This window comes from Thioclava sp. ISO4 (assembly GCF_058105145.1).
The window spans coordinates 3133847-3246170 of sequence record NZ_CM176571.1 but is presented as its reverse complement, the minus strand read 5'-3'; the positions used below and the strand labels follow the sequence as shown (position 1 = coordinate 3246170).

At 64.0% G+C, this 112324-nt stretch carries 103 protein-coding genes, 1 pseudogene and 1 riboswitch (2 of these 105 cut by a window edge); of the genes and pseudogenes, 59 read left to right on the top strand and 45 right to left on the bottom strand.

Annotation, left to right across the window (positions count from 1 at the left end; all coding sequences use genetic code 11):
* Nucleotides 1-214, top strand: partial view of a right-handed parallel beta-helix repeat-containing protein gene (locus AC2TZ7_RS15875; RefSeq protein ID WP_489864964.1) — the 3' portion only. It extends 1928 nt beyond the left edge of the window; only the last 214 of its 2142 coding nucleotides appear in the window; its start codon lies off the left edge, out of view; it ends in the stop codon at nucleotides 212-214.
* Nucleotides 214-1617, top strand: coding sequence for an O-antigen ligase family protein (locus AC2TZ7_RS15870; protein ID WP_489864963.1), 1404 nt, complete (start codon nucleotides 214-216; stop codon nucleotides 1615-1617). Before AC2TZ7_RS15875 ends, AC2TZ7_RS15870 begins: the two co-directional genes overlap by 1 nt.
* On the opposite strand, the gene AC2TZ7_RS15865 is transcribed toward AC2TZ7_RS15870, so the two are convergent.
* From AC2TZ7_RS15865 to AC2TZ7_RS15855, 3 genes are all read right to left on the bottom strand, one after another.
* Nucleotides 1614-2597, bottom strand: a complete 984-nt coding sequence (locus tag AC2TZ7_RS15865) for a glycosyltransferase family 2 protein (RefSeq protein ID WP_489864962.1) — start codon at nucleotides 2595-2597, stop codon at nucleotides 1614-1616. The genes AC2TZ7_RS15870 and AC2TZ7_RS15865 overlap by 4 nt on opposite strands.
* Before the next feature lie 11 nt (nucleotides 2598-2608).
* Nucleotides 2609-3169 (bottom strand): acetolactate synthase small subunit, encoded by a 561-nt coding sequence (gene ilvN / locus AC2TZ7_RS15860; protein ID WP_075775634.1) that lies wholly within the window; start codon nucleotides 3167-3169, stop codon nucleotides 2609-2611.
* A gap of 86 nt (nucleotides 3170-3255) precedes the next feature.
* Nucleotides 3256-5001: an acetolactate synthase 3 large subunit gene (locus tag AC2TZ7_RS15855; RefSeq protein WP_489864961.1), complete on the bottom strand. Its 1746-nt coding sequence runs from the start codon at nucleotides 4999-5001 to the stop codon at nucleotides 3256-3258.
* Between the two features lie 99 nt (nucleotides 5002-5100).
* Between AC2TZ7_RS15855 and AC2TZ7_RS15850 the strand changes: the two genes are divergently transcribed.
* The 5 genes from AC2TZ7_RS15850 to AC2TZ7_RS15830 all read left to right on the top strand — a co-directional run bounded on the left by AC2TZ7_RS15850 (nucleotide 5101) and on the right by AC2TZ7_RS15830 (nucleotide 8387).
* Nucleotides 5101-5319, top strand: coding sequence for a hypothetical protein (locus AC2TZ7_RS15850; RefSeq protein WP_134330847.1), 219 nt, complete (start codon nucleotides 5101-5103; stop codon nucleotides 5317-5319).
* Nucleotides 5320-5549: 230 nt separating this feature from the next.
* Complete coding sequence (locus tag AC2TZ7_RS15845) at nucleotides 5550-6122, top strand: TRAP transporter small permease subunit (protein WP_098411500.1); 573 nt, start codon at nucleotides 5550-5552, stop codon at nucleotides 6120-6122.
* A complete protein-coding gene (locus AC2TZ7_RS15840) occupies nucleotides 6122-7873 on the top strand; it encodes a TRAP transporter large permease (RefSeq protein WP_489864960.1) in 1752 nt (583 codons plus the stop codon). Before AC2TZ7_RS15845 ends, AC2TZ7_RS15840 begins: the two co-directional genes overlap by 1 nt.
* 76 nt (nucleotides 7874-7949) lie before the next feature.
* Nucleotides 7950-8120: a hypothetical protein gene (locus AC2TZ7_RS15835; RefSeq protein WP_098411498.1), complete on the top strand. Its 171-nt coding sequence runs from the start codon at nucleotides 7950-7952 to the stop codon at nucleotides 8118-8120.
* 99 nt (nucleotides 8121-8219) lie between these two features.
* Entirely contained in the window at nucleotides 8220-8387 is a 168-nt protein-coding gene (locus AC2TZ7_RS15830) for a hypothetical protein (protein WP_158522199.1), read from the top strand.
* A 75-nt stretch (nucleotides 8388-8462) separates the two neighbouring features.
* Here the strand turns inward: AC2TZ7_RS15830 and AC2TZ7_RS15825 are convergent, their stop codons facing one another.
* From AC2TZ7_RS15825 to AC2TZ7_RS15805, 5 genes are all read right to left on the bottom strand, one after another.
* Nucleotides 8463-9575, bottom strand: a complete 1113-nt coding sequence (locus AC2TZ7_RS15825; protein WP_098411497.1) for a TRAP transporter substrate-binding protein — start codon at nucleotides 9573-9575, stop codon at nucleotides 8463-8465.
* Between the two features lie 292 nt (nucleotides 9576-9867).
* Nucleotides 9868-10965 (bottom strand): TRAP transporter substrate-binding protein, encoded by a 1098-nt coding sequence (locus AC2TZ7_RS15820; protein WP_098411496.1) that lies wholly within the window; start codon nucleotides 10963-10965, stop codon nucleotides 9868-9870.
* A gap of 234 nt (nucleotides 10966-11199) precedes the next feature.
* Nucleotides 11200-12030, bottom strand: a complete 831-nt coding sequence (locus AC2TZ7_RS15815; protein WP_098411495.1) for an arginyltransferase — start codon at nucleotides 12028-12030, stop codon at nucleotides 11200-11202.
* A gap of 139 nt (nucleotides 12031-12169) precedes the next feature.
* On the bottom strand, nucleotides 12170-12625 hold the full coding sequence (locus AC2TZ7_RS15810; RefSeq protein ID WP_489864959.1) for a DUF2852 domain-containing protein: 456 nt from the start codon (nucleotides 12623-12625) through the stop codon (nucleotides 12170-12172).
* A 127-nt stretch (nucleotides 12626-12752) separates the two neighbouring features.
* Nucleotides 12753-13220 carry a YbaK/EbsC family protein gene (locus tag AC2TZ7_RS15805; protein ID WP_489864958.1) on the bottom strand — a complete coding sequence of 156 codons (468 nt, stop codon included), beginning with the start codon at nucleotides 13218-13220 and terminating at the stop codon, nucleotides 12753-12755.
* 121 nt (nucleotides 13221-13341) lie between these two features.
* On the opposite strand from AC2TZ7_RS15805, the gene glnE reads away from it, so the two are divergent.
* Together glnE and AC2TZ7_RS15795 are read left to right on the top strand one after the other, a co-directional pair.
* Entirely contained in the window at nucleotides 13342-16116 is a 2775-nt protein-coding gene (gene glnE / locus AC2TZ7_RS15800; protein ID WP_489864957.1) for a bifunctional [glutamate--ammonia ligase]-adenylyl-L-tyrosine phosphorylase/[glutamate--ammonia-ligase] adenylyltransferase, read from the top strand.
* Nucleotides 16117-16131: 15 nt separating this feature from the next.
* Nucleotides 16132-16398: a hypothetical protein gene (locus AC2TZ7_RS15795; RefSeq protein WP_489866827.1), complete on the top strand. Its 267-nt coding sequence runs from the start codon at nucleotides 16132-16134 to the stop codon at nucleotides 16396-16398.
* A gap of 8 nt (nucleotides 16399-16406) precedes the next feature.
* Here AC2TZ7_RS15795 and eda read toward each other — a convergent pair whose 3' ends face one another.
* Nucleotides 16407-17048, bottom strand: coding sequence for a bifunctional 4-hydroxy-2-oxoglutarate aldolase/2-dehydro-3-deoxy-phosphogluconate aldolase (gene eda / locus AC2TZ7_RS15790; protein WP_075775624.1), 642 nt, complete (start codon nucleotides 17046-17048; stop codon nucleotides 16407-16409).
* A gap of 133 nt (nucleotides 17049-17181) precedes the next feature.
* Complete coding sequence (gene edd, locus AC2TZ7_RS15785; protein ID WP_489864956.1) at nucleotides 17182-18987, bottom strand: phosphogluconate dehydratase; 1806 nt, start codon at nucleotides 18985-18987, stop codon at nucleotides 17182-17184.
* Nucleotides 18988-19227: 240 nt separating this feature from the next.
* On the opposite strand from edd, the gene AC2TZ7_RS15780 reads away from it, so the two are divergent.
* The 7 genes from AC2TZ7_RS15780 (at nucleotide 19228) to AC2TZ7_RS15750 (ending at nucleotide 25834) form a co-directional block, all read left to right on the top strand.
* On the top strand, nucleotides 19228-20436 hold the full coding sequence (locus AC2TZ7_RS15780) for an RSP_2647 family RNA methyltransferase (protein WP_489864955.1): 1209 nt from the start codon (nucleotides 19228-19230) through the stop codon (nucleotides 20434-20436).
* Nucleotides 20436-20978: an RSP_2648 family PIN domain-containing protein gene (locus AC2TZ7_RS15775; RefSeq protein ID WP_347429479.1), complete on the top strand. Its 543-nt coding sequence runs from the start codon at nucleotides 20436-20438 to the stop codon at nucleotides 20976-20978. Before AC2TZ7_RS15780 ends, AC2TZ7_RS15775 begins: the two co-directional genes overlap by 1 nt.
* A gap of 64 nt (nucleotides 20979-21042) precedes the next feature.
* Nucleotides 21043-21543: a DUF2478 domain-containing protein gene (locus AC2TZ7_RS15770; protein WP_078520092.1), complete on the top strand. Its 501-nt coding sequence runs from the start codon at nucleotides 21043-21045 to the stop codon at nucleotides 21541-21543.
* Between the two features lie 106 nt (nucleotides 21544-21649).
* On the top strand, nucleotides 21650-23104 hold the full coding sequence (gene zwf / locus AC2TZ7_RS15765; RefSeq protein ID WP_489864954.1) for a glucose-6-phosphate dehydrogenase: 1455 nt from the start codon (nucleotides 21650-21652) through the stop codon (nucleotides 23102-23104).
* Nucleotides 23101-23772 carry a 6-phosphogluconolactonase gene (pgl, locus tag AC2TZ7_RS15760; RefSeq protein WP_489864953.1) on the top strand — a complete coding sequence of 224 codons (672 nt, stop codon included), beginning with the start codon at nucleotides 23101-23103 and terminating at the stop codon, nucleotides 23770-23772. Before zwf ends, pgl begins: the two co-directional genes overlap by 4 nt.
* Nucleotides 23773-23788: 16 nt before the next feature.
* The gene (gene pgi, locus AC2TZ7_RS15755; RefSeq protein WP_489864952.1) at nucleotides 23789-25396 is read left to right on the top strand and encodes a glucose-6-phosphate isomerase; all 1608 of its coding nucleotides are present in this window, start codon (nucleotides 23789-23791) and stop codon (nucleotides 25394-25396) included.
* A gap of 117 nt (nucleotides 25397-25513) precedes the next feature.
* Complete coding sequence (locus AC2TZ7_RS15750; protein ID WP_098411486.1) at nucleotides 25514-25834, top strand: hypothetical protein; 321 nt, start codon at nucleotides 25514-25516, stop codon at nucleotides 25832-25834.
* Here the strand turns inward: AC2TZ7_RS15750 and AC2TZ7_RS15745 are convergent.
* A complete protein-coding gene (locus tag AC2TZ7_RS15745; protein ID WP_489864951.1) occupies nucleotides 25831-26256 on the bottom strand; it encodes a DUF1489 family protein in 426 nt (141 codons plus the stop codon). The two genes, AC2TZ7_RS15750 and AC2TZ7_RS15745, sit on opposite strands and share 4 nt — an antisense overlap.
* A 159-nt stretch (nucleotides 26257-26415) precedes the next feature.
* Here AC2TZ7_RS15745 and AC2TZ7_RS15740 point away from each other — a divergent pair, with 159 nt between their 5' ends.
* Together AC2TZ7_RS15740 and AC2TZ7_RS15735 are read left to right on the top strand one after the other, a co-directional pair.
* Complete coding sequence (locus AC2TZ7_RS15740) at nucleotides 26416-28680, top strand: adenosylcobalamin-dependent ribonucleoside-diphosphate reductase (RefSeq protein WP_489864950.1); 2265 nt, start codon at nucleotides 26416-26418, stop codon at nucleotides 28678-28680.
* A 318-nt stretch (nucleotides 28681-28998) separates the two neighbouring features.
* A complete protein-coding gene (locus AC2TZ7_RS15735) occupies nucleotides 28999-30090 on the top strand; it encodes an AAA family ATPase (protein ID WP_489864949.1) in 1092 nt (363 codons plus the stop codon).
* A 259-nt stretch (nucleotides 30091-30349) separates the two neighbouring features.
* Here the strand turns inward: AC2TZ7_RS15735 and AC2TZ7_RS15730 are convergent, their stop codons facing one another.
* Together AC2TZ7_RS15730 and AC2TZ7_RS15725 are read right to left on the bottom strand one after the other, a co-directional pair.
* Entirely contained in the window at nucleotides 30350-30847 is a 498-nt protein-coding gene (locus tag AC2TZ7_RS15730) for a hypothetical protein (RefSeq protein ID WP_489864948.1), read from the bottom strand.
* Complete coding sequence (locus AC2TZ7_RS15725; RefSeq protein ID WP_489866826.1) at nucleotides 30847-31944, bottom strand: helix-turn-helix domain-containing protein; 1098 nt, start codon at nucleotides 31942-31944, stop codon at nucleotides 30847-30849. The genes AC2TZ7_RS15730 and AC2TZ7_RS15725 overlap by 1 nt, the downstream gene beginning before the upstream one ends.
* Before the next feature lie 510 nt (nucleotides 31945-32454).
* Between AC2TZ7_RS15725 and AC2TZ7_RS15720 the strand changes: the two genes are divergently transcribed.
* The 6 genes and pseudogenes from AC2TZ7_RS15720 to AC2TZ7_RS15695 all read left to right on the top strand — a co-directional run bounded on the left by AC2TZ7_RS15720 (nucleotide 32455) and on the right by AC2TZ7_RS15695 (nucleotide 38520).
* Complete coding sequence (locus AC2TZ7_RS15720) at nucleotides 32455-33585, top strand: DUF3800 domain-containing protein (RefSeq protein WP_489864947.1); 1131 nt, start codon at nucleotides 32455-32457, stop codon at nucleotides 33583-33585.
* A 745-nt stretch (nucleotides 33586-34330) separates the two neighbouring features.
* Nucleotides 34331-34483: pseudogene (locus AC2TZ7_RS15715) on the top strand (YnfA family protein); the annotation flags it as partial.
* Nucleotides 34484-34875: 392 nt separating this feature from the next.
* Entirely contained in the window at nucleotides 34876-35961 is a 1086-nt protein-coding gene (locus AC2TZ7_RS15710; RefSeq protein WP_489864946.1) for a hypothetical protein, read from the top strand.
* 584 nt (nucleotides 35962-36545) lie between these two features.
* A protein-coding gene (locus AC2TZ7_RS15705) for an IS5 family transposase (protein WP_134330913.1) occupies nucleotides 36546-37303 on the top strand; the annotation gives its coding sequence in 2 pieces (ribosomal slippage) (nucleotides 36546-36867 and nucleotides 36867-37303; 759 coding nt in all).
* 97 nt (nucleotides 37304-37400) lie between these two features.
* Nucleotides 37401-37733 carry a hypothetical protein gene (locus tag AC2TZ7_RS15700; RefSeq protein ID WP_143594888.1) on the top strand — a complete coding sequence of 111 codons (333 nt, stop codon included), beginning with the start codon at nucleotides 37401-37403 and terminating at the stop codon, nucleotides 37731-37733.
* Between the two features lie 157 nt (nucleotides 37734-37890).
* Nucleotides 37891-38520, top strand: a complete 630-nt coding sequence (locus tag AC2TZ7_RS15695; protein WP_489864945.1) for a hypothetical protein — start codon at nucleotides 37891-37893, stop codon at nucleotides 38518-38520.
* Nucleotides 38521-38522: 2 nt separating this feature from the next.
* On the opposite strand, the gene AC2TZ7_RS15690 is transcribed toward AC2TZ7_RS15695, so the two are convergent.
* Together AC2TZ7_RS15690 and AC2TZ7_RS15685 are read right to left on the bottom strand one after the other, a co-directional pair.
* Nucleotides 38523-40154 (bottom strand): hypothetical protein, encoded by a 1632-nt coding sequence (locus AC2TZ7_RS15690; protein WP_489864944.1) that lies wholly within the window; start codon nucleotides 40152-40154, stop codon nucleotides 38523-38525.
* A gap of 117 nt (nucleotides 40155-40271) precedes the next feature.
* Nucleotides 40272-41510, bottom strand: a complete 1239-nt coding sequence (locus AC2TZ7_RS15685) for a tyrosine-type recombinase/integrase (RefSeq protein ID WP_489864943.1) — start codon at nucleotides 41508-41510, stop codon at nucleotides 40272-40274.
* 48 nt (nucleotides 41511-41558) lie between these two features.
* On the opposite strand from AC2TZ7_RS15685, the gene AC2TZ7_RS15680 reads away from it, so the two are divergent.
* The 5 genes from AC2TZ7_RS15680 to AC2TZ7_RS15660 all read left to right on the top strand — a co-directional run bounded on the left by AC2TZ7_RS15680 (nucleotide 41559) and on the right by AC2TZ7_RS15660 (nucleotide 48324).
* A protein-coding gene (locus AC2TZ7_RS15680; protein ID WP_489864349.1) for an IS3 family transposase occupies nucleotides 41559-42712 on the top strand; the annotation gives its coding sequence in 2 pieces (ribosomal slippage) (nucleotides 41559-41811 and nucleotides 41811-42712; 1155 coding nt in all).
* 94 nt (nucleotides 42713-42806) lie between these two features.
* Nucleotides 42807-43361: a hypothetical protein gene (locus AC2TZ7_RS15675; RefSeq protein ID WP_489864942.1), complete on the top strand. Its 555-nt coding sequence runs from the start codon at nucleotides 42807-42809 to the stop codon at nucleotides 43359-43361.
* On the top strand, nucleotides 43358-45496 hold the full coding sequence (locus AC2TZ7_RS15670; protein WP_489864941.1) for a transposase: 2139 nt from the start codon (nucleotides 43358-43360) through the stop codon (nucleotides 45494-45496). Before AC2TZ7_RS15675 ends, AC2TZ7_RS15670 begins: the two co-directional genes overlap by 4 nt.
* Before the next feature lie 12 nt (nucleotides 45497-45508).
* The gene (locus AC2TZ7_RS15665) at nucleotides 45509-46465 is read left to right on the top strand and encodes a TniB family NTP-binding protein (protein ID WP_489864940.1); all 957 of its coding nucleotides are present in this window, start codon (nucleotides 45509-45511) and stop codon (nucleotides 46463-46465) included.
* A 5-nt stretch (nucleotides 46466-46470) separates the two neighbouring features.
* A complete protein-coding gene (locus AC2TZ7_RS15660) occupies nucleotides 46471-48324 on the top strand; it encodes a TniQ family protein (protein WP_489866825.1) in 1854 nt (617 codons plus the stop codon).
* A gap of 341 nt (nucleotides 48325-48665) precedes the next feature.
* On the opposite strand, the gene AC2TZ7_RS15655 is transcribed toward AC2TZ7_RS15660, so the two are convergent.
* The gene (locus AC2TZ7_RS15655; protein ID WP_489864939.1) at nucleotides 48666-52613 is read right to left on the bottom strand and encodes an autotransporter domain-containing protein; all 3948 of its coding nucleotides are present in this window, start codon (nucleotides 52611-52613) and stop codon (nucleotides 48666-48668) included.
* Nucleotides 52614-53414: 801 nt separating this feature from the next.
* Here AC2TZ7_RS15655 and AC2TZ7_RS15650 point away from each other — a divergent pair.
* The 3 genes from AC2TZ7_RS15650 to AC2TZ7_RS15640 are packed head-to-tail and all read left to right on the top strand — an operon-like array spanning nucleotide 53415 to nucleotide 55075.
* The gene (locus AC2TZ7_RS15650; RefSeq protein ID WP_489864938.1) at nucleotides 53415-53927 is read left to right on the top strand and encodes a phage tail protein; all 513 of its coding nucleotides are present in this window, start codon (nucleotides 53415-53417) and stop codon (nucleotides 53925-53927) included.
* 36 nt (nucleotides 53928-53963) lie between these two features.
* Nucleotides 53964-54503, top strand: coding sequence for a phage tail protein (locus AC2TZ7_RS15645; RefSeq protein WP_489864937.1), 540 nt, complete (start codon nucleotides 53964-53966; stop codon nucleotides 54501-54503).
* A gap of 29 nt (nucleotides 54504-54532) precedes the next feature.
* Complete coding sequence (locus AC2TZ7_RS15640) at nucleotides 54533-55075, top strand: phage tail protein (RefSeq protein WP_489864936.1); 543 nt, start codon at nucleotides 54533-54535, stop codon at nucleotides 55073-55075.
* Nucleotides 55076-55216: 141 nt separating this feature from the next.
* On the opposite strand, the gene AC2TZ7_RS15635 is transcribed toward AC2TZ7_RS15640, so the two are convergent.
* The 16 genes from AC2TZ7_RS15635 to AC2TZ7_RS15560 form a co-directional block, all read right to left on the bottom strand.
* A complete protein-coding gene (locus AC2TZ7_RS15635; protein ID WP_078523016.1) occupies nucleotides 55217-56350 on the bottom strand; it encodes an ABC transporter permease in 1134 nt (377 codons plus the stop codon).
* Nucleotides 56347-57327 carry an ABC transporter ATP-binding protein gene (locus AC2TZ7_RS15630; protein WP_489864935.1) on the bottom strand — a complete coding sequence of 327 codons (981 nt, stop codon included), beginning with the start codon at nucleotides 57325-57327 and terminating at the stop codon, nucleotides 56347-56349. Before AC2TZ7_RS15630 ends, AC2TZ7_RS15635 begins: the two co-directional genes overlap by 4 nt.
* Complete coding sequence (locus tag AC2TZ7_RS15625) at nucleotides 57324-58277, bottom strand: HlyD family secretion protein (protein ID WP_489864934.1); 954 nt, start codon at nucleotides 58275-58277, stop codon at nucleotides 57324-57326. Before AC2TZ7_RS15625 ends, AC2TZ7_RS15630 begins: the two co-directional genes overlap by 4 nt.
* A complete protein-coding gene (locus AC2TZ7_RS15620) occupies nucleotides 58270-58926 on the bottom strand; it encodes a TetR/AcrR family transcriptional regulator (protein ID WP_489864933.1) in 657 nt (218 codons plus the stop codon). The genes AC2TZ7_RS15625 and AC2TZ7_RS15620 overlap by 8 nt, the downstream gene beginning before the upstream one ends.
* A 145-nt stretch (nucleotides 58927-59071) precedes the next feature.
* Nucleotides 59072-59743 carry a thiaminase II gene (tenA, locus tag AC2TZ7_RS15615; RefSeq protein ID WP_489864932.1) on the bottom strand — a complete coding sequence of 224 codons (672 nt, stop codon included), beginning with the start codon at nucleotides 59741-59743 and terminating at the stop codon, nucleotides 59072-59074.
* A complete protein-coding gene (gene thiD / locus AC2TZ7_RS15610; protein ID WP_489864931.1) occupies nucleotides 59740-60543 on the bottom strand; it encodes a bifunctional hydroxymethylpyrimidine kinase/phosphomethylpyrimidine kinase in 804 nt (267 codons plus the stop codon). Before thiD ends, tenA begins: the two co-directional genes overlap by 4 nt.
* Nucleotides 60540-61151, bottom strand: coding sequence for a thiamine phosphate synthase (gene thiE / locus AC2TZ7_RS15605; RefSeq protein WP_489864930.1), 612 nt, complete (start codon nucleotides 61149-61151; stop codon nucleotides 60540-60542). Before thiE ends, thiD begins: the two co-directional genes overlap by 4 nt.
* Nucleotides 61148-61936, bottom strand: a complete 789-nt coding sequence (thiM, locus tag AC2TZ7_RS15600) for a hydroxyethylthiazole kinase (RefSeq protein WP_489864929.1) — start codon at nucleotides 61934-61936, stop codon at nucleotides 61148-61150. Before thiM ends, thiE begins: the two co-directional genes overlap by 4 nt.
* A gap of 62 nt (nucleotides 61937-61998) precedes the next feature.
* A riboswitch (TPP riboswitch) is annotated at nucleotides 61999-62093 on the bottom strand.
* Nucleotides 62094-62170: 77 nt separating this feature from the next.
* On the bottom strand, nucleotides 62171-63523 hold the full coding sequence (locus AC2TZ7_RS15595; RefSeq protein WP_489864928.1) for an MFS transporter: 1353 nt from the start codon (nucleotides 63521-63523) through the stop codon (nucleotides 62171-62173).
* Nucleotide 63524: 1 nt separating this feature from the next.
* Nucleotides 63525-64205, bottom strand: a complete 681-nt coding sequence (locus AC2TZ7_RS15590; protein ID WP_489864927.1) for a dihydrofolate reductase family protein — start codon at nucleotides 64203-64205, stop codon at nucleotides 63525-63527.
* Nucleotides 64206-64279: 74 nt separating this feature from the next.
* The gene (locus AC2TZ7_RS15585; protein WP_078601764.1) at nucleotides 64280-64675 is read right to left on the bottom strand and encodes a (R)-mandelonitrile lyase; all 396 of its coding nucleotides are present in this window, start codon (nucleotides 64673-64675) and stop codon (nucleotides 64280-64282) included.
* A gap of 35 nt (nucleotides 64676-64710) precedes the next feature.
* Nucleotides 64711-65349 carry an NADPH-dependent F420 reductase gene (locus AC2TZ7_RS15580; protein WP_489864926.1) on the bottom strand — a complete coding sequence of 213 codons (639 nt, stop codon included), beginning with the start codon at nucleotides 65347-65349 and terminating at the stop codon, nucleotides 64711-64713.
* A gap of 11 nt (nucleotides 65350-65360) precedes the next feature.
* Nucleotides 65361-66122 (bottom strand): carboxymuconolactone decarboxylase family protein, encoded by a 762-nt coding sequence (locus tag AC2TZ7_RS15575; protein ID WP_489864925.1) that lies wholly within the window; start codon nucleotides 66120-66122, stop codon nucleotides 65361-65363.
* A 153-nt stretch (nucleotides 66123-66275) separates the two neighbouring features.
* Nucleotides 66276-67139: an aldo/keto reductase gene (locus tag AC2TZ7_RS15570; RefSeq protein WP_489864924.1), complete on the bottom strand. Its 864-nt coding sequence runs from the start codon at nucleotides 67137-67139 to the stop codon at nucleotides 66276-66278.
* 182 nt (nucleotides 67140-67321) lie between these two features.
* The gene (locus AC2TZ7_RS15565; protein WP_489864923.1) at nucleotides 67322-68251 is read right to left on the bottom strand and encodes a LysR family transcriptional regulator; all 930 of its coding nucleotides are present in this window, start codon (nucleotides 68249-68251) and stop codon (nucleotides 67322-67324) included.
* Nucleotides 68252-68326: 75 nt separating this feature from the next.
* Nucleotides 68327-68782 (bottom strand): (R)-mandelonitrile lyase, encoded by a 456-nt coding sequence (locus tag AC2TZ7_RS15560; RefSeq protein ID WP_098411435.1) that lies wholly within the window; start codon nucleotides 68780-68782, stop codon nucleotides 68327-68329.
* 243 nt (nucleotides 68783-69025) lie between these two features.
* Between AC2TZ7_RS15560 and AC2TZ7_RS15555 the strand changes: the two genes are divergently transcribed.
* The 16 genes from AC2TZ7_RS15555 (at nucleotide 69026) to recN (ending at nucleotide 87508) form a co-directional block, all read left to right on the top strand.
* Complete coding sequence (locus AC2TZ7_RS15555) at nucleotides 69026-70225, top strand: NAD(P)-dependent alcohol dehydrogenase (protein WP_489864922.1); 1200 nt, start codon at nucleotides 69026-69028, stop codon at nucleotides 70223-70225.
* Nucleotides 70226-70331: 106 nt separating this feature from the next.
* A complete protein-coding gene (locus AC2TZ7_RS15550) occupies nucleotides 70332-70766 on the top strand; it encodes a cyclophilin-like fold protein (RefSeq protein WP_489864921.1) in 435 nt (144 codons plus the stop codon).
* A 75-nt stretch (nucleotides 70767-70841) separates the two neighbouring features.
* Nucleotides 70842-72071, top strand: coding sequence for an FAD-binding domain-containing protein (locus AC2TZ7_RS15545; protein WP_489864920.1), 1230 nt, complete (start codon nucleotides 70842-70844; stop codon nucleotides 72069-72071).
* A gap of 150 nt (nucleotides 72072-72221) precedes the next feature.
* Nucleotides 72222-73388, top strand: coding sequence for a peptidoglycan glycosyltransferase FtsW (locus tag AC2TZ7_RS15540; protein ID WP_098411433.1), 1167 nt, complete (start codon nucleotides 72222-72224; stop codon nucleotides 73386-73388).
* Nucleotides 73389-73406: 18 nt separating this feature from the next.
* On the top strand, nucleotides 73407-74510 hold the full coding sequence (locus AC2TZ7_RS15535; protein WP_098411432.1) for a UDP-N-acetylglucosamine--N-acetylmuramyl-(pentapeptide) pyrophosphoryl-undecaprenol N-acetylglucosamine transferase: 1104 nt from the start codon (nucleotides 73407-73409) through the stop codon (nucleotides 74508-74510).
* Nucleotides 74507-75916, top strand: coding sequence for a UDP-N-acetylmuramate--L-alanine ligase (gene murC / locus AC2TZ7_RS15530; protein WP_078523001.1), 1410 nt, complete (start codon nucleotides 74507-74509; stop codon nucleotides 75914-75916). Before AC2TZ7_RS15535 ends, murC begins: the two co-directional genes overlap by 4 nt.
* A gap of 84 nt (nucleotides 75917-76000) precedes the next feature.
* Nucleotides 76001-77191, top strand: coding sequence for an APC family permease (locus AC2TZ7_RS15525; protein WP_489864919.1), 1191 nt, complete (start codon nucleotides 76001-76003; stop codon nucleotides 77189-77191).
* Nucleotides 77188-77439, top strand: a complete 252-nt coding sequence (locus AC2TZ7_RS15520; protein WP_489864918.1) for a DUF2484 family protein — start codon at nucleotides 77188-77190, stop codon at nucleotides 77437-77439. Before AC2TZ7_RS15525 ends, AC2TZ7_RS15520 begins: the two co-directional genes overlap by 4 nt.
* Before the next feature lie 48 nt (nucleotides 77440-77487).
* Nucleotides 77488-78420 (top strand): UDP-N-acetylmuramate dehydrogenase, encoded by a 933-nt coding sequence (murB, locus tag AC2TZ7_RS15515; protein ID WP_489864917.1) that lies wholly within the window; start codon nucleotides 77488-77490, stop codon nucleotides 78418-78420.
* A gap of 66 nt (nucleotides 78421-78486) precedes the next feature.
* Complete coding sequence (locus AC2TZ7_RS15510; RefSeq protein ID WP_489864916.1) at nucleotides 78487-79401, top strand: D-alanine--D-alanine ligase; 915 nt, start codon at nucleotides 78487-78489, stop codon at nucleotides 79399-79401.
* Nucleotides 79389-80354 (top strand): cell division protein FtsQ/DivIB, encoded by a 966-nt coding sequence (locus AC2TZ7_RS15505; protein WP_489864915.1) that lies wholly within the window; start codon nucleotides 79389-79391, stop codon nucleotides 80352-80354. Before AC2TZ7_RS15510 ends, AC2TZ7_RS15505 begins: the two co-directional genes overlap by 13 nt.
* On the top strand, nucleotides 80351-81676 hold the full coding sequence (gene ftsA, locus AC2TZ7_RS15500) for a cell division protein FtsA (RefSeq protein ID WP_078522995.1): 1326 nt from the start codon (nucleotides 80351-80353) through the stop codon (nucleotides 81674-81676). The genes AC2TZ7_RS15505 and ftsA overlap by 4 nt, the downstream gene beginning before the upstream one ends.
* Nucleotides 81677-81945: 269 nt before the next feature.
* Nucleotides 81946-83655: a cell division protein FtsZ gene (ftsZ, locus tag AC2TZ7_RS15495; protein ID WP_489864914.1), complete on the top strand. Its 1710-nt coding sequence runs from the start codon at nucleotides 81946-81948 to the stop codon at nucleotides 83653-83655.
* A gap of 233 nt (nucleotides 83656-83888) precedes the next feature.
* Nucleotides 83889-84809, top strand: coding sequence for a UDP-3-O-acyl-N-acetylglucosamine deacetylase (gene lpxC, locus AC2TZ7_RS15490; protein WP_489864913.1), 921 nt, complete (start codon nucleotides 83889-83891; stop codon nucleotides 84807-84809).
* Nucleotides 84810-84988: 179 nt separating this feature from the next.
* On the top strand, nucleotides 84989-85837 hold the full coding sequence (locus tag AC2TZ7_RS15485) for an outer membrane protein assembly factor BamD (protein WP_176536038.1): 849 nt from the start codon (nucleotides 84989-84991) through the stop codon (nucleotides 85835-85837).
* Nucleotides 85838-85858: 21 nt separating this feature from the next.
* Nucleotides 85859-87508: a DNA repair protein RecN gene (gene recN / locus AC2TZ7_RS15480; protein WP_489864912.1), complete on the top strand. Its 1650-nt coding sequence runs from the start codon at nucleotides 85859-85861 to the stop codon at nucleotides 87506-87508.
* Nucleotides 87509-87536: 28 nt separating this feature from the next.
* Here recN and AC2TZ7_RS15475 read toward each other — a convergent pair whose 3' ends face one another.
* Entirely contained in the window at nucleotides 87537-87929 is a 393-nt protein-coding gene (locus AC2TZ7_RS15475; RefSeq protein WP_078542649.1) for an SgcJ/EcaC family oxidoreductase, read from the bottom strand.
* A complete protein-coding gene (locus AC2TZ7_RS15470; RefSeq protein ID WP_489864911.1) occupies nucleotides 87926-89302 on the bottom strand; it encodes an FAD-binding oxidoreductase in 1377 nt (458 codons plus the stop codon). The genes AC2TZ7_RS15475 and AC2TZ7_RS15470 overlap by 4 nt, the downstream gene beginning before the upstream one ends.
* Before the next feature lie 177 nt (nucleotides 89303-89479).
* On the opposite strand from AC2TZ7_RS15470, the gene AC2TZ7_RS15465 reads away from it, so the two are divergent.
* A complete protein-coding gene (locus tag AC2TZ7_RS15465; RefSeq protein WP_078571677.1) occupies nucleotides 89480-90868 on the top strand; it encodes a bifunctional enoyl-CoA hydratase/phosphate acetyltransferase in 1389 nt (462 codons plus the stop codon).
* Nucleotides 90865-92037, top strand: a complete 1173-nt coding sequence (locus AC2TZ7_RS15460) for an acetate/propionate family kinase (protein ID WP_489864910.1) — start codon at nucleotides 90865-90867, stop codon at nucleotides 92035-92037. Before AC2TZ7_RS15465 ends, AC2TZ7_RS15460 begins: the two co-directional genes overlap by 4 nt.
* 134 nt (nucleotides 92038-92171) lie before the next feature.
* On the opposite strand, the gene AC2TZ7_RS15455 is transcribed toward AC2TZ7_RS15460, so the two are convergent.
* Entirely contained in the window at nucleotides 92172-93971 is a 1800-nt protein-coding gene (locus tag AC2TZ7_RS15455) for an aminopeptidase P family protein (RefSeq protein ID WP_489864909.1), read from the bottom strand.
* Complete coding sequence (gene cobT, locus AC2TZ7_RS15450; RefSeq protein ID WP_489864908.1) at nucleotides 93971-95848, bottom strand: cobaltochelatase subunit CobT; 1878 nt, start codon at nucleotides 95846-95848, stop codon at nucleotides 93971-93973. The genes AC2TZ7_RS15455 and cobT overlap by 1 nt, the downstream gene beginning before the upstream one ends.
* Before the next feature lie 280 nt (nucleotides 95849-96128).
* Here cobT and AC2TZ7_RS15445 point away from each other — a divergent pair, with 280 nt between their 5' ends.
* Complete coding sequence (locus AC2TZ7_RS15445; protein WP_489864907.1) at nucleotides 96129-96728, top strand: NADPH-dependent FMN reductase; 600 nt, start codon at nucleotides 96129-96131, stop codon at nucleotides 96726-96728.
* A gap of 105 nt (nucleotides 96729-96833) precedes the next feature.
* Here the strand turns inward: AC2TZ7_RS15445 and AC2TZ7_RS15440 are convergent, their stop codons facing one another.
* Genes AC2TZ7_RS15440 through cobS form a run of 3 tightly spaced genes read right to left on the bottom strand, consistent with a single transcriptional unit; the run spans nucleotide 96834 to nucleotide 99335 of the window.
* Nucleotides 96834-97469, bottom strand: a complete 636-nt coding sequence (locus AC2TZ7_RS15440; protein WP_489864906.1) for a hypothetical protein — start codon at nucleotides 97467-97469, stop codon at nucleotides 96834-96836.
* A gap of 54 nt (nucleotides 97470-97523) precedes the next feature.
* Entirely contained in the window at nucleotides 97524-98348 is an 825-nt protein-coding gene (locus AC2TZ7_RS15435) for a hypothetical protein (protein WP_489864905.1), read from the bottom strand.
* 15 nt (nucleotides 98349-98363) lie between these two features.
* A complete protein-coding gene (gene cobS / locus AC2TZ7_RS15430) occupies nucleotides 98364-99335 on the bottom strand; it encodes a cobaltochelatase subunit CobS (RefSeq protein ID WP_078542657.1) in 972 nt (323 codons plus the stop codon).
* 196 nt (nucleotides 99336-99531) lie between these two features.
* Between cobS and AC2TZ7_RS15425 the strand changes: the two genes are divergently transcribed.
* From AC2TZ7_RS15425 to AC2TZ7_RS15415, 3 genes are all read left to right on the top strand, one after another.
* Nucleotides 99532-99930, top strand: coding sequence for a DUF4177 domain-containing protein (locus AC2TZ7_RS15425; RefSeq protein ID WP_489864904.1), 399 nt, complete (start codon nucleotides 99532-99534; stop codon nucleotides 99928-99930).
* A gap of 277 nt (nucleotides 99931-100207) precedes the next feature.
* Entirely contained in the window at nucleotides 100208-100828 is a 621-nt protein-coding gene (locus tag AC2TZ7_RS15420; RefSeq protein ID WP_489864903.1) for a DnaJ domain-containing protein, read from the top strand.
* Between the two features lie 239 nt (nucleotides 100829-101067).
* A complete protein-coding gene (locus AC2TZ7_RS15415) occupies nucleotides 101068-102192 on the top strand; it encodes a PQQ-dependent sugar dehydrogenase (RefSeq protein WP_489864902.1) in 1125 nt (374 codons plus the stop codon).
* Nucleotides 102193-102298: 106 nt separating this feature from the next.
* Here AC2TZ7_RS15415 and AC2TZ7_RS15410 read toward each other — a convergent pair whose 3' ends face one another.
* From AC2TZ7_RS15410 to AC2TZ7_RS15395, 4 genes are all read right to left on the bottom strand, one after another.
* Nucleotides 102299-103165 (bottom strand): ABC transporter permease subunit, encoded by an 867-nt coding sequence (locus AC2TZ7_RS15410; RefSeq protein WP_489864901.1) that lies wholly within the window; start codon nucleotides 103163-103165, stop codon nucleotides 102299-102301.
* Nucleotides 103162-103947 carry a taurine ABC transporter ATP-binding protein gene (locus AC2TZ7_RS15405; RefSeq protein ID WP_098411410.1) on the bottom strand — a complete coding sequence of 262 codons (786 nt, stop codon included), beginning with the start codon at nucleotides 103945-103947 and terminating at the stop codon, nucleotides 103162-103164. The genes AC2TZ7_RS15410 and AC2TZ7_RS15405 overlap by 4 nt, the downstream gene beginning before the upstream one ends.
* Before the next feature lie 78 nt (nucleotides 103948-104025).
* A complete protein-coding gene (gene tauA, locus AC2TZ7_RS15400; protein WP_489864900.1) occupies nucleotides 104026-105024 on the bottom strand; it encodes a taurine ABC transporter substrate-binding protein in 999 nt (332 codons plus the stop codon).
* A gap of 93 nt (nucleotides 105025-105117) precedes the next feature.
* A complete protein-coding gene (locus AC2TZ7_RS15395) occupies nucleotides 105118-106491 on the bottom strand; it encodes an aminotransferase family protein (RefSeq protein ID WP_489864899.1) in 1374 nt (457 codons plus the stop codon).
* Between the two features lie 254 nt (nucleotides 106492-106745).
* Here AC2TZ7_RS15395 and AC2TZ7_RS15390 point away from each other — a divergent pair, with 254 nt between their 5' ends.
* Both AC2TZ7_RS15390 and AC2TZ7_RS15385 read left to right on the top strand, forming a co-directional pair.
* Nucleotides 106746-108251 (top strand): aminotransferase-like domain-containing protein, encoded by a 1506-nt coding sequence (locus AC2TZ7_RS15390; protein ID WP_489864898.1) that lies wholly within the window; start codon nucleotides 106746-106748, stop codon nucleotides 108249-108251.
* 30 nt (nucleotides 108252-108281) lie between these two features.
* The gene (locus AC2TZ7_RS15385) at nucleotides 108282-109022 is read left to right on the top strand and encodes a sulfite exporter TauE/SafE family protein (protein ID WP_489864897.1); all 741 of its coding nucleotides are present in this window, start codon (nucleotides 108282-108284) and stop codon (nucleotides 109020-109022) included.
* A gap of 16 nt (nucleotides 109023-109038) precedes the next feature.
* Here the strand turns inward: AC2TZ7_RS15385 and AC2TZ7_RS15380 are convergent, their stop codons facing one another.
* Together AC2TZ7_RS15380 and AC2TZ7_RS15375 are read right to left on the bottom strand one after the other, a co-directional pair.
* Nucleotides 109039-109791: an SDR family oxidoreductase gene (locus tag AC2TZ7_RS15380; protein WP_078606190.1), complete on the bottom strand. Its 753-nt coding sequence runs from the start codon at nucleotides 109789-109791 to the stop codon at nucleotides 109039-109041.
* A 227-nt stretch (nucleotides 109792-110018) separates the two neighbouring features.
* Nucleotides 110019-110951 (bottom strand): hydrogen peroxide-inducible genes activator, encoded by a 933-nt coding sequence (locus AC2TZ7_RS15375; RefSeq protein ID WP_489864896.1) that lies wholly within the window; start codon nucleotides 110949-110951, stop codon nucleotides 110019-110021.
* A 189-nt stretch (nucleotides 110952-111140) separates the two neighbouring features.
* On the opposite strand from AC2TZ7_RS15375, the gene AC2TZ7_RS15370 reads away from it, so the two are divergent.
* From AC2TZ7_RS15370 to AC2TZ7_RS15360, 3 genes are all read left to right on the top strand, one after another.
* Complete coding sequence (locus AC2TZ7_RS15370; RefSeq protein WP_489864895.1) at nucleotides 111141-111365, top strand: DUF465 domain-containing protein; 225 nt, start codon at nucleotides 111141-111143, stop codon at nucleotides 111363-111365.
* 62 nt (nucleotides 111366-111427) lie between these two features.
* On the top strand, nucleotides 111428-111631 hold the full coding sequence (locus AC2TZ7_RS15365; RefSeq protein WP_489864894.1) for a hypothetical protein: 204 nt from the start codon (nucleotides 111428-111430) through the stop codon (nucleotides 111629-111631).
* Between the two features lie 78 nt (nucleotides 111632-111709).
* A protein-coding gene (locus AC2TZ7_RS15360) for a DUF6544 family protein (protein ID WP_489864893.1) crosses the window boundary here: on the top strand, nucleotides 111710-112324 show its 5' portion. The gene runs 213 nt beyond the window's last position; the window shows 615 of its 828 coding nt (coding positions 1-615); its start codon is at nucleotides 111710-111712; the stop codon falls past the right edge of the window.

Genomic DNA, 112324 nt, shown 5'->3' with positions numbered 1-112324 from the left:
CATCACCTTCCGCTACGCCGCGGAAGACAGCCTTTTCGAGGTGCTTTCGGGCGAGGAGGTGATCGGCAAGGGCACCGTGTCTGGGCGGCTCAAGCCGATGGAATATTGGGGCCTCGCGCTGGGCAATCCCTTCGGCAAGGGCAGCTTCCACGGCGAGCTTGAGGCGTTTGATCTGACCGCGAGCCGCCCGGCGGTGAGCGGGGCGATGCGCTGATGCGCGCCGGGGCGATTGGCAGTGCCACGCCGCAACGTGCGCGCCCGACAAGCCGCGCGGGCGGGCGAAATCGTATCGCAGAGACCGCCGCGCTCGCGACGGCGAAACTGCCGTGGCCGGTCTTGCTGTTCGTGCTGTCGATCCTGCTGCCCTTCAAGTTCAACCTCGGCCCGCTTGCGATCACCGGAAGCCGCCTCGTGCTGATGGCCTTCATCCTGCCCGCCTTCGCGCGGGTCTTTAGCGGGCGGGCGGGGCGGATACTGCCGGTCGATTGGCTGTTCCTGTTCCATGCGCTGTGGCTGTCGGTCGCGCTGGCGGTGAACAACCCCGACCGGGTGATCCAGCAGGCGGGGTCGGTCGGGCTGGAGGTTCTGGGCGGCTACCTGATCGGGCGCGCCTATATCCGCTCGCGCGAGGATTTCGCGGCGCTCGGGAAGGTGCTGATCTGGTCGGTGCTGCTCCTGACGCCCTTCTCGCTTTATGAGACGAAGACCGGCACGACCCTGATCCCGACGCTGATCGACAAGCTGCCGGGGATGGGCACGATCACCTACAACTTTCAGGAGCCGCGCCTGGGGCTGGAGCGCGTGCAGGGCCCCTTCGCGCATCCGATCCATTTCGGGCTCTATTGCTCGGTCGTCTTCGCCTTTGCCTTCGTGGCCTTCGACGGGATCAAGTCGCTCGGCTGGCGGGTGGTGGCGAGCGGGCTGATCCTGCTCAACGGCTTTCTCGCGCTGTCCTCGGGGGCGCTTCTGTCGCTGTTGCTGCAGCTGGGGCTGATCGGCTGGTACATCACTTTCGTGCGGATCGAATGGCGCTGGTGGCTGCTGACGGGACTTTTCGCCTTCGCCTATGTCACGGTCGATCTGCTGTCGAACCGCTCGCCGATCATGGTGTTTCTCAGCTACGCGACCTTCTCGGCCCATACCGCCTATTGGCGCACGATCATCTTCGACTGGGGGCTGAAGAATGTCTGGGCCAACCCGATCTTCGGCATCGGCCTGAATGACTGGGTGCGGCCGTGGTACATGTATTCCGGCTCGATGGATAATTTCTGGCTGGTGATGGCGGTGCGCTATGGCATCCCCGGCTTCCTGCTGGTCACGAGCGGCTATGTCTGGGGGCTGTTCAAGGTGATGTTCCGCGATTTCAGCGGCGATACGCGGATGCAGAATTTCCGTCGCTCCTGGGTGTTCACCTTCGCGGGGATGACCTTCACGCTCTGCACGGTCTATGTCTGGGAGTCGATCTACGCCTTCACCTTCTTCCTGTTCGGCGCGGGCATGTGGATGCTGACCGAGGCGGTGAAGGCGCGGGTCGATGAATCCGAGGATGCGGCACGGCCTGAGGCGCGCGGCACCAGCTACACGCGGTTTGCGCAGACGCATCGCCGGCGCGATTAACGCCCGATTTTCGCGCGGGCGTCCGGGCTGAGCGCGGCCAGCACCGCTCCGGGCGGGGCCATCCCGAAGAAACCCCGCAAGAGCGCTGCCGCTTCCGCCCCATGTCCTTGCGCGCGCAGTTGCGCGGCTTTCGCCAGCGACCATGCCGCACCGCCGATCAGCCCGGCGGGGAAATGGCGGCGCAGGAACATCGCCCGTGCGCGATGCTTGAAATATTGCGAAAATGGCGAGGCGACCGAGCCCATACGCTGCGAGCCGATCGCCGTGCCCGCGACATGATGAACGACCGCGCCTTCGCAATAGGAGATCGGCAGATCGCCCCGGCGCAGCGCCCAGTCGACCTCTTCGTAATAGAGGAAATAGTCCTCGGTCATCGGTCCCGCGCGCTCGAGATGGGCGCGGGTGGCGACAAGGCTCGCGCCGGTGACGAAGTCGATGCGCGACGGGTCCGGGGCAGGGCTGTCGGCGGGGGCGAACTGGTTGAGGTTATGGGTGATCCCGGTGCGCCGGTCGATCACCCCGCCATCGATCTGGATCGTGTCGGGCGCGTCACCATAGACCACCCGATGCGCGATCATCGCGGCACCTCGCGGTCCGGGATCGTGGGTGGCGAGAAGCGCCGGCGTCTCGGGTGGCACCACGCAATCGGGGTTGAGCAGCCAGAACCGGTCGAGCGCGGGATTGGCCGCGAGCCGCGCCAGCCCCAGATTGACGCCTGCAGCAAACCCGCCATTGGCCCCGGCCTCGATGAGCGCGATGCCTTCCTGACCCGCCTCCGCAGCCCCCATCAGATCGGGGACAGCCGCGCGGGTCACCTCGACCGTGTCGTCGGGCGAGGCATTGTCGACCACCACCATATGCAGCGCCACGCCGGTCGCTGCCCGCAGCGAGGCGAGGCAGGCCGCGATCACGTCCGAGGACCGATAGGTGACGATGACGACACCCAGAGCAGGGCCGGTGGCGGGATGCGGCACGGCCATGTCGCTCGGGCTCAGGCCCCGCGCGAGAGGGCGGCGACCCCGGTGCGGGCCACTTCGGCCAGACCCAGCGGGCGCATCAGATCGGCGAACGCGTCGATCTTCTCCGGCGTGCCGGTGATCTCGAAGACAAAGCTCTCCAGCGTCGAGTCGACCACATTGGCGCGGAAAATCTCGGCCAGACGCAGCGCCTCGATACGCTTGTCACCGGTGCCTGCGACCTTGATCAGCGCCAGTTCGCGCTCGACCGGGTAGCCCTCGACGGTGAGGTCCTTCACCTCGTGAACCGGCACGATCCGACCCAGCTGCGCCTTGATCTGGTCGATCACGTTCTCGGTGCCGCGGGTGACGACGGTGATCCGGCTGCGGTGACCCTTATGATCCACCTCGGCGACGGTCAGGCTGTCGATATTGTAGCCCCGCCCCGAGAACAGCCCGATCACACGGGCCAGAACGCCCGCCTCGTTGTCGACGATCACGGCGAGCGTATGGCTGCGCTCAATCTGGTCGTGGCTGTCGCGCAGGTCGTAAGCGGAATGGCTCGAGGAGCCTTTCTTGATCTTCAGAGCGGCCATTGCCTCTCTCCTTTTCCTAGTTCGGACCTGATCTTCGGCTTGGTCCAAATATCCCGGGGGTCCGGGGGCAGCGCCCCCGGCGTCGCTCACACCAGCGCGGCGCCTTCCTTGAAGACATCGGCATCGGCCGCCAGCAGCATCTCGTTATGCGGCTTGCCGGACGGGATCATCGGGAAGCAGTTCTCGTGCTTCTCCACGAGGCAGTCGAACAGCACCGGGCCGTCATGCTTGATCATCTCCATGATCGCATCGTCGAGATCGGCGGGGTCGGAGACCTGCATCCCCTTCCAGCCGAAGCTCTCGGCGAGCTTCACGAAATCGGGCAGGCTTTCGGACCAGCTATGCGAGTAGCGCTCGCCATGCAGCAGTTCCTGCCACTGGCGGACCATTCCCAGACGCTCGTTGTTGAGGATGAACTGCTTCACCGGCACGCGGAACTGGGTCGCGGTGCCCATCTCCTGCATGTTCATCAGCCAGCTCGCTTCGCCCGCCACGTTGATCACGAGGCTTTCGGGATGGGCGATCTGCACGCCGATCGAGGCCGGGAAGCCGTAGCCCATCGTGCCCAAGCCCCCGGAGGTCATCCAGCGGTTCGGATCCTCGAAGCCGAGGAACTGCGCGGCCCACATCTGGTGCTGACCCACCTCGGTGGTGATGTAGCGATCCATGCCCTTGGTCAGCTCTTCGAGACGCTGCAGCGCATATTGCGGTTTGATGGTCTTTTCCGAGTTGGTGTAGGCGAGGCAGTTCACCTTCTTCCACTCGTCGATCTTCTTCCACCATTTCTCGATCGCGGGTTTGTTTACCTTGCGCCCGCGGGCCTTCCAGACCTTGAGCACGTCTTCGAGCACATGGCCGATATCGCCGAGGATCGGCAGGTCGACGGCGATGATCTTGTTGATCGAGGAGGCGTCGATATCGACATGCACCTTGGTCGATTTCGGCGAGAAGTCCGCCACGCGGCCGGTGATCCGGTCGTCGAAGCGCGCGCCGAGGTTGATCATCAGGTCGCAGCCATGCATCGCGAGGTTGGCTTCATAAAGCCCGTGCATCCCGAGCATCCCGAGCCAGTTCTTGCCCGAGGCGGGGTAGGCGCCCAGACCCATCAGGGTCGAGGTGATCGGGAAGCCGGTGGCGTCGACCAGTTCGCGCATCAGCTGGCTCGCGGCGGGGCCCGAGTTGATCACGCCGCCGCCGGTGTAGAAGACCGGCTTCTCGGCGGTTTCGATCAGTTCGACCAGCTTGGTGATCGCGTCGAGATCGCCTTTCACCTGCGGCTGGTAATGGTCGACCCGCGCGGCTTTCGGCTCGGTATAGGTGGCGACCGCGAATTGCACATCCTTGGGCGTGTCGATCAGCACCGGGCCGGGGCGGCCCGAGGTCGCCACGTGGAAGGCCTGATGGATCGTCTCGGAGAGTTTCGCGGGGTCCTTCACCAGCCAGTTATGCTTGGTGCAGGGCCGCGTGATGCCCACCGTGTCGGCCTCCTGGAAACCGTCGGTGCCCACGAGGAAGGTCGGCACCTGACCCGACAGCACGATCAGCGGGATCGAGTCCATCAGCGCATCGGTCAGCCCGGTCACCGCATTGGTCGCGCCCGGGCCGGAGGTCACCAGCGCCACGCCCGGCTTGCCGGTCGAGCGCGCATAGCCTTCGGCCATGTGGATCGCGGCCTGCTCGTGGCGGACGAGGATGTGACGGATGTCGTTTTGCTGGAAAATCTCGTCATAGATCGGAAGGACCGCGCCGCCCGGATAGCCGAAAATTACCTCGACCCCGTGATCCTTCAGCGCCTGAACCACCATCTTCGCGCCGGTCATCTGCCGTGCCATATGCTCACTCCATCCTTGCGCGAGGGCCACGCCGCCCGCCGCTACCTGTCAAGCATCCACCTGTCCAAGAAAAAGCCCCCGGCTTTGAGGCGGGGGCGCATGGGAACCTTCATGGTTGTACCGTTACCGGCCCATGCGCTTGGCTCCTACGACGACAAGAAGAATCGCATCCATTGCGGATCCCTTTCGGACTGCTTTGCGCGGACATTAGGATCGGGCGTTGGGGGCGTCAATGCCCAAACGCTGAATAAAATGTCGCGGGCGGCGGAATTTCCTTCCCGATTGTTGCGCGCCGCGACCTGTGAGTCGCAACTTTGAGAAACCGAAAGAGGCGATCGAGGCGATTGCCGCAGGGGAAGTCGCGGGAAGTTGATCATATTGACGCTTGGTCAGTCTCCAGAACGGCCCCGAAGACCGCGTTTTCTGCCCGATCTGGTCAAGTGAACAGACCAAATGAAGCCTTAATTGCTTGACCTTTGTTGCCCGCTCGGCCAATCACGGGCAAAGCCTCGCGCAGGCTTTCGGGACAAAATTAGGGAGGAAGTGAGATGGGCGCTTTGCTGGCCCTTTCACGCGCGATCGACCGGATAAACGAGACCATCGGCAAGGCGGTGTCGTGGCTTATTCTGGTGTCGGTCCTCGTGAGTGCGACCAACGCCATTGTACGCAAAGCCTTCGACATGTCGTCGAACGCTTGGCTGGAACTGCAATGGTATCTTTTCGGCGCGGCGTTTCTGGGCGCTGCCGCTTACACGCTCAAGCAAAACGAGCATATCCGCATCGACATCATCTATGGTGCGTTCTCGCGGAAAGTGCAGCACTGGATCGATCTGCTCGGGCATATCTTCTTCCTGATGCCGTTCGTCGTGCTGATGCTGTTCAAGCTGACGCCCTTTGTGATGATCTCGATCCGCTCGGGCGAGATGTCGACGAACTCGGGCGGTCTGATCCTGTGGCCGGCCAAGATCCTGCTGCTGATCGGTTTCTGGCAGCTGTTCTTCCAAGGCGTGTCCGAGATCATCAAGAAGATCGGCGTGATGCGTGGGTTGATCGACGATCCCCATGCCGACAGCGCGGGCCATCACGGCCATGATCCCATCGCCGAAGAGGAGGGTCTGTAATGCTCGAGCTTATCGCTCAGAACATGGCCCCGATCATGTTCATCTCGCTGATCGTCTTCCTGCTGATCGGCTATCCTGCGGCCTTCGCGCTTGCGGCCAACGGTCTTTTGTTCTTCGTCATCGGCGTTGAACTGTCGGGTTACTCCGGCGGGACGATCAATCTTGACTGGCCGTTGTTGAATGCGATGCCGCAACGGTTCTACGGGGTCTTGTCGAACGAGACCTTACTTGCGATTCCATTCTTCACATTCATGGGCATCGTGCTCGAGAAATCGGGCATGGCCGAGGATCTCCTCGACACGATCGGCCAGCTGTTCGGCCCGGTGCGCGGCGGTCTCGCCTATGCGGTGATCATCGTGGGCGCGCTTCTGGCGGCGACCACGGGCGTCGTTGCGGCCTCGGTGATCGCGATGGGCCTGATCTCGCTGCCGATCATGTTGCGCTACGGCTATGATCGGAAGGTGGCCACAGGTGTCATTGCGGCGTCAGGGACACTGGCGCAGATCATCCCGCCGTCGCTCGTGCTGATCGTTCTGGCTGACCAGCTGGGCGTTTCGGTGGGCGACATGTACAAGGGCGCGCTGATCCCTGGTATGGTGCTGACCGGCATCTATCTCAGCTATGTGCTCGTGATGTCGATCATCAAGCCGAAGTCGATGCCGGCTCTGCCGAAAGAGGCGCGTACGCTGGGGGCCGGCGTGATGTCGCTCCTGGTGGCGCTGGCCGGTGCGGTCGCGATCTTCATCTTCGCCGAGAAGTATTTCGAGGCGAGCGGGTCGAGCGTCAACAACTCCGAGATCCTCGCAGCCGGTGTGGCCGTGATCGCGATCTATATCGTGGCGTTGCTGGACAAGGCGCTGAAAACCAACCTGATGAGCCGTCTGGCCCAGCAGGTGGTGATCGTGCTGATCCCGCCGCTGGCGCTGATCTTCCTCGTGCTGGGCACGATCTTCCTCGGCGTCGCGACGCCCACCGAAGGCGGCGCAATGGGCGCGGTCGGCGCGCTGGTGCTGTCGGCGGTGAAGAAGCGTCTGACCTTCCCCGTCGTGCGCGATGCGCTGGCGGCGACGACGCGCCTGTCGGCCTTCGTGCTGTTCATCCTTCTGGGCGCGCGGGTCTTCTCGCTCACCTTCTACGGGGTGAACGGGCAGGTCTGGGTCGAGCATCTGCTGACCTCGCTTCCGGGTGGCCAGTTGGGCTTCCTGATCGTGGTGTCGTTCCTGGTGTTCTTCCTCGCCTTCTTCCTCGATTTCTTCGAGCTGGCCTTCATCATCGTGCCGCTTCTGGCGCCTGCAGCGCAGGCGCTGGGGATCGATCTGATCTGGTTCGGGGTGATCCTGGGCGTGAACATGCAGACCTCGTTCATGCACCCGCCATTCGGCTTCGCGCTGTTCTACCTGCGCTCGGTCGCGGCCAAGGTGCCGTATATCGACAAGGTCACCGGCAAGAAGATGGAGCCGGTGAAGACCTCGCAGATCTACTGGGGCGCTATTCCCTTCGTGTTCATCCAGGTTGCGATGATTGCCATCGTGATCGCCTTCCCGGCCATGGTGATGCACTACAAGGGGCCGCAGGTGGATCTGAAGGATGTCGAGATCAAGCTGCCGCAAATGCCGGGCATGGGCGATGGGGGCGGCCTCGGTGGCCTGCCGTCGCTGGCGCCTCTGGGTGGCTCGACCTCTGGCGGGTCGGGCTCGGGAAGTGCGGCTCCGGGCGGGCTGCCCCCGCTTCCCACACCGGGCAGCAACTGATCGACCGGAAAATGAAAGATCGGGGCGGCCTTCAGGGGCCGCCCCTTTTTTATAGAGAGAGAGTGGAGGGCGAGGGATGCGGTATCCTCTTTTCGTTATCGTCGGGGTTTCGTTGCTTGCGCTGGCGGGCTGCGGCGAGACCAAGGAACAGCGCGCGGCGACGGGCGGCGTGGCCGGTCTCGTGGTGGCGGGACCTGTCGGAGCGGTCGTCGGAGCCGGGCTGGGCGTCGTGACGCGCAAGAATTGACGGCCAGCTATTCGCGGTACTTGGGAACCGCATCGGGCGTTTCGGCGTCTTGTCCTTGGGGAAGCCGCGCGTTGCGGCTGCTATCGAAAGGACGAGAAGATGCGAATTGCGACGATCTTGATGGCGGGCGGCCTGCTGGTTTCGCTCGCGGCATGTGGTGACAACGCGACCGAACGTGCAGCCACCGGCGGTGTCGGCGGCCTCGTGGTTGCAGGGCCGGTTGGTGCCGTGGCCGGTGCCACGGTTGGCGCCGCCACGACGAAGTAAGATTTGTGACCAGACCAATAGAAAAGGCCCCGGGGCGCGAACCCCGGGGCCTTCTCAATTCATACGAGACGCGGCTCAGAGCTTCAGGTTGCCCGCAGCCTGCTGACGCATCATGAAGTAGTCGAAGTTGAACTCCGACAGCTGCCACCAGCCATAGGCGTCGTTGCGGAATGCGAACTGGCTGTCGTAGATCTTCTTGAACGCTGCGTTCGAGCTGTTGATCTCGGCATAGACTTCGTTCGCCGCGTTGAAGCAGGCTTCCAGGATTTCCTGGCTGAACGGACGCAGCTGCGCGCCTTGGCCCAGCAGCTTCTTCAGCGCGCTCGGGTTCTTGTAGTCATAGGACGCCATCATGTCCGAGTTCGCCGCCTGCGTCGCCGCCGTCAGCGCAACCTTGTAGGCCTCGGGCAGTTGCTCATAGGCGTTCTTGTTGAACATGGCGTGCAGACAGGCGCCGCCTTCCCACCAGCCGGGGTAGTAGTAGTACGGCGCGACTTTGTAGAAGCCGAGCTTCTCGTCATCGTACGGGCCGACCCATTCGGTGGCGTCGATCGTGCCTTTCTCGAGCGACGGGTAGATGTCGCCACCCGCGATCTGCTGCGGCACCACACCGAGCTTCTCGACGACCTTGCCGCCGAAGCCACCGATGCGCATTTTCACGCCCTTCATGTCTTCGACGGTGTTGATTTCCTTGCGGAACCAGCCACCCATCTGGGCGCCGGTGTTGCCGCAGGGGAAAGCCGTGATGTTGTAGTTCGAATAGAACTCGTTCATCAGGTCGTTGCCGCCGCCATAGTAGAACCAGGCGTTCTGCATACGCATGTTCAGGCCGAACGGCACTGCGGTCGCGAAGGCGAAGGTCGGATCTTTACCCCAGTAGTAGTAGGAGGCGGTGTGGCAGGCCTCGACGGTGCCGTTTGACACCGAGTCCATCGCCTGCAGGCCGGGGACGATTTCGCCTGCCGCGAAGACCTGAATGTTGAATTTCCCGTCGGTCATGCCCTTGACGTAGTTCGCCATCGTCTCGGCGGCGCCGTAGATCGTGTCGAGCGATTTCGGGAAGGACGAGGTCAAGCGCCACGTCACGGTAGGGGTTTCTTGCGCGATAGCCGGTGCGGCGAGTGCGCTACCAGCAGCTGCGGCTGCCCCGCCAAGCGCACCTTTGCGCAGGAAAGAACGACGATCCATATGGTATCCTCCCAAGTCGTGGATGTCTGTCAATTTTTCTGACCACACCGCTCCATTTATTGCGTTCCCTCCGGTGTGGGCATTGCGGTCACAATACTTGACCGGTTCCACGTGTAAACCGGCCTGCAAGTAATTTTATGTCGCATATGGTCACAGTTTCGAAAGCTTGCTGCAGCACAGCAATGCGAGCGCAGAATTTCTTCGATACATCTCCCGCCATTGAGGCAAAGAAAAAGCCCCGACGCGCAGGGCGCCGGGGCTTCGGTTCTCTGGCTTGACCAGTTTGGGCGGCTTACAGCTCGCCTTTGTTGGCTTCGCTCATCATGAAGTAGTCGTAGTTGAACTCGGCCAGCTGTTCCCAGGTGAACCAGTCCTTGCGGAAGTCCTTGATCGAACCCCAGATCTTCGCGAATTCCGGGTTGTTCGCTTCCATTTCCGAATAGACCTCGTTGGCTGCCTTGAAGCAGGCCTGCATGATCTCGGGGGAGAAAGCGCGCAGCTGGGTGCCGTTGGCGACCAGCGTCTTGAGCGCCTTCGGGTTCTTCATGTCGTATTTCTGCAGCATGTCCGCATCGGCCGCCTGCGAGGCGGTGTGCAGGAGCTGCTGGTACTGTTTCGGCAGGCTTTCCATCTTCTCTTTCGAGAACATGAAGTGGACCGTCGGGCCACCTTCCCACCAGCCGGGGTAGTAGTAGTAGGGCGCGACTTTGTAGAAGCCGAGCTTCTCGTCGTCATAGGGGCCGACCCATTCGGTCGCGTCGATCGTGCCTTTTTCGAGCGCGGGGTAGATGTCGCCGCCGGCGATCTGCTGCGGCACGAGGCCGAGCTTTTCCATCACCTTGCCCGCGAAGCCGCCGACACGCATCTTGAGACCCTTGAGGTCTTCGACCGTCGAGATCTCCTTGCGGAACCAGCCGCCCATCTGTGCGCCGGTGTTGCCGCCCGGCAGACCGTAGAGGCCCTGCTTGCCGAGGAACTCGTTATAGAGCTCGATGCCGCCGCCGTGGTAGTGCCATGCGTTCATGCCGCGCGCGTTGAGCGAGAAGGGCACCGCTGCGCCGAGCGCCCAGGTCGGGTCTTTGCCCCAGAAGTAGTAGCCGACGGTGTGGCAGGCTTCGACCGTGCCGTTCATCACCGCGTCGGCGACCTGAAGGCCGGGGACGATCTCGCCAGCGGCGAAGACTTGAATCTTGAAGTTGCCGTCCGAGGCTTCCTCGACCATCTTCGACATCACTTCCGCGCCGCCATAGATCGTGTCGAGCGACTTGGGGAAGGACGAGGCGAGGCGCCAGGTGATCTGCGGGTTGCTTTGTGCGATCGCGGGCGCTGCCAGCGTGCTCGCGGCCGCGCTACCCAGCGCGGCTTTCGTCAGAAACGAACGACGGTCCATTTAGGAACCTCCCATAGTTACTCCGGTTCGCGAGGCGAGGCCTCGCTGCCCACCTCGTATCCTCCGTGGTGGGGCTGCGGGGACCGTTTCACTGCGGGCCGGGAGTGTCCAGAGATCACGGGCCCGTAATCGCCGGAAGTCACGGAATAGTTTTGAAAAAATGAGTTGACAGAGGGCGCCTGCCGAGCGGTTGAGCAACTGCCTGCAAGAGCGGCGCCCGCAGCTAGGCGTGGCTCAACTATTGCGTGTGTCGGGGAGTTGAATCCGGGCGACCTGTTCGGCGATCGGCGGCACCGAAAGCGGGTGAGTCTCGGTCTCGTGCCTGGCCGGGTCGCCGATATCGGTCCATTGACCGCCCTTGTAGATCTCGAGCGCGGAGAAGTTCGCCTTGTAGTTCATCTTCGGCGAGCCGGGCACCCAATATCCCAGATAGACATAGGGCAGGCCCACACGTTTCGCGATCTCGACATGGTCGAGGATCAGGTAGGTCCCGAGGGAGTCGCGGATCCGCTCGGGCTCGTAGAAGGAATAGACCATCGACAGCCCGTCATCGAGCACATCGGTCAGGCAGGTCGCGATCAGGGCGCGCATGCTGTCGGGCGTGGCGGCGGTCTCGCGATATTCGATCACGCGCGACTTCACGGGCGTCTCCTCGATCATCGCGGCGAATTCGAAGATGTCCATGTCAGCCATGCCGCCATCGGCGTGGCGCGCATCGAGATAGCGGCGGAACAGAGCGAATTGCTCCTCGGTCGCCCAGGGAGAGGTCGCGGTGCGCCGCAGGTCGCCGTTCTTCTTCATCACTCGGCGCTGCGATTTCGACGATTTGAAATCGGCGACCCGGATGCGGGCCGACAGGCAGGCGGTGCAATCTGCGCAGGAAGGCCGATACAGCACATTCTGCGAGCGCCGGAAGCCTTGCCGTGACAGGGCGTTGTTGAGCTTCTCGGCGGTGTCCCCCTGCAATGCGGTGAACAATTTCCGTTCCGACCTGCCGTCGAGATAGGGGCAGGGCTGCGGCGCGGTTACATAGAACTGCGGGGCAAGCGGAAGCGAATGGCGCATGAATAGCCTCGTCGGGGAGGGGTCGAGGCAGGCTAGCAAAGGAGTGCGCACCCGCCAAGTGTTTCATGTTGATGACATAGAAAGCGCCCCGGTTAGGTCAACCGGAGCGCTCAAATCATGTCTCAAACTGTCTATATGGTTAGGCTTTCGCCTCTTCGGAGCTGTCCTCCGACTGAGCCGCTTCCTTGGCGCGCTCTTCCATGTACTGGTCGAACTCTGCCTTGTCGCGGGCTTCGCGCAGACGGCCGAGGAACTCTTCGAATTCCTGCTGTTCGCGCTGCAGCCGCTCGAGCGTGTCGGACTTGTAGGCGTCGAACGCGGCGTTGCCGGTCGAGCGCGAGACATGGACATTGGTGTTGCCGCAGCAGCCGAAGCTCCGCTTGTGCACCGCCTGTCCCGTGCGCCAGCGACGCCCGAAGCGGCCGGTGAACAGGATGAAAGCGAGAATGACGAGGCCGAGGGGGCCTGCGAAAATGAAACCGGCCACCATCAGCGCGATCCAGGCGCCGGGGCCGTTCCCATCCATCCAGTTAACGGCGCGGGTAAACCAGTTACCAACCGCGACGGGCATGGAGTTGGTGGAATAGGCGGACATTTGAACCTCCGGGTTGAGCATGTGAATTCCTTTCACATACCCAAGATCGGAAGTCTGGTCGGTTCTTGCAAGAGGGTATGTAAATGTTTTTTACATTTTTCGCGCAAGCCACCGGATTCGCTTTGTTTTATTCGGTGAAATCGGCCTGTTTCGCGCCGCTGATCCGTTCCAGATCGGCCGGGGAGATGGCGAAAACATGCCGTGGCGTGCCCGCTGCGGCCCAAACGGTGTCGAAATCGAACAGCCGGGGGTCGAGAAACGCCGTCACCGGGCCGACATGGCCAAGGGGCGCGACGCCGCCGATCGCAAAGCCCGTCTCCGCCCGGATCAGCGCCGCATCGGCCTTGCCCAAGGGCTGGCCCGCGACGGCGTTTGCCTTCTCGGCGCTCACCCGTTTGCCGCCTGCGGTGATGAACAGCACGACATGGCCGCTGTCTTCGCCGCGAAAGATGATGGATTTGGCGATCTGGTCGACCTCGCAGCCCACCGCCTGCGCGGCCATCTCGGCGGTGCGGGCCTCGCCCGGCTCGGTGATCTCGAAGGGCACGCCTGCGGCTTCGAGGGCGGCACGGACGCGTTTGAGGGATTTGCTCATGGCGAGGCTCCGGAGGTCTGAGGTCGGGCGCGGGCGCGCCGGTGCGGGTGTAGTTATGGCCAGATGTCGCGTGACAGCAATCCCCATTGACCGGCCCGCTTGGCGGCGTAAGCATGGCGCCATGCCGTTTGCCTCGCGTCTCACCCGTTCGCCCCTGCCTTTCGAGCGCGACCGCGCCGCCGAAGCCGAAGATCTGTTCTCCGACCTTGCGCCGGAGTTGCGCGAATTGCTCGGGGGTACGGCAGGTTGCAGCCCTTATCTCAAAGGCCTGATGGAGAAAGAGGCCGAGTGGCTGCGCCCCGCGATTTCGGGCAATCCCGAAGCGGCGCTGGCTGAGGAATTCGCGCGGATCACGCCCGTCAGCCTCGCCGATCTGCCGAGCGAATTGCGTCGGGCGAAGCGTCGCGTTGCGCTGCTGGCCGGGTTGGCCGATCTCGGTGGCGTCTGGTGTCTCGAAGAGGTGACCGGCGCCTTGACGCGGCTTGCCGATATTGCGGTCGATCTCGCGATGAAGCGGCTGGTGGCCGAGGAAATCCGCCGCGGCAAGATCCCCGGGGCGACCAATGAGGATACAGAGAGCGCCGCCGGGATGGTCGCGCTCGCGATGGGCAAGATGGGCGCGCGGGAGCTGAACTACTCCTCCGATATCGACCTGATCTGCCTGTTCGACGAAAGCCGCTACGATCCCGACGATGCGATGGAGGCGCGCAGCGCGCTGATCCGGGCCACGCGAAAGATGGCGGCGATGCTCAACGATCGCACCGCCGAGGGCTATGTCTTTCGCACCGATCTGCGGCTGCGCCCCGATGCCGCCGTCACGCCGGTCTGTATCTCGATGGGCGCGGCGGAGCTTTATTACGAGGCCGAGGGCCGGACATGGGAGCGCGCGGCCTATATCAAGGCGCGGCCCTGCGCGGGCGATATCGCGGCGGGCGAGCAGTTCCTCGAACGGCTGCGGCCCTTCGTCTGGCGCAAGCATCTCGATTTCGCGGCCATTCAGGACGCCCATGACATGCGCCTGCGCATCCGCGAGCATAAGGGGCTGCACGGCCCGATCGAGGTGGCGGGCCACAATATCAAGCTCGGCCAAGGCGGTATCCGCGAGATCGAGTTCTTCACCCAGACCCGGCAATTGATCGCAGGCGGGCGCGACGAGAGCCTGCGCGACCGGACCACCGTGGGCGGGCTGCGCGCGCTCGCGGCGAAGACTTGGGTGCCAGAGGACGTGGCAGAAGAGTTGATCGATCATTACCGCGAGCATCGCGAAATCGAACACCGTCTGCAGATGGTGGGCGACGCCCAGACCCAGATCCTGCCCGGTAATGAAGAGGGGCTCGCGCGGATCGCCGCGATGATGGGCGAGGGGGATGTGGCACGCTGGCGCGACCGGCTGCGCGACCGGCTGGAGCGGGTCGAAGGGCTGACGAATGATTTCTTCGCCCCCGATGCCGCCGCCGAGCGTCCCGACCTGAGCGAAGCCGCGCGCGAGATCGTCGAGGGCTGGACGGGCTATCCGGCGCTGCGATCCGAACGGGCGCGCGCGATCTTCAAGCGGCTGGAGCCGGAACTGCTCGACCGGATGCGCCGCGCCGCGAATATGGAGGAGGCGCTGACCCAGTTCGACGGCTTCCTCAAGGGGCTGCCCGCCGGGGTGCAGTTGTTCTCTCTCTTCGAGGCCAATCCTCAGCTCGTCGATCTGATCGTCGACATCTGCGCCACGGCGCCGGGGCTGGCGAGTTACCTGTCGCGCAATGCCGGGGTGCTGGACGCGGTTCTGGGCGGCTCGTTCTTCGCGCCTTGGCCGGGCAAACCGGCGCTGGAGGCCGATCTTGCGCGGCTGCTGGAGCGGGCGGGCGACTACGAGGCCGCGTTGATCGCGGCGCGGCGCTGGGCGAAGGAATGGAAGTTCCGCGTAGGCGTTCACCACCTGCGCGGTCTCGTCGATGCGTCCGAGGCCGCAGGCCAATATGCCGATGTGGCGGGCGCGGTTCTGGGCGCGCTCTGGCCAGCCGTGCAGGGCGAATTCGCGCGCCGCTACGGGCCGTGCCCCGGCAAGGGCGCGGTGGTTCTGGGGATGGGCAGCCTCGGTGCGGAACGCCTGAACGCGCAGTCCGATCTCGATCTGATCGTGATCTACGATGCGGACGGGCAGGAGTTTTCCGAAGGCAAGAAGCCCATCGCCTCAAGGGCTTACTACGCGAAGCTCACGCAGGCCCTGATCACCGCGCTCAGCGCGCCGATGCCGGAGGGGATGCTCTACGAGGTCGATATGCGGCTGCGGCCTTCGGGGCGGCAAGGGCCTGTGGCGACCTCGGTGCAAAGCTTCGAAAGCTACCAGATGGAGGAGGCCTGGACCTGGGAGCATCTGGCGCTGACCCGGGCGCGGCCCGTCGCGGGATGCGCCGATCTGGCCGACCGGGTCGAGGCGATCCGCCTGAAGGTTCTGGAGGCGAAAGGCGGCGGAGACGCGGTACTCCACGAACTGGCGCAGATGCGCGCCCGGATCTTCGCGGCCAAGGCCCCCGATGGCGATTGGGAGGCGAAGGTCGGTCCCGGACGGCTGCAGGATATCGAGCTTCTGGCGCAAAGCTTCGCGCTCCGTGCGGGCGTCCCGGCGCGCAAGGTCGAGGCGCAACTGCGCGCAGGACCGCGCGGCGGGTTCGTGACGCGTGAGGAGGGCGAGCAGCTCGCCACCGCCTATCGCTTCTTGTGGCGGTTGCAGGCAGGCGGGCGCTTGCTGAGCGAAAAACGTCTGGATATGGCGGCGATCGGGGAGGGCGGCCGCGCTTTCCTGTTGCGCGAGACGGGGCTGGATGATCTCGATGCTCTGGCGGCGCGTCTGAACCAGGTCACGACCGAGACGGCCGCCATCGTGGATAGGGCTCTGGAGGGCTGAATGGCGCGTAAACTGATGGAATTGAGCGAGGCGGACCCGAAAGGGCTGATCCGCGAGAGCTTCAAGATCGACGGGATCAGCACGGAAGAATGCCGCTCGATCTTCATGGATTGGGCGCTGAGCCTCGGGCCGGGGATGGATGCGAGCGAAGCGATGCGCACCGTGCTCGTGGCCTATCAAGCGCCGCCCGAGCACCCGATGACCCGGGTGCTCGAAGAGGGTCTGACCCGCGAGAGCGCCCCGCCGATGCGGCGCGGCGGCTGGCGGGCGCGCCGTCCCTAGCAGGGTGGTTAGCGCGGCAGCGCCGCCGCCTCGCGCGCAAGCGCTTCGATCCCGGCCCAGTCGCCCGATTGCACCATCGCATCGGGCGCGACCCAGGAGCCGCCTGCGCAAAGAACGTTGGGCAGGCTCAGGTAATCATTGGCGTTTTTCATGCTGACGCCGCCCGTCGGGCAGAAGCTGACCTGCGGGATCGGGGCGCCGATTGCCTTCAGCGCAGGCGCGCCGCCCGAGGCTTCCGCCGGGAAGAACTTCAGCACGTCATAGCCCATCTCCAGAAGCTTCATCACTTCCGACGCGGTGGCGGCACCGGGCAGAAGCGGCAGGCCTTCATCTTCGCAGGCTTTCACCAGCGTTTCGGTCGCGCCGGGCGAGACGCCGAATTTCGCGCCCGCGGCTTTCGCGGCTTTCACATCGGCCGGGGTCAGCAGCGTGCCCGCGCCGACCACGCCGCCTTCGACATCGGCCATCGCACGGATAGCGTCGAGCGCGCAGGGCGTGCGCAGGGTCACTTCCAGCGCGGGCAGGCCGCCCGCGACGAGCGCCTTGGCCAGAGGGGCGGCATGGGCCACATCCTTCACCACGATCACCGGCACGATCGGGGCCAGTTCGCAGATTTTGCGGGCGGATGCGGATTGTTCGCTAGGGGTCATCGGATCACTCCAGTCTGGGCCGCCCGCGCGGGCGGAGAGGGCAGGACGCTCCGCGGGGGATATTTATCGCCAAGCCGAAAGCAGAACCCTGTCTTCGCCTTGGTACAAATATCCCCGCCGGAGGCAAGAAAACTCACAGCACCACGGAGGCGCCTTTGGTGGACGGGCCGACATGGGTGCGGAAGGCGCCGAACAGCTCGCGGCCGAGGCCGTACTGGTTGCCGCTGAGGTCGGGTACGACCGGCGTGCGGCTCTCGAAACCTTCGGTCAGGCAGGTCAGCTCGCCGGTGGTCGCGTCGAGCCGTACAATATCGCCGTCCTGCAGCTTCGCAAGCGGTCCGCCATCCGCGGCCTCGGGCGAGACATGGATCGCCGCCGGAACCTTGCCCGAGGCGCCCGACATCCGGCCATCGGTGACCAGCGCCACTTTCAGCCCGCGATCTTGCAGCACTGCGAGGGTCGGGGTCAGCGAGTGCAGCTCCGGCATCCCGTTCGCTTTCGGCCCCTGGAAGCGCACGACAACGATCGTGTCGGAGGTGAACTCGCCCGCCTTGAAGGCGTCCTTCACCTCGTGCTGTTCCTTGAAGACGCGCACCGGGGCTTCGATGATGTGACGCTCGGGCTTGACGGCGGAGACCTTGATCACGCCGCGCCCGAGATTGCCTTCGAGCTGCTTCAGGCCCCCCGTTTTCTGGAACGGATCGGCGGGCTTGCGCAGGATTTTCTCGTTCTGGCTTTCGGGATCGGCCTCTTCCCAGATCAGCCCGTTCTCGGTGATCTTCGGCTCCTGCGTGTAGCGGGTCAGCCCGTCGCCTGCGACGGTCTTCGCATCCTCGTGCAGCAGGCCCGCGCCGAGCAGGTGGCGGATCATGAATTGCAGACCGCCCGCCGCGTGGAAGTGGTTCACGTCGGCGAGCCCGTTCGGATAGACCTTCGCCATCAGCGGCACGACCGACGAAATCTCGTCGAAATCTTCGAGATCGAGCACGATCCCGGCAGCGCGCGCCATCGCGGGCAGGTGCAGAATGTGGTTGGTCGAGCCGCCCGTGGCCATCAGCCCCACGAGGCCGTTCACGAAGGCTTTCTCGTCGAGCACTTCCGAGGCCGGGCGGTAGTCGTTGCCAAGCGCAGTGATCTCGGCGGCGCGTTTCGCGCCTGCGACCGTCAGCGCCTCGCGCAGCGGCGTGTCCGGGTTCACGAAGGACGCGCCCGGAAGGTGCAGCCCCATGAACTCCATCAGCATCTGGTTGGTGTTCGCAGTGCCGTAGAATGTGCAGGTGCCGGGGCCGTGATAGGAGGCCATCTCGGCCTCCATCAGCGCGTCGCGGCCAACTTCGCCCGCGGCGAATTGCTGGCGGACCTTGGCTTTCTCGTCATTGGGCAGGCCCGAGGTCATCGGCCCGGCGGGAATGAAGATCGCCGGGATATGGCCGAAGGTCGCCGCCGCCATGATCAGGCCGGGCACGATCTTGTCGCAAACGCCCATGTAGAGCGCCGCGTCGAAGGTGTTGTGGCTCAGCGAGACCGCTGCCGCCATCGCGATCACGTCGCGCGAAAAGAGCGACAGGTCCATCCCCGGCTGGCCCTGTGTGACGCCGTCGCACATCGCGGGCACGCCGCCTGCGACCTGCGCAGTGGCGCCGACTTCGCGCAGCGCGGCCTTGATCGTCTGCGGGAAGGTCTCGAAAGGCTGATGCGCCGAGAGCATGTCGTTATAGGCCGTCACGATGCCCACATTCGGCGCGCGCTCCGCCGCGAGCGCGTCTTTGTCCTCGCCCATGGCCGCATAGGCGTGGGCCTGATTGCCGCAGCTGAGATGCGCGCGGGCGGGGCCTGCATCGGCAGCCGCCTGCATCCGGGCAAGATAGTCGCCGCGCGGGCCTTCGGAGCGGGCGCGGATTCGGTCGGTCACACGGGCGATTGTGGCATCGAGGGTCATCGGCGGGGCCTTTCCTTGCTATGCATCTGATGCGGAACATGCAGCCCTTGCGGGCCGCTCGCGCAGCGGGCGCGGATCGCGGTCGCCTCTTCGCTATCATGTTAGCGCTAACGCTGCAACCCGTTCCCTTTGTCGATTATCTGGGGCAGAGCGGGGATGCGGCAAGCGCGAGGGCTTTCGCGCCCGGTCGCTTGGCGCTAGGAAGGCGGCGCTTGAGACAGCGCGCGCAAGGAGCATCCGATGAGCCAGTCCGAAGACACCGCCACCCGCCCGACCGTTCGGCTGCGCCCGAAGGCCGAGGCCCGCGCGATCCGCCACGGCTTTCCTTGGGTCTATGCCGATGAGCTGGTGACCGACCGGCGCACCAAGGCGCTGACGCCCGGCACGATCGCGACGCTGGAGGATGGCGAGCGCCGTCCGCTCGCGACGGTGACGGTCAACCCGAACTCGAAGATCATCGGCCGGGTGATGAGCCGCGACGCCGAGGCGGTGATCGACCGCGACTGGATCGCGGCGAAGCTGACCCGCGCGCTGGAGATGCGTGCGCGGTTGTTCGATGCGCCCTTCTACCGGCTTGTGCATGCCGAGGCGGACGGGCTGCCCGGCGTCATCATCGACCGCTTCGGCGATGCGGCGGTGATCCAGCCGAATGCGGCATGGTCGGAAGTGATGATCGCCGATCTCGAGGCCGCGCTGGCCGAGGTGGCGGGCGTCACGACGATCATCAAGAACGCGGCAGGGCGCGCGCGCACGCTCGAAGGGCTGGACGAGGACATGCTCACCTTGCGTGGCGGGATCGAGGCGCCGGTCGAGGTGCCGATGAACGGGGCGATCTATCTTGCCGACCTGATGGGCGGGCAGAAGACGGGTCTTTTCTATGACCAGCGCCCGAACCACGCTTTTGCCGCACGGCTTGCGGAGGGCGCGCGGGTCCTCGACGTGTTCTCCCATGTGGGCGGCTTCGCGCTGGCCGCGCTGGCAGGTGGTGCGACCTCGGCGCTGTCGGTCGATGCCTCGGCCCCGGCGCTCGACCTTGCGACCAAGGGCGTGGCCGCGATGGACATGGCGGACCGGTTTGCCACGCGTCAGGGCGATGCGTTCGACACGCTCGACGCTTTGGGTCAGGAAGGGGAGCGCTTCGATCTGGTGATCTGCGATCCGCCCGCCTTCGCGCCCGCCAAGCCCGCACTGCAGGCGGGGTTGCGCGCGTATGAGCGGATCGCGCGCATGGCCGCGCCGCTGGTCGAACCGGGCGGCTACCTGGTGCTGTGTTCCTGCTCGCATGCCGCCGATCTGTCGCAATTCCGCGCAGCCTGCACGCGCGGCATCGGCAAGGCGGGGCGCTCCGCGCAGCTGATCCATACCGGTTACGCCGGGCCCGATCACCCGATGCTGCCGCAACTGGCGGAATCGGGCTATCTGAAATCCCTGTTCTTCCGGCTCGACTGATGCGGGTCGTGCTCGATGCCTGCGTGCTCTATCCGACGGTGCTGCGCGAGATCTTGATCGGGGCGGCCAAGGCGGGGCTCTACCGTCCGCTCTGGTCGGCGCGCATCCTCGAGGAATGGGCGCGCGCGGCGGCCCGTCGCGCGCCTGCCGACGAGGCCATCGCGCGCGGCGAGATCGCGCTTTTGCGCGCGGGGTTCCCGAAGGCCGAGATTTCCGCCCAGCCGGGGATCGAGGCGCGGCTGGTGCTGCCCGACGAGAATGACCTCCATGTGCTGGCCGTGGCGATTGCGGGCAGTGCCGATGCGATCCTGACCTTTAACGCGCAGGATTTCCCGCGCGGGACCTTGGCGGGCGAGGGGCTGGAGCGGCGCGATCCGGACGGCTTCCTCTGGCAGCTTCTGTCCGAGCATCCCGAACAGATGCGTGCCATCACCGAAGCCGTGCGCGCCGAGGCCGAGCGCCTCTCCGGCGAGCCGCAGCCGATCCGTGCGCTGATGAAGCGCGCGCGTCTGCCGCGCTTCGGCAAGGCGCTGGCGGCGTGATCTCGCGCTGCGTGTCGGGGTGTCGCCCCTTGACCGTCCGCGAAAGCCTCGCCAAACAGGCGCAATGATCGGGTTCATCACATGCCAAGAGCGCGGCGCGGCCGACAAGCTCCTTGCCCAGCTCGCCGACAGGCTGCTGTCGCAGGGGCGCGACGTGATCGGCATGGTGCGCGCCGAGGTGCCGCAGCGCTTCGAGTGCGAGATGCATCTGCGCCTCTTGCCCGAGGGCGAAACCCGCACGATCTCGCAGGATCTGGGGCAGGGCGCGGGGGCCTGTTCGCTCGATGCAGGAGCGCTCGAAGAGGTCGTCGCACAGGTCGGCCATGCGCTTGAGATGGCGCAGCCGGGTGCCATCGTGATCCTCAACAAATTCGGCAAACAGGAGGCCGCAGGGCGCGGGTGCCGCGACCTGATCGCGCAGGCGATGGCCTCCGATTTTCCGGTCCTTCTGTCCGTTCCGCCCGAAACGCGCGCCGATTTCATGACTTTCGCAGATGGTATGGCCGAAGAAATCGTGCCGGAAATTCAGGCGCTTGAGGCGTTTCTCTCGCGTGAGAGCGCTTAATCCGCGCCCGCGCGTTGTCTCATGTCGCTCCCATGCTAGACTTGTTCAGGTAAGGTGAGTAAAAGGGGGTCGTTAGCGCTAACGGACCCCAAACACGGAGCAGCCCATGGTTTCGCGCGTCATTCCCGTCGATCGTTTCGACCTGGTGATTTTCGGCGCCACTGGCGACCTCGCCAATCGCAAAATTCTCCCCGGCCTGTTTCGCCGCTATTGCGCCGGTCAAATTCCCGAAGGATCCACCATCATCGGCGCTGCGCGCTCGGAGATGACCGCAGAGGAATTCCGCGATCAGACCCGCGCCGCAATCGCCGAATTCGGCGGCAGTAAATGCGACGACGAAGGCGCGCTGGACGGCTTCCTGCCGATGCTCGACTATGTCGCGATCGACGCGAAAGGAGATGGCGGCTGGGACGATCTGAAGTCGAAAGTGCGTGGCGACACCGTCAATGCGTTCTACTTCTCGGTCGCGCCGGCGCTGTTCGGCGATCTGGCCGAGCGCCTGCACACGCGCGGTATCGCGGGGCCGGAGGCGCGGATCGTGGTCGAGAAACCTTTCGGGCGCGACCTTGCCTCGGCCAAGGCGCTCAACGCGGCGCTGGCGGAGTATTTCGACGAGACGCAGATCTACCGGATCGACCATTATCTCGGCAAAGAGACGGTGCAGAACCTGATGGCGGTGCGCTTCGCCAACATCCTGTTCGAGCCGCTCTGGAACAGCCAGTTTGTTGATCATGTGCAAATTACGGTGGCTGAAACGGTCGGCGTCGGCGGTCGCGGGTCGTATTATGACAAGTCGGGCGCGATGCGCGACATGGTCCAGAACCACATGATGCAGCTTCTGTGCCTGATCGCGATGGAGCCGCCCTACCACTTCGACCCCGATGCGGTGCGCGACGAGAAGCTCAAGGTGATCCGCGCGCTCCAGCCCGTTCAGCCCGCCGATATCGTGCGCGGCCAATACGCGGCCAGCAAGGATGCGCCCGGCTATCTCGAAGATGCCGAGGACCCGGAGTCGACGACCGAGAGCTATATCGCGATGAAATGCCATGTCGCGAACTGGCGCTGGGTGAACACGCCCTTCTATCTGCGCACCGGCAAGCGGCTGCGCGCGCGCACTTCCGAGATCGCGATCACCTTCAAGGAACCGCCGCACCAAATCTTCGACGACGCCGAGGGCGAGTGGCGCGAGAACGTGTTGGTGATCCGGTTGCAGCCCAATGAGGGCATGAACCTGAAGATGATGATCAAGGAGCCGGGGCCGGGCGGGATGCGCCTCGTGCAGGTGCCGCTCGACATGTCCTTCGCGGAAGCTCTGGGCGACGAGGCCGACATCACCGACGCCTATGAACGCCTGATCATGGACGTGATCCGGGGCAACCAGACGCTGTTCATGCGCGGCGACGAGGTCGAGGCGGCCTGGGCCTGGACCGACCCGATCATCGAGGGCTGGGAGTCGCGCGGAGACAAACCGCAAACCTATGACAGCGGCGCGTCGGGGCCCGATGACGCGCTGATGCTGATGCATCGTGACGGACGCCGCTGGCGGGAGATTCGCGAATGAATTTTGAGAGTTATCCCGATCGCGAGATGCTGATGATGGGGCTTGCGGACCGCATCGCGAGCCAGTTGCGCGCGTCGATCAACAACGAGGGCCGCGCGACCTTGTCGGTGCCCGGCGGCTCCACGCCGGGACCGATCTTCGACATCCTTTCCGACATTGATCTGGACTGGTCCAAGGTCGCGGTGCTCCTCAATGACGAGCGTTGGGTGCCCGAGACCTCGGAGCGGTCTAACACGCGCCTGATCCGTGCGCGGCTCCTGAAGGGCCGGGCAGCGGCGGCGACGCTGGTGCCGCTCTATGCCAAGGCGGAGCGGCCCGAGGACAAGATGGAGGAGCTGGCCGAGGGCATCGCGCCGCATCTGCCGATCTCCGTCCTGCTTCTGGGCATGGGCGCGGATATGCATACGGCGAGCCTGTTTCCGGGCGCCGACCGGCTGAAAGAGGCGCTGTCGAACGATGCGCCGATCTTGCTGCCGATGCGGGCCGAAGCTGCGGGCGAGCCGCGTATCACCCTGTCCGCACCCGTGCTGCGCGACGCGATGTATACGCATATCCTGATCACCGGCGCGGAGAAGCGCGCGGCGATCGAAGCGGCCGAGAGGCTCCCCGTCGAACAGGCGCCGGTGCGCGCCGTTCTCAAGGACGCGACCGTTCACTGGGCTGAATAACTGGGCAGAGCAAGCGATGACCATCTGGCAAGACCTCCTCGACAAGGCGCAATCCGTACAATCCCGCGAAATCGGAGAATTGTTCGAAAAGGGTAATCGCGCAGCGGGGTTCAGCCGCGAAACCGGGCCGTTTCTGTTCGATTTCTCCAAGACCAATATCGATGCGGAGACGCTCGATCTGCTGGTGAAGCTGGCCGAGGAGAAGGAGGTCGCGGCCCGTGCCGAGGCGATGTTCACCGGTGAGAAGATCAACGATACCGAGGGCCGCGCGGTGCTGCATACCGCGCTGCGCAATCTCGACACGGATGTGTTCGTCGATGGCGAGAACGTCATGCCCGAGGTCCGCGCGACCTATGCCCGTATGGAAGCGTTCGCGCGCGATGTCCGCGAGGGCAAGTTCACGGGGCAGGGCGGTGCGATTACCGATGTGGTGAATATCGGCATCGGCGGCTCGGATCTGGGCCCGGCGATGGCGACTCTGGCGCTCGCGCCCTATCACGACGGGCCGCGCTGCCATTTCGTCTCCAACGTTGACGGGGCGCATATCCATGACACGCTGGCCGGTCTGAACCCGGAAACGACGCTGGTGATCGTCGCTTCCAAGACCTTCACCACGATCGAGACGATGACCAATGCCGAGACCGCGAAACGGTGGATGGCCGAGAAGGTCGCGGACCCGGCGCAGCAATTCGCGGCGCTCTCGACCTCGGCTGAGAAGACTGCTGCCTTCGGGATCGATCAGGCCCGCGTCTTCGGCTTCGCCGATTGGGTCGGCGGGCGCTATTCGATGTGGGGGCCGATCGGGCTGTCGCTGATGATCGCGATCGGGCCGAAGGGGTTCGCCGACTTCCTCAAGGGCGCGGCCGTGATGGATGCGCATTTCCGCAAGGCCGAATTCAAGGACAACCTGCCGGTGCTGCTGGCTCTGGTCGGTATCTGGCACAACCAGTTCTGCGACTATGCCACGCGCGCGGTTCTGCCCTATGATCAACGGCTTGCGCGACTGCCCGCCTATCTTCAGCAGCTGGAGATGGAGAGCAACGGCAAGCGCGTCAGCATGGATGGCAAGGACCTGCCTTACAATTCCGGGCCGGTCGTCTGGGGCGAGCCGGGTACCAACGGTCAGCACGCGTTCTACCAGCTGATCCACCAAGGTACGCGGGTCATTCCCTGCGAATTCATGGTCGCCGCCGAGGGGCACGAGCCCGATCTGGCGCATCAGCATCTACTGCTCGTGGCGAACTGTCTGGCGCAATCCGAGGCGCTGATGCGGGGCCGCTCGCTGGCCGAGGCGACCGAGATCATGCGCAAAAAAGGCTTCGAGGGCGACGAGCTGGACCGTCAGGCGCGGCACCGTGTCTTCCCAGGCTCGCGGCCGTCGACGACGCTGCTTTATCCGAAGCTCACGCCGGAAGTCTTCGGCGGGATCGTCGCGCTTTACGAGCACCGCGTCTTCGTCGAGGGCGTGATCCTCGGCATCAACAGCTTCGATCAATGGGGCGTGGAGCTGGGCAAGGAACTGGCGCTCGCGCTGGCCCCGGTGCTGAAGGGCGAGGATGCGGGCGAGGGCAAGGACGGCTCCACCCGGCAGCTTGTCGCGCGGGTGCAATCGCTGCGCGGCTAGATCAAGCTTCGTTGACGGTGCCGCCTCCGGGCGGAACCGGGGCGAACACCCTTCCGTTCAGCTTGGAGGTGAGGCGCAACGCCTCGCCGACTGGTGTTCGAACAAAGGAATTCCACGATGATCGACTCGATGGAAGATAGCCCCGAAGGCGTGGTCGGTCTGATCGCCTCCGGCACTGTTCTTAAACATGATGTGACCGAGGCGATGCGCCTCGTCGGGTCCGCGGATCGGATGATGGTCGTCGTCGCGCCGCGCTTCGATGGCTACATGGCGGAATTGATCGGCGGGCTGCGCCAAAGCTGCGAAGACGGTCAGGCCGGGCGCTGCGCGCTGGTCGTGCCGGAGGATATGCGCTCCGAGGCGAGCATGCAGGGCGAGGGCGGCGCATTTCGCATCTTCACCGCGCAAGGAGAGGCGGAAAGCTGGCTCGCCGCTTAACGCAGGCCGATCTCGGACAGCGCCACGGCAAGGTCGCGGGGCAGGGCCTCTTCGCGGGTGCGGCCTTTGGGCAGATCGCGGGGCGCATCCTCGGGGCTGAGGTAGCGCCAGCCCTGGAAGGGGCGGCGCATCAGCGCCTCGGTGCGGACAACCTCGCGGTCGAGCACGATCGCGCAGCGCGCGATGCCGTCGGCGCCCATCACTTCGGACAGTTCCAGCACGCGCTGGCGCGCCAGCACCGCGCCCTTAAAGACCCAGTATAGCGACCCGCCGTTCAGGATCTCGTCTGCGCGTTTCGGCCACATGCGCGTGACATGCATGGCCGGACCCTTGCCGTATCGGCTGGCCTGCCACGCGATCAGGTCCTCGACCTTCTCGGCGCCGACGCACAGTTTGATCAGATTCACCACTTTGTCACCCATGCTCCCTAATTAGGTTTTCGGTCTCGCGACGGCAATGTCCGATTTGCGTCTGGTCATGCGAAGAGGCCTTAGGTATAGTGTCAGCCCGCCCCCGACGCACGATATGCGGAGGGGGCTTTCGATTTTTACCTCACTCGAACTGCTGCCAACGAGGACCTCATGAGCCGTTTTGCCGCCCCGATTGCCGAACAGATCTGGGACATGAAATACCGTCTGAAGGAACAGGACGGGACCCCGATCGACGCGACCGTTGAGGATAGCTGGCGCCGGATCGCGCGCGCCTTGGCCGAGGTCGAAGATAAGCCCGCGAAATGGGAAGAGAAATTCTACGGCGCGCTGGAAGATTTCAAATATCTCCCCGCAGGCCGGATCGCCGCGGGTGCCGGCACCGGCCGCGCGGTGACGCTGTTCAACTGCTTCGTCATGGGAACGATCCCTGACAACATGGGCGGCATCTTCGATATGCTGAAGGAAGCCGCGCTAACGATGCAGCAGGGCGGGGGAATCGGCTACGACTTCTCTACCATCCGCCCGCGCGGCGCTGAGGTGAAGGGCGTTGCCGCCGACGCCTCCGGCCCGCTGAGCTTCATGGATGTCTGGGATGCGATGTGCCGCACGATCATGTCGGCGGGCTCGCGGCGCGGCGCCATGATGGCGACGATGCGCTGCGATCACCCCGATATCGAGAGCTTCATCACCGCGAAGCAGGATTCGGCCCGTCTGAGGATGTTCAACCTGTCCGTGCTGGTGACCGACGCGTTCATGGAGGCCGTGAAGGCCGATGGTCCGTGGGATCTGAAATACGGCGACAAGGTCTATCACACGCTGAACGCCCGCGATCTTTGGAATAAGATCATGCGCGCGACTTATGACTATGCCGAACCGGGCGTGATCTTCATCGACCGCATCAACAAGATGAACAACCTCAACTATGTCGAGCAGATCGCCGCGACCAACCCCTGCGGCGAGCAGCCCCTGCCGCCCTATGGCGCGTGCCTGCTGGGCTCGATCAACCTCGCGCGGCTCGTGACGAACCCGTTCGAGGCGGATGCGGGTCTGGACCCCGAGCAGCTCGACGAGATGGTGCGCCTTGCGATCCGCATGATGGATAACGTGGTCGACGCCTCGCGCTTCCCGCTGGAGCAGCAGCGCGAAGAGGCGCAGAACAAGCGTCGCATCGGTCTGGGCGTGACCGGTCTGGCCGACGCGCTCCTGATGCTGGGCCTGCGCTACGGCTCGGAAGAGGCGGCCGCGCAGACCGAAGTCTGGATGAAGCAGATCGCACGCGCGAGCTATCTCGCCTCGGTTGATCTCGCGAAGGAGAAGGGGCCGTTCCCGCTGTTCGATGCCGAGAAATACCTCGCCTCGGGCAACATGATGCAGATGGACGATGACGTCCGCGAGGCGATCCGCGAACACGGTATCCGCAACGCGCTGCTGACCTCGATCGCGCCCACGGGCACCATTTCGCTTTACGCGGGCAACGTCTCGAGTGGCATCGAGCCGGTCTTCGCCTATGCCTACAAGCGCAAGGTGCTGCAGCCCGACGGCTCGCGCACCGAGGAAGAGGTCGTCGATTACGCTGTGCAGATGTGGCGCGACAAGTTCGGGGACAAACCGCTGCCCGACTATTTCGTCAACGCCCAGACCCTCGCGCCGATGGATCACGTGCGCATGCAGGCCGCGGCGCAGAAATGGATCGACAGCTCGATCTCCAAGACCATCAACTGCCCCGAGGATATCCCCTTCGAGGCGTTCAAGTCGGTCTATATGGAAGCCTGGGACACCGGCTGCAAAGGCTGCACCACCTACCGTCCGAACGACGTGACGGGCTCGGTCCTGAGCGTGTCGGAGACCTCCGAGGCCGCGCCGGAAGTCGATGAGGGCGCCGATGTGGTCTACCTGACCGAGCCGCTGGACCGTCCCGCGGCGCTGGAAGGCTCGACCTACAAGATCAAATGGCCGGGCTCGGAGCACGCGATCTACATCACGATCAACGACATCGTCCAAGGCGGCCATCGTCGTCCCTTCGAGGTCTTCATCAACTCGAAGAACATGGAGCATTTCGCCTGGACCGTGGCGCTGACCCGGATGATCTCGGCGGTGTTCCGGCGCGGGGGCGATGTCTCCTTCGTGGTCGAGGAACTCAAAGCCGTGTTCGATCCGCGCGGCGGGGCCTGGATGCAGGGCAAATACATCCCCTCGATCCTCGCGGCGATCGGCGGCGTGATCGAGCGTCACATGATCTCGATCGGTTTCCTCGAAGGCGAAGGGCTGGGCCTGAAATCCGACCCCGAGGCCGACCGCATGGCCATCGGCGAAGCCCCCCGCGGCAAAGCCTGCCCGTCCTGCGGCTCCTACGCCCTGCGGATGGTCGAAGGCTGCATGACCTGCGCCGATTGCGGCCACTCCAAATGCGGCTGAGCCGGGTGAGTTGAAGCCAGAAATATTGAGCGCCGCATAAAATGTCCATTCCGGTAGGTTTTTGTCCATTCCGGAAAGCATAAAGTGACCATCGAAGGTTCTGCCTTCGGTGGTTTTTCTTTTGTTTCAATGCTTTGGTCTGTCTCCGGCAAAGGAGGTTTCTGACCGGTTTGCCGACGCTCCGGACCGGTTGACGTCGCCTCGGGAAATCGACTTAACCTCCACCCAAACCCGGGTTCCTCATCATTAACGCCTCGCGAACAGCCGTCTCGCGCGGGGCGTCAGCGGCGGGTGCCGCCTGACCAGAAGGAGCCTGCCATGTCCGACCATTTCCCGATCTGCGATCTACGCTTCGATCTCGAGACCTCGCCTGCGAAGATCGAGGCGCATCTCACCAGATTTCTGCGCAAGCTGCGCTGGGTGGCGCAGGGCCACGATCCGGCTGACTTTGAGGCTGCGCACGATGATGACCGCTGGGACGACGCGATGCGCGCCTGTCGCCCCGGCTTGCATGATGCCGACAGGATCCGGCGTCGGGCCTCTGCGCTCGCCGATCGGCGGCTCAGCGCGTCGGGAATGGCACATCTGGGTCGAGAGGCACGTGAGACGCTAGCGGGGCTCAAACACGGCGTGCGCATGGAACAGCTCGCGAATGAACACCGCGCCGACGAGATCGCTGCAACTCTGCACGAGGAGATGCCCTGGATGGCCCGCGCGAGCGAGATCGCCTGGAATGCGATGCGTGAGAGTGTGCGCGAGGGTGCTCCGGCCTTGCGCCTGCCGCCGCTCCTCCTTGATGGACCTCCGGGCATCGGCAAGAGCCATTGGGCACGGCGATTGGCGGAGCTGATCGGCACGCCCTCGGAACTGATCGACGCAGCGAACGAACCGGCGGGCTTCGCGGTTGCGGGCAGCCAGAAAGGCTGGTCGACGGCCCATCCAGGCCGGCCTGTGGAGCTCATCCTGCATCAGCGCGTGGGCAACCCGGTCATCGTGATCGACGAGGTGGACAAGGTGGGCGATGTGCGTTCGAGCAAGGGCTTCAGCTTTGCGCTGAGCAACGCGCTCTTGCCGCTGCTGGAACCCCTCAGCGCCCGGACCTGGAACTGCCCCTATTACCGGGTGCGCTTCGATATGCGCTGGATCAGCTGGATCCTGACCTCGAACGATCGCCGGGCCGTGCCAGCGCCGCTGCTGAGCCGCTGTCGCGTGCTCGATATCCCGCTGCTCTCTAGCGCGCATCTGGCGTATTTCGCGCGCCGGGAGGGGACGGCGCGCGGCCTGCCGGCGGATACGCTCGACGCGCTGGCGGACATGCTGCGAGGCGCCGAGCGCGGCTGGGATCTGCGCGCGGTGATCAAGCTGATCGATGCTCTAGTGGCGCACGAGACCCGCCCGACATTGCAATGAAAGGGGAGAGTAAAATGGCGGAGTAGGGCGGCAAGCGGACCTTCGCTGCGCCGGCCATAAACGGCAGCAATGCGCGAAAAAGAAGATTGCGCAGCGCTACTCCAAGTCGCATCAACGCGTGGACGGATGGATTGGCAAGCTATACGCCCTCTGGGAAAGCAGCGCTGAATTTCTTCACGGTGCCGTCGAAATCCACACGCAACATTTGTTGCTGGGCTGCTCTTGTTGGTTCCTAGCCTCCATAAATCGTAACCTCTATCTAAAGCAGCCCTTGGCTGAGGTTGTACAAAACTTCTTCCAACCATCGGGCCGAATAATGCTGCTTGATGCTCTTAGTTACGCCAATACAATGAAGTAGTGCTTCAAGTGAAATTAGCCTTTCCCGGTGGCCAAGTATGAAGCCCGCTTTCATACTCGCTTTGTCCGGCCCGCAGAGGCACCAAGCGTCGGGTCTTTTCCACGCATGCACCCACAAGTCTCGCTCGCCAGGGTCAAGTTCCGGAACGCCCTCTGGCTTTCCAAGCTCAAAGGTCGCGCGGTCGACTTCACTCACGGTATAGATCTTGTGAAACGCTGCTCGCAGCTCATGGTCCGAAACCGGCGGATAGATGCGTTGTGCTTTCCCTGTCTGGGCCTCGACGACACATTCATCGACAGTTTCTACAAGAAAGTTCTTTGTGAGCGCATTCCAGCAGCCCGTGCGATGAGCCTCAATGATCGCACAAGTATCGACGAGAAGAACATCACCACGCTTCATTACAGAACCAGCGGGCTCTCAATGTCATGTTTCTGAAAGATGCTTTCGAGTTCATCGAGAGATACATCAAGTAAGGTTGAGACCCGGCGCTCAGAAATCAGAGCCTTGTGAAGAGCCCGCGCAAGTATAGATAGAAATTTTGAGCTAAACAGCTCGGGCGGCTCCTCGTCCTTCAATCGGCCGCCATTGAACGAAAGCCAGTCTGTTCCCATTATTTCCTTGGCAAAACTTTTCGGAACTTCTTGATGGTTGACCAGACGCCAAAGAAATGCTGCGGACGACACTTTTATTTCACTTGCCGCCTCATTAAGCCAATCAATGAACTGATCGTCATCATAGCGAATCTTTCCGTAGTAGCGCTGCATCACATACGATGGCATCAGAATTCCAGACGCGAAGTTATCTGCAAGCTGCTCTACGCGCTTATTCTTTGGGTTGGAGCCATCAATATGCTCAGGTGGCATCGCTTCCCATGTAAGTAAATGGAAGATCTCATGGGCCAAATCGTAATTCCGCCGAGATGGCGGCTCATTCCGATTGATAATTATTGCGTTCAATTCAGGAAGGCGGCAGGCAGCGCCTGAAATTCCTGGCTCTGTGTCCGCCATGAGTACGATAGCACCGAGTTCTTCTTCGGCAGCAGCCCTCAGTCGGTCTGCGGGAACGTCACCAAGATCGAGTTCTTTCGCGACCGCCTCACCTGCGGAAATTGCCTCTTCAAACGAGGACGAACGCGTCAATCTAACCTCTTTTTGCAGGGCGTGTGCGTTCTGGCCAAGTTGATCACACCATAAGCGATAAGCACCAATCCACCGTCCCGCCTTTACTTCAAAAGCGTCCAGGCGCGCGGAGTCCACACCGGTCTGCCTCCATGAAAAAAGTCCCTTGCCGGCAATTAGATAAGGGTCAGTGAAATAGTCCAAGCCCACCTCAAAGATTGAAGTAAAGCGAACCAACTCCTCTGCGCTGACCTTTCTATGGCCAGTTTCTATACTTGAGACGATTTGCCTGCTTTCGAAGCCCAGCAACTCAGCGAGCTGCTCTTGCGACATCGATCGACTCTCTCTGAGGTGCTTGAGCCGCTCCGTTATGACCATTTGCTTCACCCTACATCCGACTTAGCCAGTTAGCTTGCAGGCGCGAAAATTGCAAGATTTTCTTGCGAAGTTGTTAAGGAGTGCGCCTGATGCCTCCGTCCGATTGTGGCAAACCCATGACTCTGGAGGCCCGCTCGGCGTGAGCCAGACCGTCCTCGCTCAGACAATCCCCTACGCTATGCTTCGGAGCTTACACTCAATTGAAGAAGGCGTTTCTTGAGGATATCATTATCGTATAGCCATGACGGCGGCCAGGTGACGATCGTAGCGACATCGGCATTACATGGCGCGTCCACCCGATACTGACGAGTCAGGTGGTTCGGGCGGAAAGCCGGCCTTCGCCGCAGTGGCGACAAATCCAAACTGCGAGGTTGGAAGCCGACATTCAAATCACTTCGAGCGCGGACCTTGCACCGCACCGCAGCAACCAAGAAGCTATTACTCTTATGTGTTCACGCGCCGCATTTTTGCGTAGAAGCAGGTTCAAGATCAGCACGCACGGGAGTGATCATGGCCGGCATAGAACAGGTAGGAACGCTAATTTCATTCGATGAGTCGGGCTTCACTGGCCCAGATCTTCTAAATGAAGGTCAACCCTATTTCGTTTACGCCTCACATGACCTGTCGCCAGAAGAAGCGGCGGGCTTCCTCGATAAACTTAAGACCGAATTTGGCCTTCAGGGTCGTGAATTGAAAGCAACCCGGCTCAAGAAACGTGGCGACTGGGCACGCCTATCAAACCGAATTTGCGAAATTTCGAACCAAAGGTCGAGGGTCGTTACATTCGATAAGCGCGCTGCGTTGGCCGGCAAGTTTTTTGAGTATTTCTTTGAGCCGGTTCTCGCTCAAAATAGCCTGGCGTTCTACCGTATAGACTTTCACCGCTACATGATGAATGCGTTAACCTCACTGATGTGGAAAAGCGGGGCCGACTACTCGGGTCTTAGCGCCCAGATGCAGGCATTCATGCGCTCTTTTGATCCGGCTGATGCGCCAGATTTATTCGGCACTGGTGATCAATATCCGATCGAGATGCAGCGTATCCAGAACTTCTGTTTGGGATACGCAGATCAAATCGAGGCAGCGACTGAACACCTTCGACCAGAGAATGATGAAACAGGAAAATGGGCATTGGATTTGACTTCGTCATCTTTGTTCAGCTTGCTTTTTCAATGGTGGGGACATAGGCACCCGAAGCTCCGGGTCTTGTGCGACGACTCGAAACCACTTGCCCCAATGGCCGATTTTTTCGACGCGTGGGTGGGTCAGGAGCAGTCCGTGCCAGTAACGAATGGCCGAACCACTGCTCATTTGCGAGGAAATCTCGTTGCCCCACTTGAGTTCGGATCTTCAGAACAACACCCGACAATTCAGTTGGCGGACCTGCTCGCAGGCATGGCCGCTGATTTCTGCATCCGTAGGCAAGATGCACCTGCCAATATTGAGAAATGGATCCGGAAAAATCGTATGTGGTCTAATTCTATTGAGTTTGATCCGGAGTTGGTCCGGAAGGGAAACCCAACAGTAAGAGTCGGAAGAGAGGTGCTAAAGGAATTGGCTGCGAGAGCGCAGAAAGGGGGCGATCCTTTGGCTGAAATTGGACCATTTATTGAGAGAAAGCAAAAAGAATTTGGAGCCTGAAGCTACCAAGGGCGACACAACCGAAAACAAATGTCGGCCAGAATATCTTGGTATTCAGGGGCGAAGATCGCAGCTCGGAAAAATGCGCATAAACTGAGGTGGCGTCAGGTTCGATTTCCCCTTGCATAAACAGTGGTGTTTTCTGAGGTGGGGGCCAATTCGTATTATATTAATGGCGGTGATTTCTCGCACTGTGTGAATGGGCCATTTCGAATTCTCGCGCTCGCAGCGAATGGCGGCTCTAACGGGCTGCACCGCATAAACGTTGGGTAAGCTCAACGGCAGCAAAGGGCCGGAGCGCGTCGATGCGTCCGGGCGGGTCTCAAGAAAGGCTTGCCGCGACACCGCATGGCCGGGCCGAGACCACAGTGGACTTCTGCAGCGCTTCATGCGGCGAGTCCAAGGTCGGTTGAAAGAGGCGTGTCTGCATCAAATTGCATGCAGAAAATCGGACCCGCAGTGCAGGCCCGAACCGTGTTGGCATCAGGGTGCCTTTGCAGACGCGACGCCCTGAAATGCGGCGTGATTTTCTGTTGTAAGTGTCTTCTTTAGGTTCGGCAGCTACGTCACGCGGTGAGCGAACTCCTCGCAAGCGCCGTGCGCTTTCCAGATTTCCGTCCCCCCTCGTAGTAAGAGCCGGGAAATTCCAGCTTCCGGTGATCCAACCTTGGGGAGCGGAGCAGCAAACTGCAGACTCTCGTTATGAACGAGGGACCCAAGGGGGGGGCAGGTCACCGGTCGTGCATATGCGGCCTACGGCGGCATATCCATCACAGCATCTATCGCATGGCTTTGGGCCGTAGAGGGGCAGGTCCCGACCCGATGGGATATCATCGGCGCAATCTTTTGCCTCACCGGCATGGCGATCATCTTGGTCGCCCCTATGCTTCAGAAGTAACCTGCGGTCTCAATCGGGCGGTTACGTCCAATCCCCGAACGCGCCCCCGCCGGTCGGGCTGGCGCTGCCTCCACGGGCGCAGCCCTCAGGGTCGGGGAGCGCGTCGCCCGCGACCGTCCGCATGGGGCTGAGTGCTGCGCGGAGCGGCGTTTAGTTTGTCTCGCGGCTTCGGGCTGGGTGGAGCGATATTCTGCGTCCGGCACGGAAGGCTGCTCAGGGCTGGGGGCGGACTTTCATCATGTTTGGAGACAGGGTCGGCTCAGGGCCGGTCTAGAACGGAAAACAATTCGAAATACGGTTCGGTGATGCAAGCGATGCTGATGGTTTCTTACACGCAAGAATGCAAGTAAGCGTTTGGATCTGCTGTAGACGTCTATTTCGTAGAGAACCGAATGTTCATTTTTCCATGTTACCTACGCCTCTTTCTCAAGTTTGGCACCTGCAACGGGACCACCAACGAGTTGGGCGACATCGGGCCCGCAGAGTTCCTTGGGAGTCGGGATGACGCGGATAAGGAAAGCGTCAGGCTTTACCGAGCCCTTGCACGAACGCTTAGCGCGGATGGCTTGAAGGGAATTCAGACAGAAACACGTCTTAGCCGAGAAATCCAACGGTATCACGGAAGCAAGTCTTCAGATCCTCAAGCCTACAGGGAAATAAAGGCGCTTCAAATGTCGTCATTGTCGGATTTGCCGATTACCAACGATGTCTCGATTTTGCTTTCGCCGCCTGTGAAGCAATCTAGTCCGAGGAAGCGCGACTCCATCTTGGAGATGATTGAGCGGGCGGAGAAGCTCGCAGTGGGTTCACGAAGCGGAAAAGCTACGCGTAAGGATTTCCTGTATTATCCGTGGTTGGGAGCTGGTAAACCTCTCATTCCCGTGCCCAACGAGACGGAAATTGAGCGTGTTGAGCGTTTGGTCACCAGTGATGCCGTGTTCTTTCTGTGGGTGGTGGCTCTCATTTCAAGCGACGGTATTTGGTCAAGAATCGACATTGAAAACCTTGTCCCCGCACGCGCTGACCAGCTCGGAGGCGCATGGGTTTCTTGGCTACAAGTCTTCACTCCGCAACCGAAAACGGCACCTAAGAGAGGGCCAAAGCCCGTGTATCAAAACGTTGCGACGTTTCTGGTTAGCGGAGACCCAGATGGTGGGCCGATGCAAACGGTTGCGGACGAATTAAGTGCCTTGGATCGCGGTAAGAAAAGGCTCACCGCGCGCGTATTGGATCGGCATCGCACTCTCTTGGAAGCCGCATTTGCCGCGAATTTTGATGCGGAGGAAGAGCATCCCAATCGCGCGGAAGAGTTGGCGGCGGTCGCATGGTGCGTTGGATTAGTTCTGGGATTCCTGCAGTTTTCCAAGGAGGTAGGCCTGTCTGAGCTGCGTGATAAGTATCCTTCGGCGGATTTGGATAGGGCCTTTGATGATGGGTTGGCGTTTTGGTCTCATTTGGTGCGTCAAGCGCGCGCATAAAACGCCCCCCACAGGTTCGCGTGAGGGGCGCAGTGTTCGTCTATTTCCCCTTGCTTTCCCCGTTAGAACGCCCGCCGCCACTCGGGTTGCCTGTTGTGGACGGCCAACCGCCGCCGTTTCCTTGTCCTTTGCCCATTTCAATGTCCTTTCCATACCTGATTGGTCTAGGTGCCTCCAAGCTACTGCAAACCCGCCGACAACATTCAGATGGGTTGGGACAAACGGCAGATGAGTAAAGAGATGATGAGGCGGCCGCTCAGAGAAACAGTAGCCATTCGCTTCGCAGCCACGAATAACCGAGATGCGCAACGAGCGGAGGTCAACAGGGCGCTACTCGTCGACCGTAAACGAGAGGCATCGCAATCCAGACCGGTCTCTGATCGCGGGCAGCTCAGAGGAGCCTCCGTCGTCCCCAAACCGTGCGTTGCGCGTATTCGTGGACTAGTTCATCACTATGGTCTCCTGAGGTGGTCGCAGCATAAACGGCAACGATGCCGCGGCCCTTGAGGATAGGTGCCCTAGGGTCAGGACCCATTGATTTCAGCAGAAGGGCATGATTCACCGCACGAAAACAGAGCGGTGACATGTCTGATCTATTCTGGCTGAGCGATGCGCAGATGGCGCGTCTGGAGCCCTACTTTCCGAAGTCCCATGGTAAGCCGCGCGTCGATGATCGGCGCGTCCTGAGCGGTATTATCTTCATCAATCGTAATGGGTTGCGATGGCGAGATGCGCCGAAGGAGTATGGCCCCCACAAGACGCTCTATAACCGTTGGAAGCGTTGGAGCGACAAAGGCATCTTCGCGAAGATGATGGCCGGACTGGCTGCCGGGCATGGCGAGAAGAAGACCGTGATGATTGACGCCACTTACCTGAAGGCCCACCGCACGGCGTCCAGTCTGGGCGTCAAAAAGGGGGGCGCGGCCGCCTGATCGGACGGACCAAGGGCGGCATGAACACGAAACTGCATGCCATCTGCGACAGCCAGGGACGCCCTCTCAACCTGTTCGTAACGGCAGGACAGGTCAGCGATTACATCGGTGCCCGGGCGCTTTGCGACAGTCTTCCGGATGTCGACTGGCTGCTCGGGGATCGCGGTTACGACGCCGACTGGTTCCGCGAAGCGTTGAAAGACAAGGGGATACGCGCCTGCATCCCGGGCCGTAAGCAGCGGAAGACACCGGTGAAGTATGACAAGCGCCGCTATAAACGCCGCAACCGGATCGAGATTATGTTCGGCAGACTCAAGGACTGGCGGCGGGTAGCCACGCGATACGATAGGTGCCCGAAGGTCTTCCTCTCGGCCATCGCTCTCGCCGCCACGGTCATCTACTGGCTATGAGTCCTGAGCCTAAGGTGGCCATTCACCTGACTTCGCGCTAGATTGCCGACAGGTAGCGATGCAGGGCGTAAACGTTCAAGGTAAGGAGCGTGTCGAAGTGAAAAAAGTCGACTTGGAAGTCACCGGTTCTCGATTAGTGATTGATTTTGCGCGCACCGATTTAAACACCGAAACATTGTTGGAAAGAGCAGAAGAAGTTCTGCCACTCCTGATCGCTCTTATTTCGGCAGACGACACACTGTGCAGGTTGACAGATGAAGAGCTCGCAGAGCGAGATCGCGCTTGGCAAGCTATGGATCTGATGTGCCAAGCGGCAACTCAAAGCGCTACGCGCCGCGCCGAACTCCTGGAAGCAATCGCTAGTGGAAGAGAGAGCATTGCGGCGCATGGTTTCCCTGAGTTTAGTGGCGAGAAATCCGTGGATGTTTAACCTACACGCTGGAATACCGGGCGTTGCTTCTGACCTACTGCATTCTGTTGATAAGTCGAGAATTCTCGAAGACCAAAGTTCGTCGGCAATCATTTCGCGCCCCATCTGGAAAAAGCGATTCAGAGAGCTAATAAATACGAGGTGGCGTGAGGCCGCGTTGGATACTGAATCCTGGAGCGCCGTTGAAGAAATTCTTTCTGATTTTTCGAAGTTTAATACCGTTGCGATAAGTCAGGATGCATTGCTTGGCGTTGCAGAAGATTCTTTCCTGAAAGACAAAGTTCTTCCGCAAACCGAGGCTCGAGTTTCTCGGGTCGCGGAGATTTTTTCTGGTCACTCTGTGATGCTTCATTTTGCGATCACGAGTCAGCTTGACTACTTTTATGAGTTCGTTCGCTCCAAAAATAATATTGATGCTCTCTCAGAGGCGCGGACCGTGCCCTCGTGGTCGAGTCTTATCGAGCGAATAAAAGAAATTGTGCCGGAATTTCAGATTATGGTTTGGGACTTTGAGCGCCCCAGGGAAATCGCGTTGTCCTTTATCGGAGAGTTGCTGCGGGTAGACGATTTCGATCTTATTCTGGATTTAAAGGAGTTGATTGCCTCCGCTTTTCCAGAGCGTCAAAGTCCTCTGGATAGCGAATCTTTGCCGGGTCTTTCATTTGAAACCATTGAGAGGCTCGACGTTCAATATGAACTCGATTTGCAGCGGCTTTCTAAAATGGAGGGAGTTACTCTCGTTCGTCCGCCAAGCCAGATGTCGCAAGTTCCTAGTTATTACCCTTAGCTTCACTCAAAGAACGACCAGGTGTCCTCAAAGCCATTAACGGATATGTCTTTCTCTTTCCGCGTTTTGTCCATTCTAGTAAATACGTTTCCTGAGTTCTTAACTCGAAGCAAAAACTCCATCATTACTAAGCCAGCGACATCATCGCTTCTAGCGAGGTCCAACAGGAGAGCGTTGGTATTTAGTAGAAGGTCTGTGCCACCTACGCTATACCGATCGAGGCCGCGAAATTCGTTTGGTGTTTGCGGTGATGCTTCTGAGTATGTCGCGTTTTGCTCAGCGCCCTCGATCGCGCGCTCGCCTTCATAGATCTTCATCATGTTTGCATAAAAGTAGCCGCTTGCGCCAATCTGTCTCTGAGCTTCATTTAATCCATGATCTAAAAAGGTTTGGAGAGTGGATATCAGCCAGCGCGTTGACAATTCATTAACTAACTGAATTCCATGCTCGCGCCAAATTCGGTGAAAAATCAATGAAGCTTTTTGCGTGTATTGCGTATCGCGGCGCAAATAGCTGATAGCAAGAGCATTGATTTTGGCGAGTCTGGATTTTCCTCTGAGGTGATAGTCAAGAATTCGTGACTGATCTGCCATGTTCGCACGAGATTCCGAGGGAAGCTCGACTTCAGTTGGAAGGATATCAAATAGGTATTGAGATAGGTCGACATCCTGCGCGGGGAGAAGATCGATAACATCTTGTGGTGCAAACCTAGAAGCAGATCTCATCGAAAGTGCCGGAAACGCTACCGCAGCTAGCTCATTTGACTTGGCAGCAGGCGGTGACGATGTTTCATTTAATGGGCGCGGCTTCCAATTAGCCAAAATGAGTTTCTTCGAGAACCAAGCCGTCGCCTTAAAGCTCGAGAGTTTATTGACACGCTCCAACAGCTGAGATGCTTCTATGGACGGTGCCGAATTTACTCTTTGAGGGGGGGTTGGCAGATGTATATTCGATGCTCCTGCAAGTTTGAGAATTTTGCTGATTCCGTCGCCCACATCTTTGTAGTAATCTTCTACTATGAATCGCTCGCCAAAAACGCTCCGCGGTTTCTCGAGTTTTTGCGCCCAGGAAAAGTCAGTCGAAAACCTCGTATGGAAATCTCGAAAGTCGTGGAAGTCCGTGCGATATTTTAATGATTGGTGATAGCAACTTTTCAACCAATCTTCTTCGTTGCGCTCGAAGAAAATGAAACGTACATCGTGAGGCCGTAGGGCACGCATAATTATGCGTAAGTTTTTTGTGATTTTTGAGTATACCTCTCGTCTCTTAGACCGGCCAGGGATGTCCCCACAAAAATCTTCTTGGCTTAATATAATCGTATTGCAGGTTGAATTCTTTATTGTTTCAGAAATTTCCTCAAGCTTTCTTTCGGCGTCTTCGAATTTTTCCTTCGCAAGCGAGATGGCCGCATCGTGGGTGTCTTCGTCGTGCAGAAAAAGAAAGCCTTCTTGGAATAAACTATCCTTATTGCCAAGTAGGAACTTCTGAACAGATGTTGTTCCCGTCTTGTGCGGGCCGATATGTATTATTACTCTTTTTTTCACTTTAATACGCTCAACGTTCAGAAGTTCGACTTTCGCCCAAAGGCTTCCATCCTCACGGAACCCTGGCAGCTTCAACGTAGTGAAACTCAACCCACCAGTCTATCGCGTCTTGCCGATTTTATCGTGTTCGTAGGATTTATCCGGGACCGAGTCCCTTGCTTTCACGTGCAGACTTTCGCTCGCCCCTCGTTATGCGCTACTGAATACCTATGTGTCTGCGCATTGTTGGGTGGATATAGCAGAAATATACTTACGAGCACGTCTGCTCATGAACTGAAGCTCGTCGCCTCGGCACCGCGCGAAGTTGCTTCGCGGCCACGAAGAGGCGGGGACCGGGGGAGGCGCAGCTTGAAGCGATTTCCGTAAAGACCGCATCCGCTCATCATGCTCACGAGGCTGATCTTCCAGTGTCGCAAATCGTAGAGCGAGCTCACGCTCGATACTTTCGAAGGAAAGGTGGCCATAAGTCCGGCTCACCGTGTCAGTGTTCGCGTGGCCGAGTTGACGCGCGACGATGGCAAGCGGCGCACCGGCTTGCACAAGCTGACTGGCATAGGTGTGCCGCAACCCGTGGAACACGAATTCATGCGGCAGCCCGGACTTCTCGACAGCTGCTTTGAAGAGATGCTTGTGACGGGTTTTCCAGATTTGGCCTGCGCCAGTGCGAAAGACGATGTCATCGTCTGCTTTCCCGGCGCATTTGGCCAAGAAAAATCGCATCCCTTCCTCGGGGAGATACACATAGCGTGGTCGCCAGCCTTTGGGGGAGGAAACGTAAATGCCAAAGATGTCTTTGCCGACATCGCACACGCGAAGCGCTGAAAGCTCGGACACGCGACAGCCCGTGTAAAGCGCTGCCCGCACCAAGTCCGCGAGATCTGGGCGGCATGCGGCTATAAGCTCACGACACTGTGCGCGTGTGAGGAAGATCTGAAGAGGAACTTCCAAATTCGGGACGCGGTGGATGCAGCGCCAAGACCGCTCTGAGGCGGTGTGGCCGTTCTCCCATGCCATCTGCATAGCAATTCGCAATATCCCCAGCAGCGTGTTCAGTGTTCCTTTCCGGCGGCGCAATGCATCCGGGTCGAGGCTTTCAATCTTTACCCTTGCCTTGAGGGCCTGGTTCCCCCGCTTGGGTGGCGTCTCAAGGATGACACGACAGAACTTGGTGATTGTGTTGCCGGTCAGCTCGTCGAGCTGAACCGCTCCAAGGTGCGGCAGGATATGAAAGTTGATCAGCGCAACAAGCGTCTCAAATGTCGTCTTCGTTCCAGCGATGCGCTTCCATTCCACGTAGTCGATCAGGGCGTCGCCAACTGTGAAGCCAGTTTCGCTCTTCGAGTATCGCAGATGTTGTGTGGTTCCCACCGGGTAGCTCGCCGAGGCGTTGCCCTGCAATTCCTGCTCGGCAAACTGAGCTACCCCCTGAAATTCGGACACTGACATAAGCTACGATTTGCAGTCTGCTGATCTTCGACGAGAAGGAGATCAGAGATGTCGAAACGCAAGCAGCACGCGCCCGAGTTCAAGGCAAAGGTCGCGCTGGAAGCCCTGAAGGGTGAAGAGACAGCGGCCGAACTGGCGAGCCGGTTCGGGGTGCATCCGACGATGATCCATCAATGGAAGCGGGCCCTGCTCGAAGGCGCGTCCGGCGTGTTCGAGCGCGGGGGCCGCAAGAAGCCCGAGATCGACGAGGAGCAGGTGAAGGAGCTCCACGCCAAGATCGGGGAGCTGGCGGTGGCCAACTCTTTTTTGGAACGAAAGCTGAAGCCCTGGGGCGGGAAGTGAGGCGCGGCATGATCGAGCCTCACCACCCGGACCTGTCGATCGGCCAGCAGTGCAAGCTGCTGTCGATCGCGCGCTCGTCTTTCTACTACACCCCCAAGGGCGAGACCGAACAGAACCTCGGCCTGATGCGACGGATCGACGAGCAGTTCCTGGAGACCCCGTTCTTCGGCGTCCGGCAAATGACCTGGCATCTGCGTAACGACGGACACTTGGTGAACGAGAAGCGGATACGGCGACTGATGCGCCTGATGGGGCTGATGCCGATTTACCAGAAGCCCAACACCAGCAGGCCCGCAAAGGGCCACAAGACCTATCCCTACCTGCTGCGAGGTCTGCGAGTGGATCGCCCGAACCAAGTCTGGTGCTCGGATATCACCTACCTGCCCATGAGGCGCGGATTTCTATACCTCGTTGCGATCATGGACTGGCACACGCGAAAGGTCTTGGCCTGGCGGATCTCGAACACGCTGGAGGCCGACTTCTGCGTCGAAGCGCTGAACGAAGCCGTCCACAAGTTCGGCCCGCCCGAGATCATGAATACCGATCAAGGGTCTCAGTTCACGTCCTTCGCCTGGACGGACACGCTGCGTCGATCCGGCGTGCGCATATCGATGGATGGGAAAGGCCGCTTCCTGGACAACATCTTCATCGAGAGGCTGTGGCGCACCCTGAAATACGAGTGCGTCTACCTGCACGCTTGGGAGACAGGATCGGAGACGAAGGCGGCCATCCGGAAATGGATGACCTTCTACAACCACCAGCGCCCTCACTCAGCCCTCGGCGGCAAGCCACCGGCGCTGGTGTATTGGCAGAGAAATGATATCAACCAACCCGGTCAGCAGGTGCAACGAGTAGCTTAATTTACGTCAGATCCTGTCCAAGAGATGGGGAGTAGCTCGCTCCCGTGAACACTGCACGGGCCAGATCCCGGTGGGGCCTGGTGGAGGGCGGATTGTGCATCTCGAAAGCCACCTCGAGCTGTGCTGGTGCCTGACACTGATGGGGCGTGAGAGTACGGCGGACCTGCGCGAGCAGGTGGGGTTCGGCTGGGAAGACGAGCAGGGCGAGATGCGTCGGCATTGGTTCGACTTCTTTGTCACCGAAGTCGACGGCTCGCAGATCGCGTATTCGGTCAAGCCGCAGGCCCGCGTGTCCGAACGTTTTCTGCGCGAGATGTCGCAGATCGCGGAGCAAGCGCGGGAAAGCGGTTTCGTGGACGATGTCCGGCTGCTGACCGACGAGAACCTGGATCGGATCGATCTATTCAACGCAAAGCTCTTCTTCGCCTATCGGCGACCGGAGCCAGCTGCGGACCGACTGGCCCACGAAACCCATGATGCGATGTCGGGCCTGTGCAAGCTCGGCGAACTGGTCGCGTATTTCAATGAGCCTGGCGATGGGTTCCGCGCCTTCGTCCGCCTCATCCAATCCGGCCATCTGAAACTCGTTCGCCACGAGCAGATCTCCCTCAATTCCAGTGTCTTCAAAGCAAGAAAGGTGACCCAATGACCCTTCAATTCGGCCAAGCCATCTCCTCGCAGCGCCTCGCGTTCGATCCCGCCGATCGTGTCTCGATCGACAACATCTCGATGCGGCCCATCCACTGTAATGAGGATGGCTGGGTTCTGCAGGACGACGATGGCTCCGGGTGTGCGCGCCAATTCACCCATCAAGAGCTGAACCAATATGCAGCGCAGGGAAGGCTCACCCATCAACGCGGCTACTTCCTGCCCGCTCAGGCGCGTGCGCGTCTGAAGCAGGCGGAGTTCCTGATTTCGGCACTGCCGAAGCGTCAGCGTGTCGCGTTTGCCAAGCGCGACGCTTGGGTGCTGGCGTATTTCGAGCTGCAGAAAGACGGCATGAAGATTACGGATGCCTCCATCGAAGCACATAAAGCTAAGCTTCTGGAAACGATGGTAAAATTCGCCGAGCAGTCGTGCAACCACGATTTGCCCAATAAGACGAAAACGAACAATTTCTTCAAGACACCTTCGGCTCGCACCCTTCGCCGCTGGGTTAAGCAATATCGTGAGGCGGGCGCCGCCGGGCTTGCCGACCGGATCGCCGCTCGAGGAAACCGTGGTCATCGGATGACGCCGGCAGAGATCTCGCTCATGATGCAAGAGGTCCGTGGATACATGTCCGAGACGCGCCCTACGGAAGCGAAGATCGTCGAAGACGTCATGCGTGCTTTTGACGAGCGAAACGCGGAGCTCCGCGCCGAGGGACAGCCCGAGCTCCGCGCTCCCAGCCGGTCGACGGTTCGAAATGCGATCAAGTCTCTGGACCTCTATCAGGTCACGGTTGCACGCGATGGGCTCGATTATGCGCGCAAGAAATTTGCACCGGTCGGAAACGGGCTGATGCTCACGCGGCCTCTGGAGCGCGTCGAGATCGACGAATACCGCGTCGATGCGATCACCCTGATGGCGTCCTCCGGTTTGGACGGATTTTTGAGCGAAGATGAGCGCAAAGCGCTTGGCCTCGACGGATCGAAAGCGCGTTGGATCATCACGGTCGCGATCTGTGCCACGACGCGCTGTATCGTCGGTATGTCGATCAGCCGGGAAGCCGGTGGGGCGGCCGCGAAACAGGTCCTTCAGATGATCGTTTCGGACAAGGGCAAGTGGGCGGATGCGGTGGGGGCGCAGGGCTCCTGGGACATGCATGGCCGCCCGGAGCTGATTGCTACGGATAATGGCTCGGCGTTCATTTCCGAGACCTTCCGGGCTGGCTGCGCGGATCTGGGCGTCGCTCATGAGTTCACGCCGCCTGCGACCCCTGAGATGCGCGCGCGCATCGAGCGTTTGTTCCGCACGATTGCCGTGAAGCTTCTGCGGCGCCTGGCAGGCCACACCTTCTCCAGCATTCTCGAAAAAGGGGATACGGATCCGAAAGCCCGCGCAGCACTCACTTTCGACGACTTTGCTTTCGCCATGGTGCGCTGGATCGTGGACATCTACCACAATCAGCCGCATCGCGGTCTCGGGGGGGAAACCCCGCTGAACTGCTGGCGTCGTCTGGAGAAGACGCCTGGCGTTGCACCGTCGCCTTCGAACCGGGAATTCCGGCTGATCTTCGGTGTCCGCCATACCCGTAAGCTCGACAAGGGCGGGATCACGGTGCAGGGGCTGCGCTACCACTCGGATGAATTGGCAAGATGGATGCTCCCCGATGGTGAGGTCGAGCTCGAGGTGGCGTGGCACCCGCGCGACATCGGCGCGATCCTCGTCTATCTCGGTGGCGAGTGGGTCGAAGTGCCTGCGCTCGACAAGCGTTACAGTGGTGTGGCCGCGCAAACCTGGCTAACGGCGGCCCGCCAGCTCAAGAGCGCAAACCCGCGGCGCAAGGAGTTCGATCACGACACGATCTTCGCGGCGATCAAGGCCATTGAAGACCGCAACGCCCAGGCAATGGCTTTGGCGGGGCTTCTCGTCGAGGAGTGGACCGAGGAGAAACTCGCACGGGCAGAAAAGCGCCTCTTCATGGGGTTCAGGGAGTCGACCCGCACGCCGAGCGATGTGGCGCCTGCCGCCGATGGCAAGCCCGGCATGTCCATTCCGTCCCGGGAGAAGGAAGAGGCGGCCGCGAAACCCAAGCGCAAACGCAAGGGGAAATCGTCCGACTGGAACGTGGAGGACTGAGCCATGAGAGATATGGGCAAGGTGATGCGGATCCTCGAAGACCTGCGTGGGCTGCACGTGACCAACCCTCGGGACGCGGAATTCGCGTCCCAACTCCACCGACTTCTGGCGCATGACGCGGACGGCAATCCTTTGCCGTCCGCTTTGCGGTTCACCTCCACGGGCGAAACGCGGGGCATCATGGTCGTCGACGAGCCGGGTGGCGGCAAATCCACGCTCGTGCAGCGGGGCCTGGATCGCTGCGCGGCCCTTCAGGCTGAGCCGGGAGCGTCGAAGCGCTATCTGGACGCGGCGGTGCCCAGTCCGGCGACCCTCAAGAGCATGACGCGCGAGCTGCTCAAGGACAGCGGCTATCCCGATGTCTCGAAGAGCCGGGAAGTCTGGTCGATGATGGAGCTTCTGCGCGAGAGGATCTCCATGCTCGGGGTCGTGGCGATCTGGATCGACGAGGCCCACGACCTGTTCTGTGCCGACAGAAACCTGATCCTACGCGCCCTGAAATCGCTGATGCAGGGGGATGCCGCTGTCATCGTTATCCTGTCGGGCACGTCCGCGCTCGCGGAGGTCGTGCGCTCCGACCCGCAAGTCCAACGCAGGTTCACGAGCCTCATTCTGCCGCCGGTCGATCCGAAAGCCGACGGCGACCAGATCGCCGGTCTAATCGAAACCTACTGCCAAAGGGCAGGCCTCGCGCCTCCGGCCGAGACGGATCTCGTCGAGCGCGTGACCCATGCGGCGCGGTATCGCTTCGGACGGACAGTGGAGGTCGTCGTGAATGCGATCGAACGCGCGCTGATGGACGGCGCGGATCAGCTGGATATCGATCACTTCGCGGAAGCCTACGCGCTGCATGAGGGCGCCGGGTCCGAGCGCAATGTGTTCCTCATCGAGGATTGGTGGAACCTCCGACCGGATGGAGAGGCGGTGGAAGCGCCTTCGCCGCGTCGGCGTCGGAAGGGCAGGGGGTGATCGTGATGCAGCTTCGACCCGATCTTCCGTTCCAAGCCGAAGAAACCGTCCTGTCTTGGACTGCACGTCTTGCCGCCTTCCATACTGGAGGGCGGTTAGTGCCCTTCCTCAATGACTTGGGGATTGCGCAAAATCGCCTTTCCGCGGGATGTGAGGAGGCGCTTCTGCGACTGTCTGCCAAGGCCGGCCAGGATGTGTCCCGCCTTCGTCGCAACGCCATCACGCGGATCGGGCTCCGCCAGTATCGCCTGCGCCACGAGACCTTCAGCGCAGAGTTCACCACCGGGGCGGTGACGCGCTTTTGTCCCGCGTGTCTGGCGGCGGACGATGCCGGCGGCGGGCGCAGTGCCACGGTTCGCATGCACCGGCTCGAGTGGCTGCTGCAGCCGGTGCGTATCTGCCCCCATCATTCGCTCCCGCTCATCGAGCGCAGGAGAGGCGATTGGGATAATTTCCTCCATGAGTTGCCGGTCCTCGTGCCGGAGACGCGTGGGCAACTTCTCCGCATGGCGGATGCCGCCTCTTCTGCAACGCAATCGCGGCTTCAGGGCTACGTCACAACGCGGCTTCAGGGCGGCAACGGGCCGGAATGGTTGGATCGGCAATCAATCGAGCAGGCCGTGCGTGCAACTGAAATGCTTGGTGCGGTCCTCGCCTTTGGTTCCGAGGCGAAGCCGGGCGATCTGAATATGCTTGACTGGGTCCGGGCGGCAGATTCCGGGTGGCCCTATGTGAGCGAAGGAGAGCCCGGTATCCGCAAGGCGCTGGAGCACCTGCAGGAGGATGCCAAGGGCAGGGGACGGGCGTGGCTGAGCCGAACGGCTGTGTTCGGGATGCTCTATCGCTGGCTTTCCTCAAAGAAGCTTCGCAAGGACCCAGGGGAGATCCGTGAAATCCTGCGCCGTCATATCGTCGATACGATGGATGTTGCCCCCGGCGAGAGCGTCCTCGGGAAGGTGATCCAAAACCCCACACTTTGCAGTGTGACGACCTTGGCGAAGTCGGATGGTGTGCATGCCCTGACGCTGCGCGATGTACTGATCTCACGCGGGGCCCTCGAGCGCGGGGCCGCGTCGCGAAGCTGTGGGGAGCTCCTCGTTGATGCCAGGGTGGGTCGCAAGGCGAGTGACGGGATCCGTTGGGCGGTGCCGTTCACGCGTGCGGGTGACATCCTGAACGCATCGCGGCCGATGGTGTCGACGCTCATTGAGATCGGGGCGCTATCGCAGGTCCGCCTCGACGGTGAGGCCAGAGGGAAACTCAGCCGGTCCATCGACGAACGGGAGATGCGCGAACTGCTGCGGCGGCTCGACAGCCTTGTGCCAAAAGTGGTCGCGTGCGTTCCTCCCGGTATGGCGACGATCTCCCAATGCCTTGAACGCTCTCGCCTGACGAATGAGCAAGTCTTGCGCCGCTTGCTTTCCGGGCAGGTTCGTCGGGTATTCCGGTTGGTGGATGTTGCAGGGTTCAGAGGGGTGGTCATCGATCCTAAGGAGTTTTCCACGCCTGAAGCTCTTCCGTTGCCTGGGATGTCCACGGAGATGGCGATGCTGGTGTTGGGTCTGAACCGCGCGGCGATTAATTCTATGATCCGAGAGCGAGAGGGTGGCTCTCTCCTCGAGGTGGTCGATGTTCAGGGCGAATACGGCAAATGGGTTTTTCCTGAAGCGCTCGATCGGTTTCGGGAACGCTTCGTGTTCGGCCACCGGCTTGAGCTGGAATACCGGATCAAGAGGTCTGCCGCGAAATCTTTGTTGGACGCGTATGGCGTTAAGCCATTGTTCAATCCCCGGGAATTTGGAGCGATGATCTATCATCGTGCTGATCTACCTGCGGAAATCACCGAGCGTAGAACCTAAGCCGCTCAGTCCGAGACCCAAATGCCGCCTTCGGGCGGCATTTTTTTATGATCTTTCGATGGACACTAATTGCTAACAAAATGGACAATTTGGCCGCCGATCAGCTTTGAGACGCGTTCGGAGGTATTTAAAATCAATGGCTTACGGCGTCCGTTTTCGAGAGAGTGGACGTTTTATGGGAGGTTCCACAAGAAAAAGCAAATGAGTGCGCAGGCGAAAGCATAAGCCTGCGCATGGGTTGCCCAAGCTGGTCTATGAATGATCCCGGGACGTCAGGCTGAAACAGGAACGGGGCGAGGATGCATATCCTCGCCCCGTTTGGTTTTCGGCTGTCTCCCGCGTCAGAACTGCTTGGACAGTCTCAGTGAGATGCTGTTGCTGTGGCTGTTCGACCCCGAGGTGTTGCGCAGGTCGATGCTGAGCTGCGTGCCCCCCTCGAAGGCGATATTCGTGCCCAGCCCGATCGTCAGGAGGTCCTGATCGGATTGCGGCAGGTTCAGCACATATTGCGAGCCGTTCACCAGATCCGCATAGCTCATCCCCGCGGCGATATCGCGGTTCATCACCCGGTTATATTCCAGCCGGAAGTTCGGCGAGACCGTCCCGAAGCTCGTTTTTCGGGTGAAGCCGCCGCGCAGGCCGAAGTCGAGCTGGGTCGAGCCGAAGCTTTGGCGGTCGAAGCTCAGCGCATCGGCCGGGTCCGCAGTGCGCTCGGTAAAGGCATTCAGATGCCCCGAGATCACCTGCATCCCCGCATAGGGCGAGAGCATCCAGTCATCCTGACGGAACTCCATCCCGGCGCGGACCTGTGCGAAGACCTGAGAGCCATCGCGCGAACCGTAGGCCATATCCGGCCCGCCCGAGATCGCGCGGCGGCTGTCGAAGCCCAGCGTGCCATAGCCCGCCAGCACATCGACAAAGCCGCGTTCGCCGGTGCGGAAGGTTCCGTAGGCCACCGCGTTCACGCTATGCCCGCTGGTCTTCGAGCCATCGCTGCCGATATCCGAGCGCCCGTTGCCATAGCCGAGCCCGAGCCCGAGGATCGCATCCGCGCTGGGTTGGTAGTCGAGGCCCGCGCTGAGCCCGTTGCTATGGAGGTCGATTGCGCCGTCCTTCGTCAGGTTCAGCGTGCCCGCCGTCCAGATCGCGGTTTGCGGGCCGAACAGGTTCTCGGAGGTGCCGCTGGTCGAGACGGATGGGGTCGGCGCAGCAGCCGCGCCACGCGTAGCCCCTCTGCTCGGCGCGGGCGTGCCGCCCGTCTTGGTCTCGAACGGATCGACCGGGTCGGCCAAACCGCGCGCGCGGGTCACGCTGGGAAAGCCCAGACGCGCGCCGAAACTGTCGCGCAGGCCATTGCCGTCGCGCAGCGCTTCGAGATGCGAGGAGAAGTTGCCGATCTGCGTGCGGGCGAATTGCATCGCCATCGTGTTCTGCGCGGTCACGATCCCGATCACATCCGGATCCTGTGTCGGATCGGGGGCCACCTCGACCAGAACCGTCAGCGTGGCGCTGCCCGGCGCGTAGCTCGCATTACCGGCGGTCGTGCCGGTGATCTGGCAGCTACCCGCCGCGATCGGCGTGACCACAGCGCCGCTGAGCGTGCAGACCGATGGCGTCGCGTTGCTCAGCGTCACCGTCAGGCCAGAGCTCGCCGTCGCGGTGGCTGCGAAAGGCGCGCTGCCGATCCGCACCGGAGAGCTGACCGGGGCAAAGGTGATCGTATCGGTCTGGCGCGCCACGGTGGCGGTGATCGTGTAGCTTTGCGTCGCGATCCCATCGGCTGCGGTGGCTGCCACGGTGATCGTGTTCGCGCCCGTCGCCAGAGAGACCGGCGCCGAGGCGCTGCCCGAGGCGGTCGCATTGCCGTTCACGGTGAGGTTCGCGCCGCTATCCGTGGCCGTCGGCGTGACGGTGATCGAGCCCGTGCCATAGGGCAGGTCCACCGAATAGCCGCTCGTGCCCGAACTGAACCCGGGGCTCAGAGTGCCTTGGCTCACGCTCAGCGCCGAGAGCGTCGCGACATTCGACAGATAGGCGAACTGATCCGCGCTGGTGGCAGCCGAGGTGCCGCCCGGCGCGGTCACGCTCACATGCACCGTGCCCGTGCCCGAAGGCGCGGTCGCGGTGATCTGGCTGTCGGAATCGACGGTGAAGCCGCTCGCGGGCGTCCCCCCGAAGCTGACCGCCGTCGCGCCGGTGAAATCGCTCCCCGTCAGCGTGACGGAGGTGCCGCCGCTGGCGGACCCCTGTGCCGGGCTGATCGCGGTGATCGTGGGGGCGGCGCGCTGGATCGCGATGGTGATCGTGGCGCTTTGGAAACTCGCATTCGGCGTGCTGGCATCATGGCCGCTTACGGTGAAGCTGTAGCTGCCATTGGCCGTCGGCGTGCCGCTGAGCGTGCCGGTGGTTGAGAGCGACAGCCCCGGCGGTAGCGAGCCGCTCGCAGGGGTCTGGTCGAAGCTGTAGGGCCCGGTTCCGCCCGAGACGCTCAGCGTGGCCGAGTAGCTCGTGCCGACCTGCCCATCCGACAGCGCGCCCGAGGTCACGGTGAAGGTGGGCGCCGAGACGGTGATCGTGACCGTCGCGGGGGCGGAGGTGCCCGTCGCGTTCGTGCCGGTATAGGTGAAGCTGTCCGCGCCGTGATAGCCCGCCGTGGGCGTATAGCTGATCGCGGTGCCGCTCACCTTGGTCGCGCCGTGGCTGGGCCCGGAGGCGACCGTGACCGATGTCGCCGCGCCGCCGGAGAAATTCAGCGGCACCGCGTTGTCGGTCGAGTCATATCCTACGGTGAGGTTCACGGCATTCGCGGTCGGCGCCGCCAGCGGCGAGACGCTGTTCGACGCGGTCGAGGCCGGGCCGGTGCCCGCAGAGTTGGTCGCGGTGACGGTGAAGCTGTAGCTGGTGCCATTCGTGAGGCCTGTAACCGTGATCGGCGAGCCGGTCCCGGTTCCGGTAACCCCGCCCTGCGTGGAGGTCACGGTGTATCCGGTGATCGTCGCGCCGCCGTCGGAACCGGGCGCGGTGAAGCTGACCTCGGCCTGCCCATCTCCCGCCGTCGCGGTGCCGATCGTCGGTGCGCCTGGCACGACCGCGTTCACGGCGAAGCTTTGCGTGACGGTCGGGGCGGCGTTATAGGTGCCATCGCCCCCCTGATCGGCATCGATCGAGCAGGTGCCAGTCGAGATGAAAGTTAGCACGCCGCTCGAAGTGATCGTGCAGACGCCCGCCGTGGAGGACGAGAAGCTGACCGTCAGGCCGGACGAGGCGGTTGCGCTCAGCGTCGGCGAGGTGCCGTAGGTCTGCGCGCCCGGGTTATTGAAGGTGATCGTCTGCGCCGCCTTCGGCGTTACCGCGTTCGAGGGGCTGGAGGCCGGGCTCGTTCCGACGGAATTCGTCGCGGTGACGGTGAAGCTGTAGCTGGTGCCATTCGTGAGGCCTGTAACCGTGATCGGCGAGCCGGTCCCGGTTCCGGTAACCCCGCCCTGCGTGGAGGTCACGGTGTATCCGGTGATCGTCGCGCCGCCGTCGGAACTGGGCGGGGTGAAGCTGACCTCGGCCTGCCCATCTCCCGCCGTCGCGGTGCCGATCGTCGGTGCGCCTGGCACGACCGCGTTCACGGCGAAACTCTGCGTGACGGTCGGGGCAGGGTTATAGGCGCCATTGCCCGCCTGATCGGCGTCGATCGTGCAGGTGCCGGTCGAGATGAAAGTCAGGGTGCCGCTCGAGGTGATCGTGCAGACGCCCGCCGTGGAGGACGTGAAGCTGACCGTCAGGCCGGACGAAGCTGTTGCGCTCAGCGTCGGCGAGGTGCCGTAGGTCTGAGCGCCCGGGTTGTTGAAGGTGATCGTCTGCGCCGCCTTCGGCGTTACCGCGTTCGAGGGGCTGGAAGCCGGGCTCGTACCGACGGAATTCGTCGCGGTGACGGTGAAGGTGTAGCTGGTGCCGTTGCTCAGGCCGTTCACCGTGATCGGGGAGGCGGTCGTGCTGGTGCCGGTCGACCCGCCCGGCGTGGCGGTCGCGGTATAGCTGGTGTTCGCGTCGCCGCCATTCGAGGCCGGGGCGGAGAAGCTGACCTGCGCGCTGCTATCGCCGGCCGTGGCCGAGACATTCGTCGGCGCATCCGGCGCGGTCGCGGGATTCGGAAAGGTGAAGGTGACGGTGTAGGTGGTATCGGTTGTGCTGTTTCCGCCTGACGAGACGCCCGACGCGTAATAGAGCGTGACCGGAACTCCGCTGGCCGGATAGGTCGTCGGGGGCGTGTCCAGAGTGACAGAGTAGGTGTTGAACACCAGATTGCCACCGAGGCTCGGATCGCTTGAAGAGGGGCCGGGAGTGATCGTGATCTTCGCCCCTGAGGCCGGATCCGAAAAGGTTTTAGGGGTTGGGCTATTGCCAGCCGAGATGGGTTGGGCCGTAATCGGGTAAAGGTTCGCGTTGAGGCCGCTGGCGTCAAACAAACCCCAGCGGACATCGCCGCATTCCGAGCTCACGTCGAGCGTCTTTGACGACCCCTGCCCACCATCCAATAAAAGCGTCGTGCCGGTGCCGCAGGCGGCCAGAGAGGCGCTCGCCCCGGCGCTCGCCAGAAGCACACCCGCCAGAAGTCGCAGAATGAAAATCCGAAGCGTTGAAATTCGCGTTATGCGAGAAAACCGGTTGGATGCCTGATTGACGGCGCATGCAATGCGACCGCTCAGCGTCAATGCCCTGAACATATCTTGTCGTCCCCACTGAAATTGCAGCGCGGCTCGGACGCATCAATGCAAATCGTCTGAAAATCCCCGTGGGGCAATTGAAAAAATAATGCGCGAGTCTCTGCTCCCTGACAGCGACGCTATGTCGCGTATTAATTTTCGTCAATCTTTCTCGCGTATTGCCGGGCTCTTGCCGAAAGGTGTCGAGAGGGCTGTGGCGCGAAGAGCGCAGTGGCCGGGCAGGCGTTGGCGCCATTCGCAGCGCTCTCTCGCGCGCAGCGCGAGCTCCCGTTTCGGTAATTTGTCAATATGGCATAACAACACATAGTTGTAAGTTGTCGCAGGACATATTCGCCCATAGCCTCGCCTTAGAGGAGAATTTAAGGGAATACTTCGATGGAACCATTTCTGGGCATGATCATGCCCGTAGCCTTCGATTTCGCGCCGCAAGGCTGGGCGTTGTGTAATGGGCAGTTGATGAGCATCGCGCAGTATTCGGCGCTTTTCTCGCTTCTCGGGACCGAGTTCGGCGGCGACGGGCGGACCACGTTCGGCCTTCCGGATCTTCGTGGGCGCAGCCCGCGCGGTGCCACGATGCAGACGCGCGGGCAAAAGCCGGGGAGCGAGGCGGTCACGCTCACGGACGCCACGATGCCCAGCCACAGCCACCCTTTCGTGGCCTCGCAGTTGGCGATCGCGGGACGTGCGCCGATTGCGCCCGACGACATGGTGATCGCTTCGGGCAATATTCCCGCTGGCAATCTCTATGGCAGCGCAGAGGCGCCGGTCGCGCTGGCGCAGACCAATATCGGTCACACGGGCGGCGGCATCGCGCATCCCAACATGCAGCCCTCGCTTTGCGTCAATTACATCATCGCCCTCCAGGGCATCTTCCCGCAGCGCTCGTAAGGCGCAACGGATCCGCCGGAACGGAGAGGAATATTCATGGACCCCATTGTCGGCCAAATCACGCTGTTTGCCTTCCCGCGCACGCCGCGCGGCTGGCTCAGCTGTCAGGGGCAGTTGTTGCCCATCAACCAATATCAGATGCTGTTCTCGCTTATCGGAACCCAATATGGCGGCGACGGTGTCACGACTTTCGGCGTCCCGGATCTGCGCGGGCGTATTCCGCTCGGCATGGGACACGCGCCGGGGCTGTCGGTCTACAAGGTCGGCGATAAGGTCGGGGAGGAGACGGTCACGCTGAGCGTCGCGGAGATGCCGTCGCATTCCCACGCGATCCAGGCGTCGAGCCAGAGCCCGGCGGCCAACGCGACCGCCGTGCCCGGCCCGGAGGTCGAGTTCGCGACCGCAGATGGCGCTGGTGTCACGCGCTACTCGGCCCAGCCTGGAGGTGCGCCCGCAACGCTGAATCCGGCCTCGATCGGGTCTAGCGGTGCGTCCCACCCGCACCAGAACATGATGCCCACCACGGTGATGAACTACTGCATCGCCTATGACGGTATTTATCCGCCGCGCCCGTAAGCGCCCGGTCTTTTCGGAAAGGACAGGATATGGACCCCATTCTTTGCACGGTCATGCCATTTCCCTACAACTTCATCCCTCAGGGCTGGATGCCGTGTGACGGCCAGCTTGTCGCGATTTCGCAATACACGGCGGTCTTCTCGTTGATCGGGACGACCTATGGCGGGGACGGGCGCACGACCTTCGGGCTGCCCAATCTCAACGGAGGCAGTGGTTCGCCGTTGAGCGTCGTTGCCGGACAGGGCGCGGGGCCGGGGCTTACCCCGCGCGCGCTCGGCCAGCATGTGGGCAGCGATACGGTGACGCTGACCGAGGCCGATCTGCCGCCGCATTCGCACTCGCTTTCGGTGTTTCCCGAAGGCGCGGATGCGAGCGCCGCGCCGTCTGCGGGCGATACCTGGATCTCGACGGGGGCCAATGGCTATACCGGCACGCCGATCCAGGAGGCGACCAGCTTCGAGCCCGGCGCGATCGCACCCGCCGGAAGCAGCCAGCCGCATGAGAACGACCAGCCGACGCTGGGGCTCGTCTATTGCATCGCCATGCAGGGTATCTACCCGAGCTTCGACTGAAAAATCCGCGCGCCCCGCGAGGCGCGCGACCTGCAATTCAAAGGGGCGGTCGCAGCGCGGCGCGCCCCTTTTTGCTGGGATGAGGTGCCGAGAGAGAGCGTGACCCGATCCGATCTGATCCGAAAGCCGTGCCGAGTGGGCTCAATCCAGCGTCTGTCGGTATCGCAGCATCGAGATCAGCATGATCACCACGCCGATGATAGCGATCGCCCGCAAGTCGCCGGTGATGTCGGCCAGATGGGCGCCTTTGAGCATCACCTTGCGCACGATGCGCAGGAAATGCGTGGCGGGGATCGCCGAGCCGATCACCTGCGCCCAGCCGGGCATGCCTGCGTAGGGGAACATGAAGCCCGACAGCAGGATGGTGGGCAGGATCGTCATGAAGCTCGCCTGCATCGCCTGCATCTGGGTGCGCACGAGGGTCGAGATCAGGAAGCCGAGGGCGAGGTTCACCACGATATAGAGGTTGAAGCCGATGAAGAAGGCCAGACCCGATCCGAGGAACGGCACCCCGAACAGAAGCTTCCCGGCGATCAGGAACACGACGGTCTGGATGTAGCCGATCACGACATAGGGCAGGATCTTGCCCAGCATCACCTCGAGCGGCCGGACAGGCGTGGCGATCAGGGTTTCCATCGTGCCGCGCTCTGTCTCGCGCACGATCGCGATCGCGGTGATCAGCACCATCGTCATCGCGAGGATCACGGCGATCAGGCCGGGCACGATGTTCAGCGAGGTCTTGCTCGCCGGATTGAATTGCTTGTGCACCACGACCGAGAAGGGCGGAGGCTGGCCTGCGACCGGGGCGAGGGGGCCCTGGAAGGTCTGCTTCACCGCAGTGTCGATGATCCCCGACAGCGCGCCGACAGCGGTGCCCACAGCCGTCGGATCGGACGCGTCGGCGCTGACGAGCAGCTTTGGCGACAGGCCCCGCACGATGTCGCGCTCGAAATTGGGCGGAATGACCACGACGAAATTCGCCGTGCCGTCGCGAAGCGCCTGATCGCCTTCCTCGGCGCTGGTCACGATGCCCTCGAATTTGAAATAATCCGAGGTCTCCATACCCGACAGCACCGCACGTGCCACCGGGCTTTCATCGGCCATCTCGATCAGGGTCGGTAGGTGGTGCGGGTCGGAATTGATGATGTAGCCGAACATCACCAGCTGCAGGATCGGGATGCCGATCATCATCGCGAAGGTCATCCGGTCGCGCCGCATCTGGATGAATTCCTTGTAGAGCACCGCTCCGAAACGCGACAGAGAGAACCAGCTCATGCGGAGGGGCCTCCGTTGACACCGAAATTGTCGGCAGCCGTCGCCATCAGATAGATGAAGACCTCTTCAAGCTCGGCCTCTTTCTTCTCCCATTTGCGCGCGTCGTTCTCTCCGCTCTTTTCAGCGACGACCGCGTCGAGCCCGGCGCTGTCGGTCGAGGAGACATGAAGCTGGGCGCCGAAACGCGCAACCTGCTCGACCCGCGGATCGGCGCGTAGCTCTTCTTCGAGCTGGATCAAGTCGGGGCCGGAGACCCGCCATGTCGTCAGGCCGACCTGATGCGGGATCTCGGTCGCGGGGCCGTCGATCAGCTTCTTCCCATAGGCGATATAGGCGATGTAATCGCATTGCACGGCCTCATCCATGTAATGCGTCGAGACCAGCACCGTGACGCCCTGTTTGCTGAGCTGGCGGATCTCGTCCCAGAAGTCGCGCCGCGCCTTCGGGTCGACCCCGGCGGTGGGTTCGTCGAGAAGCAGGAGCGCGGGTTTGTGCTGCATGCAGGCGGCCAGTGCCAGACGCTGTTTCCAGCCCCCCGACAGAGTGCCCGCCAGTTGCTTGCCGCGCCCTTCGAGGCCAAGCGTCCGCAGGGTCTCGTCCACCACCTTCTTGCGGTTCTTCACCCGATACATCCGCGCCATGAAGTCGAGGTTCTCGCGGATCGTCAGATCGCCATAGAGCGAGAACTTCTGCGTCATGTAGCCGACGTTTTCCTTGATCGCGCGCGCCTCCTTGTGGATGTCGTAGCCAAGGGTATGACCTTCGCCGCCATCGGGGGTGAGCAGGGCGCACATCATCCGGATCGTGGTGGTCTTGCCCGAGCCGTTGGGGCCGATGAAGCCGTAGATCGCGCCTTTGGGCACCGACATATCGACCGCGTTCACCACCTTCTTGCCGTTGAAGATCTTCGTGAGCCCTTTCACGACGATCGCGGGCTCGCTCCGGGCGCTCGCGCTGTCGGCGGCTGTCGTGCTCATTTCACCCGCCTCAGGCTGACCGGTTGGCCCGGCAGGAGCGACGCGCCCGCCGGGATGCGCGCCTCGGCCCGGAACACGAGCCGCGAGCGTTCTTCGCGCGAATAGATGATCGGGGGTGTGTATTGCGGCTCGGAGGCCATCTTGCTGATCGTTACCTTGATGCCCGGATCGCAGCCGTCGCATTCCATCTCCAGCTGATCGCCAATGGCGAAATCCGCGCGCTCGGTCTCGGGCAGGAAGAACAGGACCTTGAGCGCATTCGGGGGCAGGATCGACAGCACGGGCGCCCCGGCTGCGGCCACTTCACCGGCCTTGTAATAGACCGTCTCGATCCGACCGGCCACGGGGGCGGTGACCGTCATGTCATCGAGCTGCGAGCGGGCGAGATCGGCATCGGCCTGTGCCGCCTCGAGCGTCTTCTGGGCTGCGAGAACCTGCGCGCTGCGCGCGGGCAGGGCCGCCACTTCGAGCTGGGCCTTGAGCTGGGCCACCTGCGCCTCGGCTTCTTCCAGCGCGGCGCGGTCGACATCCACCTTGGCCTGCGCGACGATCTCGCGGGCGAACAGATCCTCGGTCCGATTGAGCGCGGATTCCGCGAGATTGCGATGGGCGATGGCTTGCTCCAGCGAGGCTTTGATCACGTCGATCTCGGGGTCGCGCGACCCGGTTTCGAGGTTGTTGAGATTGGCGTTGGCGGTGCCGATCTTGGCCTCGGCCGCCCGCAGCGCCGCCTGCTGTTTCGTCGAGTCCATGTCGAAGAGGAACTGATCGGCCTTCACGCTGTCGCCTTCGATCGCCGCAAGCGTCTTGATGCGTCCGGTGACCGAGGGGGCGACATAGACGTATTCGCCCTCCACATAGCCCGAGTAATGCGGCACCGGGGCGTCCCCATAGCCGGGAATGATCGCGGTGAGCAGGGCGCTGATCCACGCAACAATGGTATCAAGCATCGGTCGAACCCTCCGGTGACAGGAAAACGCCGTGGAATAGAATGTCGAGGTGGTTCTCGATCAGCTGATCGAGGGAGAGCCCGTCCTCCGGCACGATGTCGAAGATCTCCGCAAGCAGGAGATGGACGACGATCGGGCCGATGATCGAGCGCAGGGTCAGTTCGGGATCGACCGGGCGCAGTTGGCCCGAGGCGATGCCCTGTCGGATGATTTCGGTCGCCGCGGGCAGGACGTGGTCGAACACCTCGCGCCGATACATCGCGGCGATCTCGGGCGCGACGACGGCCTCGCGGATCACGACCTTCGGGACCGCCAGCACTTTCGGATCTCCCAGCGAGGTCGCGATCAGAGAGAACAGCGCGCGCAGGGTGGCGCGCGCGTCGTCCGAGGTCGGTTCGACAAGCGCTTGCGCCCGCGTGGCGATCGGAGAAACCGCCCGGCGCACCAAACCTTCGAGGATCGCCTGCTTCGACGGGAAATAGAGATAGACGGCCCCCTTGGAGAGACCCGCCGTCTTGGCGATCTGCGCCACCGACGTATGGGCGTAACCCTTTTCATCGAAGAGCGAGAGCGCCGCGTCGAGCACCTCGTCAGGCCGCGCCTCTGCGCGACGGCGAAATTTGGGCTCGGGCGAGTCGGGATCTGTCATGGGTAGAAAGTAACTGACCGGTCAGTCAGTAGCAAGGGTTTTAGATGACAGATGGGCAGGCTGCGCGAGGCGGGTGGCGAGGCGATGGGCGCGACCTGATGTCTTTGAGCGACCAGCCGAGACGGCTGGCCGCCCGGGGCAGGGGTCAAGTCGCAGGCCGCCGCCAGCTTTCGCGGTGGTAAGCGCTGTCCCAGAACCGCCATTCATGCCAGCAGCTGCGCGCGAAAGCCCGGTGCATCCGCTGGCGGTCGGCCTCATCGGCCTTCGCGCCCAGACTGTCAGTCAGCGCCAGCATCCGTTCCACGCTCTGATCGAACGCCTCGCCCGAATAGGTCGCGATCCAGGCGGCATAGGGGTTCGCGTCCCCGCTGACCTGCGCAATTTCCCGACCGATGTCGCGGTAAATCCAGAAGCAGGGGAGTAGCGCCGCCACCGCTTCGGGGAAATCGCCGGTCGTCGCACTGCGCAGCAGGAAGGACACGTAGTGATCGCAGGCGGCTGAGGGCTCGATATCCGCGAAATCGTCGGCCGCGACGCCGAACAGCCCCATGTAATGCGCATGCAATTCCCGCTCGACCGCGATCGCGCCTGCCGCCGAACCTGAGAGCTGCGCGACGGTCGGCGCATCGGGAGCCTTCGCGGCGGCCAGTGCGAGCGCACGGGCGAAGCCTTCGAGGTAATGGGCGTCCTGAATGATGTAGCCTTGGAATATCTCCCGATCGAGGCGGCCCTCCGCCAGTTCGCGATTAAAGGGCATGTCGTGGATCTGGCGGCGCAGCGGCGCGGTCGCCTGCGCGAGGTCTTGGGTGAAGCTCATTGCGCTGCCTCCTGAATGGCGTGGAAGTGGTGCACCGGCCCGTGGCCCGAGCCGACGGACAGCCGATCCGCCCCGGCAATCGCGGCGCTCAGATAGGTTTTCGCGCGCTGCGTGGCCTCCGCGAGCGGCAGACCCGCGCCGAGCCACGTCGCCAGCGCCGAGGACAGGGTGCAGCCGGTGCCATGCGTGTTGCGCGTCGCGATGCGTGGCGCATTCAGCCAAACTTCGTCGCGCGCGGTGACCAGCAGGTCTGGGCTTTGTTCGCCCTGCAGATGCCCGCCCTTCAGCAGCACCGCGCGCGGCCCGAGCGCGCGCAGCGCATGGGCCTGTTCGCGCATCTCGTCAAGCGTCGTCGCCTCGGCGCAGCCCAGGAGATCAGCGGCCTCGGGCAGGTTCGGCGTGATCAGATCGGCGCGCGGCAGCAGGCTGCGCAGCGCAGTCACCGCCTCCTCTGCCAGCAGCCGATCCCCGCCTTTCGCGACCATCACCGGGTCGAGCACCACCGGACACTCGAGCCCTGTCAGCCCCTCGGCCACGGTCTCGATGATTGCGGCATCGCCGAGCATCCCGATCTTGATCGCGTCGATCCGGATGTCGTCGCGCAGCGACGTCATCTGAGCCGCGATCAGCCCGGTATCACACAGGCTGACCGCCTGCACGCCGCGCGTATTCTGCGCAGTCAGCGCGGTGATCACGCTCATCGCATAGCCGCCATTGGCGGAGATCGCCTTGATATCGGCCTGAATGCCCGCCCCGCCCGATGGGTCGGAGCCAGCGATGGTGAGAATATTCGGGATCATAGGTCGCTCCATGCGCTGCGCAGGGTTCGGGTGGCGCGCGCCATGTCAGGCGCGCGCGAGATGGCGGAAATCACGGCAAGACCGGCACCGCCGGCCGCGCGGATCGCGGGCGCATCGGTGGCGGTGATCCCGCCGATCGCGAGACAGGGGAGGTCCGTGCGTGCGACGATCGCGGCAAAGCCCGCATGGCCGATCGGGGCGGCGTGGTCGGGCTTCGAGCCGGTCGCATGGATCGGGCCGACGCCGAGATAATCGACGCCGGCAGGCACGGCGCCGATCTGCGCCTCGGTCTCGATCGAGAGGCCAAGGAGCATCTCGGGCCCGATCCGGCGGCGGATCGCGACCGGATCGCCATCGCTCTGGCCGATATGCAGCCCGGCGGCGCCGATCTCGATGGCCACCGCGACCCGGTCATTCACGATCAGCGGGACATCGTGGGGCGCAAGCGCCGCGATCAGCGTCCGGGCGAGCGCTGCGAATTCCGCATCAGGGAGCGTCTTGTCGCGCAGCTGCACCCAGCCCGCGCCGCCCTCAGCCGCCGCGATAGCCTGCGCGATCACGGGCTGCGGGGCGTCCGGGTCGGTGACGAAACAGATGGGCGGGATCATGCGGGGTCGATCCGCGCGCCGGCGCTCAGCGCCTCGGCGTCAATCGCATGGAGCGCATCGAGGAAGGCGACCTGAAAGCTGCCCGGACCTTGGGCGGTCGCGCCCGCGCGCTCCCCGGCGAGCCCGAAATAGGCGAGCGCCGCGACGACCGCCTCGAACCGGGGCTGGCCTGCCAGAAAGGCGGCGACGACACCGGTGAGCGAACAGCCCAAAGCGGTCACGCGGGGCATCATCGCATGGCCATTCGCAATCCGCGCGGCCTGCGTGCCGTCAGTCACGAAATCCACCGCGCCGGTCACCGCCACTACGGCGCCGCTCACACGGGCCAAGGCCCGCGCGGCGCTTTCCGCGGTCTCGACGCTCTCGGTGGAATCCGCCCCTTTCCCCGCGCCGGCCTCCCCCGCAAGCGCAAGGATCTCCGAGGCGTTGCCGCGGATCACCGTCGGGCGCAGGTCCACGAGGTGCGCACCAAGCGCGCGCCGATAATCCGTCGCGCCGACCGCGACCGGATCGAGCACCCACGGGATGCCCTGCGCGCGCGCGACCGTGGCCGCCGCCTCCATCGCCTCGGCCCAAGCGGGCGACACCGTGCCGATATTGATGCTGAGCGCCTGCGCGAGACCGGCGAACTCGGCGGCCTCCTCGCGCGCATGGACCATCGCGGGCGAAGCGCCCGAGGCCAGCAGCACATTCGCCATCACGTTCATCGCGACGTAATTGGTGATGTTGTGAACGAGCGGCGCGGTCTGCCGCATCTTTGCGAGATATTGTCCGGGGTCTTCCATCGCACTCTCCTTGGCTGCGGGCAGCAAGAGGAGTGCGAGGGGGCAAAAGGCGGGAACGCGCCTGACCGTCTCACGCGCCTCCCTCCGCCGGCATTATCCGGTTCAGGTTCTAAGGGTTCGTCTCAGCCCGGTTGCCCGAGCGCCCCTGTCGCTTCGTGCAAAGAGGTGACACCCTCCGAGCCGCCCGTCAAGCCGGGTCAGGCGAGGTCGGTGTTTTGCGACGGGTTCGCGCCATCAACCGGCGCGCTGTTTTCCAAGCCTTGGTGCGCCGAGCATGAACAGCACGCCCAAGGCGCTGAACAGAACGGTCATCACCACCGCCTCATGCCAGCCTGCGAAGAACCGCTCGCCATCGCGTCCGGCAATCAGCACCGAGATCAAGGCGATCCCGAGGGCGGAGCCGAGATAGCGCGCGGTATTGTTGGCCGCCGAGCCCATCGCGGCGCGCTCGGGCGGCACGGATTGCACCGCCTCATGGCCCAGCGCGGCGTTCAGGATACCGTTCGCAACCCCGGCGATCAGCAGCCCCGGCACGAGGATCGCCCAACTCGCCGCAGGTGTCGCGAGCAGCATTAGGGCCTGCCCGAGCCCGCAGCCGACGATCCCGCCGATCACGCGCTGGCGCGAGGTCCAGCGCGCGGGCAAGCGATGCGCGTTGAGCGCGGCGATCACGGTCAGGGCCGACCATGCGAGCAGGACGAAAGCGGCCGTGAGCGGTGTCTGGCCCATGCCGCGCACCAGCACGATCGGCACCAGAGACATCAGCGCGAGCACGCCCGCGCCCGAGGCAAACGCCGCGAGGGTCGCGCCGGTGAAGGGCGCATGGGCGAAGAGGTCGAGCCGCAGGATCGGGTTCGGGTCCCGGCGTTCGGTGCGCAGGAAAAGGGTCAGAAAGGCCAGCGCGCCCAACACGAGCAAGCCCACCACGGCGAAGGCGCCCAGCCGCAGCTCGGTCAGGGCCGAGAGCAGGCAGCCGAGGCCGAGCATCAGTAAAAGGCCGCCCGTGAGGTCGACCTTATGCGGGCTGCGCGGGCTCTCGGGCAGGCGGGCCGAGGCGCTCAGCGCAAGGGTGGTCGCCGCAAGCGCGATCGCCCAATGCCCTGCGGGCCAGCCGCCAATCGGCAGCAGCGCAGCGGCAAGGATCGGCCCCAGCGCCACGCCCGCGCCAAGGCCCGCGGCCCAGATCGCGGCGGCGCGGCGGCGTGGCTCGCCCTCGTAGATCTGGCCCAGAAGCCCGAGGCCGCAGGCCATGATACCGGCGCTGCCGAGCCCCTGCACGACACGCGCGACGATCAGGAACAAACCGGTCGGCGCGAGTGCGGCGGCAACGGAAGCGAGCGCGGTGAGCCACAGCCCGCCCACGAAAGTCCGCCTGCGCCCCAGCGTATCTCCGAAGGCCCCGGCGATCAGAAGCCCGCAGGCCGCCCCAAGCGGCATCCCCGACATGATCCACGCCTGCTGCGCGGGGCCAAGCCCGAGCGCGGCGGTCATCGCCTCGAGCGTGGTCAGCGGCAGGGTGAAGACGACGAGTGATAGCATGGTCGCAAGCGCCACGATGGCGAGCGGGGCTTTCGGAGTGACGGGCATCTCAGCTGTCCTTGCTCACGCGGTGGCGGAGCCAGACGACACCGTTCTCCAGCGTCTCGGTCTGCACCAGCTCCAGCGATTGCGCGGGGCCGGTGCCCTGTTCGTAGATCGCAGGCGCGCCGCTATTGCCGTCGATCACCGGCAGGATCAGGGTGCTGGTCGCGTCGATCAGCCCCTTGGCGAGGAAAGTGCCGTTCAGCGTGCCGCCGCCTTCCAGCAGCAGCCGGTCGATCCCAAACCCCTCGGCGATGCGGGTCAGCGCGCCCTCGATGTCGTCCCCGTCGGGGCCGCCGAACACGACCGAGATGCCACGCTCTATCAGCCGCTCGACATGCGCCTGCGCGACACGCTCGGAGAGCACGATCGCCAGATGGTCGCCCTCGAGTTCGTCCGTATCCGGCAAGAGCCGCCCCTTGCGGTCGAATACGACGCCGAGGGTGCGTCCCGCCAGATCCGCCAGTCGATCGGGGCGCGGGGTCGGCGCGGGGTCGAGCATCGGTTCGACATGCGGCACCCAGCCTTCGAGCGAGGCGCGGCCGATGATCCAGCCTTGCCCCTCCAGACGGCTGCCGACCGCATCGTAGATCGTCAGCAATTCGTCTTCGGAATAGGGCCACCCTTCGGTCTTCAACCGTCCGTCGAGGGTCGTGATCATATGGCAAGTGATATGCGGCCGGGGCATGGTGGGCCTCGTGCTTGGAAAAATCTTGGGAAGACGAAAGAGAAGGCCGAGCCGCGCAGGCCCGGCCCTCAAGGTCAGCCGTTATAGTCTTCGTCGGCGACTTTCTCGAGCCAGGTGACGGGCGAGCCGTCGATGCTTTCCTGCACCGCGATATGGCTCATCGCGGTCTCGGACGAGGCGCCGTGCCAGTGCTTTTCGCCTGCCGGGAACCACACGACATCGCCCTGGCTGATCTCTTCGACGGGGCCGCCTTCGCGCTGGACGCGACCGCGCCCGAAGGTGACGATCAGGGTCTGGCCCGCCGGGTGGGTGTGCCATGCGGTGCGTGCGCCGGGCTCGAAGGTGACATGGCTGCCCGAGGTGCGGCCGGGCTCTTCGGCCTGAAACAGCGGGTCGACGCGGACGGTGCCGGTGAACCAGTCTTCGGGGCCCTGCATCGAGGCGTTGGTGCCGGAACGAATGATTTTCATGGGAAAACTCCTTTCTTGGGTAGGGGCGCGCGGGCTTAGCCGCGCAGTTTTTCGAAACGGTAGGTCAGGGCGGGACCGCCGGGTTGCCCATAGGCCAGCTCGGCGGTGACCATTGCAAAGGGTTCGACGAAGCGCCCGGTGCGCAGCCCGCCCGCATCAACCGGCGCAAAACCGATATCTTCGATCAGCCCGCGCGCGACGGCCTTCGCGCCGGCGTCATCGCCGTAGATCAGAAGCTGCGGCGGGTCGGCCTGTCCCTTGCGGGCGAAGACCGGGGCGAAGCTCTCGGAGGGAGAAGTGTTGAATGCGGCCACCCAACGCGCTTGCGGACGCATGGTGGCGAGTTGCTCGGCCCCGGAGGTCTTGGGGCCGAGCACGAGATCGCTATTGCTCGCATCGAGCGGGACGCAGCAGTTGAGCACCACCTGACCCGCCATGTCACCGGCCTGAGCCAGCACATCCTCGATCCGGCCCCAATGCACGGCGAGCAGGATCGCATCCGCATCCGCGACCGCCTCGGAGACGCTCGTCGCGCGCCCGCCGGTCTCGGCGGCGAGCCGCTCCAGCTTGGCCGGACTGCGCGAATAGGCGAAGCGCAGCTCGTGGCCGCATTGCGCCCAGATCCGTCCGAGCTTGGCGCCCATCAGTCCCGATCCGAGAATGGCGATCTTCATGGCAGGGTCCTTTATTCGGCGCGGTTCTCGAAGACGTCCTTGGCCACCGGCAGCGCCGAGAAGACCTTGGGCCAGCCCGCGTAGAAGGCCAGATGCGAGAGCATCGCGCCCGCTTCCTCCTGCGTCAGCCCGTTATCCATCGCACGGTTGAGGTGGAAGGTCATCTGCTCGGGCTGGCCCGCCGCGATCAGGGCCGCGACGGTGACCATCGAGCGGTCGCGCGGCGCGAGATCGGGACGCAGCCAGAGGTCGCGGAACAGAAGCTCACGCGTATTATCGACCACGCCCATCGAGACATCGCCATAGGTGCCGCGCACGAAGCTCTCTCGCGATTCCTCGGCCTCCTCATCGAGCGGCAGCAGGTCGACCTCTGTGCCGGGAAGGCTGTCGGCGGCGATCCCGCGCGCCTCGTAGACCGGGGCCATGGCCTCGGCCGCGGCGGTGGCATTGCCCCAGCCGGTGTAGAAGGCGAGATGGGTGACGGTTTCCGACAGTTCGGCAGGCGTCACGCCGCTATCGAGCGCGAGTTCGACGAAACGCTCGAGGTTTCCGGTCTCGTGGCGGGTCATCAGCGCTGCGAAGGTCACGAGCGAGCGGTCCCGCATCGACAGCTGCTCGCCGGTCCAGACCGAGCCGAGAAGGTCATTGCTGGAATAGGCCTCGAGCGCGGGGGCCGCGCGGCCAACGGCGTCGGGGACGGTGCGATCGAGCGCCTCGCCGGAGGCCGAGGACGCGATCAGAGCAAAGGCGGAAGCTGCAAAACGGGTTTTCATATCATCTCTCCTGTCGGGTTGATCTTGTCCTTCAGAGATGGGGTAGGCGGCGTTCCGGTTAATGCCGCATCAAGCCAAGTCACTCATGAGCGAGATTCATCGAAAGGCTTGAGAGGCATCGCCGGGATAGGCCCGGCGGTGCGATGGTCTGGCTCAGAGCTGCCCGCCATAGACGGGGAACATGCTCGCTTCGCCGTAATCCTTGATCTCCTCGACCGATTTCAGCGCCTCCATATCGGCGTCGGAAATCTCGAAATCGAGCGCCGCATTGGAGCGCATGTGATCGGGGTTGGCGGTCTTCGGCAGCGCGACCATGCCCAGTTGCAGCACGTAGCGGATCGACAGCTGCGGAACGCTGACGCCGTATTTCTCGGCCATCGCCTTGATCTCGGCATTGTCGAGGATCTGGCCGTGACCGATCGGTGAATAGGCCTCGGCGACCATGCCGTGGCTCTGGATGTAGTCGATCAGCTCAAAGGGCGTGTTCGACACGTGCGCGAGGATCTGGTCGATCATCGGCTTGACCTTCGCGTTGTCGAGCAGGTTGTCGAGATCCGCCTTCTCGAAGTTCGACACGCCGATTGCACGCAGCTTGCCCGCCTCATAGGCCTCTTCCAGCGCGCGCCACGCTTCGAGGTTGCCCTCGAAGTAGCCATCGTCACCGTGGAACTCGGTCCAGGGTTTCGGGCTGTGAATGATCATCAGGTCGATCTGGTCGAGCCCGAGGGTTTCGAGCGAGCCGTCGATGGCGGCTTTCGCATCGGCATAGTTCTTGATGCCTGCGTCGAGCTTCGTGGTCAGGAAGATCTCGTCGCGCGGAACGCCGCAATTGCGGATGCCTTCGCCGACGCCGCGCTCGTTGCCATAGGCCTGCGCGGTGTCGATGTGGCGATAGCCCATCTCGACGGCGGCCTTCACCGCATCGGCCACCTTGTCATCGTCGATCATCCAGGTGCCAAGGCCCAGTTTCGGGATCTCGACGCCATTGGGGAGGGTAAGGGTTTCGTTCAGGATCATGCCTGGCTCCTTGCATTGGAGTGCGCCGCGCCCCTCATTTTTCAAGAGCACGGCTTCGGTTCATGTCCTGCAATCTAGGGCCAGCTGGGCCACAGGATAATCGGCGGAATTTTTATAGCACTCATGAGTGACAAGCATGAATGCGCACGTTCATTCACCCGAGCGTGATAATAGGGAGCCGTTCAACTCCGCTCGCGCAGGGTTTCCAGCACGGCGCCGAAGGCCGAAGAAGGGCGTTGGCGGCTGGGGTAATAAAGGTGAAATCCCGGGAAATAGGGGCAATATTCCTCGAGGCAGGCTTGCAGGGCGCCGCTTTCCAGATGGGGCGCGGCGAGCCGATCCGGCACCAGCGCCAGCCCGTGCCCGTCTATCGCTGCATGCTGGACAAGGCCGATTGTATTGAAGCAGGCCTGACCGGAGACCTTCACCCGGATTTCGTGGCCCTCGGCATCCTCGAATTCCCAAGCATAAAGCGCGCCATGCGTCGCCAGCCGCAGGTTGATGCAATTATGCTCGCTCAGATCATGCGGGGTCTGGGGCACGCCAGCCGTCTCGAAATAGGACGGCGCGCCGACGCAGAGCATCCGTTCGTCCGGGCCGATCCTTGTGGCGATCATCCCCTCGCTCACGCTGTCGCCATAGCGCACCCCGGCATCGCATTGCGCCGAGGCCAGATCGGTGAAGCCGTAATCCATCACCAGTTCGACATTGATCGAGGGGTATTGCTTGAGAAGCGGCGAGAGCTTCGGCCAAAGAACGGTCTCGATCGCGTAATCGGTGGAGACGATGCGCACGGTGCCCGTGGGCTCGTCCTGCGCGTCATCGAGCGCGCGCAGTCGCGCCTCGATCATCTCGAAACAGGGGTTGAGCGTGGCCAGAAGATCCTCGCCCTCCAGCGTCGGCGCAACGGATCGCGTCGTGCGCGTCAGCAGCCGCAGGCCCAGCCGTTGCTCCAGCGCCTTGATCGTGTGGCTCAGCGCCGATTGCGACACGTTGAGCCGCGCTGCGGCCTTGGTGAAGCTGCGCTCTTCGGCGACGGCGGCCAAGGCGATCAGATCGTTGATATTTTCGCGCAGCATGAGGGAGGCCTCGCTGAATGTTGGTGTCGCCATCGGGCGGGTCTCCCTCACGATATATGCGCGTGGTTCATGACGTCCACGGATTATTCAGCCGTGGATCAGGCGACGTCACTCCAGATAATCCGCGTCGCTCACCTTCTCGCCCCAGGTCACGGCGGAGCCATCCACCACCTGCTGGATCGCGAAATGCGTCACATGGGTCGTGTCGGTCGCGCCATGCCAATGCTCGATGCCGGGCGGGCACCAGATCACGTCGCCCGCCTGCATCAGTTGCTTGGGCTGGCCGCGTTCCTGCACCCAGCCGGAGCCTGCCGTCACGACGAGCTTCTGCCCCGCCGGATGGGTGTGCCAGGCCGAGCGCGCGCCGGGAAGGAAGGTCACTTCGCCCGCGCTCACATCGCCCATGTCGGGGCCGAAGACGGGGGCGACGAGGGCGGTGCCGGTGAAGGTGTCAGAGCTGCCGATCGTGGCCGCGCGGCTCTCCGCCGGGGTCAGTTCCATCGACTGCGCGACGGCGGCGGGGGCGGCGAGAAGGACAGCGAGCGTCGTGAAGGTGCGGATCATCAGAGATCTCCCTTGGATTGCGTTTCAATGGCAAGGCCGTGATCTCCTTGGCCTCGCTCTCATTGAGGTAAGGACCGCAGACGCGGGGTTAATGCCGCAAAAGCCGGAAAACCTCATGAGCAGGATTCATGGATGCTGTGCGCAAAGCGGTGATTATCTGCGGCGCGTTTCGCGGCATGTTGGAAGACAGGCGCCACCCTTGTTCCGGCGCTCTTCGTCAGTTCCCGAAAAAGGAGGCCCGAGATGTGCCAGTCCTGCAATGACACGTTCCAAACCCTGACCCGCGATGGCGAAAGCCGCCGCAATTTCCTGCGTAGCGGCGCGGCACTGGCCGCAGCCCCCTTGGCGGCGAGCGTCGCCACGCAAGCGGCCGCGCAAGAGGCCGGGGCATCGCTCGAAGCCTCCGAGGTGCAGGCTTGGGCGGCCTTCGACACGGAAGGCAGTTTCGCGCCGCATACGATCCCGCGCCGTGCCGCTGGCCCGAAGGATGTCGTGGTCGAGATCATGTATAGCTCGATCTGCCACTCGGATATCCACACCTACAAGGGCGACTGGGGGATGCCGCAGTTTCCGCTTGTTCCCGGCCACGAGATGGTCGGCCGGGTCGTCGGTACCGGGGCGGAGGTCACCAAGTTCCGCGAGGGCGATATCGCCGGGGTCGGCACGATGGTCGACAGCTGCGGCACCTGCGCCAATTGTCTGGCCGACCGCGAACAGAACTGCCTCAACGGCACGACCTTCACCTATAATTCCGAGGACAAGATCTCGGGCGGGGTGACCTATGGCGGCTATTCCAAGAAGATCGTCGTGAAGGAAGACTTCGCGCTGCGCATCCCGCCGGGGGTCGATCTGGCCGGGTTCGCGCCGCTTCTTTGCGCGGGGATCACCACCTTCTCGCCGATCAACCACTGGGATCTGCAGCCCGGCCAGCGCTACGGCGTGATCGGCATGGGCGGTCTGGGCCATCTCGCGGTGACGCTGGCGGCGGCGAAAGGGGCCGAGGTCGTCGTCTTCACCACTTCCGAGGACAAGATCGCCGATGCCAAGGCTTTCGGTGCCGCCGAGGCCTATCTCTGGTCCGACGAGGCCGCGATGCGGAGCCAGATGGGCAGCTTCGATCTGATGCTCTCGACGGTTCCGGTGGCCTATCCGATGCAGCAATTCCTGAACCTGCTCAAGCTCGACAAGACGCTGGTCAATGTCGGCGCGCTGTTCCCGATCGAGGGGGCGCAGGGGATGATGATGGGCTTCGGACGTCAGAGCCTCGCGGGCTCGATGACCGGCGGCATTGCCGAAACCCAGCGCGTGATCGACTTCGCCGCGCATCACGGGGTTGCGGCCACCTACGAGATGATCACCCCCGAGCAGATCGGCGAAGCCTGCGAGAAGGTCGTAAACAAGCAGGCGCGCTATCGTTATGTGATCGACATGACCAAGGCCTGAAACGGCGACTGATGAGTGCCGCTCATCTGTGGCAGTATTGCGCGGGGGGTAATCCTCCCGCGCAATCGCGCTTAGATTTGTCTTCAGCAGCAGGAGGGCATCGGCCATGAGCTTCACGAAGTTTCTGACACCCGTCGCGGCGCTATGCGTCGCCGCCAGTATGGCCTGCGCTCAGGAGACGAAAGGAGACAGCATGATCCCGATCATCGTGACCGCAGGCGAGACGGTTCTGACCGCCAAGCTCGACGACACCCCCGCAGGGCGCGACTTCGCGGCGCTCATGCCGATGGAGCTGACCCTGCGCGACTACCACGGCATCGAGAAGATCGCCGATCTGCCGCGCAAGCTCGACACGACCGGCGCGCCGCGCAGCTACGAGCCGAAGACGGGCGACATCACGCTTTATGCGCCGTGGGGCAATCTCGCGATCTTCTACAAACCCTTTGCCAACTCGCCGGGCCTTGTGCGGCTGGGCGCGTTCGACGGGTCGCTCGAGGCGCTGATGAGCAATCCGACGGTTCGGTTCGAGCGGGCCGAGTGAGGGGGGTGCACCCCTGAAGTGATCGCATATCCTCTCGGCGGCGTAGATCGGTAGCCCGACCCGGAAGGAGATGCCGTGACCGCTGCCGCGCCTTTGCCATTGCCTGCCGCCACCCGCGCTGCGGGCGAGGACCGTTTGACGCGGTTCGCCCCGAAGATGGGCGCGGATTACGCGCAGGGGCGCAATTTCGATCACGGGGCGGGGCGGCACTCGGCGGTCTCGCAACTGTCGCCCCATCTGCGGCGGCGTCTTGTGCTCGAGCGTGAGGCGGTGGCGCGGGCGCATGGGCCGGAGGCTGCGGAGAAATTCGTGCAGGAGGTGCTCTGGCGGGGCTATTTCAAGGGCTGGCTGGAGCATCGTCCGGAGGTCTGGGCGCGCTATCGGGACGGCTTGGCGCAAGACCTCGCCGCGCTGGAGGATGCCCCCGATCTGGCCGCGCGCGTGGCCGAGGCCGAGGCGGGCCGCAGCGGGATCGCCTGTTTCGACGCGTGGGCGCGTGAGCTGCGCGAGACCGGCTATCTGCACAATCACGCCCGGATGTGGTTCGCCTCGATCTGGATTTTCACCTTGCGGCTGCCATGGCGGATCGGGGCGGATTTCTTCTATCGCCATCTGCTCGACGGCGATCCGGCCTCGAATACGCTCAGCTGGCGCTGGGTGGCGGGGTTGCATACGCGGGGCAAGTTTTACGCCGCCGAGGCCGCAAATATCGCGCGCTATACCGGCGGGCGGTTCGCGCCCGATCCCGCGCAATTGGCGGAGGTGAGCGCGGGGCTGGAGGCGGAAGAGCCTCAGGGGCTGCCCCCGGTCGCGCCATTGCGCGCGCCGCGCGCCCCGCAGCCGGCGCTGCCCACGGCGCTTCTGATCACCGAGGAAGATTGCCGTGTCGAGGATTTCGATCTGAGCGCGTTCGATCTGCGCGGGGCCGCGACCCTCAGCGCCAGCCACCTGCGCTCGCCGCGCAAGGTAGCGCCGCATGTCGCGCGGTTCGAGCGGGATGCGCTCGCCGATGCCGCTGAGCGCGCCTGGGTGCCGGACGTGCAACGCCTGAACGCCGGTGATCCGTCAGCGCTGCTCGATTGGGCGCAAAGCCTCGGCGTGCGGCAGCTCGTGACGCCCTACATCCCGGTCGGGCCGCTCGGCGATTGGCGCCAGAGCGCGGAGGCGGCGCTGGGCGGGCGCGGTGTCGCGTTGTGCGAGCTGACGCGGGAGTGGGATCGCGTGATCTGGCCCCATGCCACGGCCGGGTTCTTCAAGGTCAAAAAGAAACTCCCTCAAATCCTTGCAGAGCTTGGCCTGGCCTGAGGGCAGGGGGAATTGCGTGCGCCCTTGCCGATCATCGCCGAGTGATCGCGCCTCTTCGGAATTTTCCTAGTCATCTCAAAGCTTTTGGGCTACGATTCCGATCAGACCCGGAAAACGGGCGTATTCGAGGCAGTAACGGCAGTATAGCCCATGACAGAAATGGCATTCGGCACCGTCCCCGTGCGGGCCGGTGAACCCGTCCTACCGAAATGGTGGCGCACGATCGACAAATGGGCGCTCGGCGCCGTTTTGGCGTTGTTCGGCCTTGGCATGTTGCTGGGGCTCGCAGCCTCGGTGCCGCTGGCAGAGCGCAACGGTCTTGAGCCTTTCTATTACGTCAAACGACAGGCCTTCTTCGGGGTGGTGGCACTGGGCGTGATGTTGGGCATCTCGATGCTCGACCCCAAACAGGTGCGCAGGCTTGGCGTGATCGGCTTCGTCGGCGCCTTCGTCGCGGTGATGCTGCTGCCGGTGCTGGGCACCGATTTCGGCAAGGGCGCGGTGCGGTGGTATTCCTTCGGCTTCGCCTCGATCCAGCCGTCCGAATTCCTCAAGCCCGGTTTCGTCATCATCTCCGGCTGGTTCATGGCCGCAGCCCATGACGTCGGAGGCCCCAAGGGGCGGCTCTATTCCTTCCTGCTGATGGTCATCATCGTGGTGGCGCTCGCGCTGCAACCCGATTTTGGTCAGGCCTCGCTGGTGCTGTTTGCGTGGTCGGTGATGTATTTCATCTCGGGCGCGCCGATTGCGCTGCTCACAGGGATCGGGGCGCTGACCGTGGCGGGCGGCTTCTTCGCCTATAACTTCTCGGAACACTTCGCGCGCCGGATCAACGGTTTCCTGTCGACGGATGTCGATCCGCGCACCCAGATCGGCTACGCGACCAACGCGATCCAAGAGGGCGGGTTCTTCGGCGTGGGCGTGGGGCAGGGCTCCGTGAAATGGTCGCTGCCCGACGCGCATACCGACTTCATCATCGCTGTCGCGGCCGAAGAATACGGCCTGATCCTCGTGCTGGTCATCATCGCGCTTTATGCGACCGTGGTGATCCGCTCGCTGCTGCGCCTGATGCGCGAGCGCGATCCCTTCACCCGGCTCGCAGGCGCGGGTCTGGCCTGCGCCTTCGGCGTTCAGGCGATCATCAATATGGGCGTCGCGGTGCGCCTTCTGCCCGCGAAAGGCATGACTTTGCCGTTCGTCAGCTACGGGGGCTCTTCGGTCATTGCTTCGGGGATTGCGGTGGGTATGTTGCTCGCGCTGACTCGGACCCGGCCGCAGGGACAGATTTCGGATATTCTCGCCCGTCGCGGTCGCTAAAACCCTCAGGAGGGGGACATGGCCAAGGACACGACCCCGCTACTGCTGATCGCCGCTGGCGGCACCGGCGGGCATATGTTCCCCGCGCAGGCGCTGGCCGAGGCGATGGTGCGCCGGGGCTGGCGCGTGAAGCTGTCCACGGATGCGCGCGGGGCGCGCTACGCGGGCGGCTTTCCCCATACGGTGACTGTGGAGCAGATCGCCTCGGCGACGTTTGCGCGCGGCGGCGCGCTCGGCAAGCTGGGCGTGCCGTTCAAGATCGCAGGCGGCGTGGCCTCGGCCATCCGCAAGAACCTGTCGGACAAGCCGACGGTGGTGGTGGGCTTCGGCGGTTATCCGACGATCCCGGCGCTGTCCTCGGCGGTGGTCCTGGGCATCCCCCGCGCCATTCACGAACAGAACGGCATCATGGGCAAGGTGAACCGCGTCTTCGCCAAGAAAGTGAACCGCTTCGCCTGCGGCACCTGGCCGACCGATCTGCCCGAGGGGGTGCAGGGCGAGCATACGGGCAACCCGGTGCGGGCTGCCGTGCTGGAGCGTGCGGGCGCGGCCTATATCCCGCCGGGCGACTACCCGATGTCGGTCCTTGTGATCGGCGGCTCGCAGGGCGCGCGCATCCTGTCGGACACGGTGCCGGCGGCGATGGCGAGCCTTCCGCAAGCCGCCCGCGCTAATCTGCGCGTCTCCCATCAGGCGCGCCCCGAAGATCTCGACCGGGTTGTGGCCGCCTATGACGCGGCGGGCATCAGTGCCGAGGTCGAACCCTTCTTCAACGACGTGCCGCGCCGTCTCAGCGAATGTCAGCTGGTGATCTCGCGCGCCGGTGCGTCCTCGGTCGCGGATATCTCCGTCATCGGGCGGCCCGCGATCCTGATCCCCTATGCCGCCGCCGCGGGCGATCACCAAGCGGCCAACGCGCGCGGTCTCGCGAAGACCGGCGGCGCGATCACCATCCCCGAGAGCCAGCTTTCGACCGAGAGCCTCGCGGAGCAAATTTCACTGGTGCTGGACAACCCCGAGGGTGCGCTGCAGATGTCGCGCGCCGCCCTCTCCTACGGGGTGCCGGACGCCACCGAGCGGCTCGTCGCCCTCGTCGAAGACCTAGCAGGAAAGACCAAATGAACGCGACCAAACTGCCCGGAGAACTCGGCCCCATCCATTTCGTCGGTATCGGCGGGATCGGCATGTCCGGCATCGCCGAAGTGCTGATGACGCAGGGCTTCACGGTTCAGGGCTCGGATGCGAAGTCCTCCAAGATCACCGACCGTCTGGCGAAGCTGGGCGCGACCATCTTCGAGGGCCAGCGCGCCGAGAATATTGGTGAGGCGGGCGTTGTGGTGATCTCCACCGCGATCAAGCCGGGCAATCCCGAGCTGGAAGAAGCGCGCCGTCGCGGTCTGCCCGTCGTGCGTCGCGCCGAGATGCTGGCCGAGCTGATGCGCCTGAAATCGAACATCGCGATCGGCGGCACCCACGGCAAGACGACGACCACGACGATGGTCGCGACACTTCTGGACAAGGGCAATTTCGATCCGACCGTGATCAATGGCGGGATCATCCACGCCTATGGATCGAACGCGCGCGCAGGCGCGGGCGAGTGGATGGTGGTCGAGGCCGACGAGAGCGATGGCTCGTTTAACCGTCTGCCCGCGACCATCGCCATCGTCACCAATATCGACCCCGAGCATATGGAGCATTGGGGCTCTTTCGATGCGCTGCGCAAAGGGTTTTACGATTTCGTCTCGAACATCCCGTTCTACGGATTGGCTGTCTGCTGCACCGATCACCCGGAAGTGCAGACGCTGGTCGGCAAGCTCAACGACCGCCGCGTCGTGACGTTCGGCTTCAACGCGCAAGCCGATATCCGCGCGATCAACCTGCATTACGATGCCGGCGTCGCGCATTTCGACATCGCGCTGCAGGGCGAAGAGGGCAAACCGGTGATCGAGGGCTGCACCCTGCCGATGCCCGGCGATCATAACGTCTCGAATGCGCTGGCCGCCGTCGCGGTGGCGCGCCATCTCGGGATGAAGATGGGCGAGATCAAGGAAGCTCTGGCGAGCTTTGGCGGCGTGAACCGGCGCTTCACCAAGGTCGGCGACGTGCTGGGCGGGGTCACGATCATCGACGATTACGGCCACCACCCGGTCGAGATCGCCGCCGTGCTGAAAGCGGCGCGTCAGGCGGTGAAGCCCGGTGCGCGGGTGATCGCGGTTCACCAGCCGCACCGCTATTCGCGTCTGCATTCGCTGTTCGACGATTTCTGCACCTGTTTCAACGAGGCCGATGTGGTCGCCATCGCCGAGGTCTTCTCGGCGGGCGAGGAGCCGATCGAGGGGGCTACGCGCGACGATCTGGTCGCCGGGCTGATCGCGCATGGTCACCGTCATGCTCGTGCCATTTTGTCGGAAGATGATCTGGCTCGGCTGGTGCGTGAACAGGCGCGTCCCGGCGATATCGTCGTCTGCCTCGGGGCGGGGACGATCTCGACCTGGGCGAACAACCTGCCTGCGAAGCTGGGGGGCTGAGCAGGCGCCGGGGCGACCCGGCACGACATCAAGAAGGTTTGCGGCGCTGCCACGTCGTCTTATGTGGGCAAGAAGGGCCGCGTCATGCGTGACGAGACGCATCTGAAACGTCGATTGGGTCCGTGGCTGATGACCGGCTACGGGGTCGGCGTCATGGTGGGTGCGGGCATCTATGTGCTGGTCGGCGCAGTCGCCGCGCAGGCTGGCATCTGGGCGCCGCTGGCCTTCGTTCTGGCGGGGCTGATCGCGGCGCCCTCCGCGCTGTCCTATGCCGAATTGTCCTCGCGCATCCCCGAAGCCGCCGGAGAGGCCGCCTTTGTCGAGGAAGGGCTGCGCAGCCATGCGCTGGCTCTGATCGTGGGGCTTGGCATCGTGGTCGCGGGCACGGTGTCGGCGGCGGCGGTGCTGCGCGGCGGGGCGGGCTATCTGACGCTGCTGGTGCCGCTGCCGGTCGAGGGCGTGATGATCGTCTTCGGGCTGGCGCTGATCGGCGTCGCCTGCCTCGGCGTGCTGGAATCCGTGGGGCTCGCCGTGGCGCTGACGCTGGTCGAGGTGGTCGGGCTCGCACTGGTGATCTGGGCGGGGGTCTCCGCCGATCCGAGCCCCGATCTCACGCCGCTGCCCGCGCCGCATTGGGCCGGGATCGCGGCGGCCGCGTCGCTCGCTTTCTTCGCCTTCATCGGCTTCGAGGACATGGTGAACATGTCCGAGGAGATGCGCGACCCGATCCGCGACATGCCGCGCGCGATCCTCGCCGCGCTGGCGATCACCGCCGTGCTCTATCTGACCGTCAGCTACGCCGCCGTGCGCGCGGTGCCGCTGGCCGATCTCGCCCGCTCCGAGCAGCCGCTGGCGCTGGTCTGGCAGTCGGCAGGGCACGGGCCGGGCATCCTCGCCGCAATCGCGGTGGCGGCGGCGCTGAACGGGGTGCTCGCGCAGGTGGTGATGGCGGCGCGCGTGCTGTTCGGTCTGGGCCGTCGCAGTCCCGCGCTGTCCGTCTTCCATCAGGCGCATCCGCGCTTCGGCACGCCGGTCCTCGCGACTCTTCTTTGCGGTATGGCGATGATTGCGCTTGCGCTCGCCGCTCCGGTCGAGCAATTGGCCGGCATCACGTCGAAGGTGCTTCTGGGCGTCTTCCTTCTCGTTAACTTGTCTCTCGCCGCGCTGAAAAGCCGGTCCGACTATGCGCCGTTCAAGGTGCCGATGGCGGTGCCGGTGGTGGGCGCATTGGTCGCCGGAGCGGCCCTGATCGCAGCCCTGGGAGGTTTCTCATGACCGTCTCGCTCGTTCTTGCCTGTGTCTGGGCGCTCATTGCCACGCTGATCGCGATGGGACCGAGGCGGTTCCATTGGCCGGGCGCCTGGGGGCTGATCGCGGTGGGCGTGCCGCTGGTGGGCTGGGTGACGTTTCAGAACGGCCCGATCTGGGGGCTGCTGGTTCTGGCGGGCGGCATGTCGGTGCTGCGCTGGCCGGTGATTTTTCTGGTCCGGGCGCTGCGCGGCACGCGCGACACCGCCGAATGAGATAGGCAGCGCTTGCCTCGCCGCGCGCGCGAGGCTACGTCATCGGCCATGACAGAAAGCCCTTCGACCTATACCCCGCGCGGCGCGCTGACGCCGAACCGTCCGCTCGACTCGCTGACCTGGCTGCGCGTGGGCGGCCCGGCGGACTGGCTGTTCCAGCCTGCCGATGAGGATGACCTTGCAGAGTTCCTGAAAGGGTTGCCCGAGGAGATCGCGGTCTTCCCGATGGGCGTGGGCTCGAACCTGATCGTGCGTGATGGCGGGCTGCGGGCGGTGGTGATCCGGATGGGGCGGGGCTTCAACGGGATCGCCTGTGAGGGCGGGACGGTCACCGCAGGCGCGGCTGCGCTGGACGCCCATGTCGCGCGCAAGGCGGCGCAGGCGGGGCTCGATCTGACCTTCCTGCGCACCATTCCCGGCGCGATCGGCGGGGCGGTGCGGATGAATGCGGGCTGCTACGGCACCTATGTCGCCGATCACCTGATCGAAGCGCGCGCGATCACGCGGGAAGGGGAACGGGTCACGCTCACGCCCGGGGATCTCAACTTCGCCTACCGTCAGAGCGACCTGCCCGAAGGCTGGGTGCTGATCGGCGCGACCTTCCACGCTGAGGCGGGCGAGCCCGAAGCGCTCGAGGCGCAGATGGCCGATCAGCTCGCCAAGCGCGACGCGACCCAGCCCACCAAGGAGCGCACCGCCGGATCGACCTTCCGCAACCCGGCGGGCTTTTCCTCGACGGGCCGCGCCGACGACACGCATGAGTTGAAGGCCTGGAAGGTCATCGACGATGCCGGAATGCGCGGCGCACGCATCGGCGGCGCGCAAATGTCGGAAAAACACAGCAACTTTATGATCAACACTGGCGGGGCGACCGCGGCCGATCTCGAAAATCTCGGGGAAGAGGTGCGCAAAAAGGTTGTGCAATCGAGCGGAATTTCGCTAGAGTGGGAAATCATGCGTGTAGGAGAATTCGAGGCGTAAGACCTCCACCCTGCAACGCAATTACCGGACGGGGGCCAACCCCCGCATGAGGCGAAAGTAGCGGGTATGTCGAGCAGGGCATCCCACCGTGTGGCGGTTCTTCTGGGCGGCCCTTCTGCTGAGCGGGAGGTGTCTCTGTCCTCGGGGCGCGAATGCGCCAAGGCGTTGCGCACGGCGGGTTTCGAAGTGATCGAGGTCGACGCGGGAGAGGATCTTCCGCAACGGCTGAGCGATGCCGCGCCCGATTGCGTTTTCAATGCTTTGCATGGTCGCTGGGGCGAGGATGGCTGCGTTCAGGGCATGCTCGAATGGCTCCGCATCCCCTATACGCATTCCGGTGTGCTGGCCTCGGCGCTGGCGATGGACAAGGCCCGCGCCAAGCAGGCCTTCGCCGCGGCGAACCTGCCGATCGTGCAATCCGTGATCGCCACCAAGGACGACGTGATGGCGCGGCACGTGCTGCCCGCACCTTATGTCGTGAAGCCGAATAACGAGGGCTCTTCGGTCGGCGTCTATCTGGTGATGGACGGGGCGAACTCGCCGCCGCAACTGTCCGCCGAGATGCCCGAAGAGGTTATGGTCGAGACCTACGCCCCGGGCCGCGAGCTGACAGTTTCCGTGATGGGCGATCGCGCGCTCTGCGTCACTGAGATCATCACCGAGGGCTGGTACGACTATGACGCGAAATACCGCCCCGGCGGCTCGCGTCACGTTCTGCCCGCCGAAATCCCCGTCGAGATCACCGAAGCCTGCCTCGATTACGCGGTTCGCGCGCATCAGGTGCTGGGCTGCCGGGGGCTCTCGCGTACCGATTTCCGCTGGGACGAGGGCAGGGGGCTCGCCGGTCTGGTGCTGCTGGAGACCAACACCCAACCGGGCATGACGCCCACCTCGCTTTCGCCCGAACAGGCCGCCCATTGCGGCATCGATTTCCCCGAGCTCTGCGCGTGGTTGGTGGAGGACGCCTCATGCGGCCGCTAAACGGGACCCCGCCGCGCGAGGCCCCCGGGCATCGCCAAGGCCCCTCGGGCGGTATGGGCCCGCGCGTCTATCAGCGCTCCAAACGTCCCGCGCGCCGCGATCCCGCGCCCTCGCGGCTGGCTTTCAAGCTCGAGCGGCTCTGGCTCACGCCTGCGGTGCGCGCCTTCACCCGGATCGGTGTGCCGATTGTTCTGATCGTCGCGGGTCTCGGGGTGTGGCTCGGCGATCCGGGCCGCCGCGCCGATCTCGTCGCGCAGGTGCAGGATGTGAAGGACGCGATCGAGCATCGCCCCGAATTCATGGTCAAACTGCTCAAGATCGAGGGTGCGAGCCCCGAGGTCGCGCATGCCGTGCGCGCGATGCTGCCGGTGGGGCTGCCCGCGTCCAGCTTCGATATCGACCTCGACGCCTATCGCGACACGATCCGCCGCCTCGATGCGGTGGCTGATGCGCGGCTGGTGATCCGCCCGGGCGGGGTGCTCGAGGCCGATGTGACCGAGCGCGTGCCCGCGATCCTCTGGCGCCAGCCTGCGGGGCTTGAGATGCTCGACGCGTCTGGCCACCGGGTCGCCACGCTGATTTCCCGCGAGGCGCGGCCCGACCTGCCGGTGATTTCCGGCATGGGCGCGGATAAGGCGGTGCCCGAGGCGCTGGAAATCATTGCCGATGCCGGTCCGCTTCTGCCGCGTCTGCGCGGGCTGGAGCGGCTGGGCGAGCGCCGCTGGGACATGGTGCTCGATCATAACCAGCGCATCATGCTGCCCGAGACAGACCCCGTCGCCGCACTCGACCGCATCCTCGCGCTCAACACCGCCGAGGATCTGCTCGCCCGCGATTTCACCGTGATTGATTTTCGAAACAAGGACCGTCCGACGATCCGGCTCAGCGATAACGCGCTCGCCGAATTCCGCCGGGTGCAGTCTGACATTCTCAAAGCGAGGGCCACGCAATGACCGATCTCTACGAGTTCCAGCGCGCAATGCGCAACATGCGTAAGGCAGCGATGCAACGGGGCGTGATCGCGCTTCTCGATATCGGCAGTTCCAAGATCGCCTGCCTCGTTCTGAAATTCGACAATCCCAACGGGTCTGAGGACGAGGATTCGCTGGCCGGGCACGCCTCTGTGCGGGTGATCGGGGCCGCGACGACCCGTTCGCGTGGGGTGCGCTTCGGCGAAATCGACGCGATGGCAGAGACCGAGCGCGCGATCCGGACCGCCGTGCAGGCCGCACAGAAGATGGCCAATACCCGCGTCGATCACGTCATCGCCTGTTTCGCGGGCGCCGAGCCGCGCTCCTACGGGCTGGCGGGCGAGATCGAAGTGCAGGGCGATCAGGTCACCGAGGTCGATGTGAGCCGCGTGCTGGCATCCTGCGATATCCCGCCGCTCGGGGCAGGGCGCGAGGTGCTGCATGCGCAGCCGGTGAACTTTGCGCTCGATCACCGCTCGGGTCTGGCCGATCCGCGGGGTCATGCGGGCCAGCGGCTCGCGGTCGACATGCATCTGCTGACCGTCTCCGACACCGCGATCCAGAACCTGATCTATTGCATCCGGCGTTGCGATCTCGAACTCGCGGGCATCGCCAGCTCGGCCTATGTCTCGGGCGTCTCCAGCCTCGTCGAGGACGAGCAGGAGCTGGGCGCGGCCTGCATCGACATGGGCGGCGGCGCGACCGGCGTGTCGATCTTCATGAAGAAACACATGATCTATGCCGACGCGGTGCGGCTGGGCGGCGAGCATGTCACCCGCGACATCGCGGCGGGGCTGCGGGTGCCGATGTCGGTGGCCGAACGGATCAAGACCTTCCACGGCGGCGTCGTCGCCACCGGCATGGACGATCGCGAGATGATCGAGCTGGGCGGCGACTCCGGCGACTGGGAAAAAGACCGCCGCCAGGTGAGCCGCGCCGAACTGATCGGAATAATGCGCCCGCGCGTCGAGGAGATCCTCGAAGACGTGCGTGCGATCCTCGATGCCGCGGGCTTCGAGCATCTGCCCTCGAAGCAGATCGTGCTGACGGGCGGGGCGAGCCAGATCCCCGGTCTCGACGGGCTGGCCGCGCGAATCCTCGGCCAGAATGTGCGGCTCGGACGGCCGATGCGGGTGCAGGGTCTGCCGCAGGCCGCGACTGGGTCGGGCTTCTCTTCCGTGGTGGGGCTGTCGCTTTTCGCGGCGCATCCGCAAGACGAGTGGTGGGATTTCGAGATGCCCCCCGAAACGCTGGGCGGGCGCTCGCTGCGCCGGGCCATCCGCTGGTTCCGCGATAATTGGTGAAATGTTGCAAAAGTGAAAATCGACTGATCTCAGACGCCTGTCGCGCGAACTTCAAGTTCGCGTAGCGGCGGCGGTCTGACTGCATCATCCACACAATATCCTGACGCTTGCGCGAAATACCGCTGGTAACGGAATCTGGAGCTCCAGATTTTGTGGTCCGAAGCGGTTTTTTGCGTGACGCTGCGGCGATTCATCGCTAAAATCGGTCTAATTTCCATTGAAATCGGCCTGGGACAGGGTCGGGCAGCAACAACAGGCGGACATACCACATGGCGTTGAATTTGATGATGTCAGAGCACGAGGACCTGAAGCCCCGGATCACCGTATTCGGCGTCGGGGGCGCGGGCGGGAACGCGGTCAACAACATGATCGAGCAGCAGCTTGAAGGCGTGGAATTCGTGGTTGCGAATACCGACGCTCAGGCGCTGCAGCAGTCCAAGTCGCAGGCCCGGGTCCAGATGGGCACCAAGGTCACCGAGGGTCTGGGCGCCGGCGCCCGTCCCACCGTGGGGGCCGCAGCTGCCGAAGAAAGCATCGAGGCGATCGTCGACCATCTCGCCGGCGCGCATATGTGCTTCATCACCGCCGGCATGGGCGGCGGCACCGGCACCGGGGCTGCTCCGATCATCGCGCAGGCCGCGCGTGAGCTGGGCGTGCTGACCGTCGGCGTCGTGACCAAGCCGTTCCAGTTCGAAGGCTCCAAGCGGATGCGTCAGGCCGAGCAGGGCCTCGAAGAGCTCCAGAAGGTCGTCGACACGCTGATCATCATTCCGAACCAGAACCTGTTCCGTCTGGCCAATGAGAAGACCACCTTCACCGAAGCCTTCTCGATGGCGGACGACGTTCTGTATCAGGGTGTGAAGGGAGTGACCGACCTGATGGTTCGTCCGGGCCTGATCAACCTCGACTTCGCCGACGTGCGCGCGGTGATGGACGAGATGGGCAAGGCGATGATGGGCACCGGCGAGGCGACGGGCGAAGATCGCGCGGTTCAGGCCGCCGAGAAGGCCATCGCGAACCCGCTCCTCGACGAGATCTCGCTGGCAGGCGCCAAGGGCGTGCTGATCAACATCACCGGCGGCTATGACCTGACGCTGTTCGAACTCGACGAAGCGGCCAACCGCATTCGCGAAGAGGTCGATGCGGATGCCAACATCATCGTCGGTTCGACGCTGGACCCCGAGATGGAAGGCGCGATGCGCGTCTCCGTGGTCGCGACCGGTATAGACGCGCTGGCCACCCCGGCAGAAGTCCCGGTGCCGCGCCGCACGCTCGCCGAGCCGCTGAAGCCCGCGGAAACCGCAGCCGAAGCTACCATCGAGCATGCGCCCGCTCCGGCGCCGCAGCCCGCACCGGCCCCGCAGCCCGCGCCGCAACAGGCGCCGGCCGCTCAGGCAGCCCCGCAGCCCGCGCCGCAACCGCAACCGCAGCAGGCCGCACAAGAGCGGACCCTGTTCGACGCGCCCGCAGCCCGCGCCACGATGGAGCCGCCGCGCGCTCAGGAAGCCGCTGACGACCTGCCGCCGCCGGCCTATCGTCCGCAGCCCGCGCCCGCGCAGGACCTGCATGTCGAAGACGGCGCGCATGACTATGTCGCACCGCGTCCGCGTCAGCCCGGCACCCCGTCGCCGGAAGCCCTGCGTCGTCTCGAGGCGGCGGTGAACAAGGCGCCGTCGAGCGCGCCCGCGCAGCGTCCGATGGCGGCGACTCGCCCGGCCGCACCGCAGCAGCCGCAACCGCAGCCGCAGGCAGAGCGTCCGCGCTTTGGCATCAACTCGCTGATCAATCGCATGACTGGCCATGGCCATGCCGAGCAGGGCCACGCGCCCCAGCAGCCCGCTCCGCAGCAGCCCGCGCCGCAGCCCCAGCAGCAGCGTCCGCAGACCGCTCAGCCGCGGGCCGAGGCCTATGATGACGAGCAATCCGAGGATCAGGATCGCATCGAGATCCCGGCATTCCTGCGCCGTCAGGCGAATTAATCGCTCACAAAGACTTCACGAAACGTCGAAAAAGGCCTGCGAGAGCGGGCCTTTTTCTATTCTAAATCAGAGATTTATGTGCGTTTGCGCGGCGTTCCGCCCGATCGCGGACGCAATGTTTCAGGCCGTTACAAAGAGTGAATTGTTAACCCCGCCGTCTCTGACTAACTGATGCTGCGGCTCTCGGACCCGTGTGTTCGTGGATCGCCAGAGAAAAAAGTTGTGAGGTTATCGTGCAGACGACGCTTGCCAAATCCGTGGCCTTTTCCGGCGTTGGGCTCCATTCGGGCGCCCCGGTCGAGATGCATGTGCATCCGGCGCCTGCGGGCCATGGGATCGTGTTCCGTCGCACCGATGTGTCGGGCGTGAACCCGCGCGTGCCCGCTTTGTGGAGCAACGTGCCGAGCGCGACGCTCTGCACGCTGATCGAAAACGAAGACGGCGTTCAGGTCTCCACGATCGAGCACCTGATGGCGGCTCTCGTGGGCTCGGGCATCCACAACGCGCTGATCTCTCTGGACGGGCCGGAAGTGCCGATCCTCGACGGGTCTTCGGCCCCGTTCGTCGTGGCGTTCCGTGAGGCTGGCTTGCGTGAGCTTGCCGCTGAACTGCGCGCGATCCGCATTCTCAAGCCGGTCGAAGTGCGCAACGGTCAGGCCGTGGCGCGCATTGAACCTGCCGCGGGCCTCGAGATCGATTTCGCGATCGACTTCACCGACGCCGCGATCGGTCGTCAGAGCAAACGCCTCAAGATGGCCAATGGCGCCTTCGTGCGCGAGCTGATGGACAGCCGCACCTTCTGCCGCCTCGCCGATGTCGATGCGATGCGCGAGAAGGGGCTCAGCCTCGGCGGCACGTTCGAGAATGCCGTGGTCGTCGATGGCGACAAGGTGCTCAGCCCCGGCGGTCTGCGTCACGCGGATGAACCCGTGCGCCACAAGATGCTCGATGCGCTTGGCGATCTCGCGCTTGCGGGCGCACCGATCTTCGGGCGCTATCGCGGCAACCGCGCGGGTCATGCGATGACCAACCAGCTTCTGCGGGCGCTGTTCGAGCGCCCCGATGCGTGGTGCTGGGAAACCTGCTCGCCCGCACAGGCTTACAGCCTGCCCGGCGCGGGTGTATGCTCGGCAGAGGCACTGGCATCGGCCTGAACGCATCGCGGCCCGGTCACGGGTTCGCGGGCATCGGGAAAAGGGGCGTCAAAACCCGCAAAGGCATTTTGCGCCCCGGATTTTTCTATGCTAGGACATGCCGAACGGCCTCCGAAACGGGGTAGTGATTGACGGGTCCGGGGCCTTTCTCCGGCAACGAAAGAGGGATGGGGCAGGGCATGGCGCGCGGCAAACTGGCGGCAGCGAAACTCGGGGCTCTTGGTCTTGTAATGGCGCTTTCCGCCTGCGGTACTGACCCGAACAAAACACCGAACCTCGAAAACTTCACGGCCAAGCAAATCTACGAGCGCGGCGAGTACGAGCTTGAGGTCGGCAATCCGCGCCGCCCCAATACCGCGCTGAAGTATTTCTCCGAGGTCGAGCGGCTTTACCCCTATTCGCAATGGGCCAAGCGCGCGTTGATCATGGAAGCCTATGCCCAGCATAAGGCGAAGAACTACGAAGAAGCCCGCGCTTCGGCGCAGCGATTCCTCGACACCTATCCGGGCGACGAAGACGCGGCCTATGCGCAGTATCTTCTGGCGCTCAGCTATTACGATCAGATCGACGAGGTCGGCCGTGATCAGGGCCTGACCTTCCAGGCGCTGCAGGCGCTGCGCGACGTGATCGAGAAATACCCGGATTCGGAATACGCCCAGTCGGCGATCCTGAAATTCGACCTCGCCTTCGACCACCTCGCGGGCAAGGAGATGGAGATCGGGCGTTACTACCTCAAGCGCGGCAACTACACCGCGGCTATCAACCGCTTCCGCGTGGTGGTGGAGCAATTCCAAACGACGAGCCACACGCCCGAGGCGCTGGAACGTCTGGTGGAGGCCTATCTGGCACTCGGCATCACCGATCAGGCGCAGACCGCAGGCGCGATCCTCGGCCACAACTTCCAGTCCTCGCCCTTCTATCAGGACGCTTACAACCTGCTGCAAAAGCGTGGGTTGAAGCCCGAGGCGAAGGGCGATGGTTGGCTGTCCAGCGTGTATCGGCAGGTGGTTCAGGGTAAGTGGCTCTGATCGGGGCCCTAATGGTCTGACATGCTGCATTCGCTGGATATCCGCGACATTCTGATTATCGAGAGGCTGGAGCTGGACTTCGGCCCCGGCCTCAATGTGCTGACCGGCGAGACCGGGGCGGGCAAGTCGATTCTGCTCGACTGTCTGGGCTTCGTGCTGGGCTGGCGCGGTCGGGCCGAACTCGTGCGTCAGGGCGCCGATCAGGGCGAGGTGACGGCCGTGTTCGAGCTACCTTCCGATCACCCCGCGCGCGACGTGTTGTCCGAAGCTGGCATTCCTATTTCAGACGAATTGATCCTGCGCCGGGTGAATGCGCGCGACGGCCGCAAAACCGCCTGGATCAACGACCGCCGGGCCTCGGGCGACGTGCTGCGGCAGGTCTCCGCCTCGCTGGTGGAACTGCACGGCCAATCCGACGATGGCGGTCTGCTCAACGAGCGCGGGCACCGGGCGCTGCTCGATGCCTTCGCGGGCCATTCCGATCTGCTGGAGGCCACCCGCGCGGCGTGGAAAGCGCGGGCGGCGGCGGCGCGCAAGCTGGAGGCGGCTCGCAGCTCGCTCGCGGCGGTGAAGGAGGAAGAAGAATTCCTGCGCTATGCGGTGAAGGAATTCGATACGCTCGATCCGAAACCCGGCGAGGAAGCCGAGCTCGACAGCCAGCGCCGCCTGATGCAGGGCGCCGCGAAAATCCGCGAGGATGTGTCGCGCGCCTTCGCCGCCCTCGGCCCGGAAGGGGCGGAAGGGATGATGCGCGATGCCGATCGCTGGCTGCAGGGCGCGGCGGACCGGGCCGAGGGGCGGCTCGATGCGCCGCTGGAAGCCTTGGAACGTGCCTTCCTCGAACTGGGTGAGGCCGCGCAAGGCGTCGAGACCGCGCTGGATGCGCTCGATTTCGATCCCCATGCCCTGGAAGCCTGCGAGGAACGGCTGTTCGCAATCCGCGGTCTTGCGCGCAAACATAGCGTGCTCGCCGATGAACTGGCCGATTTCGCCGAAGGTCTGCGCGAGAAGCTTGCCGCCCTGGATGCGGGCGAGGAGGGGATCGGCGCGCTCGAGGCCGATCTCGCGAAAGCAGGCGCAACCTATGAGAAGGCCGCCGCTGCGCTGTCGAAGGCGCGTGCCGAGGCCGCGGGGCAGCTCGACGCCGCAATGGCGGGCGAGTTGGCGCCGCTGAAGATGGACCGCGCCGTGTTCGAGACGCGGATCTCCGCGGGCGAGCCCGGTGCCGAGGGCACCGATACCGTGCGCTTCACCGTGGCCACCAACCCCGGCGCGCCAGCAGGGCCGCTCAACAAAATCGCGTCGGGTGGCGAACTGTCACGCTTCCTGCTTGCGCTGAAAGTCGTGCTCGCGCGCGGCGCCGATACGCTGACCCTGATCTTCGACGAGATCGACCGCGGCGTGGGCGGGGCGACCGCCGATGCCGTCGGTCGCCGTCTGGCGAAACTGGCCGAGGGCGCGCAGGTCCTCGTCGTCACCCATTCCCCGCAGGTCGCTGCCCGTGGCGCCACCCATTTCCGCGTCGCCAAATCGGTCAACAACGACATGACCACCTCCGAGGTCCGCGCGCTGGCCACAGCCGAGCGCACCGACGAAATCGCCCGCATGATCGCAGGCGCCGAAGTCACCGAAGCCGCCAAGGCCGCCGCGCTGGATCTGCTGAAGGGTTAAGGGCAGGGGAGGCTAGGCTCCGAGGGGCTTACCCCGCCTCCACCACGAACTGCGCGGCGACGATTTCCCAGCCCGCTGGCGTCAGCCCGAGCGTTGCGGCCAGCGTGCAGCCGATCCGGCCTGCATCGGCGCCGTTTTCGGTGATGATCCCGGTCAGGACGAAGCGTTGGAGGACGACCGCGGCCTCGGCGCCGACGGCGCGCGATTTGGCCTTGCCGGTCACCAGTCGCGCGCGCGAGAAGGCGCCGGCGAGTTCGCCTGCGAACAGCTCCGCGATCTGGGTGCGGCCCGAGGCGATCCCGCCGGTGAGCGAGATGAAATCGGCGTCTTCCGCGAAGAAGCCCGCCAGCGCCTGCGCGTCGCGCGCGCCCCAGGCTTTCGCGAATGCGCGCGGCAGCGCGTCCGGGGTCTCGAAGCTCATTCGTTCTGCTCCACCAGTTTGCCGGGATTGAGAATGTTCTGCGGGTCGAGCGCGCGCTTGATCTGGCCCATCACGTCCCAGCCCGCGCCATGCTCACCACGCATATAGCCCATCTTGCCCATGCCGATGCCGTGCTCGCCGGTGACAGTGCCCTGCATCTCCAGCGCGCGTTCGGCCATCTTCGCGGCCACCTGCTTGGCGCGTTTGAACTCGTCCTTGTCCTCGGGATCGAGCAGCAGGACCGAGTGGAAATTCCCGTCGCCGACATGGCCCACCACGGGGCCGATCAGCCCGGCCTCGAGGATGTCACGCTTGGTCGCGGCCACGGCCTCGGCCAGCCGGGAGATCGGCACGCAGATATCGGTCACCAGCCCCATGCAGCCGGGGCGATGCGCGATCGTGGCGGGGTAGGCGCCGTGGCGCATCTTCCACAGCTTGTTGCGGTCCTCGGTCGTCGTCGCCCATTGGAAATCGGCGCCGCCCATCTCGGCCACGACTTCGCCGAAGCGCTCGGACGCCTCGGCCACACCGCTTTCCGATCCGTGAAACTCGATCATCAAATGCGGTTTCGCGGGGAAATCGGTGCCGTTGGCCTCGTTGAAAATCTGCGCGGTGAGGTCGTCGACGAATTCGATGCGGGCCATCGGGATGCCCATCTGGATCGTCATCTGCACCGTCTCGACCGCCGCTTCCAGCGTGTCGAAGGCACAGACCGCAGACGAGATCGCCTCGGGCTGGCCATGCAGGCGCAGCGTCAACTCGGTGATGATCCCGAGCGTGCCTTCCGAGCCCACCATCAGCGCGGTCAGATCGTAGCCCGCCGAGGACTTCTTCGCGCGGCTGCCGGTGCGGATGATGCGGCCATCGGCCAGCACAACCTCCAGCGCCGCCACATTGTCGCGCATCGAGCCGTAGCCGACCGTCGTCGTGCCGCTCGCCCGGGTTGCCGCCATCCCGCCCAGCGAGGCATTCGCGCCCGGATCGACCGGGAAGAACAGCCCCGTCGCGCGCAGGTCTTCATTCAGCGCCTCGCGGGTCACGCCGGGCTGGACGCGCACCTGCATATCCTCGGCCAGAACGTCGAGCACGCGGTCCATCTTCATCAGATCGAGGCTGATCCCGCCGCGCACCGGCACGGCATGGCCTTCCAGCGAGGTGCCCGTGCCATAGGGCGTGATCGGCACGTCATGGGCGGCGCAGATTTTCACGATCGCGCTGACTTCCTCGGCGCTGATCGGATAGGCCACCGCATCGGGCGGCGCGAAAGTAAACCATGTCTCGTTGCGGCCGTGCTGGTCGCGCGCGCCTTTCGAGGTGTCGAGCCGGTCGCCCAGCAAAGTTTCGAGTTCCGCCAGCGCCTCTGCCAATGCCATGCACGCCTCCCATTCTTGCTGCCCAAGCTTTAGGCTCAGCCGCGCGCGAGTGAAAGGGTTCCTGCGGTTTGTCGGCGGTTTTTGTCTCGGATCAAGGATTTGTCGCAAATCTCTGCCTAGCTAGCAGCGCGCAGGTCCGGCAGACTTGCGCAGCAGGCAATGAAGAAGGAGCGCGCAATGATTTTCGAGAGCCGGAAATGGGACGAGATCGAGGTCGGTCAATCGGCGGAGTTGAAGCGGCTGTGCACGGCCGATGATTTCTACGTCTTCGCGGCGGCTTCGGGCAATCACAACCCGGTTCATCTGGAGGCCGAGGACGGCGATGGCGACGGTCAGAAGGAGGCCTATGCGCCCGGCATGTTCGTGGCCTCACTGATCACCGCCGTGCTGGGCAATCTGCTGCCGGGGCCGGGGACGCTCTATCGGTCGCAAAGCCTGCGCTTCCACGATCTCGCGGCCGCCGGGCAGGAGCTCTGCGCCCGCGTCGAGGTGCTCGAGAAGCTACCCGGCGATCTTCTGCGGATGAAGACGGAAGTGCGCCGTGTGGGCGATGACGCGCTGATCGTCGAGGGCGAGGCCGAGGTCCATGCGCCGCAGAAACACCTGAAATTCGATGCGCTCGAAGTGCCGGGCCTGATCTCGCAGCGCCACCGCCATTTCGAGAAACTGCTGGAGAAAGCCGAGCCGCTGCCCGATCTGGTCACCGCCGTTGTTTGCCCCGAAGAGCCGGTGTCGCTCGACGGCGCGCTCCTCGCCGCCGAACATCACCTGATCGAGCCGCTGCTGATCGGCCATCCCGAAAAGATCATGTCCGTCGCGAAGGAACTGGGCCGCGACGTGACCAAGTTCGAGATCCTGCCCGCAGAGCACCCCCGCGATGCAGCCCGCATGGCGGTGCAGCTGGTCAATGAGGGGCGCGCCGGTGCGGTGATGAAGGGCCACCTGCATACCGATGCGCTGCTGAAGCCGATGCTCGACAAGGCGACGGGGTTGCGGGTCGGCAAACGCTTCACCCATGTCTTCGTGATGGACGTGCCCGGCGTCGTGCATCCGCTGATCGTGACCGATGCCGCGATCAACATCGCGCCCGATCTCGAGACCAAGGTGCATATCGTGCAAAACGCGATCGACGTGGCGATCTCGATCGGGATCGAGGTGCCGAAAGTGGGCGTGCTGTCGGCGGTCGAGACCGTGACGCCCGCGATCCCGTCCTCGCTGGATGCGGCGCTTCTGTCGAAAATGGCCGAGCGCGGGCAGATCACCGGAGGCGAGGTCGATGGGCCGCTGGCGATGGACAATGCCGTCGATCTGGCCGCCGCACGCACCAAGGGCATCCGCTCGGCCGTGGCGGGCCGGGCCGAGGTGCTGGTAGCACCCGGCATCGATTCCGCGAATATGCTGGCCAAGCAGCTCGCCTATATCTCCCACGCGGAAGGGGCGGGGCTGATGCTGGGCGCGAAGGTGCCGGTGATCCTGAACTCGCGCTCGGATAGCGGGATGGCGCGGCTGGCCTCCGCCGCCGTGGCCTCGATCCACTACCACCGCACCTGTGGGGACCGCGCATGAGCACCCGTGCGATCCTGACGCTGAACTCCGGCTCGTCCTCGCTGAAACTGGGGCTGTTCTCGGAAGACCTTGACACGCTCGCACTTGGCCATGTCGACCGGATCGGGCGGCGCGAGGCGGCGATGAAACTCAGCGGCCCCGATGGCGCGCCACTGCCGCTGCCCGCCTCCGCCCCGGACGATTTCGCGACCAATGCGGCGGCTCTGCATACCGCGCTTGCGGCGTTTCAGGCGGCCTTTCCCGGCCTCGAGGTGATCGCGGTCGGCCACCGGATCGTGCATGGCGGGATCGACCATGCCGCCCCCGAGCCCCTGTCCGAACCTCTGATGAAGGAGCTGGCCAAGCTCGCCCCCTTCGCGCCGCTGCACCAGCCGCATAACCTTGCGGGCGTACGTGCCGCGGTCGATACCTTCCCCGGCACGCCACAGGTCGCCTGCTACGACACGGCCTTTCATCGCGGCCATCCCTTCGTGAGCGACACCTTCGCCCTGCCGCGCCGCTATTACGAGAAAGGTGTGCGCCGCTACGGCTTTCACGGGCTGAGCTACGATTTCATCAATGGCGAGCTGACCCGCACCGAGCCCGAGTTGCACAAGGGGCGGATGATCGTGGCGCATTTAGGCTCAGGCGCGTCGATGTGCGCGATCGAGAATGGCCAGTCCGTGACCTCGACGATGGGGTTCTCCGCGCTCGAAGGGCTGCCGATGGGCACGCGTCCGGGCGAGCTCGATCCCGGCATCCTGCTCTACATGATGGATCAGGAGGGGATGAGCGCGTCCGAGATCTCGACGCTGCTCTACAAGGAATCCGGGCTTCTGGGCATGTCCGGCATCTCCAACGATATGCGCACGCTGGAAGGATCAAGCGACCCCAAGGCGAAAGAGGCGATCGACTATTTCTGCTTCCGCATCAAGCGTCAGATCGGCGCGATGGCGGCGGCGATGGGCGGCTTGGACGGGATCGTCTTCACCGGCGGGATCGGAGAGAATTCGGCGCGCGTGCGCGCGCAGGCCTGCGACGGTCTGGGCTTCCTCGGGGTGGAGATCGACGCCGCGGGCAACAGCGCGAATGCGCGCGAGATCGGGAAGGGCGCGGTGCGGGTGCTCGTGATCCCGACCAATGAGGAAATCGTCATCGCGCGGGCGGCGAAGGCCGTGCTCGACCTGTAAACGACGGCGCTTGCGGGTCCTGCGGGACGCTCCGCGGGGGATATTTGGGCCAATACGAAAGCGGGCGCCCTGCTTTTCGGCTTGGCAGAAGTATCCCCGCCGGAGGCATCCGACGGCTTGCCGCGGACGCCCCCTCAGATCGGCGCGCAGGCGGTTTGCAGCCAGGTCTTGGCGCGCTCGCTGACCTTCGGCGCGATCCGCTTCAGCACCTCGGCGTGATAGGCGTTGAGCCAGTCGCGCTCCTCGGGGCCAAGCAGATCGACGTCGATCAGGCGACGGTCGATCGGCACCCAGGTCAGCGTCGAGAAGGACAGCTGGTCGCGATTGTCGCCCTTGGCCTCGGCCTCTTCGGTGAGGATCAGGTTCTCGATCCGGATGCCGAATTGTCCCTCGCGGTAATAGCCCGGCTCGTTCGACAGGATCATCCCGGGTTCGAGCGGCAGGGTCGAGACGCGGGAAATCCGCGCGGGGCCTTCATGCACGCAAAGCGCAGCGCCGACGCCGTGGCCGGTGCCGTGGTCGTAATCCCAGCCCTCGGCCCAAAGGGGCGCACGGGCGAGCGCATCGAGATGGGCCCCCGCCACGCTGCGCGGGAAGCGCGTGCGCGACAGCGCGATCATGCCTTGCAGCACGCGGGTGAAGGGGCGTTTGGCGTCTTGTGGCACATCGCCCACGGGCACGGTGCGGGTGATGTCGGTGGTACCGTCGACATATTGCCCGCCGGAATCCACCAGCAGCAATTCACCCGGTTTCACGGGCCGGTTGGTGTCCTCGTTCACGCGGTAATGGACGATCGCGCCATTGCCGCCCGCGCCGCAGATCGTCTCGAAGGAGATGTCGAGCAGCGCGTTGGTGTCGCGGCGGAAGCCTTCGAGCGCGGTGACCACGTCGATCTCGGTCAGCTGGCCTTTCGGAGCCTCCGTATCGAGCCAGCTGAGGAACTCGACCATCGCCGCGGCGTCGCGCAGATGCGCCGCCTCCATGCCTGCGATTTCGGCTCCGTTCTTGCGCGCTTTCGGCAGGATGCAGGGATCGCGGGCCTCATGGATCTTGGTGTCGTGATCGGCCAGCAGCAGCGAGATGGCGACTGGTGCAGAGTCAGGATCGACCAGCACCGGGCCTTCGATCGCTTCCAGCGCGGCGGTCAGGCTGTCGGGCGGCAGGATCGAAACGCCGTCGCCCAGATGGGCGCGCAGCTCGGCGTCGAATTTCGCGTCCTCGGCAAAGAGCTTCACCGCGCCATCGTCGAAGAGCACCGCGAAGGATTGCACCACCGGGTTGCGGGGGATGTCCGCGCCGCGAATGTTGAGAAGCCAGCAGATCGAATCCGGCAGGGTGAGCACGGCGGCGGCGACATCGTCATCGCGCAGAGCCTTTGCCAGACGGGCGCGTTTCTCCGCCGCCATCTCGCCTGTGAATTCCGGCGGGTGAATGCGGGCCGGTTCGGCGGGCGGGGCAGGGCGGTCGTCCCAGACGCGGTCCACGAGGTTCTCGCTCTCGATCAGCGCGATGCCGGTGCCGTCCAGCCCCTCGCGGATCTTCGCGATTTCGGATTTCGTGTGCAGCCACGGATCGAAGCCGATCCGGGCGCCGGCATGGGCGTTTTCCGTCAACCACTCGGCGGGCTTCACCTCGGGCCAGTTCACCGGGGTGAAGTGGTCGAGCGAGACCTCGGCGCGCACCTGCACCCGGTAGCGGCCATCGACGAAGACGCCCGCGATCTCGGGCAGGGCGATGCAGAAGCCTGCCGATCCGGTGAAGCCCGTCAGCCAGCCCAGACGCGCATCGCAGGGCGCGACATATTCGCCCTGATGCGCATCGGCGCGCGGGATGATGAAGCCGTCGAGCCCGGCGGCAGACATGGCTTCGCGCAGCGCCGCCAGCCGGGGCGGGCCCAGTTCGGGGCGCGATTGCACCGAGAAATCCTGAAACATCAGATAGCCTTCTTGATCCCGAGGAAGCGGGCGCGGGCCCGCGGATCGCTGTCGAAGAGGGAGGCGAGCTGTTCGGTCATGGCGCCCGCCAGTTGCTCCACATCGGTGATCGTCACCGCGTGCTGGTAATAGCGCGTCACGTCATGGCCGATGCCGATGGCGATCAGCTCTACCGCGCGGCGGCGCTCCACCATCGCGATCACGTCGCGCAGGTGTTTCTCCAGATAGATCGCGGGGTTCACCGACAGCGTCGAGTCGTCCACCGGCGCGCCGTCCGAGATCACCATCAGGATCTTGCGCTGCTCGGTGCGGGCGAGCATTCGGCGATGCGCCCATTCCAGCGCCTCGCCGTCGATATTCTCCTTCAGCAGGCCTTCCTTCATCATCAGGCCCAGATTGGCCCGCGTCCGACGCATCGGCGCATCGGCCCGCTTGTAGATGATGTGGCGCAAGTCGTTGAGGCGGCCGGGGCTTTGCGGGCGGCCATCGGCGAGCCATTTCTCGCGCGATTGCCCGCCTTTCCAGGCGCGGGTGGTGAAGCCGAGGATCTCGACCTTCACGTCGCAGCGCTCCAGCGTGCGGGCGAGAACGTCAGCGCAGATCGCCGCGATCGAGATCGGGCGGCCGCGCATCGAGCCGGAATTGTCCAGCAGCAGCGTCACCACCGTGTCGCGGAACTCGGTATCCTTCTCGACCTTGAAGCTGAGCGGCGTGGTCGGGTTCGCGACGACACGGGCGAGGCGGCCCGCATCGAGCATCCCTTCCTCGCGGTCGAATTCCCACGCGCGGTTCTGCTGTGCCTGCAGGCGGCGTTGCAGCTTGTTGGCGAGCCGCGAGACCGCGCCTTTCAGCGGGTCGAGCTGCTGATCGAGATAGAGGCGCAGACGCTCCAGCTCGGCCGGTTCGGCCAAGTCCTCGGCGGCGATCTCCTCGTCGAATTCGGTCGTGTAGACGGCGTAATTCGGATCGGCCTGCGAATGCGGCGGGGGCGGCGGCGGCTCCAGCGGCGCATCGGCCTGCGGCATGTCCATCTCGTCGCTCATTTCCTGATCGGCGAGATCGTCGGAGCTGACGGAGGTCTGGGTCTGGTCGTCCTGCGCTTCCTGGCTGGATTCCGGCGTGGCCTCGGCCTCGTCGTCTTCCTGCTCGTCGCGGGCCTGATCTTCGCCCTGTTCCTCGTCGGCGTTCTCTTCCTGCTCGTCCTCGGCCTCGTCGCCCATATCCTCGTCAGGATCGTCGCCCAGCTGATCGGCATAGCCGAGATCGGCGATCACCTTGCGGGTGAGCCGCGCGAAGGCGGCCTGATCGGCGAGGACGTGATTGACGTTCTCCAGATCGTCGCCCGCCGATTGCTCGATGAAGGGGCGCCACAGGTCGAGCACGTTATCCGCGCCGGGCGGCAGTTTCCGTCCCGTCGCCAGTTCGCGCACGAAATAGCCCGCGGCGACCGAGAGCGGTGCTTCTTCGGGGGCGCGGATCTGAGCATAGCCCTTGCGCTCGGCCTCATGGGCGATCTTGGCGTCGATATTGCTGAGCGTGCCGGGCATGTCGCGCGCGCCCAAGGCTTCGCAGCGCGCGGTCTCCATCGCCTCGTAGATCGCGCTCGCCAGATCGCCCGAGGGCGCATAGCGGCTGTCGATCGCGGCATCGTGGTGGCGGCGGCGCATCGCCATCGCATCGGCCGTGCCGCGCGCGAGCAGAACCTCGTCGCGCGTCATCCGGCGCGAGACCTGCGGCAGGCGCATCGTGTCGGCGGTCATGCCCGAAGGGTCGACCGAATAGCTCACCGTCATATCGGGCGCGTCGGCCATCGTCTTGGTGGCCTCGGCCAGCGCCTTTTTGAAGGGATCCGCGGGGTTGTCGGAGGGCTTGCTCATAGCCTCAGATAAAGCATCGCGCGCGTCCGCCCGCAAGAGCCGATCGCGCGAGACGCGCGCGGCAGATCGGCCCGGTTTGCGCGGGGCGGCGAGGGCGGGAAAGTTCCCGCTGCTGGCGCGCGGCATCCGTTCACCTGTGCACATAACGGGCGGGTTGGATGGGCCGGAACATAGCTTACGTAGAGTTGAACACTAGACGCACGCCTCCCCCTGTGGCCCGACTTCCCCAATCGAGGGCCCCGTGCAACATACCGGACGACATACCGGAAAGGAGTTCGATATGAGCGAGACTTTGAACATCGGCCTGATCGTCGGCACGACGCGCGAAGGGCGCTTCGCTGACCGCGCACTCGAATGGTTCGAGACCAAGATCGATGCGCGCGACGACATGCGCTACGAGGTTCTGGATCTGCGCGAAGCCGCGCTGCCCTTCTTCGACGAGGCGGCTCCGCCCGCCGCCAAGCCTGTGACCAGCGAAAAGGCGCGGGCCTGGGGCGAAAAGCTCAAGGAATTCGACGGGTTCATCGTGGTGACGGCGGAGTATAACCACTCGATCCCCGCCACGATCAAGAACGCCTTCGACTATGCGTTCGAAGGCTGGCGCCGCAAGCCGCTCGGCACCGTGGGCTATGGCGGCGTGGGCGCTGCCCGTGCGGTCGAGCATCTGCGGCTCGTCGCGATCAATTTCGGCATGGTCCCGGTCGCGGGTGCGGTCAGCATCGGCGGTGCGGATTTCGTGAAGGCCGCGCAAGGCACGCCGATCGCGGAGCTGGGCGATCATCTGGACGGCCCGGCGAAGACGCTGCTCGACGACATGGCGTTCTGGGGTCAGGCGGCGAAGCTGGCCAAGGGCGAGACAGAAAATCGTCAGGCCGCGTGATCCAAACGGATCTGCCACACGTAATAGTAGAGTAACGAGTTTGCCCGGCCTCCGCGCCGGGCGTTTTTATGCGCGCCTCTTTTATGCGCCTCAGGGGGGCTGCGATTACTGGAAAAGCCCCGTGCAGATCATCGGCATCCAGTCCGCGTGCAACGTGCTCAGCGGGAAGGCCCGGCGATCCTGCGAGCCCTTCGCGGTCTGGCCGCGCCGCGTCATGACGTAATCGCCATTGAGCAGGTTCACGTCACAGGTGCCGGTATCCTCGGGATCGATCCGGTCGTAATAGCGGTAGCTGTAGCCCGAGACGACGAAGCCGCCATTGCGCCACGCGATGGAATAGGCGCTTTCCCACGGGGTGCGCCCGATCCCGATCTGTTTGGAATGCAGCTTGAACGCGCTGTCGGAAAGCGGCTCGAGCGCGGGCGTCTGCCCGCCCATCTGGCCCGAAAAGACCACCCGTTTGACCGTCATCTCGCGTTTCAGCCCGAAGGTCGGATCGCCGAGATAGATCACGAGATCGGCCGCATCCGCACTGTTTTGCACCAGCATCGCCGCATCCTGCGTGCCGTCGCCGTTCCAGTCGCCGGTGAGAGCCGCGAAAATCTCGCCATCCTTGGGCGCCTCCTGAGCTGCCGCCGCGAAGGGCAGCAACGCCGCGAGAAGCGCGCCCCGGATCGCGAGGCGCGGGATCACGAGGAGAGGAAACAGGCTTTTACAGTTTCTTGTCGTTTGTGCTTTCATCGGACGCGTTCCTCTCCTTCGGCTTTTTTGCCTCGTTCGACAGTACACAAAAAGTCAGCCTCTGCGGCGGGTGGCCCATGCGGGCACGGAGGGGTTGAGATCGAGTGTAGGGCCGGAAAAATGGTCGCTCTCGTAATAGGTGACCGCGGTTCCATTCAGTTTATGAAGCAAGCTGGCAATGCTTTGATCATGCCGGTGCTCTTTGAAATCCGGGTGGTTCTCTGCTCGTGAAGGCGTGTCATCGGAAAAATGATAGCCTTCGCTCGTGGCAATATCAGCCCATTCCTCCAGGAATTCGCGGTTTTTCGCGGTGTTCAATAAGACGAGGAACCCGGCGCCATATTGGCTGGTCTTCGCTTCGACGGAGGCGAGGGATAATCCGAGGCGCGCAAACAGATCGGCTTTCGTCCAATGAGATTCCGTATTGGCATGAACGAATGAAAGCATCCCGCTTGGGTGGGATTGCGCTATTTCGAGATATTCCTGAAAACGGCGTCCGCCATTTGGGTTGAGAGTAGAACCCGCGTCGAGATAGACAACGCATTCGCCCGGTTCGGCTCGTTTCAGAGCTTCGAGAATGACGATGGGTTTCCAGATCCAGTATCCGAAGCCACGCTGCGTTTCCTGCATGAAAGCGCCATGCTTCGCGCGGAAATCGTGAGGCAGGGACGCAAATGAATAAATATCCACGTCAGAGAAAAAATCACTCTGGCGCGCTTCGTTATAAAATTGGTCTTTGCGCTTCGTGAACTTGCCGTCTGCAAAGGAAACAAGACGGGGTTTCGGAGCCGAGATTTGGAAAGTGGGGGCGACCTCCGGAAACGTATATAAGCTCTTTTCCGATTGTCGGCGGAATGCTTTTTTAAGAAGGCCGCCCATTCTTTCCTTATCCGATTAACTCGCGATGGCCGCCGCCGATTCCGGCAGTTCCTCGTCGAAGAGGCGCTGGTAGAACTCGGCCACGGTCTGGCGCTCCAGCTCGTCGCATTTGTTCAGGAAGCTCAGGCGGAACGCATAGCCGATATTGCCGAAGATGCGCGCGTTCTGCGCCCAGGCGATCACCGTGCGCGGCGACATCACCGTCGAGAGATCGCCGTTCATGAAGGCGGTCCGGCTGAGATCGGCCACGGTCACCATCTGGCTGATCGTCTTGCGCCCGGCCTCGGTGTTGTATTGCGGGTTCTTCGACAGAACGATCGCGACCTCGGCGTCATGGCTGAGATAGTTCAGCGTCGAGACCAGCGACCAGCGGTCCATCTGACCTTGGTTGATCTGCTGGGTGCCGTGATAGAGGCCGGTCGTGTCGCCCAGACCCACCGTGTTCGAGGTCGCGAACAGGCGGAAATAGGGGTTCGGCGTGATGACTTCGTTCTGGTCGAGCAGCGTCAGCTTGCCGTCGGCCTCCAGCACACGCTGGATCACGAACATCACGTCGGCGCGGCCCGCATCGTATTCGTCGAAGACGATCGCGGTCGGGTTGCGCAGCGCCCAGGGCAGGATGCCCTCGTGGAACACGGTGACCTGCTTGCCGTCGACCAGCTTGATCGCATCCTTGCCGATCAGGTCGATCCGGCTCACGTGGCTGTCGAGGTTGACGCGCACACAGGGCCAGTTCAGGCGGGCGGCGACTTGCTCGATATGGGTCGATTTACCGGTGCCGTGATAGCCCTGGATCATCACGCGGCGGTTATAGGCAAAGCCTGCGAGGATCGCCATCGTGGTGTCGGGATCGAACTTGTAGGTGCTATCGATCTCCGGCACGCGGTCGGTGCGCTCTGCAAACCCTTTGACCTTCATGTCGGAATCGAGGCCGAACACCTCGCGCAGGTCGATTTCTTCGGTGGGCTTGGCGGTCTGGTCGAGCATCGCGGACGTCCTTTCGTGGTTGGGTCGATTTGTGAACCATCGCGCGCGGGCGTGCAAGGGGGCGAAGGCGTGTATCGCGCGGGCAATGACGCGTGTGGCGCGAGGCCGCTATCGGCCCGTTCCCGCCGCCGCGCGGTCCTTTGAGTTGACCCTTTCCCGCCTTCCGCTAGAAAGACGCGAAAGCTTGAGGTGCATCATGCAGCATTACGAATACAAGGTCATCCCGGCGCCCGCGCGCGGCGACAAAGAGCGCGGCCTGAAAACCGGCGCGGACCGCTTCGCCCATGCGCTCTCGGGCGTGATGAACGAGATGGCCACGCGCGGCTGGGAATACCTGCGCGCAGAGACCCTGCCCGCGGAAGAGCGCACCGGCCTGACCGGAAAGTCCACGGTCTATCACAACCTGCTCGTCTTCCGCCGTCCCACCAGTGCCGATCCGGCGCGCGCGGTCGGCGCGCATCCCGATCCCGAGGATGCGGCCAATGACGAGGATGCGCCCGAGGCCAAGCGCCGCGCGCTTCTCGCCGATGCGCCCGAGGGCCGCGCGCCGAAACTGCGCGCCAACCGCGACGGGGCTTCCAAAGACGAAGACTGACGCGGGGCAGGGGCGTTGCGAAGGCGCCGTCCCGAAAGCGGGGCCGCGCGCCCTGAGCCGCGAGGTCCAAGGCCTGCCGCGCGCGCCCTGTCGGCGCGCCGGTTGCGTTGCCGTAGGGGCGGCCCGCGCCGCACCTTGATCCCAGCAAATAGCGGCCCCATTTCCGCCCGACCCCCTTTCAACATCTGTCATTTCCAGTAGACTGCGTGACCCGACTCGGAGGCAGGCCTCAAACGCCGCCCCGAAGTGGCGTTCGGGCAGCAGGCAAGAGGCAAGCATGAGCAACAGCGATCCTTTCGGCTTCAACATTTCGGCCGCGGCGGACAAGAAACGCCGCTCGCGTGGCAGGCGCGGCATGTCGGGGGCGTTCGAGACCTCGACCCGGATCTGCGACAAGGAAGGCTGCAACGAGCCGGGCAAGTACCGCGCGCCGAAAAGCCCGAAAATCCTCGATGACTACTACTGGTTCTGCAAGGACCACGTCCGCGAGTACAATCTGAACTGGAATTACTTCCAGGGTCAGTCCGAGGAGGAATTCCAGGCCTTCCTCGACAATGCGACCGTCTGGGAGCGCCCCACGAAGCCCTTCAGCAAGGCCAAGGAAGAGGCGGGCTGGGCGCGTCACGGCATCTCGGACCCGCATGAGATCCTCGGCGACAACGCCACGAAGAACCCGGGCCGCACGATGGGCCGCAAGCTGCCGCCGACCGAACGCCGCGCGCTCGACATCCTCGAGGCGAAAGATTCCATGACGAAAGCCGAGATCCGCAAGTGCTACAAGGCGCTGATCAAGGTGCTGCACCCGGATATGAACGGCGGCGACCGCTCTCAAGAAGAGATGCTGCAAGAGGTCGTCTGGGCCTGGGATCAGCTGAAAGACAGCCGCAACTTCAAGTGACGGAAGGGGGCTCTGCCCCCGTCGCCGGAGGGCGACATATTTTAAGGAAGCAGGGGGCTCTGCCCCCCGCGCTGCGCGCGTCCCCCGGGATATTTGGACCAAGCCCGAAGGCAAAGAGGCGCGCACCCCCTCGCTCTTTTAAAATATCCCGGGGTGAATGCCGCAGGCAGAGGGGCCGCGCCCCTTACACCCCTTCCCATCCTGCGCCCCCGCCCCATCTCTAGGGGAGGAGGTGTTTCATGAACCCGTTCCCGAGCCTGCGCGCCGCACTGGCGCTCGCCCTGACGATCCCCGTCCTTTCGAGCCTCGGCCTTGCGCCGCTCGCCACGCCTGCCGCCGCGCAGAACGTGGGCGAGAAACCCGCGAGCCGCGACCTGCCTTTCGTGCTCAAGCCGATAGCGCAGCTGGAAAACCCCTGGGCCATCGCGCCCTTGCCCGACGGATCGGTTCTGGTGACCGGCAAGGCGGGCAAGATGTGGCATGTCACCGGCGGCGGGGCGCAGGCGATCAGCGGGCTGCCCGAGGTGCAATATCGCGGCCAGAACGGGCTGCTCGACGTCGCGGTGCCGCCCGATTTCCCGAAGACGCGCGAGGTCTATATCACCTATGTCGCGCCGGATAACGCGCTGCATCTGGCGCGCGGCGTGCTGGATGGCAGCCAGCTGACGCAGCTCAAGACGATCTGGCAGCAGACGCCGGGCGGGCGCGGCCAGCCCGGTGGGATCGTGGCGTTCGGGCCCGACGGAATGCTCTACCTCACCGTGGGCGATCGGATGCAGCCCGACACCGCACAAGATCCCGACAATCCGCGCGGCAAGATCCTGCGCCTGACCCGCGACGGCCAGCCCGCGCCCGGCAACCCCCATGAAGGGGCGGGCGGGGTGCGCGCCGAGACCTGGACCGAGGGGCACCGCAACCAATACGGCCTCGCCTTCACGCCCGACGGCAAGCTCTGGGAGCATGAAATGGGTCCGCGCGGTGGCGACGAGCTGAACCTGATCGAGAAGGGCAAGAATTACGGCTGGAACACGGTCTCGAACGGGCGGCACTATTCCGGCCTGTCGATCCCCGATCACGACACACGGCCCGACTTCGCGGCGCCGAAACTGTGGTGGACGCCGGTGATCGCGCCGGCGGGGCTTGCGGTCTATGAGGGGCGCGACTTCCCCGACTGGAAGGGCGATATGCTGATCGGCGGGCTTGCGGGCAACGGGCTCGCGCTGATCGCGGGCGACGGCTCGGATCAGATCGCGCGCTGGGATTTGCAGATGCGGGTGCGCGACGTGGCCGTGGGGCCCAAGGGCGAGGTCTGGATCATCGAGGATGCGGGGGACGGCGCGCTCTATCAGCTCGTGCCGAAGTGATCTTCCCGAGTGCGTAAATGACAACGGCGGCGCGCGCCTCTCAGCGCAGCGCCGCCGCCTTGCACATAGGCCGGGCGGATCATGCCCGGCCTTTCGCGTTGCGGGCCTACATCCGGCCCTTCCACGGCACGACCTTCTTCTCCACCCAGCGCATCGCCAGATCGAAGCACCACGCGATGCCGCCGATCAGGAAGATGCCCACGAGCACGGTCGAGGTCTGCAGGAACTGGCTGGCCGAGAGAACCATGTAGCCAAGCCCCATCGTCGCCGCGACCATTTCGGCGGCGACCAGCGTCGTCCAGCCGAAGCCGACGCCGATGCGCATCGCGGTCAGGATTTCCGGCAGCGCCGAGGGCAGCACCACCTCGCGCAGAACCTGCGCGCGGCTCGCGCCCAGCGAATAGGCTGCGTGGATCTGCTCGATCGCGACAGAACGGACGCCTGCGCGCGCACCGAGCGCCACCGGCGCCAGCACCGACAGGAAGATCAGCAGCACTTTCGAGGTCTCGCCGATGCCGAACCAGATGATCATCAGCGGCAGATAGGCCAGCGGCGGGATCGGGCGGTAAAACTCGAGGAAGGGATCGAACAGCCCGCGCATCACCGGGCTCATCCCCATCGCGAGGCCAAGCGGAATGCCGATGATGCAGGCCAGCGCGAAGGCGGCGAAGACACGGCCCGCGGAGACGAGGATATGCTCCCACAGCGGCACGCCGGTGAAGCCGGTCGACAAAAGCCCGAAGAGCTTTTGCACGACGGCCACGGGCGAGGGCAGGAATAGCGGCGCGATCAACCCGGAGGCGGTCACGATCTGCCACAGGCCCAGCACCACCAGAACGGCCACGACCGAGATCTTGATCGTGTTGCCTTCGCCCGGCACGCCATAGGTCTGGCCGGGTTTGGTGGGCGCTTGGCGGAAGATGCGTTTGATCATCGGGGCGGGGCGGCTGTCATCTTGGATATCCATGGTCATGCGGCCTTCTCCTCGTCTGCGAAGATGATGCCGAGAATGGTCTCGCGCATCGCGATGAATTCGGGGGATGCCTTCACGTCGCGGGCGCTTTCACCTGCGAGGAAACGGCGCGAGAAGGGCAGGTCGAAGCGATGCGTGATCCGGCCCGGACGGGGCGACATCACGATCAGCTTGGAGCCCATGAAGAGCGCCTCTTCGACCGAGTGGGTAATCAGGAAGACCGATTTGCCCTGCCGCTCCCAGATTTTCAGGATCAGCTCCTGCGCGCGTTCGCGGGTCAGCGCATCGAGCGCGCCGAGCGGTTCGTCCATCAGCAGGATGCGCGGATCGGCGGTCAGCGCCCGGCCGATGCCCACGCGTTGCTGCATCCCGCCCGAGAGCATGTAGACGGGGCTGTCCTCGAACCCCTCGAGGCCCAGAACGGTCAGGAATTCGCGGGCGACCTTGTAGCGTTCGGCCTTGGCGACGCCTTGCAGCTTCAGTCCGAAGGCGAGGTTGTCGAGCACGTTCATCCACGGCATCAACGCGTGTTTCTGGAACACCACGGCGCGGTCCTGACCGGGGCCGGTCACGGGGGCGCCGTCGAGTTTGATCTGGCCCGAACTGGGCGCGAGGAACCCCGCGATCAGGTTCAGGAGCGTCGATTTCCCGCAACCCGAGGCACCGAGGGCGACCACGAATTCGCCCGGCTCGATGGTCAGTTCGACATTGCGAAGCGCTTCGACCGGCTCGGATTTGTCACGGGCGGGGTAGAGTACGGAGGCGCGGCGGATTTCAAGCATCTGGGCTTCCTTTCCGGGGCGGAGCTGGGGAATGGGAAGCGCCCGGCCAGAGGTCCGGCCGGGCGCTGGGGCGTGTCGTTACTCGCCCATCGCGTCTTGCAGCGGCTTGAGCGTGATGAACTGCGAGTAGTCATCTGCCACCGAGTCGATCCGGCCCGCTTCCTTCAGGAATTCGGCGGTCGATTTGATCGCGGGGGCCATCGCACCACCCAGCCAGTCGGAGCCGACCTGATCGGCGGGCTTGAGGAAGGTGTAGCCGCCGAGGATACCCGGAACCTGTGCTGCGTCCGCACCGGTATTCGTTGCGATCTCTTTCACCTCGTCGCTGTCGGCGGTCCAGGCGTCCTTGTTGTCGATATAGGCGGCGTCGGCCTCGGCAGTGACCTTCACGAAGCCTGCGACGGCTTCGGGGTGTTCCTCGGCCCACTGGCTGTTGACGACCCAGCCGTCAAAGGTGGGGTAGCCCCATTTCGCGGTCTCGTCCGCGCCCATGATCCGGGTGCCCGATTTCAGCAGCTGCGACTGCACCGGATCCCAGATCCACGCGGCGTCGATGGCGTTCTGCTCCCACGCGGCGGCGATCTGATCGGGCGACATCGACAGGATGGTCAGGTCGCTTTCCGAGATGCCCTCATGCTTGAGCGCGCCGGTGAGCGAAAAGTGTGCGGTCGAGCCGACCGGCACGGCGACGCGCTTGCCCTTGAGGTCGGCCAGCGACGAAATCCCCGAGCCATCATGCGCGATCAGGCTCTCGGCCTGACCGATCACGTCGCCGATCATGAACAGCTTGATCGGAACGCCCTGGCTGGCCGCGATTGCGAAGGGCGAGGAGCCGAGCGCCGCGAGCTTCACGTCGCCCGAAGCCATCGCCGCGATCACATCGGTGCCCGAGGCGAATTTGCGCCACTCGACATCGTAGCCCATCGCCTTCGCGTATCCCTCGGTGTTGACCTTGGTCATCATCGGGATCGGCGTCCCGAAATTACCGATGATCAGCGTTTCGGCCGAGGCGGCCGTGGCCATCGGCAGAAGGCCGATCAGCGCGAGCGTCGCGTAACGGGCGGTTTTCTTGAACATGTCTATCCTCGTCTGTTGGATTTCGGGCCGTTTGCGGCCTCTTTCGGGGAGTGGCCGGGGCGGTTACCCGCCCGGGCCATCGGTGATCTTCTGTCAGGCGCTGAACTTGGCCAGCGCCCGGTCGAGCGTCTCGGTGATCCGGGCGATCTCGGAGGGGCCGACGATCAGCGCGGGGCTCAGGCACAGCGTGTTGTTGAAGCCCTTGAACGAGCGCGAGGTCTTGCCGATGATCACGCCCTCGGCATCGCAGGCACCAACCACGCCTTCGACGAGCTTCTCGTCGAGCGGCTCTTTGGTCGTGCGATCCGCGACCAGTTCCAGCCCGCAGAACAGGCCCTTGCCGCGCACATCGCCCACGACGGCGTGCTTGTCCTTCAACTCCATCAGGCGGTCCATCAGCAGATCGCTCATCGCCTTGGTGTTCGCGAGCAGGTTCTCGTCCTCGATGATGCGCATGTTTTCCAGCGCCGCCGCCGGGCCTGCCGTGCAGCCGCCGAAGGTTGAGATGTCGCGGAAATAGCTCATCGGATCGTCGGGGTCGGAGCGGAACTTCTCGAACACGTCCTCGGTGGTGATCAGGCACGAAATCGCGGCATAGCCCGAGGCCAGCCCCTTCGCGGTGGTCACGAAATCGGGCTTGATGCCGTAATGCTGGTAGCCGAACCATTCGCCGGTGCGGCCCATGCCGCAGACGACCTCGTCCATATGGATCAGGATGTCGTATTTGGTGCAGATTTCCTGCACGCGTTCCCAATAGCCCGCGGGCGGGGTGATGACGCCGCCGCCTGCCGTGATCGGCTCGAGGCAGATCGCGCCCACCGTGTCGGGGCCTTCGCGCAGGATGACCTCTTCGATCGCGTTCGCGGCGCGCACGCCGTAATCTTTGTCATCCCATTGCGCGCGATATTCGAGGCAATGCGGCACGGCGACGAACCCGTCGGGGAAGGGGCCATACTGGTCGCGGCGCTGTTCCTGACCGCAGGCCGCCATCGCGCCCAGCGAGGTGCCGTGATAGTCGCGCTCGCGGTAGAGGATCTTCCACTTCTTGCCGCCATGATGCTTGTGCGCGATCTGGCGCACCATCTTGAAGGCTTTCTCATTCGCCTCGGAACCCGAGTTGGCGAAGAAGACGCGGCTCAGGCCCGGCGTCTTCTCGACCAGACGGGCGGCGAATTGCGCCGCCGGGATCGTACCCGCCGAACCTGCGAAATAGTTCATCTTCAGAAGCTGATCGCGCACGGCATTGGCGATACTCTCGCGGCCATAGCCGACATTGACCGTCCACACGCCGCCCGAGACCGCATCGAGATAGTCGCGACCATTCTGATCCCAGACCGTCATGCCCTTGCCCTCGACAAGGATGCGCGGATCGCGGTGGTCCAGTGCGGCGTGCTGGAACAGGTGGTGCCAGACATGGGCGCGGTCGGCTTCGACCGTGGCGCTGATATCGTTGAACTGACCGTCCATCGGGGTTTCCCTTTCCTTTGGGTTCGGCGCCCATCAAGCCTTTCCGCGGTGCAGCATGTGAGGGCCAGAGCGCCAATTCCGATGGGGCCAGATTTCGGGTTTGGTGCATTTCGGGCAGAGGTTTTAAGCCCTGAGCCGGGCAGATGACCGGAAAATGGGCATTTGCCGAAGAACGGGCGGCATCTGGACCGCTCGACCTTGCTCTCCGATGGGGCCAGAGCGCAGATGCGAGGGTCATTCCAAGGAGCCAGATCATGGATCGCTTGCCCGTCTCGATCGACCGCAACAGCCCCGAGCCGCTGCAAAGCCAGCTGCGTCAGGCCCTGATCGCGGCGATTCACGCGGGCAAGATGGCGCCGGGGCAGAAGGTGCTGTCCTCGCGCGCGCTGGCCGAGAAGCTGGGCATCGCGCGCAACACCGCCACCGCCGTCTATGACGAGCTGGTCGCGCGCGGCTATCTCGAGGCGCAGCCGCGCCGCGGGCTGTTCGTCGCCACCCGCGGGCAGGGAAAGGGCCAGAGCGTCGCAGGCGCCTCCGTGGTCGATTGGAACGCGCGCATCGGGGTGACGCCGTCGCAGCTCAACCATATCCGCAAGCCGCTGAACTGGCAGGATTATCCCTATCCGTTCATCTTCGGGCAGGTCGACCCGCGGCTGTTCCCGCTCAACGCGTGGCGCAATTCCTCGCGCGACACGTTGGGGCGGGCATCGCTCGACTGGTGGGCGGCGGATCGCGCGGTCGATGACGATCCGATGCTGATCGAGCAGATCCGAACCCGCATCCTGCCCGAGCGCGGCATCTATGCGCGGCCCGAGGAGATCCTGATCACGCTCGGCGCGCAGGAGGGGTTCTACCTGCTCGCGCAGCTTCTGGCGGGGGCGGGCAAGCGCGTGGGCTGCGAGATGCCGGGCTATCCGGATTCGCGCTTCATCTTCGAGATGTCCGGCGCGCAGAGCGTGCCGCTGCCGATCGACGAGAAAGGCGCGCGGATCGTCTCGGGGCAGGGGCTCGATCTGGCGCTGCTGACGCCGGGCGCGCATTGCCCCTCGATGGTGATGATGCCGGGGCCGCGCCGCGACGAAATCCTCGCGCGGGCCTCGCAAGACGATTTCCTGATCATCGAGGACGACTACGAGGGCGAGGTCGCCTTCGCCCGCGAACCGGCGCTGAAATCGCGCGACAGGGACGGGCGGGTGATCTATCTCGGTACGCTGTCCAAGACGCTCGCGCCGGGGGTGCGCTTGGGCTTTCTGGTGGCCCCCGAGCCGCTGGTGAAAGAGGCGCGCTGGCTGCGGCGGCTGGTGCATCGCTCGGTGCCGCTCAACAACCAGCGCACGGCCGCGATCTTTCTGGCCGAGGGACATTACCTGTCGCTGCTGCGCAAGCTGCGCGCGGCCCATGCCGACCGCTGGTATCGCGTGATGGAACATCTGCCCGATCTGCTGCCCGGCTTCCGTGCGCCCGATCCGTGTCATGGCGGCTCTTCGGTCTGGCTGGAGCTGCCCGAGGGCGTCGACGGGCGTGCGTTGATCGCAGCGGCGGGGGCGGAGGGCATCTTGCTCGAAAACGGCGATCCTTTCGTGGCCCCTGAACAGGCGGGGCGCTTCATCCGGCTCGGCCTGTCGCTGATCCAGACCGAAGCCATCGTGCCGGGGATGCGCCTCTTGGGCGAGATCGCGGCGCGGCTGGCGCAAGAGGGCACCTCTGGCCCCAACGAAAATGCCGCTCTGGACCAATCGGGCGCGCAGGCGGCGAGTTAGGGCGAGGGAAAGACCCTGACGGAGCCGATGATGTTCGACGCCACGACCCTCTATGTGATCCTCGCCGTGGCCTATGCGGCGGTGCTGCGCGGCATGGCGGGGTTCGGCTTTGCGATCGCCGCCGTGCCGATCCTGTCGCTGTTCATCCCGCCTCTGGAGGCGGTCGCGATGGCGGTGCTGTTGCAGGTGGTCGTGGGTCTGCACGATCTGGTGAAGTTGCGCGGGGCTGTGCATCGGCCTTCGCTGCTGCGGCTCTGCGCGGGGTCGCTGATCGGCACGCCGCTGGGGATCTGGGCGCTCAGCGCGCTCAGCCCCGATGCCGCGCGGATGGCGATTGCGGTGCTGGTGCTAGGAGGGCTCGCGATGCTGCTGCGCTACAAGCCCGCGGCGGCGCAGCCGCATTCGGGGCTCGCGCTGCTGGCGGGCGTGGCCTCGGGGGCGTTTTCGGGTCTGGCCGCCATGCCCGGGCCGCCCGCTGTGGTCTATTACCTCGGCGCGGGCACGCCGCCTGCGCAGACGCGCGCCTCATTGCTGCTGTTCTTCTTCGTGGCTGCGGTGATCGCGGTGCCGGGGCTGTGGCTCGCGGGCGCGATTGACGGGGAGGTGCTCTGGCTGACCGCGATTTCCGTGCCGCCGATGGCGCTGGGCACCTGGGCGGGCACGGCGGCTTTCGCGCGGCTCGATCATGCGCAATACCGCAAGATCGCGATTGCGGTGATGGCGATCTCGGCGGTGCTGGCAGGGTGGCGGGGCCTCTCGGTCTATCTGTGATCGGCCCCGCGTAACTTCAGTCGCGGTGGATCTGGAACGGCGCCCAGCTCTGGCTCACCGGCATGATCTCGATCGAGTTGATGTTCACATGCGCGGGCAGGGCGGCGACCCAGTAGATGCTCTCGGCGATATCCTCGGGCTGCAGCGGATCGGCCCCGGCATAGAGCTTGTCATAGGCCGCCTTGTCGCCACCGGTGCGCACGAGGGTGAATTCGCTCTCCGACAGGCCCGGCTCGATCGAGGTCACGCGCACGCCGGTGCCCGACAGGTCCGAGCGCAGCCCGAGCGAGAACTGCTGCACGAAGGCTTTCGTGCCGCCATAGACATTGCCGCCCGGATAGGGCCAGTTCGCCGCGATCGAGGCGAGGTTCACGATCAGCCCCCGGCGCGCGATCAGCCGATCCAGCGTGAGCCGCGTCATCACCGCGAGCCCGGTGATATTGGTGTCGATCATCGCGCGCCAGTCATCCAGATCGCAGTCCTGCGCAGGCGCGGTGCCGCGCGCGAGGCCCGCATTGTTGATCAGCGCATCGATCTGCGCGAAGCCTTCGGGCAGGCTGTCGAGCGCGGCACGCGTCGCCGCCTCGTCGCGAATGTCGAAACACAGGGGATGCGCGACCTCCGGTCCGCCGAGTGCCTCGACCAGCGCGTCGAGCCGTTCCTGACGGCGCCCGGTCACGATGACCTTCCAGCCCTCATGGGCGAAACGGCGGGCGATGGCGTCGCCGAACCCTGCGGTGGCTCCGGTGATGAGGGCGGTTTTGGTCATGAAGGGGCCTTCCTGTCTTGCTGCCTGTCGGGCCGCGCGTCTCGGCGCGGCGGTCGCGGCCAGTCTGTCTTCGTGGTCTGCCGGTGCGACAGGGCCAGTCGGGGATTTCCCATGGGGCCAGTCCTGCGCGCCTGCTCGGCGGTTGCCGCGGCACGATAAGGGCAGGGGGCCGGAACTGCAATTTCACGGACGCGTGACCCCGTCCCGTCTCCTTCGCGCCCCGGCAATCAGCTCTCGGGATGAAGCACCTTGGCGAAGTCTGTGCGCACGACCTCGCGGATCACCTCGGCGAAGACCGGCGGAATGCGCGCGCTGCGCCGGGTCACCAGCCCGATGGAGCGCATCACCCGCCCGCGCCGAAACGGCACGAGGGCGATATCCCGCCCGGCCTGCTCGACCTCCGAATGGGCATAGAGCGCGGGCAGGAGCGTGATGCCCATATTCATCGCAACCATCTGGCGGAGCGCATCGAGGCTGCTGCCCTCGTAATCCTGCCGCAGGGTGGTTTTCATCTCGCGCGCCAGCTCGACAAGCTGGGCATGCAGCGAAAACCCGTTCGACAGAACGAGCAGCGTCTCGCCCGCGAGATCGGTATCCTCGACGTTTGTCTTCTCCGCAAGGCGATGATCCCCGGCGACGGCAAGCTGGAGCGGTTCGCGGAACAGGCGGGTGACGGTGAAATCCGACGAGAGCACCGGCAGCTGCGTCAGGACCAGATCGAGCTGGCCCGCGCGCAGATCGTCGAGCAGGGCGCTCGGCTGCCCGTCTCGGATGAACAGGCGCAGCTCGGGGTGGTCGGCGTGAAGCCGTCGCACCACGCTCGGCAGGAGATAAGGCCCGAATGTCGCGGATGCCCCGAGCCGATAGGTCCCGGCAAGCCCCGCCCGCGTGTGCTCGGCGAGCCCCGCAAGGGCTGCGACCTCGTCGAGAATACCATCGATACGCGCGCGCACCTCGCGCCCGGCAGCGGTCAGCACCGCGCCGCTGCGTCCGCGTTCGACGAGGGCCGCGCCGAGCGTATCTTCGAGATTGACGATCTGCTGGCTCAGCGAGGGCTGGCTGACGCCGACACGTTCGGCCGCTTTGCGAAAGTTTCCGGAATCCGCGAGGGCGCGGAAATATTCGAGTTGGCGCAGGGTCGGCAGGCGCGGTTTATCCATAGGAATTTCCGATCATAACTTCAGGATAGTTAGGATTGAGCTTACCCGGCCGCAACCCCAACTCTGAACTGTCGAGGGGGCCTACAGGGAGCGCGAACGACAGAGGCGGCGGAATGTGTCCCCCCGCCGTCTCCCCGCGAGGGTCCCCCCTCGGCACGAGTGTAACCCAATCTTTACAGGAGTTTAGAGATGAGCCTTTCGGATCGGACCCATGCAGCCATCACGGCCCGTATCGCGGCCCTGCGGGCGCGGCATCGCGACCTCGATGCGCGTGTGGCGCAGGAGCAGAAGCGGGCCTGGCGCGACATGAGCGTTCTGCAACGGCTCAAGCGGCGCCGCCTGCGTCTGAAGGACGAGCTGGGCCGCTACGAGGGGCTGCTGCGGACGCGCGCGCGCCGGCGTCTGCCCGGCTGATCCCGAATTCCCCCTGTCCCCGGCGCCCGCTCGCGTCGGGGCCTTTCGTGAAAGGAGCCCTCATGGCGTCCCGCCCCCGAACCGACCCGTTCTTTCCCTACCGTTTTCTCAAAAGCGCGGAGATTTCCGAGCTGGAAGAGGCGCTTTGCCAGCGGCACACCCGGCGCGCCCCGATCCCGCGCGCGACCGCCTCCGAGGCGTGGTTCGATCTCTTCGATGAGCCGTGCGACCGAGGCGCAGCCGTCAGAGGGAGTGCCCCGCGCTGATCGCTTTATGCTATCATCCGCCTCAGGCGGTGGCGCGTGCCGCGTCGTCGCTTGAGCGTGGAAAGGTAGGGAAACTGCATGGCTCTTTGGGTTCTGGCCATCGTCGCCATCGGTCTTTTCGGCCTTTTCGCAAGGCGACGTCTCGACCTGCGGGCAGACCGGGCCGAGATGGCCCGCCTGAGTGGGTTCCAACCCACCGATCCGCCGCGCTTCTCCGCCGATATGGTCGCCGATATTCCCGAGCCCGCGCGCCGGTTTTTCATCTTCGCCATCGCGGAGGGGACGCCGCTCTACACCGTCGCCCGGCTGGAGATGCAGGGGCAGTTCGGCATGGGCGTCAAATCCGCCCCCGGCTACATGCCGATGCGCGCCACGCAGGTGCTCGCCGCGCCGCAAGGCTTCGTCTGGGCGATGTCGGGCGGCTCCGGCGGGATGCGTCTCAGCGGCTCCGACAGCGCGAAATGGACCCGGTTCTGGATCGCGGGCCTCGCCCCCGTGGCCCGGTTCGGCGGCAGCGCGGATCACAAACGCTCCGCCTTCGGGCGCTACGTGGCTGAGGCGGTGTTCTGGACGCCCGCCGCAGTGTTGCCGGGCCCGAATGTGAGGTGGGAGCCGGTCTCCACGAACATCGCCCGGATGACGATGCGCCATGACCGGCTGGAGCAGTCGGTCGACCTCACCGTCGCCGCGGAT

Excerpts from the sequence above, each read along its gene's own strand:
- AC2TZ7_RS15870 (WP_489864963.1), top strand. The coding sequence starts at position 214 with ATGCGCGCCGGGGCGATTGGCAGTGCCACGCCGCAACGTGCGCGCCCG.
- AC2TZ7_RS15865 (WP_489864962.1), bottom strand. The coding sequence starts at position 2,597 with ATGGCCGTGCCGCATCCCGCCACCGGCCCTGCTCTGGGTGTCGTCATC.
- ilvN (WP_075775634.1), bottom strand. The coding sequence starts at position 3,169 with ATGGCCGCTCTGAAGATCAAGAAAGGCTCCTCGAGCCATTCCGCTTAC.
- AC2TZ7_RS15855 (WP_489864961.1), bottom strand. The coding sequence starts at position 5,001 with ATGGCACGGCAGATGACCGGCGCGAAGATGGTGGTTCAGGCGCTGAAG.
- AC2TZ7_RS15850 (WP_134330847.1), top strand. The coding sequence starts at position 5,101 with ATGGGAACCTTCATGGTTGTACCGTTACCGGCCCATGCGCTTGGCTCC.
- AC2TZ7_RS15845 (WP_098411500.1), top strand. The coding sequence starts at position 5,550 with ATGGGCGCTTTGCTGGCCCTTTCACGCGCGATCGACCGGATAAACGAG.
- AC2TZ7_RS15840 (WP_489864960.1), top strand. The coding sequence starts at position 6,122 with ATGCTCGAGCTTATCGCTCAGAACATGGCCCCGATCATGTTCATCTCG.
- AC2TZ7_RS15835 (WP_098411498.1), top strand. The coding sequence starts at position 7,950 with ATGCGGTATCCTCTTTTCGTTATCGTCGGGGTTTCGTTGCTTGCGCTG.
- AC2TZ7_RS15830 (WP_158522199.1), top strand. The coding sequence starts at position 8,220 with ATGCGAATTGCGACGATCTTGATGGCGGGCGGCCTGCTGGTTTCGCTC.
- AC2TZ7_RS15825 (WP_098411497.1), bottom strand. The coding sequence starts at position 9,575 with ATGGATCGTCGTTCTTTCCTGCGCAAAGGTGCGCTTGGCGGGGCAGCC.
- AC2TZ7_RS15820 (WP_098411496.1), bottom strand. The coding sequence starts at position 10,965 with ATGGACCGTCGTTCGTTTCTGACGAAAGCCGCGCTGGGTAGCGCGGCC.
- AC2TZ7_RS15815 (WP_098411495.1), bottom strand. The coding sequence starts at position 12,030 with ATGCGCCATTCGCTTCCGCTTGCCCCGCAGTTCTATGTAACCGCGCCG.
- AC2TZ7_RS15810 (WP_489864959.1), bottom strand. The coding sequence starts at position 12,625 with ATGTCCGCCTATTCCACCAACTCCATGCCCGTCGCGGTTGGTAACTGG.
- AC2TZ7_RS15805 (WP_489864958.1), bottom strand. The coding sequence starts at position 13,220 with ATGAGCAAATCCCTCAAACGCGTCCGTGCCGCCCTCGAAGCCGCAGGC.
- glnE (WP_489864957.1), top strand. The coding sequence starts at position 13,342 with ATGCCGTTTGCCTCGCGTCTCACCCGTTCGCCCCTGCCTTTCGAGCGC.
- AC2TZ7_RS15795 (WP_489866827.1), top strand. The coding sequence starts at position 16,132 with ATGGAATTGAGCGAGGCGGACCCGAAAGGGCTGATCCGCGAGAGCTTC.
- eda (WP_075775624.1), bottom strand. The coding sequence starts at position 17,048 with ATGACCCCTAGCGAACAATCCGCATCCGCCCGCAAAATCTGCGAACTG.
- edd (WP_489864956.1), bottom strand. The coding sequence starts at position 18,987 with ATGACCCTCGATGCCACAATCGCCCGTGTGACCGACCGAATCCGCGCC.
- AC2TZ7_RS15780 (WP_489864955.1), top strand. The coding sequence starts at position 19,228 with ATGAGCCAGTCCGAAGACACCGCCACCCGCCCGACCGTTCGGCTGCGC.
- AC2TZ7_RS15775 (WP_347429479.1), top strand. The coding sequence starts at position 20,436 with ATGCGGGTCGTGCTCGATGCCTGCGTGCTCTATCCGACGGTGCTGCGC.
- AC2TZ7_RS15770 (WP_078520092.1), top strand. The coding sequence starts at position 21,043 with ATGATCGGGTTCATCACATGCCAAGAGCGCGGCGCGGCCGACAAGCTC.
- zwf (WP_489864954.1), top strand. The coding sequence starts at position 21,650 with ATGGTTTCGCGCGTCATTCCCGTCGATCGTTTCGACCTGGTGATTTTC.
- pgl (WP_489864953.1), top strand. The coding sequence starts at position 23,101 with ATGAATTTTGAGAGTTATCCCGATCGCGAGATGCTGATGATGGGGCTT.
- pgi (WP_489864952.1), top strand. The coding sequence starts at position 23,789 with ATGACCATCTGGCAAGACCTCCTCGACAAGGCGCAATCCGTACAATCC.
- AC2TZ7_RS15750 (WP_098411486.1), top strand. The coding sequence starts at position 25,514 with ATGATCGACTCGATGGAAGATAGCCCCGAAGGCGTGGTCGGTCTGATC.
- AC2TZ7_RS15745 (WP_489864951.1), bottom strand. The coding sequence starts at position 26,256 with ATGGGTGACAAAGTGGTGAATCTGATCAAACTGTGCGTCGGCGCCGAG.
- AC2TZ7_RS15740 (WP_489864950.1), top strand. The coding sequence starts at position 26,416 with ATGAGCCGTTTTGCCGCCCCGATTGCCGAACAGATCTGGGACATGAAA.
- AC2TZ7_RS15735 (WP_489864949.1), top strand. The coding sequence starts at position 28,999 with ATGTCCGACCATTTCCCGATCTGCGATCTACGCTTCGATCTCGAGACC.
- AC2TZ7_RS15730 (WP_489864948.1), bottom strand. The coding sequence starts at position 30,847 with ATGAAGCGTGGTGATGTTCTTCTCGTCGATACTTGTGCGATCATTGAG.
- AC2TZ7_RS15725 (WP_489866826.1), bottom strand. The coding sequence starts at position 31,944 with ATGGTCATAACGGAGCGGCTCAAGCACCTCAGAGAGAGTCGATCGATG.
- AC2TZ7_RS15720 (WP_489864947.1), top strand. The coding sequence starts at position 32,455 with ATGGCCGGCATAGAACAGGTAGGAACGCTAATTTCATTCGATGAGTCG.
- AC2TZ7_RS15710 (WP_489864946.1), top strand. The coding sequence starts at position 34,876 with ATGTTCATTTTTCCATGTTACCTACGCCTCTTTCTCAAGTTTGGCACC.
- AC2TZ7_RS15685 (WP_489864943.1), bottom strand. The coding sequence starts at position 41,510 with ATGTCAGTGTCCGAATTTCAGGGGGTAGCTCAGTTTGCCGAGCAGGAA.
- AC2TZ7_RS15670 (WP_489864941.1), top strand. The coding sequence starts at position 43,358 with ATGACCCTTCAATTCGGCCAAGCCATCTCCTCGCAGCGCCTCGCGTTC.
- AC2TZ7_RS15665 (WP_489864940.1), top strand. The coding sequence starts at position 45,509 with ATGGGCAAGGTGATGCGGATCCTCGAAGACCTGCGTGGGCTGCACGTG.
- AC2TZ7_RS15660 (WP_489866825.1), top strand. The coding sequence starts at position 46,471 with ATGCAGCTTCGACCCGATCTTCCGTTCCAAGCCGAAGAAACCGTCCTG.
- AC2TZ7_RS15650 (WP_489864938.1), top strand. The coding sequence starts at position 53,415 with ATGGAACCATTTCTGGGCATGATCATGCCCGTAGCCTTCGATTTCGCG.
- AC2TZ7_RS15645 (WP_489864937.1), top strand. The coding sequence starts at position 53,964 with ATGGACCCCATTGTCGGCCAAATCACGCTGTTTGCCTTCCCGCGCACG.
- AC2TZ7_RS15640 (WP_489864936.1), top strand. The coding sequence starts at position 54,533 with ATGGACCCCATTCTTTGCACGGTCATGCCATTTCCCTACAACTTCATC.
- AC2TZ7_RS15635 (WP_078523016.1), bottom strand. The coding sequence starts at position 56,350 with ATGAGCTGGTTCTCTCTGTCGCGTTTCGGAGCGGTGCTCTACAAGGAA.
- AC2TZ7_RS15630 (WP_489864935.1), bottom strand. The coding sequence starts at position 57,327 with ATGAGCACGACAGCCGCCGACAGCGCGAGCGCCCGGAGCGAGCCCGCG.
- AC2TZ7_RS15625 (WP_489864934.1), bottom strand. The coding sequence starts at position 58,277 with ATGCTTGATACCATTGTTGCGTGGATCAGCGCCCTGCTCACCGCGATC.
- AC2TZ7_RS15620 (WP_489864933.1), bottom strand. The coding sequence starts at position 58,926 with ATGACAGATCCCGACTCGCCCGAGCCCAAATTTCGCCGTCGCGCAGAG.
- tenA (WP_489864932.1), bottom strand. The coding sequence starts at position 59,743 with ATGAGCTTCACCCAAGACCTCGCGCAGGCGACCGCGCCGCTGCGCCGC.
- thiD (WP_489864931.1), bottom strand. The coding sequence starts at position 60,543 with ATGATCCCGAATATTCTCACCATCGCTGGCTCCGACCCATCGGGCGGG.
- thiE (WP_489864930.1), bottom strand. The coding sequence starts at position 61,151 with ATGATCCCGCCCATCTGTTTCGTCACCGACCCGGACGCCCCGCAGCCC.
- thiM (WP_489864929.1), bottom strand. The coding sequence starts at position 61,936 with ATGGAAGACCCCGGACAATATCTCGCAAAGATGCGGCAGACCGCGCCG.
- AC2TZ7_RS15595 (WP_489864928.1), bottom strand. The coding sequence starts at position 63,523 with ATGCCCGTCACTCCGAAAGCCCCGCTCGCCATCGTGGCGCTTGCGACC.
- AC2TZ7_RS15590 (WP_489864927.1), bottom strand. The coding sequence starts at position 64,205 with ATGCCCCGGCCGCATATCACTTGCCATATGATCACGACCCTCGACGGA.
- AC2TZ7_RS15585 (WP_078601764.1), bottom strand. The coding sequence starts at position 64,675 with ATGAAAATCATTCGTTCCGGCACCAACGCCTCGATGCAGGGCCCCGAA.
- AC2TZ7_RS15580 (WP_489864926.1), bottom strand. The coding sequence starts at position 65,349 with ATGAAGATCGCCATTCTCGGATCGGGACTGATGGGCGCCAAGCTCGGA.
- AC2TZ7_RS15575 (WP_489864925.1), bottom strand. The coding sequence starts at position 66,122 with ATGAAAACCCGTTTTGCAGCTTCCGCCTTTGCTCTGATCGCGTCCTCG.
- AC2TZ7_RS15570 (WP_489864924.1), bottom strand. The coding sequence starts at position 67,139 with ATGATCCTGAACGAAACCCTTACCCTCCCCAATGGCGTCGAGATCCCG.
- AC2TZ7_RS15565 (WP_489864923.1), bottom strand. The coding sequence starts at position 68,251 with ATGGCGACACCAACATTCAGCGAGGCCTCCCTCATGCTGCGCGAAAAT.
- AC2TZ7_RS15560 (WP_098411435.1), bottom strand. The coding sequence starts at position 68,782 with ATGATCCGCACCTTCACGACGCTCGCTGTCCTTCTCGCCGCCCCCGCC.
- AC2TZ7_RS15555 (WP_489864922.1), top strand. The coding sequence starts at position 69,026 with ATGTGCCAGTCCTGCAATGACACGTTCCAAACCCTGACCCGCGATGGC.
- AC2TZ7_RS15550 (WP_489864921.1), top strand. The coding sequence starts at position 70,332 with ATGAGCTTCACGAAGTTTCTGACACCCGTCGCGGCGCTATGCGTCGCC.
- AC2TZ7_RS15540 (WP_098411433.1), top strand. The coding sequence starts at position 72,222 with ATGACAGAAATGGCATTCGGCACCGTCCCCGTGCGGGCCGGTGAACCC.
- AC2TZ7_RS15535 (WP_098411432.1), top strand. The coding sequence starts at position 73,407 with ATGGCCAAGGACACGACCCCGCTACTGCTGATCGCCGCTGGCGGCACC.
- murC (WP_078523001.1), top strand. The coding sequence starts at position 74,507 with ATGAACGCGACCAAACTGCCCGGAGAACTCGGCCCCATCCATTTCGTC.
- AC2TZ7_RS15525 (WP_489864919.1), top strand. The coding sequence starts at position 76,001 with ATGCGTGACGAGACGCATCTGAAACGTCGATTGGGTCCGTGGCTGATG.
- AC2TZ7_RS15520 (WP_489864918.1), top strand. The coding sequence starts at position 77,188 with ATGACCGTCTCGCTCGTTCTTGCCTGTGTCTGGGCGCTCATTGCCACG.
- murB (WP_489864917.1), top strand. The coding sequence starts at position 77,488 with ATGACAGAAAGCCCTTCGACCTATACCCCGCGCGGCGCGCTGACGCCG.
- AC2TZ7_RS15510 (WP_489864916.1), top strand. The coding sequence starts at position 78,487 with ATGTCGAGCAGGGCATCCCACCGTGTGGCGGTTCTTCTGGGCGGCCCT.
- AC2TZ7_RS15505 (WP_489864915.1), top strand. The coding sequence starts at position 79,389 with ATGCGGCCGCTAAACGGGACCCCGCCGCGCGAGGCCCCCGGGCATCGC.
- ftsA (WP_078522995.1), top strand. The coding sequence starts at position 80,351 with ATGACCGATCTCTACGAGTTCCAGCGCGCAATGCGCAACATGCGTAAG.
- ftsZ (WP_489864914.1), top strand. The coding sequence starts at position 81,946 with ATGGCGTTGAATTTGATGATGTCAGAGCACGAGGACCTGAAGCCCCGG.
- AC2TZ7_RS15485 (WP_176536038.1), top strand. The coding sequence starts at position 84,989 with ATGGCGCGCGGCAAACTGGCGGCAGCGAAACTCGGGGCTCTTGGTCTT.
- recN (WP_489864912.1), top strand. The coding sequence starts at position 85,859 with ATGCTGCATTCGCTGGATATCCGCGACATTCTGATTATCGAGAGGCTG.
- AC2TZ7_RS15475 (WP_078542649.1), bottom strand. The coding sequence starts at position 87,929 with ATGAGCTTCGAGACCCCGGACGCGCTGCCGCGCGCATTCGCGAAAGCC.
- AC2TZ7_RS15470 (WP_489864911.1), bottom strand. The coding sequence starts at position 89,302 with ATGGCATTGGCAGAGGCGCTGGCGGAACTCGAAACTTTGCTGGGCGAC.
- AC2TZ7_RS15465 (WP_078571677.1), top strand. The coding sequence starts at position 89,480 with ATGATTTTCGAGAGCCGGAAATGGGACGAGATCGAGGTCGGTCAATCG.
- AC2TZ7_RS15460 (WP_489864910.1), top strand. The coding sequence starts at position 90,865 with ATGAGCACCCGTGCGATCCTGACGCTGAACTCCGGCTCGTCCTCGCTG.
- AC2TZ7_RS15455 (WP_489864909.1), bottom strand. The coding sequence starts at position 93,971 with ATGTTTCAGGATTTCTCGGTGCAATCGCGCCCCGAACTGGGCCCGCCC.
- cobT (WP_489864908.1), bottom strand. The coding sequence starts at position 95,848 with ATGAGCAAGCCCTCCGACAACCCCGCGGATCCCTTCAAAAAGGCGCTG.
- AC2TZ7_RS15445 (WP_489864907.1), top strand. The coding sequence starts at position 96,129 with ATGAGCGAGACTTTGAACATCGGCCTGATCGTCGGCACGACGCGCGAA.
- AC2TZ7_RS15440 (WP_489864906.1), bottom strand. The coding sequence starts at position 97,469 with ATGAAAGCACAAACGACAAGAAACTGTAAAAGCCTGTTTCCTCTCCTC.
- AC2TZ7_RS15435 (WP_489864905.1), bottom strand. The coding sequence starts at position 98,348 with ATGGGCGGCCTTCTTAAAAAAGCATTCCGCCGACAATCGGAAAAGAGC.
- cobS (WP_078542657.1), bottom strand. The coding sequence starts at position 99,335 with ATGCTCGACCAGACCGCCAAGCCCACCGAAGAAATCGACCTGCGCGAG.
- AC2TZ7_RS15425 (WP_489864904.1), top strand. The coding sequence starts at position 99,532 with ATGCAGCATTACGAATACAAGGTCATCCCGGCGCCCGCGCGCGGCGAC.
- AC2TZ7_RS15420 (WP_489864903.1), top strand. The coding sequence starts at position 100,208 with ATGAGCAACAGCGATCCTTTCGGCTTCAACATTTCGGCCGCGGCGGAC.
- AC2TZ7_RS15415 (WP_489864902.1), top strand. The coding sequence starts at position 101,068 with ATGAACCCGTTCCCGAGCCTGCGCGCCGCACTGGCGCTCGCCCTGACG.
- AC2TZ7_RS15410 (WP_489864901.1), bottom strand. The coding sequence starts at position 103,165 with ATGACCATGGATATCCAAGATGACAGCCGCCCCGCCCCGATGATCAAA.
- AC2TZ7_RS15405 (WP_098411410.1), bottom strand. The coding sequence starts at position 103,947 with ATGCTTGAAATCCGCCGCGCCTCCGTACTCTACCCCGCCCGTGACAAA.
- tauA (WP_489864900.1), bottom strand. The coding sequence starts at position 105,024 with ATGTTCAAGAAAACCGCCCGTTACGCGACGCTCGCGCTGATCGGCCTT.
- AC2TZ7_RS15395 (WP_489864899.1), bottom strand. The coding sequence starts at position 106,491 with ATGGACGGTCAGTTCAACGATATCAGCGCCACGGTCGAAGCCGACCGC.
- AC2TZ7_RS15390 (WP_489864898.1), top strand. The coding sequence starts at position 106,746 with ATGGATCGCTTGCCCGTCTCGATCGACCGCAACAGCCCCGAGCCGCTG.
- AC2TZ7_RS15385 (WP_489864897.1), top strand. The coding sequence starts at position 108,282 with ATGTTCGACGCCACGACCCTCTATGTGATCCTCGCCGTGGCCTATGCG.
- AC2TZ7_RS15380 (WP_078606190.1), bottom strand. The coding sequence starts at position 109,791 with ATGACCAAAACCGCCCTCATCACCGGAGCCACCGCAGGGTTCGGCGAC.
- AC2TZ7_RS15375 (WP_489864896.1), bottom strand. The coding sequence starts at position 110,951 with ATGGATAAACCGCGCCTGCCGACCCTGCGCCAACTCGAATATTTCCGC.
- AC2TZ7_RS15370 (WP_489864895.1), top strand. The coding sequence starts at position 111,141 with ATGAGCCTTTCGGATCGGACCCATGCAGCCATCACGGCCCGTATCGCG.
- AC2TZ7_RS15365 (WP_489864894.1), top strand. The coding sequence starts at position 111,428 with ATGGCGTCCCGCCCCCGAACCGACCCGTTCTTTCCCTACCGTTTTCTC.